The following is a 92,121-nucleotide window of genomic DNA, read 5'->3' as shown; positions in this document are numbered from 1 at the left end:
TCCCAGCAGGGAACCCCGGCCCACCCTGGACTCCGTCACTTCGGAACCCCGGAAGTCACGAACTCCGGAAGTCTGTCTGTACGTGAGTCACAGAGTCAGTGATTGCCCCATCCGGGCGCCGACCACGCAGTCCCGCCGGACCGCCTCCGAACCGCGTAAGTCTGTCACTCTGTGACATCCGGACGCACGGAACTGCCGGACTCTGTACAAACCGCGCCGGCCAACTCTGAACCGCCAACCGCCAGGAGCGGCCTCCCGGTAAGCCGCCGAGTCGGTGAGTCCGCGACTCTGTGACTCTGTAGATCTGTGAACAAAGTTCCCAGCAGGGAACCCCGGCCCACCCTGGACTCCGTCACTTCGGAACCCCGGAAGTCACGAACTCCGGAAGTCTGTCTGTACGTGAGTCACAGAGTCAGTGATTGCCCCATCCGGGCGCCGACCACGCAGTCCCGCCGGACCGCCTCCGAACCGCGTAAGTCTGTCACTCTGTGACATCCGGACGCACGGAACTGCCGGACTCTGTACAAACCGCGCCGGCCAACTCTGAACCGCCAACCGCCAGGAGCGGCCTCCCGGTAAGCCGCCGAGTCGGTGAGTCCGCGACTCTGTGACTCTGTAGATCTGTGAACAAAGTTCCCAGCAGGGAACCCCGGCCCACCCTGGACTCCGTCACTTCGGAACCCCGGAAGTCACGAACTCCGGAACCGGTAGGTAAGCCACTTCAAGACGACGCCGCACCGCTAGATCCAGCCAGCTTCAGCAGGATGTGGCAGAAGGAGCTCGGTGGCTTCGTAGTCAGGAGAATGGCAGCCAGGCGCGGTTGACTGGCCTTGAACTGAATCACGGGGGAGTGGTCTCTTTAGCCGACCCAGAGGCCTTAAGCGTTACAGACTTACAGAGTTACAGAGAAACGAAGTCACTGACTCTGTGCGTCTACGGCGTTTCTTCCGACCGAAGGGGAGTCGGGCTGGTAATTTTGGCGTAGCGCTTGCCGGCGACTTGGATACAGATGTTCTCTGCCTTGAATCGAGCTCACCCGTTTTCTCGGGTTGCGAAGCCTGGATGAGGTCCCAATCCGCCGTCGGTCCGAGTGCCATAGAAACCAAAATTAAGGAAGCACTCATGAGGGTCGTAGCTGTCGTCAACCAAAAAGGCGGCGCCGGGAAAACCACCACGGTGATGAATCTCGCCGCCGTTGCCGCCCAGAGCTCGAAAGTGCTTGTCGTCGACGCCGACCCACAAGGGTCAGTAACGATGTGGGCAACCAATGCAGAGGAACTCCCCGAAAAGGAACAGCTGCAGTTCGACGTCGCGACTGAGACGGATCCGGAAGCACTCACACAAATGCGCGGTCTCGACTACGACACGGTCTTCGTCGATACCCCCGGTAACTTGGAAAACATTCAGGTGCTCAAGGCCATCGTCAGCCAGTCGGACTTCATTGTGATGCCTACAGAAGCAACTCCTTTGGCCCTTCTGCCTCTCGTCTACACGTTCGAGAAAATAGTCCAGCCCTTCGGCCTGGACTACAGGGTCGTGATCACAAAAGCCGATTCGCGTTCCCCGCAAGATGCCCTGGATGCACAGGAGATGTTGCGAGAGCAGGGGATCCTCGTATGCAACTCGTTTGTTCGAGCGTATAAGGCACACGAGCGGGCACCTATGTATGGAACGGTGGTTACTTCTTACGAGAAGACCCGCAACTCTGAGAAAGCAACTATGGATTACAAAGACGTCGCCTTGGAACTGTTTAGTCTCTGGGCCAAGACCAGGAAGGGCTGACCTCGATGGCGCTCAAAGGCGGATTCAAAAACTTTGCCAACCAGACCCGGGAGATCAAAGAAGCCCCTCCCATTGACCTAGATGGAGATGCGCCCGTCCTGCACATTGTCCATGAGGCCGCTGCATTGCATCATGGCTCACAATCGCACTCGACAGCACAAGTTGCCACGCCTGCGCCGGCTGCTCAGCCGGCACGAACCGTGACAAATGGGGGAGTGGAGTCCGAAGTCGCGGCCCGGTTTGAGGATGCCGTTGTGAAGCCCTCTTCGACCCAAGAGGTACAAGAGGTTAAGGGACCAGTCGTTTCGAGCCATACCCACTACACAGATCTGGTCCGTAAGGAATTACGGCTGCACGCAGACCAGGCCGATGAGCTGACAGTACTCGCTTCGAAGGTTCAGCGTGCCCGCAGGGAAAAGGGGGAGCGGATCACCGATAACACCCTGATCCGCGTTGCCGTCGACCTGCTGCTGGAGCGCCAGAAGGAGCTGGTGGGTTCTACAGAGGATGAACTCCGCGTTGCCTTGGGTCTGACCCCGCGGGCCTAAAAATATCCCCGTTCCCAACGACCAGGAGCGTCTGACTACTGGGGATCGTACCCAAATACTCTGTGAGTACGTTATCCACAGACTTACAGAGTCCGTCACTACCGGACTGCCAGACTGGCTGTCTTCGTTTTGGTCTGATCACCGTGCCCTAGTGAAAGCCATGTTCGGGAGGGCCCACTCGTCGGGTGGCCCCTCGAAGGCCTCCCACGGGTAGTCTTCTCCGGGGGAGAGGAGCTCGGCGACGGTGTTGACGTTCTTGGAGAGCCATTCTTTCCACAGGATCCGTTCAATCCGGTAGCGCTGCAGCTGCGCCGCGACAGCTTCCATGACCCCGAAGTGCTCGGCGAGGTCTTTCAGTGACGTCGAGGCCACCACCGACCAGGCCCGTGCATTCCGGGCAATCATGTTCCAGGCGGCCATCACCTCAAGCGCCTCCGTGACAGCTGTCCTGGAGAGTCTGGTCAGCTTGACGATCTCGGATGTTGACAGGCCGGGGGAGTGTTCCAATGCTTCGTACACGAACGCCGCCGGCAGTCCCAGTTCCCTGAAAACCGGGCGAAGTGCGTGGATTTTCCCCTTCCGCCAGGAAAGGTCTTCGGCCGCGGCCTTCACCTCCTCCGGCACGGTCAGCATGTAGAGGTCTCCCTTGGTACCCCGGCCTTGTTCGACCAGGGTCACCAACGGGTCCTTCTCGCTGCGCAGGGCTCTGAGGTGGGATCCGACCGTGGTGTGGTCCAGGCCGGTGGCCACCGCGATGGACCGGTCACCGAATTCAATGAACCTGGACCCGGTCATGTGTGCTGCCTCCCCCAGCGACCTCAGCACCATTCTCCTGGCAAGCCCGGTCCTTGACGCGGTGTAGGAATGTTCCCTCAACCGCAGTGCATTGCGCCAGGTCCGGACAAACCGATGCTCAGCGTCGGAATTCGATGAAATCGAATTCCCCTGTAGTGCGGGGGGCTGTGGATTTGGCTGGCTTGTGGGGGATATACGGGCATTGTTCTTTCCGTTCCTGGATCCGGGGTTTTTGCTCAGATACGTGATCGCATTCAGCCAGTCCCTGCGCAACGCCGGGACCCGGTGCCGGGAGGCATAGCGGGCATAGAAAGAGGCCAGTCCGGGCCAGGTCCCCTGCATCATCCGGCGTTCGACCTCGACGAGTTCCAGTCCGGCGGCCGCGGCCCCCGTGACAATGGCCTGTCGTGCCTCCGAATCGGAGGCGTACCGGTTGGTGTCGTACAGCCCCGTCCGGGCCATGAGCTGCATGGTCCGGGACATCCGCCCGGCAGGGTGCTGGAGTCGGGGCGCCTCGGCGGTGGCCGGTGTGATTGTGCCTTCGAGACGGAGCGCCCTGACCGCGGCGATCTCCCCCGCCAGATCGGCGTTCATGGCTGCCCACACGGTGGCCGGGTTGGGCCGGCGGGCAACGTCGTAGGCCATGGACAGGCTCATGGCGAGTTCCTGGTATCCGCCACGCTTGTGCGGGGACCCGGGCGTGCGCATACAGCCATGCAGGAGGTTCTGGTGCGGGGTCTTGTCCAGGCTCCGGTACCGGGTGCCCAGCGCCTCGACAAGATCACGCGCTTCCGAAAAGGTGACCCGCTGCTCCAGCGGGACGTATACGTGCCGGCCGCCGTTGGGGGAGTAGTCCTCAATCCAGCGGGCACCGACCGAATGCAGCCAGGTCTGGACGGCCCGGACATCGGCTTCGACCCAGTCAACACCAGCGACGGACGAGTCAAAGTCAAGGAAAATAGCAGCGCAGGTGCCGTCCTTGCCGAAAATCCGGACGGCAGCGGGGAAGGCCGGAAGCGCTGGGGTTAGGGTTCGTTCGTGTTTTTGCGGGTACGACTTTCCGCCGTCGCGGGAAAGGCGTATGCGAGGCTGCCCGGCAAGCAAGAGCGCTAGTGCGGCCCAGGCTTCGGCAGGACGGCATGGTGCATGCGGCGCGCCCGAACTCTGTGAGTCTGTGCATGCGCGCATCTCGTGGGGTACGATGATGCTATTCCTCTCAAGGGATAGGAAGATGCCCGGACCACAAGGCCCGAGTTGATTCTCAAGGACTCTCTACCTCGTCGCCGGCAAGCAAAAAAGGTAGTGAGTCAAATGCTTAGAAGGCCCGCCTCGTGCGGGCCTTCGTCATTTAAGAGGCGATGCGGCCAATGGGCAGCTCCTCCTGAAACTTAGGGTGGTCGTGACGCTCCAGATCGACTTCAAGCTGCTTTGCCACAACCGAAGCCACGTAGTCCGTGATCGTGACGCCCTCCGCTTCGGCCACCTGCGCGACCTGGTCGGCCATCTCGGCAGGCACACGAAAGCCAATGTACTTGCGGAGGCCCTTGCTGGGGCGCCCGCCTCCCCGATGTGCAACAGCAGTCATGTGTCATGTCCTTTGAATCTCGTACAGACTGTCTTCACCTGTACTGGCTTCAGTGCTGTAAATCGTTCGTAGCCCTCAACAAGTTTTAGTTACTGTTTTAGGTTCCTCCGAACCTAGCATTCAAGGGACCGCTGGAAGCGGATTTGGTTACTGTAACTACTGCGCGTGTCGCCTTCGTTACATTGTCATTCCCTTTAGGGCAGGCGACGCCGTGGCGAGCCTCTGCTACGGTCTGGCCGTCGATTACCCTCGGGGGCGCCGCGGATGTCGACGCTGATGTCGACGGATATGCGGTTCGCTCCGGAGGTAGCGTTTACGCCGCGCGGCCGCTCAAAACCTCAACGACCATGTCTGCCTTCTGATATGCGTCGAGTTGCGCGAGGGCGGTCGCTCGCGTCCCAATGACCTCGATCAAACGCGTCTCGATCATTGCTGCTCAGGTGTCCAGTTCTGGGTCATCGGGATTCCTGTTCCTTCTTTGACTGCTGCTGTTTTCGGAAGCTTGGTAGGGTGGCTCCTTGCCACGGCGCGTCTGGCGCTGATTTCATAGTACACATTACTGAAATTTTTTCAGTTGACTACCGGAGCAGCTTAGATATGGAACAGGCCGCACTGACCGCGGACGTCATTGAGACCTTGAATCTTCCGGCGTACCCGGATCTGGGCGACGTAGTGAACGCGGTTGAAGAGAAGTACGGCAAGCGTCTGGTCTTCGAGGAAGGCACAGCGGCCAGCCTCGGGGAAGGCGTCACCGGCCACTGGATCGATACCCCCAGCCATGGCATCGTCAGTTACCTGCGGGGTGCCAAGGCTTGGAGTGTTCATATCGTGCTGCATGAACTGAGCCACATCCTTTTGGGCCATAAGGGGAAGCCTCTCGACGGACTTATCGCGGGGTCTTTCTTCTCCGGTATTGGCAAGCGGAATGGTGTCAGCTGGATGTGCCGTGCCGTGGACGTTCCCCTGGACGAGGCCGAAGCTGCCGCCGAAAATTTGGCCTTTGGCCTGGCCCGGGTTCTGCATGCCACGCCCGTGAAGAAGGCCACGAAGGCAGAACGAGTGTTTGGCCTATGATCGCCGCTGCGTTCTGGATCCTGGCAATAGTATTTGTCTTTCGCCTATATTTCGTCGCTCGCTGGGGGTCCTCAACGGCGTTTGTTGGTGCGATCGGCATCGGTGTCCTCGGCCTCTTTTTTACAGGTGTCGTCGTCCCCGAAGAAGCCATTGATGGTGCCCTTGGCGGCATCAACTTTCTGCACCTCGTTCGCAATATGTGCGTCACGTGTGCCGTCTGGCTGGTACGGGAGGGAATCTTCGCTGCCTACTCTCCGGATGAGAGCTATCGCTCACGCTTCAGCCACCGACCCGTTGCAGCCGGCCTTGGAGCGCTTGCGATCACCATTCCGTTCCTGTTCCAGGAGTTCGTTCCGACGACACTGAGCTACGTGCCGGAAAATGTCCAGCAGCTGCCGGTCTTCGTCTATGCCAGCGTCTACATGGGCATTTTGGCGTTGCTCGCTGTTTCCGTCCTTCGCATCTGCCTCCGCCCTCAGGAAAGCCTGCCCGTCCGTGTGAGTTCCCGGGTGGTCGCATTCGGCATGGCTCTGGTCGCACTCGCCTCGGTCGAAGAGCTCGCGTACATGACCGCCATGCATATCGATGTGGGCGGTTCCTCTCTCCATCAGGTTTTGTACGCCTTGTTCAGTCCGCTGTTCTACGGCGGAGTTCTGCTGACTTCTCTCGGGCTGGGCATACCCCCGCTCGTTAAGGCGTGGCGCCGCCTGCAGCTTTGGGACCGGGCCGCCTTGATCTTCCTTACGGCCACGCTGGGGAGAGCCTATTGGGGCCTCTCCCGTGCGGCTTGGCTGGCGGCCATCGTGACCAGCTTCTATGCGAAGCACCCCTCCGCGCGCCTGTATGAGTACGTTATTCGCTCCAGCGATCACAAGGTCGCTCTCTCCGGGCGATCCACACCTATCCTTGCCGGCCGTGTCCTGGACGCGGTCCAAGCCCGATTTGATGGCGGCGTCGGTTCTCTGGAATCGGTGCTGCCGGTAAAGGCACCTCAGTGACAGCAGCAACCACGACCCGAACCACCGCAGAGAGGTCCACCACAGCCATTGGGCGTGTGGCCAGGTCCGCAACCGAGATCGCGCAGCCGCCCTTGGTGTTGTCCCTCCTGCTGATTTTGGCTTCTCTGCTGAGTAACCAGTGGGTGGTCTCTATCTGGTCGGGCATAACCGCTGCACTCTGCATCTGCCTGGTGCCATTTGCTGTCGTACTGATGCTTGCCAAGAAAGGCCAGCTGACGGACCACCACGTGGGAGACAAGAACCAACGCCGCCCGGTCATGCTCTGGACCTTGGTTTCGTCGCTGCTTGGCTGCGCAATCCTCGCCGTCATCGGGGCACCCCAGCCCGTCTGGGGGCTAATTGGCGGGATTCTTTGCGGGATCGTGGCCCTCATTCTGGTCAGCCCGGTCTGGAAGATATCGGGCCATGCAATGACGTTGGGCGGCGCGACCGTGTCAGCGGTACTGATGTTCGGCTGGCTCGGTCTTCCGTTCGTCGTGGCGGCCCCGCTTGTCTGCTGGTCCAGGGTCTATCTCCGGGATCACTCAGCTCCTCAGGTCATTGCCGGGTTCATAACCGGCGTAGTCGCATTCGGAGCCTCATATACTCTCATTGTCGGCTGATTTTCACGTGGCACTCCACGAAGCCGCGAAGGCCTCACAGGGGGTCTCAACGATGACGGAATTAGAAGGAGGGCTGTGACTTTGCTACCGCTGGCAGAGCGCTTCCCTCGGGATGTGGCCGCCCTGGTTGGCCGGGAGCAGGATCACGCGTGAATTCGAACGACAACCCCATAGATCCTCGCAGCGATAAAGAGGTTCTCGCGTCGAAAATCCAGCTTCTTCTGGACATCGTTCATGCCAAAGACGCCGACAGTTTCACGTACGAAGACGTTCGACAAGGTCTCGCGGAACAAGGGCTCACGCTCACAAGGACGCGCTGGCATCGGCTACTGGCCGGCTCTCCTGATAACCGCTGGGATCCGGAGCTGCTGAAGGCACTTGCGTACTTTTTTGACGTTGACGAGAACTACCTGCTTCAGCGCAGCGGTCCGATCCCGGAGCGCGTCGAGGCTGAACTCCGCCTGATAGAGGCTTACCGCATTGCCGAGGTAGAGCACTTCGCAGCGCGGGTTTTGGGGGAAGTGAACATCGACGCCCTTCGCGCGGTGACTGAAGCACTCCGAAACCTTCCACCCAGGCCCGAGAAGAAACGCCCGACGAACTGAAAAATTTTCACTACTGAAATTTTTTCAGTAGACTCTAGGGCATGACATGCTCCAGGTGCCCGCTACGGCCTGACCGTGCACATTGAGTGGCATCAAAGGTGCAGCCCCTACGACAGGTTTGGGGGGTAGTAGGGGCTGCACCCCCGCGGCGACTGCACCTCAGATGCGCACACAGGTCGCAGCCCCCATGGGCCCAAATCCCGTTCCACCCGCCCGTGATCTGCAGGCTGACGGGGTGGTCCGCAGTCTCGAATGCGGCCATATTGAGCGCTTATTCTCCCGACAGATATCTCATGTAGATGAGGCCCTGCGCCCGAAGCCTGGCCAAGTCTATGGAGTAGTGAACGCGCTGCCCGCTGCGGGCCCCAGCTTCGCCTGCGGCGGAGACGAGCCCTTCCGCCTCAAGCGTCTTGATATGCGCGTAGACCTGCCGGTAGTCCACGCCAATGCGCTTGGCGATGTTTCCCGTCGTGTCGCCGTCAAGATGCTGGGCCAGGTCCCTGATAACAGCCGCCCGCAGGGTGTTGGCGTTGAACACACTCAAAGCCTTTGCAGCCTCTTGCGGCTGTCCGGGGAATGGCTCGTAGATGCGGGGCATTCGTCAATTCTCACCCACCGCCGCGCCCTCAAGAAGTATCAACATATTTTTGGTGATGCTAGCATCACTTTAAAGATGATGCTTTTGATTGCAAGTGTCCGTCAGGACAGCCAAGAGGGGGAACTACCGTGAAGCCAAAAGGACTTCTGCTCCGCACTGCGGTTATTGTGCCGATACTCTTCCTGGGTTTGATCCTGTCGATCGTTCTGCTCGTCGGGCCGACACCTGCTGTGGCTGACTGCGGCCCGGCCGTGTCCGTTGTCATCGACGGCAGCGCCAAGGTCGAGAGGTACACCCAGGAGCAGCTCAAGAACGCCGCCGCCATCATGGGCGCCGGCAAGGCACTGAACCTGTCCGTCAAAGGCCAGATGATCAGCGTCATGGTCGCCCTGGGCGAGTCCGGATTGCGGGTCCTGGATACCGGCGACGGTGCCGGCCCAGACTCCCGCGGGTTGTTCCAGCAGCGCGACAACGGCGCATGGGGCTCCTACGCAGACCGCATGGACCCCACCAGAAGCGCAACGAACTTCATCAAGGCCCTGCAGGGCGTGCCCGGCTGGGAGCTATTGGAACCGACCCTTGCCGGTAACAAGGTTCAACGCAACGCCGACCCGTACCACTACCAGAAGTACTGGCCCGAAGCCGTCAAACTCGTTCAGGGGCTCTCGAACTCGAAGTTCTCCCTGCAAGGCAGCGGCTGCGCCATCCCCGGACAGTCCGACGTGGGGGATGACTACCCGTGGAAGAACTCCCCGACCTGGTCGCAGGCCGGAGCGAACACAGCCAGCACCTCGCCGCTGGGCATGTACTACCGCGAGTGCGTGGACTTCGCCCTGTGGCGCGTAAACCAGCAGATGGGCTCAACCAGCGCACCGTTCAAATACCTCAACAGCACGTTCCGCCCGGACAGGCAGGGCCTCGGCTCGGCCCTTACGTGGAGGGCCGGCTGGGACGCCAAGGGCTGGCCAACCGGCAGCACCCCCCGGGTCGGTGCCGTCGTCTGGTACGCCCCCGGTGCCGGGGGAGCGGACCCGAACTTCGGCCACGTCGCGGTGGTCAAAGAAGTAAAGGACAACGGGACCTACGTCGAAGAGGGCTACAACGGCAACCCGGCTCCGGCGGACCACAGCTACTACACCCGGACAGTGGCCAACACCGTCCCCTCCGCTTTCCTGTACCTGCCCACCCAAGAGGAGAAGAAGTGACGAAGCCCCTGACCCTGCTCTCCGTGGCGCTGCTCTGCGTTTCCTGCGCACCGGTGGCGAACACGACGCCAGCGGCATCAACCAGCCAGCCCACAGCGTCCGCGCCGGTCTCACTGAGCGCCAACAGCGGACCCCAGGCGCCCGGGGGCACGGCCCCGGCCACGACCGGCATCACCTGGGATCAGGCCAGCAAGGACAAAGCGGTGGAAGTCGCCGGGAAGGCAATGACGGACTTCGCCCGCCCCACGGTGGAGGACAAGCAGTGGGCCAATGACCTGGCCCGCTGGCTGACCCCGCAAGCGACCGCCGACTACTCGGCGGTGAACCCGGCCAACATCCCGGCCAGCCGCATCACCGGCCCCGCCACCCTGAGCGTCGATGAAGCCAACGGCTTCGGCGTCATGGCAGCGGTCCCCACCAACGCCGGGACCTACACGGTGCAGCTGCTCCGCACCGGCAAGGACGCCCCGTGGAAGGTCAACCGGCTCACCCCGCCCGCGTCCTAAGCGCCGCACCCCTCCATCCCACACACGTAAAGGAAGAAGCTCATGGGTACTACACCAACCGAAGTCGTGGCCTTTCCCAATATCCGGGCCATCGTCGGCGACAACGGCACCGCCGAGGTCATCGTCGCGGGCAACTCCCGCGTCGTCCCTGCCGGAGACTCCGTTCAGGAACTCCGCAGCAATGCCCTGGCCCTCATTGTGGGCGAGGCACAGACCCTGCAGCGCCCCGTGCGGGTCCGGATCGAGGACCCCGAGGGCCACGGTGAACTCATCGTCCACCCGGATAACAGGATCGAATCCGTGTCCTATGAACCGCGGCAGAGCCGACGCCGGGCAGAAACTCCGGAAACCACAGCCAAGGCAGTCGCCCCGGCGACTATTGAGACCGTCCCCGCACCGGAGCGCGTGGCCACTCCGGCAGAGTCCGCGCCCGTTTCTGCCCCTGCGGCACCGGTGGACGCCCGGCCGTGGCCACCTGCCCCCGTCGCAGCCGATGCGGTTCCGGTGCCGGCCACCCCGGAACCGCAGCCGGCCGCCGACGTTACTGAAGAAGCGGCGCCGACGCGGCGCGGCTTGAAGGAAACTTCGTTTCTGGTCAGCGCCCCGGTGCTCGAACCCGCCACCCAGGGCTGGCGGGGCACGCTCACGCGCCTGGGGCTGCGGATGGACCCCTCGGAGGAAGAACTCACCGAACGTGAGGACATCCGCACGGTCAGCCAGCACTGGCCCGGCCCCCGGACCATCGCCGTGGTGAACCGCAAGGGCGGGGCGAACAAGACCCCCACCGTGGTCATGCTCTCGGCCATCCTCGCCCGTTACAGCGGCGCGGCCACGGTCGCGTGGGACAACAACGAGTCCCAAGGCACCCTCGGCTGGCGGACAGAAAAGGGCTCCCACGACCGCAGTGTCCTGGACCTGATCGACGCCTCCACCGAACTGCTCTCCCCGTCCACGAACGCGGCCGAAATCGCCAAGTTCGTCCACCACCAGACCGCGGACAAGTTCGATGTCCTGCGCTCGGACGAAAACGAAGAAGGCGACCACGAAGTCACCGCCGAGGAAGTCGACATCGCCCACCAGGTCCTCACCCGCTATTACCGGCTCGTGGTCATGGACTCCGGCAACACCGCCCGGGCCGCGAACTGGCGCCGAATGATCGACCACACCAACCAGCTCGTCGTCCCCGTGACCGCCATCGAGGACCGCGCCGAAGCCGCACGCCTGACGCTGCAGACGCTGGAATCCCGTGGCGGCCACGACGCGGAGCTGGCCCGCAACGCCGTCGTCATCGTCTCTGAGTCCACCGACGCCAAGCGCAGCATGAGCGGGGAAGCGCTCAAGCGGGCCAAGGACGAAGCCCGGCGGATCGCTGACGGCTTCGCACCGTTCGTCCGCACGGTCGTCCGAATTCCTTACGACCCGGCCCTGGTCAACGGGCCCATCCGCTATGAAGCACTCCAGCCCGCCACAAAGCGGGCATGGCTCGCGGCCGCGGCCGCCGTCGCCGCCGGCTTCTGAACCACCCACCAACGGACTTTGGACGGAGGAACCATGCAACAGACATTGAACCCCTGGATCACAAGCCCCGCCACCGACAATGCGGAGGAGGAGGCACAGGACGCGCACCTGCCGCCCGCGGGCGTGATTAGTGCGCCGCTGAGGGGAGTGGTTGAACCGGACGCTGCAGACCGTCTGGCCCGCCGCACCGTCGCGGGCTCCGCAGCGCTGTGGGTCACCGGCGCCCACGGGGGATCCGGTGAAAGCCGCATCGCTGACCTTCTCGAAGGGGCGCGCGTCACCGGTCACTGCTGGCCGGTTCTCCAGGACGGCAGCAAGCCTCGGGTCCTGCTGGCTTGCCGTGCAGATATGCGCGGGCTGACAGCTGCACAGAGCGCGCTGACGCAGTGGGCATCAGACGCCGCACCCGAGCTTGATCTGCTCGGCCTGGCTGTCCTGGCGGACGCACCGGGGAAGACTCCCAAGGCACTTCGTGACTTCGCCGCCATCGTCGGCGGGGGAGCGCCCCGGCTCTGGACCCTGCCCTGGGTCGAGGCCTGGCGGCACGGGGCCGCCACCACCCCGCCGCCGGGCCGCGAATACGAACGCTTCATCACTGACTTAGCCGCCCTGGCTACCGACACCACACCGCGCACCACCCACTGAAAGGTCTCACCATGAACCCCTTCGCTGTACTTGACGGAAGCGTTATCCCCAACCCCACCCCGGTCGTCCCGGCACAGGCAGGTGGCCTGCTCACGATCCTGAACTGGGCCGCCGGCATTGGCCTGGTCCTCGGCGTCCTGGGCGTGATCATTGTCGGCATCGGCATGGTCATCCAGCTCCAGCGCGGCGAGGGAGCCCAAGCCATCGGCAAGCTCGGCTGGGTCCTGATGGGCTGCATCATCATCACCGGTGCCTCGGGCATCGTCCGCGCCTTCGTCTAAACCAGCACCAACAAAAACGGGAGGTTCACCATGAGCCAGTCAACAGAGAGCACCGCCGACAGCAATCCGTTCACCAAACCCGGTTTCATCCTTGCTGCCGCGCTGGTGGTCGCGCTGATTGCAGCAGCCGTCGTCATCTTCCTGCTCCCCAAAGGACAGGACAACGCCCAGCCGGCACCGGCTCCGGCGGAATCCAACAACTCGGCTACAGCCAGCCCCAGCGCCTCGGCGACAGGAAAGAGTATCTGTGGCCTGCCCTCCTCGTCGGAGTCATCGCTGGGAGCGGCCCCCAAGACGAAGTGGGAACTCGTCGGAACAATGGCCGCACCAACCGACCCGAAAATAGGCCCGGGGAAGACGGACGATCAGGGCATTCGGTCTTGCTTCGCTCACACGCCGACAGGGGCGCTGTACGCGGCGGTGAACCTTTGGGCTCTGGGCATCGACCCCTCCAAGGAACGAGCTATCGCAGAGCAGCTTGCAGCCAAAGGACCTGGCCGTGACGCAGGCATGAAGACACCCCCGACCGCGGTCCCGGCCTCGGCCGTGAAAGTCCAGATAGCGGGTTTCAATGTCTCATACACGGCGAACCAAACCGTGGTGGAACTGGCATTCAAGGCGGACAACGGAGCGCTTGCTTCGGTGCGGACGACTCTGCTTTGGCAGGACGGGGATTGGAAGGGCGTCGTTGCCGACAACGGCGCACCCTTGGAGGAACCACGGCAAGTCCGTGACCTTTCCGGGTTCATCCTCTGGAGCGGAGCATGAGGCCTACCTGGAACCCCGTAGGGGACTGGTTTTCAGGGCTCGCTGATGACGCCATGGGCAACATGGCGAAGGCCATCATGGAGGGCATGAGCCAGATGGTGACAACACTGTCGACTTTCTGGGTGTCCATGCCCACCGTGAACCTGGCCAGCGAGGACGGAACGACGCCAAGCCCCGTCGTTTCCATGGTGAACAGCGAATTGATGGTCTGGACTCTGACGCTTGCGGTCCTCGCCGTCATTCTCGGTGGCATCCGGATGATCTGGGAACAGCGCGGAGCACCGCTGAAAGACCTGCTGCGGTCCCTCGTCACGCTCACCCTGGTCAGTGGCTTGGGCCTGGGGGTCATCTCGATTCTGGTAGTCGCCGCGGATGCTTTCTCTGCCGCCATCATTGAGCGTTCCACGGACGGAAAGGGCTTTGCTGAGTCGATGAACCTCCTGGTCGTGTCCGGCCAGACGGGGGTGGGCGTTTTCATCCTTATCGTTCTGGGATTGATCGGTCTGATTGCCTCCCTCGTCCAGATCGTTCTGATGGTGGTCCGCAGCGGCATGTTGGTGATCCTGGCGGGCATCCTGCCCACCACGGCCGCTTTCACGAACACGGAGATGGGGAGGCAGTGGTTCCAGAAAGCAGTTGGCTGGACCATCGCGTTCATCCTCTACAAACCAGCTGCGGCCATCGTCTACTCCGTAGCGTTCCTGCTCATGGGGCACAACAGCGCGAAGGACGGCCTGATCGGGTCCATCACGGGTTTCACGTTGATGGTTGTGGCCCTGTTCGCTTTGCCGGCGCTGATGCGCTTCGTGACGCCGATGGTTGGTGCCGTCGCCTCCGGCGGGGGAGCGGGGGCCGGGGCTGCTGTTGGGGCCATGGCCACAGGCGCTGTGTCGATGGGCCGCAGTGGCAGCGGTAAGGGCCATGCCGCCCCGACCCCGGCGAGCACGCAAAGCAACCAGTCAGGCGCATCTCCGAAGGGCAGTAACGGAACGCCGGGCCCGAAGGGGAGCAGCGGCCAGCCGACACCGAGGGCTACCGGTCCGGGTGGGGCAGCCGGCGCCGCAACCGCGGGGACAGCAAGCAGCACCGGGGCTGGAGCTGCCGCGGGCAGCGCAGGCGCCGCGTCGGGTGCGGCGAAGGCTGCAGGCCCGGCTGGCATGGCCGTCGCCGTAGGAGCACAAGCAGCGTCCAGGGTTTCTCAGGCCGCACAACAGACAGCGCAGGATTCAACCGGCCAATCAGAAATAGTGGAGGGCCCCAGTGGCAGCAATTAATACCGAATACAAGGAACCGTCCTACGGCAACTGGCGCGTCCCGCGTTCTGCCGGGTTGGGCAACCTCGGCGCGATCGGCACCGGCATTGTCATGGCCGGGTTGTTGCTGGGCATCATCAGCTTTGCCATCTGGGGTCTTTTCCCGGGCCTTGCTGTCCTGGCCGTAGCCGGGGTCAGCGCGCTGCTGCTGACGGTCAAGGACAAGCACGGCCAGTCCGTTGTTGACCGGTTCGGAACCCGGATGAGCTTCCGGCTCGCCAAGTCCTCCGGAACGAATCTTTACCGTTCCGGCCCGCTCGGTGTGACGGCCTGGGGCTTGTACCAGCTGCCGGGCCTCGCCGCGAAGTCGACCCTGTATGAATTCACCGACTCCTACAAGCGCCCGTTCGCCCTCCTGCATGTGCCGGCCACGAGCCACTACACCGTGATCTTCTCCACCGAACCGGACGGTGCGTCCCTGGTGGATCCTGAGCAGGTCGATGCGTGGGTGGCGAACTGGGGTGGCTGGCTCGCCGGCCTCGGGGACGAAGCGGGCCTGGACGCCGCGGCGGTGACGGTCGAGACCGCGCCGGATTCCGGGTACCGGCTCCGCAATGAGGTCATGATGAACATCGACCCGAATGCCCCGGATTTTGCCAGGAACGTGCTCAACGAGGTCGTGCAGACGTATCCGGAGGGTTCGGCCACGGTCCGGGCCTGGGTGTCCCTGTCGTTTAACGCCTCCCTGCGGGCGGGATCGAAGAAGCGCACACCGGAGGATGTGGCCCGTGACCTGGCGTCCCGGATCCCGGGCCTGTCGGCACGGTTGCAGTCCACCGGCGCCGGGATCGCCCGTCCGATGTCCGCGCAGGAACTCTGCGAGGTCGTCCGGATCGCCTACGATCCGCCCGCTGCCCTGATCATTGATCAAGCCCACGCCGCCGGCTCCCCGGTGTCCCTGACCTGGGGCGAAGTCGGACCCTCCGCGACGCAGGCGTCCTGGGATGACTACCGGCACGACGGCGCGTTCTCCGTCTCCTGGACCATGACAGGTGCCCCACGCGGGTCGGTGAACTCCTCGGTCCTGTCCCGGCTGCTGGCCCCGCACGGGGACATCGACCGTAAACGTGTCTCGCTGCTGTACCGCCCGATGGATTCGGCCCGTGCCGCGGCCGTGGTGGAGCGGGACCAGAACAACGCCAACGTCCGCATCACCTCCGGGAACCGGCCCTCGGCCCGGGCCCTGGTCGATGCCCGCTCCGCCGTGCAGACGGCGGCCGAGGAAGCCCAGGGCGCCGGGCTGGTGAACTTCGGGATGGTCGTCACGGCCACCGTGACCGATAAGGAACGCCTTCCCGATGCTGTCGCGGCCGTGGAACAGACCTCCGGTACCGCCCGGGTGCTGCTGCGCCGCGCCTACGGCGCCCAGGACACCGCGTTCGCCGCGTCCCTGCCCCTCGGGCTGGTCCTGCCCAAGCACAGCCTCCTGCCCTCCGAAATCAAGGATGCCCTGTAATGGCCCGCATGAAACTCTTCACCCGCCCTGCCAGGAAGGCTGCAGCCCCGGTCAAGGCTGCACCGAAGAAGAAGACGAAGGAACCACGCCAGGCCGGGCCGGCTGCCCGCGGCTGGCTTGGGCGCGGCGGCGGCATGGCCGCCCTCGTCCCGTCCGTGAAGGAATACCGGGGAACCACGGTCCAGGTCTGCGGCCTGTGGCCTTTTTCCTCCGGAGCGTCCTCGCCCATGATCGGCGTCCCGCTCGGACGCCATGAGGAAACCCAGGCGACGGTGTGCTGTGACCCGATCAGCTGGTTCCAGCGGGCACGGCTGATTTCCAATCCGTCCGCGTTCATCCTGGGCAAGCCCGGACTGGGGAAGTCCACCGTGGTGCGCCGGATGTTCATCGGCCTCTCCGCCCAGGGCGTCCACCCACTGATCCTGGGGGACCTCAAAGGCGAGCACGTCAAAGCGGTCCAGGCGCTCGGCGGCCAGGTCATCAGGCTCGGCCGCGGCGTCGGCTACCTGAACATCCTCGATCCCGGCCAGGCCGTCGAAGCGGCGCAGCTCCTCGAAGACAGCGGCCACCATGAGGACGCCGCCCGGGTCCGCGCTGACGCGCACGGCCGGCGCCTGACCATGGTCGTCTCCCTGATCACGATCAGCCGGAACAACCCGCCCACCGATCAGGAACAGACGATCCTGGACCGGGCCCTGCGGGTCCTCGATGACCGGTTCGACGGTGTTCCGGTCCTGAAGGACCTGCTGGACGTGATCATCTCCGCCCCCGATGAGCTGCGGCAGGTTGCCTTGGATCGCGGCGACATGGCCGTCTACCTGCAGGAAACCCGGGCCTTGGAAGCTACCCTGTTGGGCCTGACCGGTGGCGGGAAGCTCGGAGAAATCTTCTCCCGGCACACCACCAACCCCATGAGGCGCGACCGCGCCGTGGTCTTCGACGTCTCCAGCATTGACGAGACCGAAACAGACCTCCAAGCTGCCATTCTGCTCGCGTGCTGGTCCTACGGCTTCGGCACCGTCAACGTCGCCAACGCCCTCGCGGACGCCGGTCTGGAACCGCGCCGGAACTACTTCGTGGTCCTGGATGAGCTGTGGCGGGCGCTGCGCGCCGGTAAAGGCATGGTGGACCGGGTGGACGCCCTGACCCGGTTGAACCGCACCGTGGGGGTCGGGCAGATCATGATTTCCCACACCATGTCCGACCTGCTGGCACTGCCGGCGGAAGAGGACCGGATGAAGGCCCGCGGATTCGTCGAACGCTCCGGCATGGTGATCTGCGGAGGCCTCCCCGCCTCGGAAATGCCGCTGCTAACCTCGGCGATACCCCTGTCCCGGCAGGAGCAGCAGAAGCTCATCTCCTGGCAGGACCCGCCCGCCTGGGACTCCCGCGGGCTCGACGTCGAACCTCCCGGACGCGGGAAGTTCCTGATCAAGGTCGGCGGCAGGCCAGGCATCCCGGTCCTGGTGGGCTTAACCTCCCTTGAGCAAGGCCCTGACGGAGTCAACGACACCGAGGAGAAGTGGCATGACACTCCGGAAACCCTCCTCGAGCCCATGAGCCCAGACGTACCGACTGAGGGAGGCACGCTGTGAGCGCACCGAACCGTAAAGGAATGGGCCTCGGCGATGCCCTGCTCGTCTGGTTCGCCATCGGCTTCATCATCATCTTTGGCGGCGGAACCTACGCCGCCGCGCACATAGGCTCGTGGATGGCCGGCATCGACGCGCCGCCGGCCCACCCGATTGATCTGATCGCAGGGCTCATCAAGGGCCGGGTGCCGTGGCCCGTCCAGTCCACCGTCGCGGCGGCCTTCATGGCCGGCGTGGTCGTGGTCCTGACCATCGTCGTGCTCGTGGCCTGGAAGAAGGGTGCATCCAGGCGTGCCCGCGTCGATAAGGCCGCCCGGTACCTGGGGCGCGGGAAATCCCTGGCCGCGTTCTCCGCGAAGGGCGCGAAAGCGACGGCGGATCGGCTGGGAGTGACAGGCACGCCGGGCATCGTGGTGGGCAAGGTTGTCTCCACCGGGCAGACGTTCATTCAGTCCTGGGAAGACCTCAGCCTCGATATCTGGGGGCCTCGGACAGGTAAGTCGACTTCCCGGGTGCTGCCCGCGATCCTGGACGCACCCGGCGCTGTCGTGTCCACCTCGAACAAGCGTGACGTCGTGGACGGCACCCGCGGCGTCCGGGTCCTGACCGCTCCGGTGTGGGTGTTTGATCCGCAGAAGATCGCCCAGGAGGAACCGGGCTGGTGGTGGAACCCGCTCTCCTACGTCACCGACGAAGAGAAGGCCTACAAACTCACCCAGCACTTCGCCACCGGCTCGCGGACCCCCGGGTCCAAGCCGGATGCCTACTTCGATCCCAAGGCCGAGGACATTCTCTCCTCGTACTTCCTCGCGGCCGCACGCGGTGGGCTGCCCATCACCCAGGTCTATCTCTGGGTGACGGAGCAGGTCAGCCGGGAACCGATCGAAATCCTGAAAGAGCACGGCTACGAGCTGCAGTACAAAGGCCTGGAGTCCACGCTGAAACTGGCCGACAAGCAGCGCGACGGCATCTTCGGCACCGCCGAGAAGATGATCCAGTGCCTCAAGAGCCGGAACACGCTGCGCTGGGTCGCCCCGGCCCACGGCACATCGGTGGCCACGGATGCCCGCCGCCAGTTCAACCCCAAAGACTTCGCTTCCTCCACGGAGACGATCTACATCCTCTCCAAGGAAGGCGCCGGCTCCGCAGCCCCGCTCACCACAGCACTGACGGTGGCCATCGCCGAGGCGCTGGAGGAACGGGCCGAGCGCAGCGGCGGCCGCCTGCCCACACCTGCACTGTTCGCCCTCGACGAGTTGGCCAACGTCGTCCGCTGGGCAGGATTGCCGGACCAGTTCAGCCACTACGGCTCCAAGGGCCTGATCGTCATGGGCATCCTGCAGTCCTGGTCACAGGGCGTTGAACTCTGGGGCGAAGCAAACATGCGGAAAATCTGGTCAGCCGCGAACGTCAAGGTCTACGGCGGCGGCGTCGCCGAAGAAGGATTCCTCCGCGCCCTCTCGGACCTGATCGGCGACTACAGCTATACCAACGTCTCCATCTCCTCCGGCAGATCAGGCTCCAGCCGCTCCCGCCAGGAGGGCAAAGAACGCATCTTCGACGTCTCCAACCTCGCCGAACTCGACCGCGGCCGCGCCGTCGTCCTCGCCTCCGGCGCACCGGCCACATTGGTCCGGACCATGCCCTGGTACAGCGGCCCGCACAAGGACGCCGTCGAGGCGTCCATCAAGAAGTACAGCCCGCGGCCCGAAGTCGAGCCTTTCCCGGTTGCCGCCGGCTCGACCGCGAATCCCTGAGTCACGGAATAGAGGCGCCCTAAATGACCATCAACATTGGCCGCTTTGGTGAAGACGCCAGCGACAAAGCTGAGGAGGCGCAGAAGCTGCCGGAACTGGTGTACGGCTCAGCCGAGGAGTTCCTGCACGAGCAGCTGCTGCCCACCTACGTCAGGGACGTCGACGGCCGCTCCGCAAAGTGGTGCATCGAGTGGTACTTCCACCCAGAGGCTGTCTCACGGATAGAAGCGCTGTGGCGGGCGTGGGAACACCTCAGACTGGACGGAGCCACGGGAATCAGTGTCTGGTGGAAGGATCACGCTGACCACCACATGAGCATGCTCCTGGACCCGCGCGGCCCGTTCTACAAATGCGACATGCAAAAACACAGGGACCCCGACCACCTGGAACCGAAGAAGGCCCCCAAAGGGTGGTTTCCCGACGTACGGACTCAACGACAGTAGCTGCCGCGCCTCGGAGGGAAGTATTGGCCTATTGGCTCTTTCCAGTTGGAGAACGCTTAGCGGCCGCCTCCGGCTGAATATGGCAGCTTGGTTCAGGACCACCCCCCAGTGTTGTTTTCATCTGATGAAGACGAGCATTTGGAGGTCCGGAGAGGGTGCATATGGAGCTGTTTGCCAAAATCCGCCGAGACGCCCGCGTTGAGGGCTTGTCCATCCGCGGGCTGGCAAAACGACATCAGATCGGCAGAGACACCGTCCGGCAGGGATTCGTCCTTGGAGGTGGCGATGACTTCCTTATCCACATCAACGCCAGGGATACCGAGCACATTCGGCAATTCGTCCTCGAACATCTGTCGTCAAATCCCGCTGTCGCCGGAACCCAGGCCAGTCTTGTCTTCGAACACGGTCCGGCCTGTGAGGGGCAGCCGGCGTTCAACTGCAGCCGCGGCTTTGGGATCTCCTTGGGTGCCAGGCGGGCCGCCACAGTGAACACCTAGCCTCCAGACAAGGCAGCCACATCCCGTGCGAAACCGGTGTGCAGCGTGCACATACGACTCTCACCGGCCACATTTAGGGTTGCTTTAACAGGATCAATTAGCTGTGACCTTTGAAATAGGACGTGGTTCAGATGATGTCTCGCAAACTAGCTCGCTCCCGCTACGAAAGGCGTAGCGAGCAGAATATAGCCAGCACTACTGGAACCTCTGTCTGGGTGGGGAACAAGCTGATGGCCGAGCATCTGCCGGACGGTCACGGCGTCGGTGCTGCAAATGATGCGAGTGTCAGAATGCATATGTTCCACGGTTCCGACGCTCCTGGCTACGTTCTGTAGCCCGTGTCCAGAAAACAGAATCGCCGCACTGGGCAACATGCTCCCGAAGCAAACGCAAAGACCGGGACGCTGCCGCCGGGAGCCGGTCTTACAGATGCATGATTCTCCTTTCGCGGTCTACGACATCGAAGCACTTCGCCGCATGCGGCGCGCAAAATGGGCGCTCGAAACTGAAAAATACGGCGCAGCCGTCGCCGAAATGGACTTCTCACCCGCCCCGCCGATCATCTCGGCGCTCGTCGACGCAGCACGACGTGGGGACATGGGCTATCCTCATCCCCAGGCCCTGGAATCTGCCTCCGTTTCCTTGAAGGATTGGCTGAAAGAGCGCCATGAATGGACAGTCTCTGTCTCGGATCTGGTCACCGTCGGCGGCCTCATCCACGCGTTGGAGGCATTCCTGCTCCACTTCGTTTCATCCACGAGTGTGGTCGTTCCAACACCCGCCTATCCTCCGTTCCTGTCGGTGCCCCGTGGACTGGGGTTGGAGGTGCTGGAAAGCCCAATGCTCTGCGACGACGGCCAATGGAGACTCGATCTTGATGACATAGACAAGGCTTTTTCTTCCGGCGCACGAGTGTTGATCCTGTGCAACCCGCACAATCCGACAGGGACAGTCTTCACCCGGGAGGAGCTGGTCGCGGTTTCGGAGATCGTTGACAGACACCGCGGCAGAGTATTCAGCGACGAGATCCATGCACCTTTGGTCTACGCGCCGGGAGCCGGCAGACCTTCCGGAAGAACGCACGTTCCCTATGCGAGCGTCTCGTCGGCTGCTACCGAGCACACAGTGACGGGGGTCTCCGCCACTAAAGCGTGGAACATCGGAGGAATGAGCTGCGCGCACATGATCATTTCCGAACAGGACAGGTTGACTGCCAACAGGCTTGCAGCGGTGCTGGCCCATAGCGCAAGCACACTCGGACTCTGGGCAACGGCTGCTGCCTACCGTGAAGGCGGCCCCTGGCTGCGGGACGTGGTGTCTTACCTCAACGGCAACCGGCACCGACTTGCAGACTTGGTCGACAAGCATTTGCCAGGCGTCAAATATCGGGTTCCCGATGCCAGCTATCTTGCCTGGCTCGATTTCCGTGCAACAGAGTGGTCGGACGAACCTGCAAGGCACGCGAGATCTTCAGCCGGTGTTTCGACCAACGAAGGCACGGACTATGGTGCACCAGGACAGGGTTTTCTACGCTTGAATTTCGCGACACCCGCCGCCGTACTGGAGGAAATCGTGGGAGCGCTGGGACATACTTTGCCGTTCAGATAAAACGAAAAGAGATCCGGGACCGTGAACGTAGAACAAGCACCCCTGCCGCCACTGACTGCAAAGCAAGAGGGTTGGATACCAGCGTCCGCTTATTGCCCGGTCTCTCTTGGAACGCGCCTGATAGGCGATCGATGGTCCCTGCTGATCGTTCGTGAAATGCTCGTCGGCGCGAGCAGGTTCAATGCCATCCACAGGGGCTTGCCGGGGCTGTCCCGAAGCTTGCTGTCCTCGCGTCTCAAGTACATGGAACGCATCGGTGTGGTTGATCGCTTGGCCAGCGAGGGTCACGCAAACCGGACTGCGTACAGGCTGACGGATTCGGGCCTGGCTCTGCGCCCTGTTCTTGTGGCGCTGGGGGCATGGACGCTGGATTGGCAATTGCCACCTTCGGCCGACGGCGAACTCAGCACCGCAGCGCTTTTGTGGCACATGCATCAGGGGCTGGATCGTTCAATGTTGCCGAAGACTGAGCTGACAATCGCATTCCGTTTCCCTCGCAGCAAGCCGTCCGGCGGCTGGATCCGTGTCGGCGAATTCGAATCAGGTGCTTGCATCGGCTCTGCAGAGCATGACGTGGACCTCACGGTCGTTGTTGAACCGAAAATCCTCAACGAACTTTGGTGGGGGAAACGCGCTTGTGCGGCGGCCATTGCTGCAGGAGATGTTGGATTCGAGGGGCCCGCTGCACTTGCCAGCGCATATCCAACATGGTTTCGTCCCCCTGCCCGCGCAGCGTAGACGTCTCGGTACAGGATTAGTACTATGCCAGTCGCGCGGTTGTTGTTCTACTGGAGACATGCCACGCGCAACCCAGGTGGATCCTGCGCGGGCTTCCATATCTAGAAATGAGGTGTCTCTATGGCAGATGCACAGGGCAAAAACGACGGATCGAGCGAGCCGGACTTTCGTAGGATGTTCGAAAGCCTTCCTAATCAGTTCATCGTCGTCGACCCACAGCGACGAGTCCTGGCCGCAACGGACAGCTTCCTCGCCGCGACCGGACGCGTGCGCGAGGACATTGTCGGACGCGACATCCTGCTCGTCTTTCCTGACAACCCTGATGACCCCACCGCCAATGGAACGACGGTGCTGCGTGAATCCCTGGAGCGTGTCCTGGTCACCCGTGAGACGGATATCCTTCCGGTGCAGAGATACGACATGGAACTGGCCGACGGGTCATTCGAGGAACGCTACTGGCAGCCGCTCAACGCTCCGGTCTTCAACGACGATGGAGAAATCAGCTGCATCCTTCACGGAGCGGAAGACGTCACAGCCAAGGTGCTGGCCAGCAAAGCGTAATCACTCCTAGTTTTCCAAGGGGTCGGCACGCGTGTTCCAGCGCGGGCCGGCCCTTCGTCGTACAGAGCCCGTCCCAGCGAAGCCAGCCTGCAGTGAGGCAATCTTGGCGGTACAGAATTTGTACTTTCGCGGCGCCCGTGGGCGTGCTGAACTGTGACCATGACTAACAAAGTGACCTTGGTCGGCGGCCCAACCGCGGTGCTCGATATCGCCGGTCTCCGCATCATCACCGATCCCACGTTCGACCAGCCGCAGGTGTACCAGCACCCGATTGCCGGACCCGTGGTCAAGAATACCGGTCCGGCGTTCACACCCGAGGAGCTCGGAAAGATCGACATTGCTCTTGCATCCCACGAGCACATCGACAACCTGGACTACGCCGGCCGTGAGTTCCTAAACCACGTCCCTTACGTGTTCACCACAAAGGACGTGGCTGACCAATTTGGCGACAACGTTGTGGGTCTTGTCGAATACTCCTCGCAAACGGTACCGCTTCCCAAAGGTGGCGAACTGACCATCACCGCCGTCCCGGCACATCACGGGCCGGAAGGTACCTGGCAGGTCCTCGGACCGGTCGTCGGCTTCGTTCTCACCGGACCCGGCGTCCCTACGGTCTACGTAAGCGGAGACAACTCTGAATTGGACGTAGTTTCCGAGATCAGTGCCAAGTTCCCCTCAATCGACATCGCGGTACTGTTCGTCGGAGGAGCAAAGTTCGACGCCATCGCCGATGGCAGCTACATAACGCTCAGCAATGAACGGGCTCTTGAGGCCGCCAAGATCCTTGGTGCCAAGAAAGTCATCGCCGTCCACGAAGATTCCTGGGACCACTTCAGCCAGAACGCCCAGCAAATCCGTGACATCTTCGAAGCGGACGGCCTCGGCAGCGCGATCATTGCCCTCAAGCCAGGAGAGTTCGCCGACCTCGAACTCTGACAATTGAAAGCGATAGTTGTGGCCGTCGAGCAAATGCCGACGGCCACAACTGTTGGTCTAGGACAGTGCTGAATTAATCTCGGGCATAAAGGGCTCTTCGCATTTAGGCATGGTTGGCCCGTTTGATCCGGTAGGGGCGGTGGCCGCCGACTGCCAGTAGGCATCTGAGTCTGTAGTTGGTGAAGTTGCGGAAGCCGCGGGCGATGCGGCGGACGGTTTCGATGACGCCATTGATCGCTCCGGTGGGTCCGTTGGAAGCGCCGTGGGTGTCGAAGCAGGCCAGGATCGCCGTCTTCCATTGTTTAAGTGTCCGCCCGAGTCGGGCGACCTCCGGAATCGGGCAGGACGGGAATGATGCGATCACCTCGTTGACGAGTTCCCTGCCCCGCTCCGGCCTGGCGTGGTAGATGTTGCGGAGCTTCTGGTAGCACTGTCAGGCGAGGGTGACCTCGTGGCCGGGGTCTCCGGCGCGGAGTTTGGCATCCAGCCGGGCGGCTTGTTTGTCGGTGAGGTGTTCGGCGCCTATCTGCAGGGTCCGGCGGATCCCGTTCCCCGGCGCTGCGTCAAGAACCGCCGCACGCAGCGAGCAACCGGCCCGGCGGGCAGCGGGGCAGACCAGATTAAACACCCGGCCGGCCGGCGCGTCGGCGAGATCGCTCTGCCGTCCGTTCATCGCGGCCCGCTCCCCACCTTTCGAGTGTCACGCCGCGTGGAACGTCGCTGTCCAGGCGCGCTTCATAGCGGCCCGGGGCGAGCCGGGTCACCGAGATGCCGACGTGTTCCGCCATCGCCGCCGGCTTCAGCAGATCCACCGCTTCATCCAGGGCGGCGTCCAGTTCTTTTCGGGTGTGAACGGCGACGACGAGACAACCGGGTGCTGCGTGCATGGTCATGAATCCTTAATCTCAGGGCGGTGATCAGTACTTTGGGACACGCCAGATCCCCCTGGCGTGGAAGGGAGGAGCGGCAGCCTGGCATGGTCAACAGGAGCCTCGATCGAGGCGGCCGGCTGGCCCGGCGGAACTAGGGGACCAAGTTTCCGGCAGAAGAAAGGGCCGGATTCTGGAACGCCGCAGAACGGCGGCGGTCTGCTTCCGACAGCCCAGTGATGGTAGCTTCGACGTCTTCCAGGGACTGCTGGATCCACGCGAGGGCGGCCAGGTCATCGGAGCTTTGAGCCGGGTCCTCCGATGACGCCTCCAGGAGCGCAGCCCGGCGGCTGATTTTGACGGAAAGTTGGAGCATCTCTGCCTGGATCATGGCTTGGGAGTCGTTCCGCGATAGGTGCGCGAAAGCTTCCTTTCCAGCGCCACCGTGGGTGACGGTGAGAGGCAGCAAGCCGGAGGAGTTAGTGGTCATCGATCTGTCCTTCGGGTTGTTCAGGGTCCTGGTTCTTTGGGAAGTGCTCTCCACGCTTGCAGAGGGAGTTCGGGGTGGATTCGTCCCTCTGCAAGCGTGCCGCGCCGCAGGCACCACCGTCCGCCACCGAGATGGGCCTGCGGCGCGGACGATCTGCGGCTCTACCAGCCCGGACGCACCTCCCGGTCAACGCAGCCAAAATACGAAACGGCAGCTTCCAAGGCCACGTTCTCCACGCCCCCGGTGGCCCGGTCTTTGGTTTCAACAACACCGACGGTCAGTCCGCCCCTGCCGGGCCCACAGAATGCACGCCCCAACCAACGCGGATTTCTAAACCGCCTGCAAGGACATCGCTGCCAGTCCGTGGCAGCTGGGTCGCCCTATTTTCCGCTCAATTCGGCCTCCGCCAACCATTGTTTGGTGTGGCGTTCCATCGCTTGTAGTGCCCCGTCGAGTTTGTCGAGAAGGGTCTGAATTTCATATTCAGAGATTGTCAACGGTGGGGAGATGATGGCGGCGTTGTTCAGCGGGGAGATGCCGGCCGGGTAGACAATGAGGCCTTGCTCGAGGCATTCCTGAACAAAGACGGAGGACGTCTCGTGCTGTCGGTCTGGAGCCTGCCTTGTCCTGGGATCCACAACAAATTCGAAGCCCCACAGCAGTCCGCGGCCGCGCACATCAACCATGTGAGGGTAGCGCCGGGCAAGTTGCCGCAGCCCGGTTTCGAGTTGTGCGCCGCGTTGCTTGACGTTGTCGAGAACGTTCTCACGCTCCATGAAGTCAAGGACGGCCAGGCATACGGCGGCACTGAGTGGGTTTCCGGAGAAAGTGTGGCCAAACGGCGCGACGCCGCTTCCTTCTCGCAGAGTCTGGATCATGTGCTCCCGCAGAAGTACTGCACCGACGGGTGAATACCCGGCGCTGAGGCCCTTCCCAGCCAGAAGGATATCCGGGACGACACCTTCATAGGAGCTGGCAAACCAGTCGCCGGTTCGTCCCATGCCTGTGATTACTTCGTCGACAATGAGTAGGACGTTGAGGCGATCGCAGATCTCCCTGAGACGCCGGAAATAACCCGGCGGTGGGACCAGCACTCCTCCGGCTGCGCCGACGATGGGTTCCGCGATGATTGCCGCGACTGTGCCAGAATCCTCTGCGAGGATGGCGTGTTCGAATTGATCCGCTGCACGTGCCGCATACTCTTCTTCGCTTTCACCCGGCTGGGCGAACCGGTAGGCATAGGCCGGAGGGGCGACAGGGAAGGCATGCAGCAGCGGGCCGTAGTCCGGCCTGCGGGCGGCATGACCGGACATGGACAAGGCGCCCAAAGTCATACCGTGGTAACTGATCTGCCGCCCAAGGACCTTCACTTTGCCGGGCACCCCCTTCTCGCGCCAGTGGCTTACCGCGGCACGAATGGCAAATTCCGAAGCTTCCGATCCGCTATTGACGAAGAAGGCCCAGTTGAGATCACCTGGCGCCATCCGAGTGAGTCGTAGGGCCAGCTCCTCGACTGGTTCGTTCGTGAACTGGGTTCGGTAAGTGAATGCAACGCGTTCCGCCTGAGTTTTCATCGCGTCGGCAATCTCTTGAACGCCGTGGCCAATGCTTGCGGTCATTGCCCCGCTCGACCCGTCCAGGTACTCGCGCCCCTCCGTGTCGTAAAGGAAGACGCCCCTGCCGTGGGTGACGGTTGGATATGTCTTGTCTATTTTTTGTTTTAGCAGAGCCTGAACGGGCATGGGAACTCCCCCTGGGAAGTTTTGTATTGAGGATGGTCGTTGAATGGGCGGCGGCTAACCGATGCCTCGGCCCCCGGATCCCCAGGAGGCCGAGGCTGCGAGCCTCTAGGCCTGCAACGAGGGCGGAGCGCCGGTCCTACACCGGCAGAGATGGATCGTCCACGCCGATGGTGCGGCGGCCTTGGAAGAATCTGACCATGTCGGTCGGGCCGTGACCGCCAATGCCGGCGTTGTTCCAGAACGTTTGTTCCGTACCGTCGGCGAGATCAGCGAGCTTGCATCCGTTCACGCGTATCTCTCCTGCCGGAATCCGGGCTGCGACAGCCAGCGAGGCGTCAAGATCCTCGCCGAAGACAAAACCTGTGAGGCCCGTCTCAGGCCCGTCGGCAGCCCGCAGGGCTTCCTCCGTGGAGTCGACAGCGTGCACGGTGATGGCGGGACCGAACAGTTCATGGATGGATTTGTCGGCTGGCAGGCCCGTAACCACAGTTGGGTTGAAGAACCATCCCTTCAGCTCTGGCAGCGTCGTGGCGGTTAGTGGTTTGCCTCCTTGATCGGCAAGATCGTCCACGCGACGTTGAAGATGTGCATGGTGGGCGGCATGGGAAAGAGGCCCGACATCCGTGGTTTCTTCCAGGCAGTGCCCGACTCGTAGAATCCCAATTTGCTCCAGGATCGCTTCAACAAGATCGTCGTGCAGGGCCCAGGGAACCATTACTTTTCCGGGTGCTTCGCACCACTGGCCGTTGAGCTTTGTCATTCCTTCGACAATTGAAATCGCGGCTAGCTCGATATCCGCGTCGGGCATGATTACCACGGGGTTATGGCCACCGAGCTCCAGTTGAAGGGCTGTGAAGTGAGGGGCCGACGCTGCCGCCACGGCGCGTCCGCCAGCTCCGCCGCCGGTAAAGGAAATGGCCCGGATGCGGCTGTCCGAGGCGAGCTGGGAACCAACCGACGCTGCGCCGTGAACCAGCTGGAAAACCGAAGTCGGAAGCCCAAGGTGGATCAGGGCCTCCCAGATGACCTCCGCTAGGATCTGACATCCACCGGGGGCCCATTCTGATGGTTTCAGGATCACCGGGCAGCCGGCGGCGAGGGCACTTGCCACTTTGGCGACGGCCACGAAGGTGGGCGCGTTCCATGGGGCAAGAATGGCTGCGGGCCCCATGGGTCGGTGCAGCAGCTTTACCGTGCGTCCGTTGGCTGGCAGGATTTCCACGTCTCCGATGACGTTCAGTTGATCGCGCGCGGAAAGAACCCGGGGGGCTAGGTATGAGGCCATCTGGGTAGCTACCCGTATCGGGTTACCGTTCGCCATGGCATCTTCATAGGCAATATCGCTAACGCGTTCAGCGAGACCTCTGGCGATTTGCTCCAGAAGGGCTACGCGCATTCCTTGCGCTGACCACGCCCAGGTGCCGGACCGGTGCAGGTGGTCGGCTGCCGCGACCACCCGCTCGACATGGAGTTCGGCTGTTGCCTTTTGGTACTGGCGGGACAACCCGGTGTTGGGATCATCGATGGTTTCACCCAGAAGGATGGCGGGCTCTATCCATTCGCCGTCGATGAGGTCGATCTGCGGTCGGGCTGGACGGGGTCCGGGATGCTGAGAAGTCATTCCTTCCCTTTCTGCTTAGCTTTGGCTTTGCGAGAGTTCAAGGACGACACGGATTGTGCTCGGTTCGGACATTGCCTGGAAGCCCTCGTTAATGCTGTCGAATGGAAGCCGCTTGGTGACCATCTCCTCGAGGAGTAACCGGCCTGTGACGTAGTGGTCCGTGAACATGTCAACGTCGCTGAGGAAGCGGTTTGCCCCCATGTATGCCCCCTGGATCCGACGGTCACCGTAGACCAGAGCGTCTGCAGGGATCTGCAACTTTTCCCCTGCAGGCATGAGCCCGAGAATTGTCGCTGTCCCGGTGGGCCGGAGTATCGCGAAAGCCAGCTCGGCGGTTGAGCTGCGTCCAACTGCCTCGATGGAATGGTCAACTCCGCCGGGTATGAGGGCTTCCAGGGCCATTGCGGTGGTGGCTGCATCGGGCTCGGCGAGTACCGTGTCTGTGGCGCCGAAGATCCGCGCAAGGTCAAGCTTGGCGGGCGCGGAGTCTATGGCAACCACTCGCCTGGCCCCGGCCAGTTTGGCGCCTTGAATTGCCGAGATGCCGACTCCTCCGCAGCCGATGACGGCGACGGTGTCGTCGGGTCCTATGTTTGCGCCGTGGATGGCGGCCCCAACGCCGGTGGAGACACAGCATCCGAGGAGGCAGGCCGCATGTGGGGGGATGCTTGACCCGACTGCTGCTACTGATGCTTCTTTGACCAGGAACGCCTCGGCGAAGGCCCCGATGCCGCCCAGCGCCTCCACGGTTTCTCCCTCGGGGGTGAGAAGCTTTGGCCGGTGCCTTGTCCGCATTGCGTCCACCCGTTCGCACTGAGTTGGCCGGCCCCGAAGGCAACAACGGCAGCCTCCGCACGACGGCGTGACGGTTGCGACGACGCGGTCTCCCGGTTTGATCCTTGTGACGGCCGGGCCGACACGCTGCACAATGCCTACGACTTCATGTCCGAGAACCGCAGGGGTGGTGATTTGGAGCGAGCCTTTCAGGTAATGAAGGTCGCTGTGGCAAAGCCCTACGTGTTCGGTCCGTACGAGGACTTCGTCACCTGCCGGCGCGTCGAGCAGGAGCTCTCGGAATAGAAGGGGCTCACCTGGATCCTCCAGCACCGCTGCCATGATTGGGGTGTACACCCGATCTCCTTTCGTCTTGTGCTGTAGTGCTCCGGTAGGCGGCAGCCCGCTGGCGTTTGCGGGCGCAGGGCCCTCTTCGGCGAACGCGGACGCATCGGTCAAAGAGGGCCCTGCCACCTGTCCCGAGCCCATTCAGCCCAGCGGGTTCTTATAGGTTTGCCGGTAATCTCACGCGGGCACCGCGGTGGTCATCACCGGGAAGTGGGGCCGGAAGTGTCTCGGCTCCCGGTGGCCCTGGACTGCGGGGGGCGTCGAGGGATTATGAATGGCGTCCCAGGGTCTCTATGAGCTCTCATGGATGAGTGCTGCATACGCCTCCGGGCGGCGGGAACGCATGACGAGGGCTGTGACCAAACCTCCGACGAAGAAGGCTCCCATAACCGTCAGAAGAATTCCCGCCGCCACGTCGCCTCCGACTAATAGTCCGAAGTTCTGCAGGACGAGGAAGACAATGGCTCCGAGCCCGATGAGTGCAACGACCGGAGCCAACAGCGTTGCCCACCAGGTTCCGGCGCCTGCTTTTCTCCGGAAGAACACGAGAACCGAAAGTGACGTGAGTGCCATCAGCACGACAACACCCAACGTCGCCGCACCGGAGAACCAGGTGTACGCCTGCGTAACAGGGTCCAAACCGATGAGGGCTTCGACCGCCAGGAGAATCAGTGATATGACCGACACGATCAAGGAGGCCCTGGAGGGCGCGCGGTGACGGGAATGGATGGTGCCGAGAGCAGACGGGAGCACACCCTGAGTCCCGAGCGTAAACAGGTAGCGCGTCAGAACATTTTGGAACGTCAGAATGCATGCGAAGAGGCTGCTGACCAAGAAGACCTGCAAGAGAGTGGCCAAAATGGGGGAGACGAACTTGCCCGCCAAACCGACCACGATGCTGGTGGGGTCATTCGTGGCGGCGTCCACAATCTGGCTGTCGCCCACGCCGGCCTGGAGCGCCCACGCCGTGAACGTGTAGAACAGGCCCACAGCCAGAACAGCAATATATGTCGCCCGCGGGATGGTGCGGTCAGGATCACGAGCCTCGTTGCGGAATACCGCAGTGGCTTCAAAGCCAATGAAGGAGAAGAAGGCGAACATGACACCGAGGGGGGCCACACCTTCGGTCAGACGCGCAGGTGAAAGAGATTCGACGCTCAGCCCGTCGGCACCGCCATGGACGATTACACCGATGTTCACCGTAAGAATGACAGCCGTTTCAATCACCAGGACCACACCCAGAACCTTGGCGGAGAGCTCAACGTCGCGGTAAGCGAGGAAACCACAAAGGGCTACAAGCACAACACTGCAAAGCCACCAGGGAAGTTCGGGACCGCCAAGATCGTGGATCGCCGTCTGGGCGGCCACTCCCAGATAGGAAGACAACGCGAGGAAAAGCAGAAGGTAGGTCCCCAACGCGAATATCGAAGACCCCAAGCCCATCCCCCGGCCGAGACCGGTCTGAATGTATGAGTAAAAAGCACCGGCATTCTTCACGTGCGGCGTCATTCTCGTAAAGCCTATTGAAAACAGGAACAGGATTGCGGTCGCGATCAAGAAGAACAACGGCGCGCCAGTGCTTTCTGATGCTGAGATGACGACGGGCCAGCCGGCCACGACTGCCGTCATCGGTGCCGCACCTGCCACTACCATGAACACGATTGAGCCGACCCCCAGACCGCGGCCCAGAAGTTTATCAGGGGTGAGAATTCCGTTGGGACCTGCATCCACAGGCTCGAACTTAACATCGTTGGTTGGCATTCGTCCCTCCCGGACGTTCGAAGCTTCGTAATTTTCCGGTGCGTGGGTCTGAACTTCGTTGAACAGCACCGCGGAAATCCACTCGCGGTCTGGCCCCCTTGCCTCGGCCGCCGTGAATTGAACTGAGCTTAGGAGCGTTGTCCGACCACGGCTGTGTCGCCCATGCACACTCAGTGCTTCATTGATGGTCGCCCTGCACTGCACGCGCCTCGGAGACCCCGCCACCCGTCCACTGCTCCCACCCGCCGATCCAATCTGAGCCCGGTGTGCAAGTTGCACACACCCCTTCTCGACAGGGTGCCTGCCGCACTCACCTACGCCGTGCTCTCTCGGGCATTCTCGGAACCTAACGGAGCTTTCGAGACCGGAAACGAGGTCCTCGAAGCTGTCGATTGGACCACTCTCCTGAAGGGAGCTCTCGAGTATGAGCAGCTACATTTCCGTCTTCAACCCGGCCACAGAGGAACTGATTGGTGAAGTTCCCGCCTACGACGTGGCCGAGGTCAATGCCGCAGTCGAAAGAGCTCAGGGGGCCCAAAGGAGTTGGGCAAAGCGGCCGCTCGCAGAACGCCGCGACGCGCTGTGGGCCATCGCCGATGCCGTGATTGCACACAGCGACGAACTCGCCCTCCTGGAGTCCACCGACGTCGGCAAGCCCCTGTCCGCTGCGCGGCAGGAAGTCCTCGGCGTCGCTGAGTGCTTCAAGTACTACGCCGGCGTCGTTGACAAAATCCTCGGGGATACGATTCCCGTCGACGGTGGCATTAGCATGACCTTCCGCGAGCCAATGGGTGTAGTCGCCGTTATTTCCCCCTGGAACTTCCCTTTGCCCATTGCCTCGTGGAACATAGCGCCGGCACTTGCCTGCGGCAACGCGGTCATCGTCAAGCCAGCGGCGCTCACACCCTTGTCGACTGTCCGGTTTGGCCAGATTGTCAAGGAACTGGGTGTCATCGGAGACGCACTTCAAGTGCTCACCGGATCCGGTGCACGCATCGGCAACGCATTGGCCGAACACCCTGGCGTCAACAAGATCAGCTTCACCGGATCCACGGAAACCGGTCGATCCATCCTGCATGCCGCGTCAAAGACCATGAAGAGGGTCACGCTTGAACTCGGCGGTAAATCAGCCAGTGTGGTCTACGACGACGTCGACCTTGCCAAGTGCCTGCAGGCAGCGCCCCTATCCGTCTTCGAAAACACAGGCCAGGACTGCTGCGCCCGCAGCCGGTTCCTTGTTCAGCGCGGAGTTTTCGATGAGTTTGTCGAAGGTTTCATCGAGTCAACACGCGCCCTGAAGATCGGTGACCCGCTGCACGGCTCAACTAATCTCGGACCACTCGTATCTGCAGCGCATCGCGACACTGTGGCCAGTTTCCTTGAGGACGGGCTCAACGTTGTGACGGCCGGCGAAGCCCCGGAGGGGCCGGGCTTCTGGATGGCTCCGCGGATCGTCATTGCGCCGGATCCCAAGAGCCGGGTGGCCACCGACGAAATCTTCGGTCCCATTGCCTCCGTCATTCCTTTTGATACCGAGGAGGAAGCGATCGCATTGGCCAACGACTCCATTTACGGACTTAGTGGCTCGATCTGGACCCAGGACATTGGCCAGGCAATGAGGACCGCCCGGCGCCTCGAGTCGGGCACTCTCTCGGTGAACTCGAATTCTTCGATCCGTATCCAGACGCCCTTTGGTGGTTTCAAACAGTCCGGAATTGGCCGCGAACTGGGCCAGGCCGCCGTTGAAGGCTACACGGAACTCAAGACCGTCTTTGTGAGGACCGACCCGTGACAACCGACACCGAAATGGTCCGAGCCGATGAGGGTACCGCCTCATTTGAGCTCGACCATGCAGAACTCGGAACGCCCGCATTGAGCGTGCTCTATGGAAGCCAGACGGGAAATGCCGAGTTTCTCGCCTCCCAGATTGCCGATCAGGCAAATGCTCAGGGATATGCCGCCGAGCTGATGAGCCTGGAGCTGCTGACCGTTGAAGAGGCCGCCCGCAAGGACCGTTTGCTCATCGTCACTGCCACACATGACAACGGACACATGCCAGACAACGCCCAAGCGTTTTGGGACGGTCTCGGACGCGCTGACACACCCCTGTTCAAGGATGTCCCCTTCGCCGTTCTGGCCATCGGGGACTCGATGTACGACGACTTCTGCAAGGCCGGCATTGATATCGACCAACGGATAGGGGACTTGGGTGGTCGGCGGATGTCCGATCGAATCGACTGTGATGTCGACTATGACCTCACCTCCGGCAAATGGATCTCCAGCGTCCTTGAGAAGTTCAAAACCGTGGCGCCACGGCAACATGCCTCCGATGCGCCGGCCGCTTCGGCCTCGAACGCACAACGCAGCGAGCAAGCCAAAGTCACGCGCAAAGAGCCGGATACGGCGACCATCGCGGCAGCGCGGCTTTTGAGCGCCCCCGGGGCAGAAAAGGAAGTCTGGCACTACGAGCTCGAAGTGAGCGGCGACAGCCGCCACTACAGGCCTGGTGACTCGCTCGCTGTAATCCCCACCAACTCCGCTCAGCTTGTGGATGACCTGATCTCTTCCCTGAACCTCCAGGGGAGCGAAGTGTTCAACGGGCAGAGCAAGCCCGTCAAGGAAGCGCTACTCAACGACCTCGAGCTCCGGCTTCCCCACCTTGGCTTGGTCGCGTGGATGGTGGAGCCACTGGCCGCAGAGCATCCCGTCAAGAAGCTGGTTGAGTCAGGCGACAGGGCCGCCTTGGAGGATTGGCTTTGGGGGCGTGACGTCGTCGACGTAATCGCTGAGACACGTGCAGGCGACCTCGACCCGCAGGAGTTCATGTCGATGCTGCGCCCCTTGCAGCACCGGTCATACTCCATCGCATCCAGCCCCCTTGCAGACGGAGAGCGAGTCCATTTGACAGTTTCCTCAGTCAAGTACGACGCGCGCGACCGCAAACACACGGGAGCCTGCAGCGGATTTTTGGAGGAAGCCGCCCGGAGCAACACGCAGCTCAAAGTGTTCCCGTTACCGGCGCATGAGTTCCACTTGCCTGAGGATTCCTCAACAGACGTCATCATGGTTGGCCCGGGTGTTGGAATCGCGCCATTCCGTGGCTTCCTTCGAGACCGCTATTCGTCGGGGGCGCAGGGTCGCAACTGGCTGTTCTTCGGCGACCGTCATGAGAAGCCTCTTTGGCTCTACCAGGACGAGATGGAAAGCGCGCTCAACGATGGAGCTCTGAATCGGCTGAGCCTGGCGTTTTCCAGGGACCACGCAACCAAGGTCTACGTCCAGGACCGGATCCGGGAGAGCGGAACGGAAATCTTCGCCTGGCTGAACGCCGGCGCCGCCGTGTATGTGTGCGGGGACAAGCGCATGGCCCCGGACATCGACGATGCCCTCATCGCGGTGTTGTGCGAGCACGGGGGCCTGAGCCAAGACAGCGCACATGAATACGTACTGGCGATGAAATACGACAGCCGCTACGTGAAGGACGTCTACTAGCCCCGCGATCCAAACTGACCCATCCCTGAGCTTTCCATTTGCTTTGGCGGGTCAGCGCCGACCAGCCCAGGAAGAAGCTTCCCCACAACGGTGCATGCACCGAACAACCATAATGTGCAACTTGCACATACGACTCGAAGTCAATGCGCCTAGGGTCGGTAATCAACCGGTATATCAATGAGGATAAGAGGTTTATGTGAATCCGCTCACACAGGTCCGTGAGGACCTCCAAGAACTTGAGGCAGCCGAAATGCAGGATAAAACCGAAGCAGCGTCAGCCCACGACGAACTGAAGAAGTTCGTAGCCGAGAACAACATCACCACGTTCAAGGTCGGCGTGGTTGACCTTGAAGGTGTTTGGCGTGGCAAGCGCATCGCCGCGCAGTACTTCCTGGAATCCGTGGCTGAACGCGGAACCAACATCTGCAACATCATTTTCGGGTGGGACATCCAGGATGAGCTCATTCCCAACCTGACCTACACCGGATGGGAGACCGGGTATCCCGATGTAACCCTGCTCCCGGACCTGAAAACACTCAAAGCCGTTCCCGGCGAGCCGGGCGTCGCCTCCGTCATCTGCGACATGTACGAACTCTCCGGTGAACCGGCGGCAATCTGCCCGCGTGGCATTCTCAAGCGCGTCGTTGAGAAGGCCGAAAGCATGGGCTACTCGCCAGTCTGTGCCTATGAATTTGAGTTCTACCTGTTCAAGGGCACCCCGAATGAACTTGCGGCCAACGACTGGCGACAGCTGGAACCCATCACCGCCGGGAGCCACACCTACAGCCTGTACCGGGACACCGGAACCGAATTCCTCATCGGCGAGATCCGCCGCCGGCTCCTGGAACAGGGAATCTCTATTGAGGCCAGCAACAGCGAAAACGGCCCGGGCCAGTTTGAGATGAACATCCACTATTCGGATGCCCTCGCTGCGGCCGACAACGCTGTGCGGCTCAAGACCACCGTCAAGGAAGTCGCCGCCGCTGCCGGCTACACGGCATCGTTCATGGCAAAGATCAACCCCGACTGGGCTGGTTCCTCCGGCCACATGCACCAGAGCCTCTGGGACCCCGCAACAGGGGCTTCCGTCTTCGCAAACGCCGAGAACCCCGGCGAACTCAGCGAGCTGGGCTACAACTACCTGGCCGGCGTTGTCGAAACCGCACCGGAACTCACCGCCCTCTACCTCCCCACAGTCAACTCCTACAAGAGGACAGAAGGCGGAGCATGGGCAGGATCCAGTGCCTCATGGGGCCTGGACAACAGGACTGTGGCCATCAGGTCAATCCCGGCGAAGGGGAATGCTGCACGTATCGAGAACCGTGTACCGGGCGCTGACGCGAACCCATACCTGGTCATCGCCGCCAACATCGCCGCAGGGCTCCATGGAGTGACCAACCACCTAGTTGCTCCGGCGCGGGTCGAAGGCAATGCCTACGCCCTCAAGGAGGACGAGGTAAAGATGCTGCCCGGGACGCTCGACAAGGCCATTGACGAATTCGCCCAAAGTGAGATCGCCCGCACGTACTTCGGCGAGGCCTTCGTTACCCACTACGTCCAAACCCGGCGCTGGGAGCTGCACAAGCTCCAGACCACTGTCACGGACTGGGAGATCGCCCGGTACCTCGAACGTATCTAGTTTCAACCCCACAGCCAACCATTCGTACACGAATTTCACCACCGAGAAAGTAGCACCCAATGACCACTCACCCTGGAAAAATCGCAGCCGTCACCGGTGCCGCATCCGGCAACGGCCTGGCAATCGCCGAGAAGCTGCTCAAGGAGGGGGCCACGGTTGTAGCCCTTGACCGGGACGAAGCCGCCCTTGAGCGTCTCGTGGCACAACACCCGGAAATGGTTCCCGTCCTCATGGACGTCGCCAACGAAGAGTCCGTCCGCGCCGGCATGGCCGAGATCGACGCCAAATTCGGACGACTCGACACTCTCGTCAACAACGCAGGCATCGTTAAGGGAAGCAACTTTGACGATCTCAGCGTGGCGGAATGGGATCAGGTCTTCGCCGTCAACTCCACCGGTCCGTTCCTGGTGAGTCAGGCAGCACGGCCGCTCCTGGAGCAAGGAGCCGCAGCCCGCGGCGACGATTCCACCAGCGCCATCGTCAACATCACCTCAGTTGAAGCACACATCGTCATCGCCAGCAGCGGTCACCCGCAGGTTCACTACAACGCCTCCAAGGGTGCCCTGCTCATGCTGACGAAGGCGCTGGCCATTGAATGCGCCAGCACCAAAATCCGGGTGAACGCCGTCGCCCCCGGTTTCATCGAAACCCCCTTCACGAAGGCCGTCCTGGAGAATCCAGAAGCAGTGAAGTTCCTTCTGGACCGCACTCCGCTGGGACGCATCGGCCGTCCGAGCGACGTGGCCAACGCGGTAGCGTTCCTGGCCAGTGACGAAGCCAGCTGGGTAACGGGCACGACCATTCACGTCGACGGCGGCTGGCTGGTGTACTGACCATGGGCTCACCACTCATTGCGATCTCAGCGGCCCGGCAAACCGTCGACACAGCTTTCGGCCCGATGCCCTCGACGGTCCAGAACGTGGCCTACGCCAACGGCGTGCTGGCAGCGGGCGGACGCCCTGCAATCCTTCCCTCAACAGCCGACATCCCCGAAGACCTTCTTGAAGGCTTTGACGGCCTGCTCCTGACCGGCGGAGGGGATATCGATCCCCGACTCTACGGCGAAGACCCGATCGAGACTGTTTACGACGTCTGCGAGATCCGGGACGACTTCGAGATCGAACTCTACAACCAGGCCCTGCTCCGCGGGATGCCCATCCTCGCAACCTGCCGGGGCATGCAGCTCATCAACGTCATCCGCGGAGGCAACCTGATCCAGGAAGTCAGCCCAAACAGGGGGCACTGGCAGGACGGACCCTCGCATGAACCGTGGCACAGTGTGCAGCTCGAACCGGGTTCCGAACTGGCACGAATCGCCAACCAGGCCTCAATCCCCGTCAACAGTTACCACCATCAGGGGCTGGGAAGGATCGGGAAAGGCCTTCGCGTCGTAGGCCGCGAAGGCGACGTTGTTGAAGCCATCGAGGCCGATGACGCCAACCTGATCGGCGTTCAGTGGCATCCCGAGCACATGTTTGAAATTCATGCCGCCCAAAAGGCCCTCTTCGTAGATCTCGTGGAGAAGGCCAACGCGCACGCACAGTCACAACAACCACGTCAGGAGCAATTCCTATGAGCACAGAAGCTGAGCGCGGGATCGCCGACAACAAGCCAGACTTCGACTTCCACGGCCGCGCACTCGACAACATCTTTGACGAATACGAAGAGATTCTCGCCAAGCGTCCTGTCGGGCACAGCGAAAAGTACGGCGGCTTTTGGTACATCGCCAAGAGTGAAGACATCTTCAACGCCGAGCAGGACCCCGACACCTTTGCGGTCGGCCCCTCGATGATTCTTCCCTCCTTTGGCACCGATGTCCCGCTGATTCCGATCGACATCGACCCGCCGGCCCATTCCGATTTCCGCAAGATTCTGCTGCCGATGTTCACACCGATGAACATCAAGAAACTCGAACCAGGAATGAAGGAAACGGCCCGGCAGCTCGCTGAAGAAGTCCTCTCCAGCGGAGAGGTCGTCGACGTTTCGGCCAAGCTGGCCCGGCCGATGCCCACCATCATTTTCAGCCGCTTGGCGGGCTACCCCGAAGAAGACTGGCCAATCTTCGACCGCTGGATCGACGAAATCATCTACGAACGGACCGCCAAACCCGAGACGGCGTACGCGGCAGGTCGGGAACTCAACGACTACTTCGACCGTCTCCTTGACGAGCGGGAGAAGGCAGGACCGGATGCAGCTAAAGATGACCTCATCGCCCAACTTATGAAAGCAGAGGTCAAGGGCCGGAAACTCACGCGGGAGGAACTGCTCTCGTACTGCTATCTGCTCTTCCTGGCAGGACTGGACACAACCGCCTGGGCAATTCGGTCAGCTCTTTGGTACCTGGCGGGCAACCAGAAGGCGCAGCAACAGCTCCGCGAAAACCCGGACATGATTCCGGGCGCGGCCGAGGAATTCCTCCGCACGCTCTCGCCGGTCCAGGCCATGGCACGCACCGTCAAGACTGACACGGTCGTGCAGGGCCAAGAGCTCAAGGCAGGCGAACGCGTTGTCCTGGTCTTCGGCGCCGGCAACCGTGACCCCGAGGTCTACGAAGAACCCAATGAGATCAAGATCGACCGGGAAAACAACCGTCACCTTGCTTTCGGCGGTGGCATCCACCGTTGCCTCGGCTCAAACCTCGGCCGTGCCGAAATGGTGATCGCCATGGAGGAATTTCTGAAGGCTGTCCCGCACTTCGAACGAGCGAACGACGCCGAACCGTGGCACGGCGTTGGACCTCTGACTCTCAAGATTGGAGCTTGATTACCGTGGGAGAAATTTACGTTGACGGTGCCCGTTGCCAAGGGCACGCACGCTGCTGGGCGCTGGCGCCCGAAACCTTCGAAATTGACGAAGAAGGCTACGGCAAGGTGATTCCCGGCCGTGAGAACAGCGGCGACGAACTCAACGTCCGCAAGGCAATCCGAAACTGCCCTGAACGCGCCATCCTGGAACGCTCGGACGACGAGGCCCCCGCCAAGAACGAAGAGGTCGCGACATCGTGAATGGATCGCCCAGCCGCGTAGCCATCGTCGGCGCTTCGGTGGCGTCAGCCATGCTGATCGAGCGAAGCCTGGAGCTTGGCTTTTCGGGCGAATTTGTTGTCATCGACTCCGACCCCAATGCCCCCTACGACCGGCCTCCGCTGTCGAAACAGTTCCTCCTCGGAACGGGACCCGTGGAGCGAGCCGACTGGTGGCCCGAATCGGTCACCATCATCAACGCCAAAGCCATTGGGCTGGTGACCGCCCAGCGGACGGTCCTCCTGGACCGGCTGGGTGAGATTCAAGCTGATGCTGTGGTCATTGCCACCGGGGCAGGTTCAATACGGCTGCCCAACGAACCAGCAGGGGTTCTCAGCCTGAGGACCGCCGAGGACGCCCTGGCGATTCGAGCCGCGGTTGATGCAGGTGCCAAGAGCGCGGTGATTATTGGCGCGGGGACCATCGGGTCGGAACTGGCCTCGACGCTTGCTCAGCGCGGGCTCCGCGTGACGGTAGTAGATTTGGCTCAGAAACCGATGCAGCGCTTCTTCTCTGGACACTTGGGGGAGGAAGCGACGGCTTGGATGCACCAGGCTGGCGTCGTGACTCACCTTGGAGTGGCCGTGGAATCGATCTCAAGAAACGCAGAGAACTGGACCGTTCGCGTGAGCGGCGAAGACCTTCAAGCGGATCTGGTCATCAGCGCTGTGGGGGCACGTCCCAATACCGAGTGGCTGAGCTACAGCGGCCTGGACATCGCCAACGGCATCCGCTGCAACGCGCACGGTAAGGCCTTCCTGGCCAATGGTGACGTTGCCGAGGAAATCTATGCCATCGGTGACGTGTCTTCCCGGCAGGCTGAAGACGGTTCGTTCTCCCGGTTCGAGAGCTGGACCCAGGCGCAACGGCATGGGGCGGCCTTGGCCGAATACTTCGCGGGGTTTGAATCCACCGAACTGGAACAGGCGCCCTACGGCTGGACTGAGCAGTTTGGCCGCATGATCCAGGTACACGGCACCCTGCCGCCACAGGGTGAACTGGTCCAGGTTTATGCTGCAGACGACCGAAATGCCGCCCTCTACCGGGTCGGCCCCTCGGATGAGGACCCTGCCTGGATCGGAGTCAACGCACCCCGACACTTCAGTCGCGCCTCCATGGGTCTGAGTCTGCTGAGCTGAAGAACCGTGAACACCCCTTCTGAATCTGTCACTCCTTCACAAGATCGCGTCGTGATGCAGGCTGACCACGCCCGTAAGCTCCAAATTGCGGAGCTCCGGGCAGATACATTGTCTGAACTCACACAGTTGATGATCGAAGGTCAGGATCCACTCGCATTGGCGCAACGCGCCGTCGATCTGGTGGCGAGAGCAACGGATTCAGGAGGGGTGTTTGTCTACCTTTGGGATGAGCAGGAACAAGTCCTGGTCCTGAGCGTGGGTACCGCTGGCGTGCAAAGCCAGCAGGTCGGGAGAGTAACTCTTCGTCTCGGCGAGGGAGTCACCGGCTGGGCAGCCCTGACTAGGCAGTCGGTTGTCCTCAACAGAGACATCCAGAACGATCCCCGGTTCATAACCATTCCGGAACTGCAGGAAGAAGAATTCAATTCAATGCTCGTGGTGCCGATAGTGGCACCACAGGGGACACTTCTCGGTGTTTTCAGCCTGTGGTCCTATCAGGAGGACACGTTCACCTGGGAGTCCAAGCTCATCGCGGAAGAAGTCGGAAGGCTGCTGGCCAGCGGTCTGCTACAGGCTGAGATGGTTGAGGATTTGCGCCGCCAATCCGCAGCGGCGCATTTTCTCGTCCAATTTCCCATTAACTCCGCAACATCAGTTCTCCACTGCGCCCAGGTGGCCGCGCAGTCAATTCTGAAGCACATGAACTCCCGGGGCTGCGTTATCGAGTACTTCGGCCGGGGTCCAGCCACCTCACCTCCGACGGCTGTGGCGATGGACATGGGTGGAGAGGCGAGCAGCCTCGTCCGAACCACGCATTCACGCTCGGCAACTTCAGAGTTCATCGAATCGAATTTCGCAGGGCATGAACGAATCTCCGTCTCATTCGGCCTGACGTCCACGCGGGGAATCGTTACTTGCTACCGGCAACGGCGCTACTCAGCACGGGAGCTGGACCGACTCAGTGCGATCTGCTCCCAACTGGCGGCCCTGTTTGAGGCCGTGGAACTCGAGTCCGTTGGTTCGTCCCACGCTTCCCGCCTGCTACGAAGCGTTGGCACCAGCACATTTGCCCGTATTCTGGCGGAGTCGGGTTGGACCCAAGGGCGGACTCTGCCAGTGCTGGTTCGGGTCAAGCGTCTGAAATTTGACTCAGATGCCGTCTCCCGGCGCATCACACCCTATCTCCAGGAGCTGGCGGGAACACGGTCACTGGTGTTCACCGAAGGTGCACTGAGTCTGCTCTTCATCGACCTTCCTGCCGGCGGGTCCGCAGACATCCATGCCCGATTGGAAAAGACACTTGTGGAACTGGATGAACAGCGCGGCGTATCCGCCTTGGCCGGAATTGGCCCCGTAGCTCCAGACGCCATCTCGCTGCAGTCAGCCCTTTCAGATGCAGAGACGGCACTGGCGTGGACAGAGTTGACGGCGCCGGCATCACGGCGCCGCGTAACAGCCTTCGGGCAGATTGAGCATCTTCGTGATCTTCCGCTTGTGGGGGAGGGGATGTCGGCGGACATTAAGGACGTGCTGACCGAGCTGCAATTGCTGATGCAGCACGACACGGAAAACGGCACCCAACTGGCCGAAACGGTTGCGATGCTGCTATCCAATAAGGGGTCCATCGCTGACACCGTGAGCAAGCTCCACATCCACCGAAACACGCTTCGCCAGCGCCTGCAGCGCGTTGAACAGCTCATTGGACATTCATTCGAGGAATCAGGGGACTGGCTGCCGACCGGGATTGCAGCCCGCTTGGCCATGCGGCAAGCCCACATGAACGGCACGTAACCTACATTGCAAGCTGGTCATAGATGATGGTTCCGAACAACCATCGGTTGCAAACAATTCAACGGAGACTGGTATGGCTTGGCGATCCTTCCTCGGCCAGGCATTCATATACCAGACCGGGAGGGATCAGCGAGCTGCATTCGACCGTGTATGCTCCCGGCCCGTACCAAGTAACCAGCACACCGCCTGGCTGGTTCTCTTGGCGTGTTTCAGTCCGCACCCGAGCCACCGCTTCACCCAGCGTGTCTTGGGTTGAGAGCCGCCTCCCCAAGGCTCCAGAGAACCGCATTGCGAAAGTTGCGTTTGTCATGGGGCTAGCCGAGCCTGAGGGCATCCGGGGCCGCCGCTTCGCCCGCTTCCCATTTGTAGGCGATCCAGGCTTCGAAACCTTCGGATCTCTCGAAAAGCCGACGAGGTTCCGTGCCCTCCACATCGAGCCACAGGATTTGATCGTCGGGCGTGACGGCATCGACCCGTCCGTGTCGGACTACGTCGCCGTCACGTTTAATGATGACATTCTGACCGAGGAGGGGCTGCCATTCTTGTTGCCGATGAAATGCCATTCTCAGCTGACTTCCTGACTAAGAGAGCGGATGTCCTCCCCCTCCTGGATAGAGGGGGAGGACGGAAGTGGATCAGACAGCGACTAGGTCCCGCCACGTCGCCAGTTCAAGCCCGTGAGCATCGCTTACGGACTTGTTTGTCACCCTGCCAGCCGCCACGTTAAGGCCTGCTGCCAAGGCCTGATCCCGTTCGAGTGCTTCGCGTACTCCAAGGTTGGCAAGAGAGACAGCATAGGGGAGCGTGACGTTTGTCAGGGCGTAGGTAGAGGTGCTGGGAACGGCGCCAGGCATGTTCGCCACGCAGTAGAACAAGCTGTTGTGCACCGAGAAGGTAGGAGCTTCATGAGTCGTTGGCCGGGTGTCCTCGAAGCAGCCGCCTTGGTCCACAGCAATGTCGACCAAAACGCTACCCGCCTTCATCCGGGAGACCAGCTGGTTGCTGACCAGTTTTGGCGCCTTCGCACCCGGGATGAGCACGGAACCAATGACCAGGTCTGCCTCGACGACGGAGCGCTCGATCTCGTAAGCGTTGGACGCAACAGTCTTCAACCGGCCAGCGTACTGGGCATCAAGCTCACGCAGCCGTGCGACGTTGATGTCCAGGATCGTGACGTCGGCGCCGAGGCCCGTGGCCATGGCGGCCGCATTGGTCCCGGCGACGCCGGCGCCGAGAACCGTTACCTTCGCCGGGCGTACGCCGGGAACGCCGCCCAGCAGGACTCCCCGGCCACCCGCAGGGGCCATGAGGCAGTTCGCCCCTACCGTCACAGCAAGCCGGCCAGCAACCTCGCTCATGGGGGCCAGCAGGGGAAGGAAGCGCCCGGACTGCACGGTTTCGTACGCAATCGCCGTAACACCCGACGAGACGAGGGCCTCGGTCAAAGCCGGTTCGGCAGCCAAATGGAGGTAGGTGAAAAGGGTCAGGCCTTCCCTGAAATGGCGGTACTCGGAGGCGACAGGTTCCTTGACCTTGAGAACCATGTCAGCGCGGGCCCAAAGCTCGTCGGCGTCCTGAACGATTTCCGCGCCGGAGAGAACGTATTCCTGGTCGGCGATGCCAGAACCAGCTCCAGCTCCGCTTTCCACGAGTACCTCATGGCCATTGGCCCTGAGCTCGTGAACGCCCGCGGCCGTGATCGCGACGCGAAATTCATTGTTCTTGATTTCCTTGGGGACGGAAATTATCATGTCTATCCTTTTTTAATGAGTTTGATTTTGATGGGGAATAGAATGGTAGAAAATGTGGACCCCGGAATGGCATCCGCAGAAACTAAGGGAGCCGGACTACCTAGTAGATTGCCGTTATCAGAAGTCAGAACTCAGCCAGCCACAGTGAGTGCTGGAGCTCTTACCGTCAATGGTGACAGGGTTTCTCCGGCGCGGTAGGAATCTCCAAAAGTAGCTACTCCTGCGTCTGCTAATTTAGTCACTACGCTGTCCCACATTGTGACGCCATCCTCCGTCAGCCCTGCTGGTAGATCCAGCTCAGCGAGCCGCAACCATTCCCTGCCTTGCTCTGGCTCAATGGACAGGCAAGCAGAATCGGGGGTGACCTCAATCCTTGGGTGGCGGAGCAACACGGACATGAAGCCGTGGTGGGCGAAGAAACGTGCCTCGCCGCCAAAATGCAGTACGAAGCTAGTACTGCCGGACTGTTCCAAGTGTTTGAATGGGAAATAGAACTGCCGAGTGCTTGTAACGGCGGCTCCGTCACTCAAGATTATGCGGCCGTCATTCATCGCCTTGACGTAATTGACGAAGCTGTCCTTCACAGCCCACGCCATACCAAGATCTGCTCTTTCAATTGTCACTCCAGACATCCGGGTCCCTCCATCATTGATAACTTGTGCCGATTTTCGGAAAGTCCGTTGAGCATGGATGCTAAATCAATTGCCGAGTTGCCATCGCTCGTAGATGATTTCCGCGAACCGTCGGCCGAGGGCAGTCGCGGACGCTGTTACGCCCTCCTCAAAGCGTTCGAAGTCAGACAGCCCTGCATGACTTCTGCGCTTCGTTTCGGGGGTTTCCCCGCCGAACGAACTTGTCCATTGGCGGTAGCTCGGGAGCGTAACTTCGGGGTGGAATTGCACTCCCCACGCGAAATCGCCAATGCGGAATGCTTGATGGGGATAGGTGTCGGAGTCACCGAGCCAAATCGCACCAGGGGGTAGCTCTCTGATCATGTCGCTATGCATGGCCCCAGCCAGGAACGGATCGGGCATAGACGCGAATAGCTCATCCTGCTCTGCTTCGGGGCGCAGGCGTACTTCAACGACACCGGTCTCGAGTCCGTGGTTGCCAGTGACAACCGCACCGCCGAACGTCTGACTGAGGAGTTGGCCGCCCAGACAAATTCCCAGCGTCGGGCGTGACAGTTCGACGGCTTGCTGCAGGAGCTTCCGTGTCGTGTGCAACCAGGGATATTCGTCGTCATCTGAGGCGCTCATGTTTCCGCCGAGCACTACGAGTCCGTCTTCCACGAGCTGCTCGGGAATCGATTCCGCGGCGAAGGGACGGACTACCCGAAGGTTAAGGCCAGCCTCCAAGAATGTCTCTGCGAACCTGTCCAACGGTCCGGCAGGATCAGGTTGCACTACCAAGAGACTAGGCCGCCGACAGTTCTGCATTGGTCTATCTTTGCCCCACCAACGACGATCGCAACGTGCCTCAGGCACAGCGAACATGCCCTGTATGTGCCTGGCGCCCACAGGCCAACGAGAGGCCATAGTCGGCAGCGCCTGCCCTCCAAATCAAGATGCAGCTGGGCGCGGGACCGCCGGGCCAAGGGCAATGACGCAATACTGCTAGTTGATACCTCAACTAATTTGGTTTACGTAATCACGGCTATCGGCCTCTCGTGACCGACTCACAGACTCCGGGAATGACTGACTTCCAGCCCTACTAGCCCGGCGCGTGAATCAGATGTGTGCCGACACCTATCCCCACACATCTCCCGCTTCTTCGTGCGGGGGACCGGGGCATCTCTTGCCATGCGCCGTTAGTGCGATTAACGGGCTATGTTGTCATCGAACTCAAGACGGGCAAGTTCCAGCCCGATTATGCCGGCAATCTCGACTTCTATGTGGCGCTCGTCGATGACGCGCACCTGGAGCCAAACCATGCACCCGGCAGGCTGGTTCCCGGATACACGACTCCAGGGTTAGCTGTTGAGATGCGAAGGGAACCGTTGTCCGAAGCAGGACGCGAGCAACAGTGCGCCTGCGTGCACGCCACCGAAGACTTAGAGTCCGAGGTCCTCCAGAAACTCCGCCTAAAACGCACACGCCGATCCTGAAGAAGCAAGGCCCCTTTCTGCTGAGCAAAGCCACCAGCCCCGGGCCCGTTCCGGCGTTCACCTCTCGCAATGGGCCCGCGGTGGCAGGGCACGCCCAAACGTGTCGGTGTCCTCGACACGAAACGCCCGGTTGGCGACTGCGGAACCGCCCGTGACGTGGTGGCGGGATTCGAACCCGCGTAAGCGGATTTGCAGACCGCTCCCTCGCCTCTCGGGCACACCACGTTCCATCAGGGTAGCCAGGGCGCCTGGCGAAGATCCAGATCGTGGAGAAGTCGTACCTCATGCGACGAAGGATGACGCCGGTAAGGTTCCTGGTCAACATTCCGCGATGTGCCAGCTGGGCGGGCGCAATGTGGGCCCGTGAGTGTCCCCCTTCCGATACGGCACGGGACATGGACGGACCTGCCCCGATGGATGCTTCTTCGCCCCCACTATCCCCCGTAGGACACGGGTGACAAGAAAGGGTTCTTGAATGGCGTGGGCCCACGCCCGGTGAATGGCGCCCGCCGATCGGGACGCTTCGTGGCATCACCTCGACGAAGTAGCCACGGTCCTGCGTTCCCGCTGTTTTTCTTACGGATTGCTTCGGGCGGTGACGCAGCGTGTCGCAACGCGACCGGGCGTTTCGTCCGGGGTTGGGAAGCCACGATGCAGGTGATTAATTGAGCTGCATAAGCTTCGAAAGGAACCCACCATGACGGAACATTCTGACCTCAGCCCCAAGAAACTTCGCAACATTCTCGGACACTTCGCCACCGGGTTGACGGTAGTTACCGCTTCAACGAAGCACGGACCGGCAGGGTTCACCTGCCAGTCCTTCTCGTCCCTGTCGCTGGAACCGGCCCTGGTCACCTTCAGCCCCTCGCGGACCTCCAGCACCTGGCCCCTCCTCCGGGAAGCGGCCCGGTTCACGGTCAACATCCTGCCGGCAGAACACCAGCATCTGGCGGCTCAGTTTGCGCGCTCGGGCGCGGACAAATTCGCCGGAGTCATCCATTCGCCGTCGCCACTTGGAAACCCCGTCCTCGACCAGGCTCTGGCCTGGGTGGATTGCGAACTTCACCAGGAGTACGACGGCGGCGACCATACTATTGTTGTGGGAGCCGTCCGGGCCCTGAGCGCCCGCGCCGGCGCAGAGCCCCTGCTCTTCTACAAGGGCGAGTATGTGGGCGTCCGGTCCCGGGCCGGCGCCCTGGAGAGCGTGGCATGACAACGCTGAAGTCAACGTCCCGACGCCGGAGACTGCCAGAATCCCAGGCAGGAGATACCGCACTATCCTGTGTTCCGGCCGAAGACTGGACCGCTATGACGGTGGGCAGCATCGTGAAGGTGGGGATCCCGGGACATCCAACGTACGTCGGCCGCGTGGATGCGAAGACACCCGATTCGGGAATGGTGTGGGTGATCAGCGGGGCCGGTCAAGGACGCCAAATGCTCGGCCGCCGCGAGGGTGTCCGCCTGAAGACATCCGGGGGCACACCGTGAGCGCGCTCTGGCCATTTGCTGCCTTCTGTGTCCTGCTGACGGCCGGTGCCACGTGGGCCGCCTGGCCGTTGGTGGCACCCGCTACGCCTGCCCAGGAGAGAATTTCCGAGCCCGAGACCGCCAGCCAATTCTCTTCAGGGGCCGCAGCGCACGCGCAGACCAGTACCGGCCTCTACTCCTATCTCTTCCCCTAAGGTGGGCGGCCCGCTCCAGTCGCTGACTGACGTGATCGAGGCAAACTTCGGCGAGGAACTGGCGTCGTTTCGTACGCGGTTGGGTGCCCTCGCCCATCAGGACATTGGCACGGAAGGAGTCGACGGCGCCGTTACCGCGATGATTCCCATGGCATCGGTGGTCAGCCCGGAGGTCAGTGTGGAAGTGGTGGGGTTTACGCAGAACCCGCAACGGGACCATTCCACGTTCGTCGTGTCCGTGGCCCTGCACTTGATTCCTCGGCGTCGACCCAGAACCGTCTATTGGGATGAAGCCGACGCGTGGGCACTGGCCCTGGCAGGAACCCAGTGGGCAGGGGTGGAACGGTGGGGCACCCGCGAGATCGCCGATGGACAAGCGACCACCTATGTCTTTTCAGACTGAGATCACCCGGCGCCTCCGCGAGTCAAGTCCTCGATTCGGTGTGAAACGCAAAGCCGGAACAAGCCAGCTCAGCCCGGACCGGTGGCGGAACCCTTCTCTCTGTTGAACTATTCGAGGATCCAGCCGTCAACGGCGTGAGGCCAGGTTGAGCACGGCGTTTTCGATGCGTTGCCGGCCCGGCCGATGGCGAGGCTGAGGCTCAGACGGATGAGCGAGCCGTGGGAGATGACCACTACACGGCCGCCGTGGAACTCCCCGGCCAAGGATTCCAGCGAGGCCAACCCGGGGCGGGCTGCCCCATGCTCGCTTTCTGCGCCCCGGAAACCACCGGGGATGCGCAGCGCGTCCAGTTCAGGGCCGGACTGCCAGCCATCCGCGGGTCCGAAGCTTCGCTCGGTATAGTTCCGGTACGCGGAGTGCCGCGCTGAGTCCCAGCCCAGCCGCGATCAGGTCGGCGGTTTCCGCTGCGCGGCTCAGCCGAGAGGACACGATCGCATCCCACTTGTAGCTGGACCGGCCGGCGACGGCGTCGGGCGCCTGGCCGCGCACTTGTAGGATCTGCGGGTCGTCCTTGAAGAATTCGGCGCCGCCGTGGGAGAAAATGCGCGGTCCGTCAACGAGGACGATCCGCCGGTCCGTGTTTTCAGCAGGATGAGACTGTGCACCACCAACGGCCCGCGCTGGAGGAGCTTTTGCCCAGGCTAACGGCACTCGGGGCCAGCACACGGCCCTGATCTTGAAGTACACGAAGGGGGTGGCGCCCTACTCACAACCCTGCAAGGAAAACCTACCTGTCGCGAAACGCCGACTGAGAAGCGTGATAGCGGCGCGTTGCCGGTAGTGCTATCTCCCTCTTGACCTTGCAGGGCCGGCCGAAAGGAGGGACGAGTTGCGAACCATGACGAACCGATGCCCTCTGTTGCCTCCAGTTGCGCCCTGCAATGACTGTTTTCGACACGCTGCGTCGTGGTTAGTCACCGGGATTAGCGCGCCGCAACGCAAAGTGCAGGGAGTCCTGAGCATTTGTACTGTCGGTACTCATCACAGCTGGACAACCGGTGCCGGCTGCTGGAGGCACAGGAGCATGGGTCATGTCGGATCTTCGTACATCAATCGAGAGCGGAAGGCCGCCGCGGAAGAAATGGCCCTGGCTGGCCGTCGGTGCGGCAGCGGTCGTGGCGCTTGGAATCACGTGGGGAGTGTCAGCGTCGGCCGTGCCGTCGACAAGCGCCGCCACCGACGGGACACCCGTCCGGGGCGGCACTTTGGAGTTCGGACTGCTGGACTACCAGCGCAGTCCCGACACCCAGTGGGGCACGAACTACGCCGAGTCGATCATCGGCAACAACGTGACGGACAAGCTGACCTGGCAGGACCCCAAAACCGGCGACATCACCCCGTGGCTCGCCAAGTCCTGGGAGACCAACGCCGAACTCACCGAGTTCACGTTCCACCTCCGCGACGACGTGACCTTCAGCGACGGTTCACCGTTCAACGCCGCCGCGGTCAAGGCGAACTTCGACCAGTACGTGCACGGCGACAAGGCCCTGAACATCTCACCCAACGGCGCCACGCTGCTGCCCGGCTACATTGAGACGCTCACCCCTGACAAGTTCACGGCCGTGGTGCGGTTCGACAGGCCCAGCGCCAGCTTCCTGCAGGCCTCTTCGTTCACGGCCAACGCCCAGCCGGGTTTCCTGTCGCTGGCCACGCTCGCCAAGAGCGCGGAACAGCGCACCGACCCCAAGAACGTGATCGGCACCGGCCCGTTCGTCTACGAGTCCTGGCAGCCCCAGGTCAAGACCGTCCTGGTCAAACGCGCGGGCTACAACTGGTCCCCTCCGGCACTGAAGCACACCGGTGAGGCCTATCTGGACAAGATCGTCTTCAACACCATCCCGGAGGCGAGCGTCCGCACCGGGTCACTGAAGTCGGGAACCATCGACGCCACACTGGACGTCGGCACCACCGATGAGCAGCCGCTAAAAGATGCCGGATTCGAGATCATCTCCCGTCAGGTTTCAGGTACGGCCATCTTCTTCAACCTCAACGCCTCGATCTTCCCCACGAACGACATCGCCGTCCGCAAGGCCATCCAGCTCGGCTGGAACCGCGAGACCATCGAGAAAACCGTGCTCACGCCGTCCTACTCGATCGCAACGTCGGTACTCGCTCCCTCCGTCCAGGGCTACGCCGACTACAGCGGCTCGGTTCTGAAGTACGACCAGCAGGCGGCCGCAAAGATCCTGGACGATGCCGGCTGGGTACCCGGACCCGACGGCATTCGGGTCAAGGATGGCCAGCGCCTCACCGTCAAACTGCTGGGCATCAACAACCTGGTGGTCAACAAGCCGGCCTACGAGTCCATCCAGCAGGACCTGAAAAAGATCGGCATCGACCTGCAACTCACCGTGGTCCCGATCCCGGACTACTCCGCAAACGTGGCCAAGGCCCAGACGGAGTGGAACGTGGTCGCCGCCAACCGCTCACGCAACGATCCCGGCGTCCTGAACCTCCAGTACAGCCCGAAGCTGGGGAACGGAAGCTACCTCACCAAGGACTTCCCCGGCTACGACGAGATCACCACGAAGCTTGGCGCCCTTGAACTCACCCTCGACCCCGCCAAGAGGGCTCAGGCCGCCAAAGCCGCCCAGGATGTGCTGCTGGAGAAGTATGCGCTGGTCAGCCCCGTATACAACCCGTCGCAGGTCATCGCTCACGCCAAGTACGTGGACGGCATCATCTTCGACGCCCAGTCCAGGAACCACTTCGTCAACACCTGGAAGACAAAGTGACGGCCCCCTTGCCCCGGCCCGGCGGCCAGATTCACATCAATGTGAACATCCTCAACGCCGGAGTCTTCGGAGGCTCCTGGCGGGTACCGGAGAACGATCCGCTCTCCGCCTACACCGTCGAGCACTATATGGACATCGCTAAGAAGGCAGAGGCGGCCAAGCTCGACGCCGTCTTCCTCGCCGACGGCCCGGTCATCGAAAAGGATCTCGAGTACAGGCCGGGCAACAGCTTCGAGCCCAGCGTCCTGCTGGCCAGGATTGCCGCGGAGACCAGCCACATCGGACTTATCGGCACGTTCTCCTCCAGCTACAACGGCCCCGGTGAGCTGGCCTCCCGCCTGGCATCCCTGGACACCCTGAGCGGCGGCCGATTCGGCTGGAACGTGGTCACGACGGCCGGGGCGGCTGCCGCGGCCAACTTCGGCCTGGCCGGCGAACCCGACCATGCCGGCCGCTACGTCCGCGCCAGCGAGGTGACATCGCAAGTGGTTCGGGCCTGGGCCGGTGCCGGAGAAACCGGTGCCCTCCCGGCGACGCCGCAGGGCCGCCCGGTGGTCGTGCAGGCAGGTGCATCGAAGGCAGGCATCCGGTTCGCCGGAGAGCATGCGGAAGTCATCTTCACCGCGGCGCAGACCCTCGGTGAGGCCCTCGACTTCCGCCGGGCCATCGACGGACAAGCCGCGGCATTCGGACGGCGTCCGGAGGAGATCGCCATCCTGCCGGGGCTATCCACCGTCATCGGCAGTACCGAGGCCGAGGCGCAGGAACGCCGCCGGCTGCTCGCCGGGCTGGTGCCGCTGCCGTACGCGATCGGCCGACTGGGCGGGCAGCTCGGCGTCGACCTGAAAGACGTGGACCTGGACGCGCCGGTCCGTCGTGGGGGACTCCCCGAACCGGAAGCCGCGGCGGGGTCGCAGACGTTCTATCGGATGGTGCTGGGGATCATCGAGCGGGACAAACCCACCTACCGGCAGTTGCTGCACACACTGGGTGGCGGTGCCGGCCACCGCATTGTGGTGGGAACTCCCGAGCAGATCGCGGACGACATCGAACGATGGCACCGGGCCGGGGCGGCTGACGGCTTCAATGTTATGCCGGATGCACTGCCCAGCGGGTTCGACCAGTTCGTGGACCACGTCATCCCCGAACTGCAGCGACGCGGTCTCTTCCGCGAGGAGTATGAAGGCCACACTCTTCGCGGGCACCTGAACCTGCCCGTCCAGCCGGCCGTGCGCCGCGAACCGCCGGTGCATGCCGGCGCCGGACATTCAGGAGGAGCAGCATGACCACCGCGCCGCAGCTCATCGTTGAGTTTCCCGGCGTCGAGGTTTCAGACCCCGAAGCCGCAAGGACTGTGCTATCGGCCGCCCGGGATGCCGCCGCGGTGACCGCGGCCCGGTCAGTGCCGCTCCTCCTGCCGGAAACGGTTGACGGCGGCGGGCCGGGTCTGGACCCCAGCATCCTCGCCGGAATCCTCACTGCGGACCTTCGCGGTCCCCATATCGCGGGAACTGTCGCCAGGCCTGCCGACGCTCGGCCGTGGCTGATCGCCACGGCGAGCACGTCGAGGAACGCGCCGTTCAACCTGGCGCGCCGGATCCAGTCGCTGAACCGGATCACCGGCGGCCAGGTAGGCCTGTTCCTCCGTGCCGACGGCCTTGACCCCGTCACCTCGGGAGCCTCCGCAGGTCTTGCAGCAGCGGTCGGCGATCGGTCCAGGCTCCTTAAGGAGTACGTTGCGGTCCTCCGGCGGCTGTGGGTGAGCTTCCCCGAGGAGGCTCTGATTGGCGACCGGGAGGCAGGCAGGTTCGCGGACCCGCGAAGCCTTGTCCCGGCGTCGTTCGCTGGCGAGTTCTACTCGGTTGCAGGAGCCCTGAATGTGCCGCTGCCGTCCGCGCACCGCACGTTGCTGCTCGCCGACGCCGTTACCGCCGCACTGGGGGGACCCGTGGACGGAATCATCGGCCCGGACTCGACCACTCCGGATAGCGGGGCGGTGCCGGTCTACCGCACCGTGACCTGGATCCCGGCCGCATCCCGGAGCCAGGCCCTGGATGCACTCGAACGCCAGCATGGCAGCCTGCCACGCTCTGTTATCAACGGGGGAGTACCCGCGGCCACCGGCGAGTCCGGTGTGGTCGTTGCGGGAACGGCCGACGATGCTGCCCAGGTTCTGCGCGACGGTTTGCCGGCACACTCGTTCCTCCGTGTCCGGACCGGCGCCGTCCACTTCACCGCCTTGCTCGACGCACTCCTTGATGAGCTGCCGGAACTACACGAAAGCAGGGATCAGCAGGCCCATGCCAGATAACACGCTCACCTACATTGACCATACGTTCGGTTTTACCACCGAACAGGTGCACGCTGGCCATCGGGGAGACCCGGGGCATGGTGCCAGCATCGCCCCGCTGTACCTCAGCGCCGGCTTTGTCTTCGACGACTTCGATCACGCCCAGGCACGCTTTGCCGGGGCGGACCCGGGCTACGTCTACTCACGGATCAACAACCCCACCAACGCGGCCGTGGAGCAGGTCCTCGCCGCACTGGACCACGGCGTCGGCGCTACCCTGGTCGGAAGCGGGCAGGCAGCCGTCAGCACTGGACTGCTCGGCGTGCTCAAGTCCGGCGACCACGTGCTAAGCGCCCCCAGCATCTACGAGGGCACCAGGGCGCTGTTCCGCGGCAACTTCAGCAGGTTCGGCATCGAGGTGGAGTTCGTGGAACGGCCCAACGACCCCCATGACTGGCACAGCCGCGTCCGCCCCAACACCCGGCTGTTCTACGGCGAGGCCATCCCCAACCCGAAGAACGACCTGATCGACATCGAGGCGATCGCCGACGCCGCCCACGCCAACAACGTCCCCTTCGCCATTGACAGCACCTTGGCCACGCCCTACCTGCTGCGGCCCATCGATTACGGCGCGGACATTGTGCTCCACTCGACCAGCAAATTCCTTGCCGGGCACGGAAACTCGATCGGCGGGGTGGTCGTGGACGCCGGCCGGTTCGACTGGGCCGCGCACCCTGACAGGTACCCCCACCTGCACGAGCCGATCCATGCGGGAACAGCAGACCGGACAACCTGGATCGACAAGTTCGGGGCAAAAGCCAACTTCGCCTTCACCCGGGCCGTGGTGGCCGGCCGCCTCGGCCCCAGCCTGTCGCCGTTCAACGCATTCCTTCTCCAACAGGGGATCGAAACCCTCTCGCTCCGCCTGGACCGGCATTCCCGCAACGCCTTGGCCGTGGCCATCTGGCTGGAGCAACAGCCCGAAGTGTCCAGCGTGGATTACCCGGGGCTGCAGTCCAACCCGTACCACTCCCTGGCCCGGAAATACCTGCCCGCCGGTCAAGGCTCAGTGTTCGCCTTCACCCTGGCCGGCGGACTGAACGCCGCCCGGACTTTCTACGACGCGGTAGAGGTGTTTACCCGGATGACGCACGTAGGCGACGTCCGCTCGCTTATCCTGCACCCGCCTACCACTACACACTCGAAGCTCAGCCAGTCCGAGCGGGATCTGGCCGGCATCCAGCCGGGCCTGATTCGGCTGTCCGTGGGGATCGAGGATGCAGATGACCTCATCGCCGACCTCAACAGGGGATTCCGCGTTCTTCGCGGCGAAAATCCGCCAACCCTGCGCGAGCGCGGAGGAGCCGCCGCCCCGACCCAGGCGGACGGGCTATGAGCGTGGCTGAGCGGACGACGCCGGGCCAGGAGCCGGTGCCGGCGGCTCGACCTGTGTCCACCGCGTCGATCCGGGCTGCCATCGTGCCGATCCTTGACAGGTTGCGCGACACTTCTGCCCAGCGCGACGCGGAACGGACGCATCCGTTCGCGGAAATCCGCAGCCTCGCTGAGGCCGGCATCCTACGCTACCGCGTCCCGCGCGAGGACGGCGGAGCGGGAGCAACCGTCCGCGAACTCACTGAGCTCGTGGTGGATATCGCCGCCGCGGATTCCAACGTGGCCCAGGCACTGCGCCCCGGCTTCCTTGTCGCCGACGGTCTGGCCACCGGCACGCTGACCGGCGCAAAACGGGAGCGCACGCTGGCCCGGGTCCTCGCCGGAGACCTGTTCGCAGGCACCCGCAACGAAGCCGCGGGGAAGCCCGGACAGATCTCCACCCGACTCACCCGCGACAGCTCCGGCCTCCGGGTCACCGGCGAAAAGTTCTACAGCACCGGTGGCCTGCACGCCCGCTGGTTCTCCGGCAACGCTGTGGACGACGACGGCGGGGTGGTCACCTTCACGGTGCCCACGGACGGCGCAGGAGTGGACCTGATCGACGATTTCGACGCCGTCGGGCAGCGACTCACCGCCAGCGGCACAACCCGTCTGGACGGCGTCCTGGTGGACCCCGATGAGGTGGATGCGTCGACCGCACAGACCCAGCATCCGCACGGCTCGCTGGCCCACCTCATCCTGGCCGCCGCCCTCGCGGGGATCGCCGAGGCTGCACAGCACGACGCCGTCCGCCTGGTCCGCGCGGTCACACGCCCGATCAAGCATTCCACCGCTGCCCGCAGCGCCGAGGATCCCTACGTCCGCCTCGCGGTGGGCCGGATTGCCACCGCTGCGTTCACCGCACGGGCACAGGTGGCCAGCGCCGCCGAGCAGCTAGACGCTTACTGGGCCGAGCCGGGGGAACCGCTCGGGGTGCGGGCCACCATCGCCGTCGCGGAAGCCTACGTGGGCGCCGGCGAGCAGGCCCTCGCGGCTGGCGAACTGCTGTTCGACGTCGGCGGCGGAACACTCACGCGCCGCAAATACAACCTTGACAGGCACTGGCGCAACGCCCGGACTGTGGCCAACCACAACCCGCGCGGCTGGAAATCAGCCGCCGTGGGCGGCTGGCTGGTCGCCGACGAGCCGCCGCCCGCGAACGGCCTGTTCTGAACCCGGTTGCCTGCCGCAGCCACCAAAAACCTGAGGAGAACAAATGACTGAAGCATCCACACCGCGGACGGCCGATTACGGCTACCTTGGCCGCAGCGGCGTCCTGGTAAGCCGGCTCACGCTGGGCACCATGAACTTCGGCGGCCCCACCGAACGCCCCGAGTCACTGGAAATCATCCGCGCAGCCCTGGACGCGGGCATCAACACGATCGACACTGCTGACGCCTACAACCAGGGACGCAGCGAGGAGATCGTAGGTGAGGCCATCGCCGGCCGGCGCAGCGACATTGTGCTAGCCACCAAGTTCCACGGCCAGATCGGCGAGAACCCGCTGCACGCCGGCAACTCGCGGCGCTGGATCTTTGAAGCCGTTGAAGGCAGCCTGCGGCGCTTGGGCACCGACTACATCGACCTCTATCAGGCGCACCGGCCCGATCCGCACACGGACCTCCTCGAAACCATCACAGCCCTGGACGACCTCGTCCGACAGGGCAAAATCCGCTACTACGGCACCAGTACCTTCAGCGCGGACCAAGTGGTAGAGGCACAACTGCTCGCACAACGGCACAACCTCACCCCGCCGCTGACCGAACAGGTTCCGTACTCGGCGCTGATTCGGCTAGTGGAACGCACCACGCTGCCGGTGGCCCGCAAGTACGGGCTGGGCGTCTTGAGCTACGGGCCCCTCGCGGCCGGCTGGTTGAACGGCGCCTACCGGGCCGGCCATCCGCAGCCCGGCTCCGTGCGGGCCGCCCGCGTCTGGGAAGGCCGGTTCGACGTCGGCGCGCCCGAGAACGCCCTGAAGTTCGCAGCTGCAGAGCAGCTGGGACAGATTGCGGACGCCGCCGGGATCAGTGTCCCGGACCTCGCACTGGCCTTCGCCCTTAACCACCCGGGCATCGCATCGGTGATCATTGGCCCACGCACCCGCGAGCACCTGGACGCCTACCTCAAGTCCGCGGCGACCATCCTCAGCGATGCGGTCTTGGACCAGATCGACCGTGCCGTGGCTCCCGGAACCACGTTCCTGGAGCGCGACAACGGCCGGACCCCCCGCGAACTGACTCCCGCTGCCCTGCGCCGCAGCCGGTAACGCCGGCCGAACTGTCGCCATTGGCCTTCAATTTCCTAGATCCCAGAAAGGCACCTCCCATGACGTACCAGCCCTCCGAAACCCGCCACGGCAACCTGAACTGGCGCCGCGCCGGCACCAGCGGCCTCACCCTGCCCGAATTCTCCTTCGGCCTGTGGCAGAAATTCGGCGACCGCACACCCTACGAGACCCAGCGTGAAATCCTGCTGGCAGCCTTCGACGCCGGCATCACTCACTTCGACATCGCCAATCGCTACGGCCCGCCGTCCCGCGCCGCGGAGAAAACCTTCGGCCGCCTCCTACGCGAGGACCTCGGTGCCTGGCGCGAGGAAATCGTCGTTTCCACCAAGGCAGGCAACCCCATCAGCGCCAGCCCGTACCATCGCGGCGGATCGCGCAAGAACCTGCTGCAGAGCCTCGACCACAGCCTCAAGGACCTCGGCGTCGACTACGTGGACGTGTTCTACTCGCACAGCCCGGACCTCGCCGTGCCCCTCGAAGAAACCGTGGGCGCCCTGGTCAGTGCAGTCCACTCCGGAAAGGCGCTGTATGTGGGCATCTCCAACTACTCGAGGGAGCGGGCCCACGAGGCAGCCGTCCTGCTCAAGGACGCCGGAGTGCCGCTGGTCCTGCACCAGCCCCGCTACTCCATCTTCGACCGCCGCCTGGAGATTGAGGACATCCTGGGGCAGTCCGCTGCGGATGGCGTCGGACTCATCACTTACTCGCCGCTTGCGCAGGGTTTGCTGACGGACAAGTACCTAGACGGCGGCGTGCCGGCGGGTGCCCGCGCCGAGAACAGCGATTTCCTGTCCGTGGACGACATCACCGATGAATACCGGTCCCGGGTCAGCGCCCTCAACGATCTTGCGCGCGAACGTGGCCAGTCCCTGGCGCAGCTGGCCCTGCAGTGGGTGCTGCGCCGCCCGGAGGTCACAACCGCGCTCATCGGCGCCAGTTCGGTGGAGCAGCTGCACCACAACCTCCAGGCTCCCGGTTTTGCGGCGCTGACCGACGAGGAGCTGGAGATTATCGACGCGCACGGCGTGCACGGCACCGGGCTGCGCACCAAATGAGCGCGCTGGGTGATGGCACAACGCCAGGTGTCCTTGCCGGAAAGAAGCTGGGGTTCCTGCTCCACCTGGACAGCGACCTCAGCCCGGCCGAATCCTACCGGCAGGCCATTGAGCTGTTCGTGTGGGCGGAGGAGCTGGGGTACGACTCCGGTTGGGTCATTCAGCGCCATTTCCGCCAGGGCAACGAGCACGTAGCGTCCCCCTTGCTGCTCCTGTCCGCCATCGCCCAGCACACCAGCCGCATCCGCCTGGGCACCGGGGTGCTGGTGCTGCCCCTGGAGGATCCCCTCAAGGTGGCCGAGGACGCCGCCACCCTCGACGTCCTTTCCGGCGGACGGCTGGAACTGGGCATCGGTGCCGGTCCATTTCCGGGCGCGTGGGAGGCATTCGGCCGGAACCTTGAGAGCCGTCACGAGGCTTGGGAACAGAGCGTCAACCGCCTCCATGATGTCCTCGAAGGCCAAGCAGTCAACAGCCTGGGGGAGGTGCTGCACCCGCCCGGAGCCGAGCTTCGCGGGAGGATCTGGCAGGCCACCTCAAGCGCGTCGGAGTATGCCCTTACCCAGGTGCGGGCCGCCGGCGCGGCCGGTGACGGGCTGCAGCTCTCGCGGGCCACGGACTGGAACCGACAGCAGAGCGCCGAGGCCCAGGCTGTTCTGGTGCACGCCTACCGGTCGGCCATGCCGCCCGGGGTTGAACCGCGGGTGCTCGTCTCACGCGCCGTCTACCCGGACCAGAGCCGAGAGCAGGCACTGTCCCAGCTGGTGGACGGCGCCCGCCGCTGGCAGAGCTGGTTCGGGGCCCTGGGAAGGGCCGACGTCAACGACGTCACGCCGGAGGAGTACCTCGTCCGGGACCACACCCGCTTCGGTCCGGCCAGCGAGATCGCCGACGGACTGGCAGCAGACGCGGGCGTTGCGGGAGCAACCGAGCTTCTTGTCAGTTTCCCGCCGGCCGTTCCGTCACTTTATGAGCACCGGCGCCTACTCGAGGCGACAGCAACCGACGTGGCACCGCGCCTCGGCTGGCGGCCGGCCGGTGAGTCTCAGGCGCCGGTCCTGGAGCACGCGAGGGCGGCTACCCGATGAATACCTTCCACCTCAACCTTTCCCTGATGACGCCCGGCCACTTCCGGGGCGCCTGGCGCCTGCCCGGCCGGGACCCGCTGGCCTGGGTAGACGTCGGCCGGTACCGCGAACTGGCCCGCATCGCCGAGGGGGCAAAAATCCACGCAATCTTCCTGGGCGACTCTCCAGGACTTGGCACCGCGATCGCCGAGCATCCGGAATCCGGACTTGAACCCACCATCCTGTTTGCGGATGTGCTCGCAGGAACAAAGCACCTGGGCGCCATCGCGACCAGCAGCAGCACATACAACAGCCCCTACAACCTCGCCCGGCGCTACCTGGCCCTGGACCACGTCACCGGCGGACGCGCGGCCTTCAATATCGTGACCACTTTCGCCCCCCAGGCCGCTGCCGCCTTTGGTTACGGGACGGCGCCGGAGAAGGCAGACCGCTACCGCCGCGCGGACGAGTTCGCCGGCGTCGTCCTTTCCCTCTGGGACGGCTGGGATGACGGAGCCATCGTCGGCGACCCCGCCAGTGGACGCTTCGCGGACCCCGCCCGGATCGGGCGACTGGAGCACGTGGGGGAGTTCTTCCGCGTCAGCGGTGCCCTCTCGGTCCCGCCGTCACCGCAGCGCCGTCCGGTGCTGGTACAGGCAGGGGGATCACCCGGCGGGCTGGAGCTCGCCGCGAACTGGGCGGATGTGGTGTTCACTGCCGGACAGGACTTGGACGAGGCGGTGGCCTTCAGAGCTGACACCAAGCGCCGTGCCGCCCAAGCTGGCCGGGACCCCGGTCAGATCCTCACCTCCTTGGGCGTGATTGTGCTGGTCGGTGACAGCGACCACGACGTGCGCCGCCGCATCGACGAGCTCGTGGACAGTACAGACGTCCATGCCGCGGCTACCGGGGTGGCCATCCAGCTCGGCCTCGGCACCGACGGTCTGGACCCGGACTCGCTGATCACCATCGAATCCCTGGACGCGGCACCGCACCCGCCGGCGTCGGCCGGTTTCTTCCGGAGCACCCGCGCGCTCATCGCTGCCGGTCCCCGCACGGTCAGGGAACTGATCACCCGTTCAGCCGGCGGCGCCGGGCACAGGCTCCTTGCCGGCACCCCGGAACAGATCGCTGACGACCTTGAGCACTGGTTCCGGGCCGGGGCAGCCGACGGGTTCACCATCATGCCCGCCGACACCGCGGTGGACTTCGAACGCTTCACTGCCCAGGTGGTGCCCCTCCTGCAGGAACGCGGCCTGTTCCAGCAGGACTATGCAGGCACGACACTGCGGGAGAATCTCGGCCTCGCGCCGCTGGTGCCCGGCGCTGACCGCCAGCGCGCCGGCAACCAGCGGGCTGCCGCCCACCAGCGGGCTGCCGCCCACCCAACCGCTGAAGAAGAGGAGGGATAACCACGATGCTCGGATACGTCCTGTCCAAAGTCGGCCGTGCACTGTTCGTGGTCTGGGCCGCGTTCACCATCACTTTCATCCTGCTGTTCGTGTTCCCGGCCAACCCGGTGGACCTGCTGTTCGACCCTGCGGAACTGAACACCATTCCGCAGGAGGTGCGCGACCAGGTGGCCGCCCAATACGGCTTCAACCAGCCGGTGTTCGTCCAGTACCTCAATAGGCTCACGCAGGCGGCCAGCGGGAACTTCGGAAACTCGGTGGGGTCCGGGCGTAAGGTCTCCGAGTCCCTCCTGGAGGTCCTGCCGAACACGCTGGTCCTAGCGGCCGGCTCCCTGGCCCTGGCCGTGGTGATCGGGTTTGCGATCGCCCTGCTGGCTACCGGGACGCGCCGGCCCTGGCTCCGCAACTTTGTCGAGTCGCTGCCGTCGGCGTCGGTCTCCATCCCTGTGTTCATGTTCGGCATCCTGTTGCTGCAGCTGTTCTCCTTCACCCTTGGCTGGTTCCCCGCGTTCGGTGACCAGGGCTGGCAAAGCCTGGTGCTCCCCGTTATCACCCTGGCCGTCCCCGTCTCGGGACCCATCGCCCAGCTGCTGGTCCGCAGTTTTGCAGAGGAATTCCGGGCCGGCTATGTCACCACCAGCTACGCCAAAGGCGCCACACGGGGCGGGATCATCATCGGCGACGTCTTCCGCAACGCAAGCCTTCCCGCCCTCACCATCGCCGGGATCACCTTCGGCAACCTCATCGCCGGCGCCGTGATCACCGAAACCGTCTTCGCCCGCTCCGGGGTTGGTCGGCTCACCCAGTCGGCCATCAACACCCTGGACGTACCCCTGGTGCAGGGGATCATCGTGTTCGTGGCGGCCAGCTTCGCGCTCATCAACCTCGTGGTTGACCTGATCTACCCACTGCTCGACCCGCGGCTGAGGGCCACCCTCACCGTCCACCCCGTCCGTTCAGCGTGAGGCAGCCATGACCATCCAACTCGTCAGACCCAAGACCGCCGCCGCCGTGGCCAACGTGTCAACCCCCGGCGCGCTGGCCCGCTCCACTGGCTCCCGGCTGGCTGACCTCACACGCCAGCCGGTGTTGGTCCTGGCCTGGATCGTGGTCCTGGTCGCCCTGGGCTGGGCCGTCGCGCCAGGGCTGTTCACCAACAACAGCCCCTACGAGGGGAACTCCTCCCTGAGTTTTGCCCCGCCCAGCCCAGAGCATCCGTTCGGAACGGACCGGCTGGGCCGGGACCTGCTGGCCCGGTCCATCTACGGCGCGGGCACCACCCTCACGGCCACCCTGGTGGCGGTGCTCATCGCCTTCGGCATCGGCTCACTCGTCGGCCTCGCTGCGGGCTACTTCGGCCGCTGGGTGGATACGGCCTTCATGCGCGTGATCGATGTTTTCCTCTCCATCCCCAGCCTGCTGCTGGCTATGGTCATCGTCTCCGTCCTCGGCTACTCCACCCGCAACATCGCCATCGCAGTGGGTATCTCGTCCATCGCGTCCTTCGCCCGCGTGATGCGCTCGGAAGTGATCAGCGTGGTGACCCGCGACTACGTCCGTGCCGCCTACGGGCTCGGTGTGGGGCGATTTGCCGTGGTGCTCCGGCATGTGGTGCCCAACGCCCTGAACTCAGTCCTCGCCCTGGCCGCCCTGGAGGTGGGCACCTCCATCCTCGCAGTGGCCTCCCTCGGCTTCCTCGGATACGGCGCCCCGCCGCCCGAACCCGAATGGGGGCTGCTGGTGGCCGAAGGCCGCGACTACCTGGCCGTGCACCCCTGGATCTCCATCCTGCCAGGCATCGCCCTAGCCCTCGTGGTGATCGCCACCCACCGGATCAGTACCTCCCTCAGGAAGGATCAGCGCCAATGAGCGCCACCATCACCGAATCGACCGTCCACGGCCAGGCCGAAGCCGAGCCGCTGCTGCGGATCACTGACCTGTCCATCGATTACCGCGGCCCGCGGCGGACCTGGACCCCCGCCGTCGAACGCGTCAGCGTGGAGGTCAATCCCGGCGAAGTGGTCACGCTGGTAGGCGAGTCCGGCTCAGGCAAAACCACCCTCATCCAGGGCGCACTCGGTCTGCTGCCGCCCTCGGCGCGCACCCGCTCCGGCTCCATCGCGTATTCAGGGGTAGACGTCACCGGCTGGCCGGAGAAGCGCCTGGCCCGGGTGCGCGGCAACTACGTCGGCTTCATCCCGCAGGACCCCAACACGTCCCTGAACCCGGTCAAGAGGATCGGCCAGCAAGTGGTGGAGGCGGTCCGCTTCAACGAACCCGAACCCACCGCCCGGGACCGGCACCGCGCGGCCGCACTCGAGAGCCTGCGGACGGCGGGCCTCAAGGATGCCGAGCGCGTCTTCAACCAATACCCGCACGAGCTCAGCGGCGGCATGAAGCAGCGCGCCCTGATCGCCATCGCCCTGGCGGGAAAACCGCAGATCATCGTTGCGGATGAACCCACCAGTGCCCTTGATGTCACCGTTCAGCGCGTCATCCTGGACCACCTGGAGGGCTTGCGGGAACAGTTGGGGATCGGAATCCTGCTCGTCACGCATGACCTGGGCGTGGCCCTGGACCGCTCGGACCGGATCCTGGTGATGCAGGGCGGCCGCGTCGTGGAGGAAGGACCCGTCCGCCAGCTCCTGGCCACCCCCGGCAACGACTACACCCGCCGCCTGCTGGACGCAGCGCCTGCCCGCCACGATGGGCGCCTCCAGCCCACAGCCGGGGCTGTGGAGGCACCGTCACAGGAAAACCCCGTATCCCGGGACACCCCGGCCGTGCTTCGCGCGGCGTCCCTGGCTAAGACCTACACGGTCCGCAAAGGCCGAGCCAACAGTTCGTTCCAGGCGCTGGCAGGAGTCGACCTCACCGTCCGGACCGGCACCACACACGCCATCGTCGGCGAATCCGGTGCCGGCAAATCCACGCTCGCGGGTATCCTGGCCGGTTTTACCACAGCCGACGGCGGCAGCGTCCTTCTCGGCGACCAGGAAATCACCGGCCTAAGCCACGCCCGGCTCCGTGAGCTCCGGCGGGACCTGCAGTTTGTCTTCCAAAACCCGTATACCTCCCTTGATCCGCGCTACACGGTGGGGCGGACCATCTCCGAGCCGCTGCGCGCCTTCCACGTGACAAAGAGCCGGGAAAAGCTGGCAGCGCGCGTCAGCGAACTGCTGGAAGCGGTCTCGCTGGACGAGAGCTACCTGAACAGGCTTCCAGCGCAGCTGTCCGGTGGGCAACGGCAACGCGTGGCGATCGCCCGGGCTCTCGCGCTCAACCCCAAAGTCCTGGTGCTTGATGAGGCGGTGAGTGCCCTGGACGTGTCCGTCCAGGCCCAGATCCTCCAACTCCTGGTGGACCTGCAGGCAGACCTCGGGCTGAGTTATGTCTTTGTCACGCACGACCTGGGCGTAGTGCGGCTGATTGCGGACGACGTGACGGTCATGAAGAACGGGCGCGTGGTCGAAAGCGGCCCCGCAGGCCAGGTGCTGAACGACCCCCAGAACAATTACACCCGGACCCTGCTCCAGGCCATCCCGGGAACCCACGTCAGGAGCTCCGCAGCATGACCGCCTCACCTTTCCAGCTCCTTGCCCTCCAGGGTGACCTCCCGGGGCGCCTCGCAGCCGGAGACCCCGACGTCGTCCGTCCCCTGGCAGCGTTCACCGGCCACAGTGGTGCCGGGCTGGTGCTCGGGGAAGAGAGCCGTCCCCTCCGCTACGATCCGGCCGCCCTGGCAACTGCGCTGAGCGTCCGGCTACCGCGATGGCCCGTTCTGACTGTCTCGGACGGGGCCGGGGACCACCCCTACAACGCCGCCCGACGTTTCCTGTCAGTGGACCACCTCACCGGTGGCAGGAGCGGAGTGGTCTTCCGCAGCCGGGGCTCGGCGCCCCGGCACACGGCGGAACGGATCAGCGTCATACGGGCCCTATGGAACAGTTGGCCCATCCACTCGCTGGTAGCGGACCGCGGCACCGGCATTTACGCGCACACCGAAGGTATCCGCGCCATCGACCACCAGGGAAGGGACTTTGCCGTCTACGGCGCCCTCGATTCACCTACCAGCATCCAAGGCGAGCCGGTGTCACTCTGGTATGTGGCCACCGCGGAGGAACTCGACGCCGCCCACGGCCTGGTGGACCTGGTGATAATCGACGATCCCGCTCTTCTGGGCCGCTGGGCAGCTTCCGCGCAGGACGAACGGCCCGGGCTGGTCGCCTCAGGCATCGCGCACGACGACGAGGCAACAGCCGAGCTCGTCCCACTCCATTCTGCCTACGAGCTCGCCGAAGCAGTGGCGGGAATTCCGACGGCGGAGCGGGTAGACGCCGCGCCATCGCTCAGGGCTGTGCTGTGCCTGCCCCCGCGAAGCTACGACCTGTCCAGCAAACCCCTCGCCTTTGGAGTTCAGCATGCCTGACCGCAACGACCACCTCACCCTCAACGTCAACCTCCAGGCCTTCGGCCAGCGGCCCGCAGCGTGGCAGTTCAGCGGCGCCAGTCCCACGGCGCTCGTCGAGCCGGCTCACTGGATAACCTCAGCGCACGCGGCAGAACGCGGGCTGCTGGATGCAGTGTTCTTCGCCGACCAGCCCGTGCTGCACAACCCAAACCCCCGCCCCGGGAACCCGCTCGAACCCATCACCCTGGCCTCCCTGATCACCGCCGCCACGGAGCACGTTGGCGTCATAGCATCAGCCTCCACCACGTACAACAATCCCGTGGAACTGGCCGAGCGGCTTCTTAGTGCTGATGCGATCTCCGGCGGACGGCTCGGCTGGAACGTTGTCACCACTTACAACAAGGCAGTGTCCGCGAATTTCGGTCTTTCCGAAGCGCCGGACCGGCAGGAACGGTACCGCCGGGCAGGGGAGTTCGTCCATGCCGTGAAGGCCGTCTGGGCCGCTGCTGCAGCCGACGGCCAGTACATCCACAACGGTGAGTTTTTCCAGTTTGAGGGGACCACCACGGTCGAACCTTCCGCCCAGGGCAGCCCGGTAATCTTTCAGGCCGGCGGCAGCGAACAGGGCCGTGACCTAGCCGCACGGCACGCGGAGGGCGTGTTCACCGTCGAACTCACCCTGCCCCGCGCCATCGAAAACTACACGGACCTCAAACGACGCGCCGCTGCTGCCGGGCGGCACCGGAGCCTTCCCAGGATCACCCCCGGGCTGTCACTGGTGATCGGAAGCACCGTGGCGGAAGCGCGCGCCCGGTTCGACGAGTTCGAATCCAAGGTCCCGGACAGCTATGCCCTGCGTTCACTGGGAAACGTGATCGCTCACGACGCGACGACTCTGGCCCTGGACGAACCCATCCCCGCCGAGATCCTCGACAAGCCATGGGACCCCGACGCCCACCCGACCTCCACCGGCTACCGGCTGACCTTCCTGGACTGGATCCAGGAGCGCCGCCACCAGAGCATCCGTGAAATCCTGCGGGACTTTGGTGGCTACGGTTCACGGATCATTATCGGCACGCCTGAACAGATCGCCGATGACATGGAACTGTGGTTTCGCTCCTTCGCCGCCGACGGGTTCAACCTGATGATCGATCAGTTCCCGGACGGCCTGCAGACCTTCGCGGACCAGGTAGTGCCGCTACTGCAGCGCAAAGGCATCCACAAGCGTGAATACGGGGCCGCCACGCTGCGCGAGGGGATCGGGGCCGGCAGGGCGCGGGGCCTGGTGGGCTGACCGCAGTTGCCTGCAGCTGCCCCCGGCACGGCTGGACCGGCCAGGAACGCACATCAGCCGTCGTAGCAGGGTTTTCACCCCAGCCTAGCGAGCTGGGCGGCCCTCACGGCATCGGTCTGGGCCTGCACCAGGAGGAAATGAGCAGAGCGCAGGTAGTACTGGGCCGAGTCGTTCCGCTGCAGGGACCGGCCGGCGCGCGCCACCAGAAGCGCCTTCGAGATGGTGCTTAGGGCTTCGCCGGTCTGCACCCGTACCCCGAGGCGTTCCGCGTAAAAATTGGAGGCGTCCCCTGCGTCCGCCAAGGCGTACGCCTGGGAACGGAGCTCCTCGACCCTGGGCGCCCAGGCTGCGGCGGCGTCCCGGGCCAGCGCATGCGGTTCGTTCCGCAGCTCCTCCAGCACTGCTGCCGCCAGTCCAAACAGATGAGGTTTCGCGTCAACTGCGGTCTGGTCGTCCTTTGACTGCCAGGCCGCTAAGGGTTCGATGCTGATGACAAGCGAGTCCTCCACGAACACGCCGTCGAGGTCCACCCTGAAGGTCCTGCTTCCGCCCAGGGCGGCAAGGTGCAGGGGAGAAGCCGTGAAACGTTCGCTGATCGGAACCAGCGCCAGGACCACCTGTTCCCGCACGGCATCGACGCCGGCGATGAGGAGGACCTCGTTCAGGCCCCAGCCGCTGGCCCACGACACGGTACCCCGGAACTGCCAGCCGCCCTTTGCCCGGTCAGCGGCGATGAAGCGCTCGGGATAGTGCCGTACATCGCTGAGCGCGGCTCCCGCAAAGACACGACCACGCAGCAGCCCGTCAATGAGATCATGACCAGGATCGGCGCCTTCGAGAGCCGCTTCAACCCGGGCAGCGATGGAGGCGTGCTGGGCCCAGATCAGCCAGGTGTTCAGACAACCTGCCGCAAGGTGCTCGTGTACCCGGCGGTCCTCCGCCTTGGCAAGGCCGGCCCCGCCGAACCGCGGTGACGCAAGGTGGTTCAGGGCGCCCGCCCTTCCCAACATGCTGATAATGGCGGTCGGAACACCCTCGCTGTCTGTGTGCAGCATCCTGGGTTTCAGGGTAGTTTGGGCGAACCTGGCCACCCGGGCCACCAACGGGTGTAGGTCGGCGGGATTGTCCGCGCCCGCCACGCTCACGCTGAGACAGCGGTGTAGCGGGAAGCCAGTTCGCGTCCCAGGAATTCAGCCACCGACGTGGCGCCTGCGTTGGACGTGGCTGATTCGACGTCCGGGTTGTAGTTTGTGTTCGTGTTGATGTCATAGGGGATCAGCCGGCCATCCACTGTTTCGAAGAATTCGACACCGGCAACTTCGATGCCCTCGGCAGCGAGAAAGTCGCGCAGCCGGACAATTAGTGGATGGCTGGCTGTGATGTCGTTTCGCTTCATGAACAGCGGAGCACTGGCAGCACCCGTCGGGGAGGCCGGAAGGTCACAGGTGGCCGGGGCGAGGCCCTGCCGGGAAGCTTGTTCGGGGACGGCGCAGGCTTCGGCCGGGCAGAGCTCAAACGATCCGCCGGATGTGTCGACGCGCACTGCGTACACGAACTGCCCGCCAACGAACTCCGCGCGGGTGATGAAAGGCGCGGCGCTCTGGACATATTCCTGCAGGAGGGTGATTCCGTCGGTCGGCTCCTCGAAGTCGGGACCCTCGACGTACGTGTCAAACTCCTCGTACGAGTCGAACCGGCGCACGCCCAGACCTTTACCGCCCTGGTTGTGTTTGGTGATGAACGGAGCCGGGAGTTCCCGGGCACGTGACTTCAGGCCGTCGGAACCCACGACGAAAATGGTGTGGGGCACGTCAAAGCCTGCTGCGGCTAAGGCGGCGTACTGCGCGGCCTTGCTGACCTCGAATTCCACCACGTTGCTTCCGTTAACCACACGGCGCCCGGCGGCCTCAAGCCACCGGAACAGCGCCCGCGCGTATTCCTTGGCATAAACGTGGCCCCGGGTGTGCGCCGAGGCGCTGAGGCGCGACCAGAACACACCTTCCGGGGGCTCTGCGGCAAGGTCTATGGACCCCCCGGCCAGGGACCAGTTTACGTAAGGGAGGCCGGCAGCCTCCAGGGCTGCGTGGAACGGTGGCAGCCAATCGTCGTTCTCATGCAGGATGTGAATCCGCGGTCTGTTCACGTTTTCTTGCCTCTCCCGTGACGGGGTCATCATCTCCAATGGCGAGTGGCCCACAGTGCTGATTAAAAAAGGTGGTGGTGTCAGGGAGCCTATGGGTAGAAGGAAGCTGCTTCCAATCGGGTGACTCGGTTCGTCAACGTCGGTCACCCAAGGACCCTGACCCGTCATCTCACCTCATTTTGCTCAACGTGGCGCCATCATCATGACAATTTTCGTGATCAGGCGTCGCTGGCGGAGCGGATCGAATCCGACATGGAATTCCATCTGAGGCTCTGCCGGCCGACCGGCATCGAAACCCTGCTTCACTTACCGGTGGCGGCGTCCGGTCCTCCGCCTACCAGTGCAAACTCGCGCAGGCCCTGAACCTGGATCCTGTCGGTACAGGCTAGCAGCGCAAGGGACAGACCGGCGATGTCATGCTCGCCTACCTCAGGCAACAGGTGACGGAGTTGGACACGTTTTACGAACGATAAACACCTTCACCCGCTGGACGAAAAACATAGATGAACCGCCGTGTAGTTTCCCTCGCCTGCGACACGGAGATTACGCGTTTTCACCGACAGAACGCCCCAGCCATTAACAACGGAATGTTGTCTAGGATTTGGGTCATCATTAAGCTATTGAACTCTCGGTAATTCCAGGAATTCACGCCCGAGCCACGCCGTTGGAGGGCCTCATGAACGAGTACACGCATCGTGTCATTGCCGCGGCAAGGCACAGATCCGGAGATGTGTCGGAAATACAGAGATACGCGGCGTGGACTTTGATACAGTACTTCGCCGTAGCGCGCGGATGGCCTCCACGTTCAAGCGCGTGGAGTGACGCCTTAGCACGCAGCTGGTGGGATGATGCCGGCTCAGCCATGTCCAGGACGGTGAAGAACGCCTGGGCCCACGAGGGGATGCGTGCGCACATTCGCCAGTTGGCTGTCGTGAACGAGCTGTGCTGGGAGTTACACCCGTCCGGTGAGGATGACCAGCAGCGCAGAGGCCTCGTCGTGGCGGTTGCGAATGACCTCGGGGTCTGGAAGGCATGGCCGGGGCTCCACGACGTACGAAAGCTCCTTCCATTACCAGGGGCGGTGGCGGGGGACCTCCAAGCGTCGCAGCTCTTCGATCCCAACCAATGAACCCACTCAGCCATGGTCTCAAGCCAGGGCCCAGGATTAGCGGAGAACCGGCAGTATGGCCCAAGATAGTTCGCGTCAGCCCGTGCACCGACCTTGCGAGACCCCTGGCTGCCGGGAAAGGCTCTGCACGGCGGTGTTGCGTCCGACCGATTAGACGAATGCCCACGGCTTACGGGGCGGAATTCCGCCGGGACGTTATCGGTGTGGCCCGCATGCGAGAGCGGCGCCGGCGCAGATTGCGAAGGATTTCGGGCTTCGGTCACGAGTTCGAAGCGCTGGATTGCCAAGCCCGACCGAAGCAGTCGCGCACCGATCTGGCCACGGCGACGGTCAGGGCCGAAGCAAAGAGAATCGCGATCTCCGTGCTGGACCGCTCATGCCAGCTTGAGGATAACAACGAAGTTCTCCGCAGAATCTCTGACGACATCGCCTCAGGACTTCAGGACATCTGCGGTTCGCCGAACGTAAAGATCCCGGGGCCGGCCCGGCAACGGCTGTGTCGGACACGATGCGGGAGCTGAAGAAGCCCAACCACATATTGTGCGCGCGGCTGCTGCTAGTCGGCCCGAGACCTCAAACCAAAACGATTCTTCTGTGTGTTTAGTCCCGCCTCCCCCTTGCGGACGTATCTTCCGGTCATGTTGCTCACGATTCCCCTTCTAACCCGTCGATTGCTGTTTCCAGGGCGCGCCACGCGTCTTTTACAAGTGCCGACGCCGGAAGCCGTCTAGTCAGCAAGGGCCCGAGGTGCCTGACGACGGCGCCCGTCCCCTTCCCGAGTCGCCTCCCCGCAGCTTCATCATCCGTTTCAGCTTCCTGGAGCAGGTACGCGGCGGTCAGCGCCTCGATGGTCAGCAGTTTCATGGCGGCATCCACGGAACGTTCCAATTGCTGCAGCGCTAGGGGGGCGAGAGTTGAGTGGTCCTCGACGTCGGCAGACAACGTGGGTGCCCCGAGCGTCGCCGGGGCGGCCAGCACTCTTAACTCTGCCAAGAGGCTGGCGGCGGAGTACCATAACAGGCCTGGTAGCTCCTCTGATGCCAGCGTTTGGGGGCCGCCGAACCCGCCGCCGTCGTGCGCTTGGTTGTCGCGTGCCTGGTTAAGGTGGCGTTGCCGGATGGCGCGCTGGGGCGGGTAGAGCTTGGCAATCCGCCGTTCGCTTGAGATACCCACGTGCGCCAGGGCAAGCCGGGCGGACTCGAAAGCGAGGGCGAGCTGCATGGGCTGGAAGTTCCCGCCCGATACCATTCGCCCGGATTCCACGTCGCTTAGCGGATTGTCGCCGCGGCCGTTGAGCTCCACGTCCAGCGCGGCCTCCAGCTGTTCCGCGACGGCCCGGAACGCCCCGTGTGTCTGGGGTGCGGCGCGGAAGGAGAGGGGATCCTGCACGGATACCTCGGGACGGACGTCCTCCAGCCATCCGCCGTGGAGCAGTCGTCGAACCGCTGCCGCCGATGCGCGTTGGCCGTCCACGGCCTTGGCCGCCTGGATGACGGGAGAAAACGGGCTCAGGTTCCCGCCGCCGTCGTACCGCGCGGTCGCTTCGAGCGATAAGGAGAGTGCGACGTCGGCTAGTTCGGCTAGCCGGTTCAGGCGCCTGAGCGTCAGGGCACCGGTGCCGATCGAGTAGGCATTGGCGCTGACGAGCGCGAGGGCTTCCCCGGGTCCAAGCCGCAGTGGCTCCAGCCCGGCGTCGGCGAGGGCTTGTGCGCCGGGGATCAAGGCTCCGTTCGCGCCGAGTGCCTGCCCTTCACCGATTGCAACGGCCGCGACGGCGGCAAGCTGGGTCAGGTCCGATGACCCCACCGAGCCTTCGCGCGGGACGGCCGGGGCAACATCGCGGTTGAGCAGTTCGGCATAGAAACGGGCTGTTTCCTGACGGACGCCGGAGCCGCCGCGGCTGAAGCCGATGAGGCGGGTGAGGATGAGCGCCCGGACGTTGGCGCGATCGAGGAACTCGCCCACTCCGCTGTCGTGATAGCGGACCACCTGGACCTGATAGGCGAGGATAGACTCGTCCTCCACCGCCGTGTCGCGGCCGGAACCCAGCAACGTGTTGAGCCCGTAGACGCGCTCCCCGGAAGCTGCCGCGCGTTCCAGCACTTCCCGTGAGCGCCCGACCAGTTCCAGTGATTCCCCGCTCAGGACTACCCTGACCGAGGGATCGACGGCGGCGTCGGCTACCTGCCGGACGTGGACGTGAGCCCTGTCGATCAGTAGTGTGTGCGGCCCCGCGGCCATGGTCAGAAGTCCAGGAGGTTTTGGCGGAAACCCCCGTCGCCATAACTCTTCCTCAACAGGCCGCGGCGCCGGAGTTCCGGGGTGAGCTTGTCCAACACACTGTGCACGGTGACCGGGTCCACGAAACCGGAAAAGAGGAAGCCGTCGCCACCCACAGCTTCACCGGTTTCTTCGAGATAGTCGGCGATTTCCTCGGTGGTGCCGATGATGCTATCGCCCGCACCACCGCTGCGGGCCTGCAGGATTTCGCGGAGCGTGGATCCTGGCGGGGCCGCCTTGGCGAAGTGCTCGAGGGTGCCCTGGTTGCTGTTGGTGCTCAGTGCCGGCAGGGGTGCGTCGAGGTCGAACTGCTTGAAGTCGATCACCGAGAGGTAGGAGATGGAGTTCAGTTGGCTGTCGATATCGCGCTGTGTCAGTTCGCGGCGCTGGGCACGCAATTCTTCGGCTTCTGCCTTGGACCCCACCACGGTGGGCTTGAGGACGAACAGGACCTTGACGTCGTCGGGGTCGCGGCCGGCCTTAGCTGCCTCCGCACGGATCGAATCGCGGTAAGCCTTCATGCCGTCCGCACCGCGGGCGAGGGCGATTGCGACGTCGGCGTTGCCCCCGGCGAATGCCTTACCGCGCGGAGAAGCGCCTGCCTGGACCAGGACGGGTTCCTCCGGCAAGGGCGCGGTGTTGAGCGGTCCTCGGACCTTGAAGAATTCCCCGCTGTGGTTGATCGGGTGGACCTTGTTGTGGTCGGCAAAGACGCCGGCGTCGGCATCCTCAAGAATCGCGTCCGGTTCCCAGCTACGCCAGAGCCGCCTGACGACGTCGACGAATTCCTCGGCCTTCTCGTACCGGAGATCGTGTTTGATCTGCTGGTCCAGACCGTAGTTCTGGGCCGCGAGGTCGCTTCCGGAAGTCACCACGTTCCAGCCGAGCTGGCCGTTCGAGAAGTGCTGCAAGGTAGCGAGCAGCCGTGCCGCGGTGAAGGGCGGATAGAAGGAGGCGCTCACAGTTGGCACGATCCCCAGGTGCTCGGTGGCGGAGAGCAAATAAGGGACCAGGGCTAAGGGATCGTGCTTTGGCGCAAAGGAGGCGTGGGCGAGCGATACCTGCGCGGTGCCGCCATAGGTATCCGGGACGGTGAGGGAGTCCTCGATGATGAACAGGTCCAAGCCTGAACGCTCAAAGGCCCGTACAGCTTCCTGGTACAGCGCCGGTTTCTTCCAGTCATAGCCCAAGCTGTAGCCGGGCGTGCCCCAGCCCTGCACGCCGAAACCGTGGCCTAGAAACCATCCGAAATGAAGCATGGGCTTGACTGTACTCGGCTCTGATCCGCTCATGATGGTCTGATTTCATCGGACGTTACGGTAGTTCGTATTGCGTCATTAGGTTCTCGGGGCATCTTGTTCGAATGAACGCGACTGGGCGCCGGCGACTGTGGCCACATAACCAGCTGGCTGGAGTTCCACGTCGCCGGGGTCCCGGTCCGGATCCGAACCAAATGGGTACTGCGCGGGAACTGCGGCCTCCTGATGTTGACCTCTCAGCCGGTGAATCCCGCGATCCGGAGGACCCGCGGGGACGGTTGGGGGAGGATACCCGGGGCTTCAGAGACCCGGAATGACTCGATGTGTATCCCAGTTACTCTGCATGAATCCAAGCGTTCCCTCCGGGAGCCGGGTCATCTAGGGTCAGGTTTACATCCGATTAGCTCCCCAACGGTCCGGAGCCGAATCCAAGGTTGGTGGAAACCGGGCCCCCAGCTACTGATCCCGGCCGGAGGCAACCACATCTGCTTGCAGCTTGCTCCAGCCCAGTTTCGTGTCGTCCGAACGTCAAAAAATCCGGGATCCGAACTACGAGAAGAGGTCCGAATTGGCCATATTGAGTCCTGCGGAATCGCCCACGAAAGTCCATGCAAGGTCGACGATAGAGCTGGTTGGGAATACGCCACTGGTCCGCTTGGAGTCGCTGACAAAAGGCCTGCGGTCCGACGTCTACGTAAAACTCGAATCCGCGAACCCAGGAGGATCGGTAAAAGACCGAACGGCCCTGAGCATGGTGCGTGAAGCCGAGCGGACAGGGGCTCTCAAACCAGGCGCCACCATTGTCGAAAGCTCCTCCGGGAACACCGGCATCGGGCTGGCACTTATCGGGGCCCTGACCGGACACCCCGTCATCGTGGTTGCCGGGGACACAACATCCCAAGAAAAACTCGCCCTCCTCCGAGGCTTCAACGCAGAAGTAGTTTTGACCGACTGGACTGCTCCCGTCGAATCTCCCGACAACGCCCGAAACGTTGCGGCCCGGCTGGCGGCGGACATCCCCGACTCATGGCGGCCACAGCAATTCGACAATCCGGCAAATCCCCGAGCACACTACGCCTCAACGGGTCCGGAAATCTGGAGGCAGACATCAGGAGCAGTCACCCACCTTGTGGCCAGTATCGGAACTGGAGGAACGATCAGCGGAACGGGGCGGTTTCTGAAGGACCGAAGCCGCGGATCAGTGAATGTGATCGGGGCCGACCCCGCTGGCTCCGTCTACAGCGGGGGAGAACCCGGGGAGATCCTGGTTGACGGTGTCGGCAATACCTGGGGCCGCCCAGACTGGCCGGCTGCTTTCGATCCAGAGGTCGTGGATCACTTCGTGCGCATATCCAATGACGGGGTCTATTCAACGGTGCATCGCCTTGCCGAAGAAGAGGGGCTCATTCTGGGCCCGTCCTCCGGCTTGGCTGTGGCGGCGGCGCTGGAAGCAGCACGGTCTGCCCCCGCAGGATCCACTATCGTCGCCATCGCACCGGACGCTGGAACCAACTACCTGAGCAAAGCGTTCAACCGTCCCTGGCTGGAACAGAACGGCATTACTTTGTGACCTCGCCTAAAAATCAAGAATATTCGGTAGCGCCTTCAGGCCGCGCCGGCCATTCCGGCTGAGTAACGAGTAACGAGTCACGAGTGCCGAGACACCGGCCGGCTGCATATCCTCTGGTCCGGCGTGATCCCCGAGTCGCTGTCCCCGCTCATCCTTGGCTATGCCTTCGTGCTCATCTTCAGGGTCCAGGTTCTTCAGCTGGCCGGCACCTGGCTGGCCCAACGAATCCTCCGGCGCTAACAAGCGCCACACAAGCCGCCTCAGGATCACCCTAAGCCAAGGAGCACACTTTGCTCATTGAATTTCTCACAGGGGCGCCTGACGGTGCATTTGATCACCGACGGCAGCCAGGCAGATCAGGCCTGCGAGGGAGACTATCTGGCCAAAGACGAACGCTACCGGCGGACCGAGGAGTACATCCAAATTGTCTGTCGCGCCTCGAAGGTGGTGATCCGTTCGACTGGAACGGGGGAGTTCCATCATTCCAGGACTTCTCATCCAGGTTGCTGCCGTTCGGCGGCACGTCGCCCGGGGTCTCCTTGGGCGGTTCATCCGAGACGGCTTGGGACGTCGGGGCCGCCGCGGCGGATATCTTTGCGCCTTCGGTGAACCCCTCGCAGACGCCGCCGAACAGCAGCGGAAAATTCTCAACCGCGTTCATCTTGTTGCCCTGGATTCTGATGTGCGTTTCAAGGATCGTGGTGGCCGGATTCGGTCCGTTCCGTGACTCTAATGGACATGGTAATCCTCACCGGCTTCGGGTAATTCAATGAGCGTGACCTGATTTCTCTTGGAGGAAAGTCCTAGAGGCCATTGAATTCCTGCGTTGACTGATGGTGACATGGGAAAAGCTTTGGCCTTCATCTGAGAACTGGCAATGCGCTTTATGTACCTCTCCTCAATTACGTTAATTTTCTTAAGAATTGGGGGGCGTCCGATGCGTTCCGGGGCAGGCGCAGGGTGGCCTGTGAGCAGGGTGCGGCGGTTATGGAGATCGTGGCCTTCCTCCCGGAGCAGTCAACCAGCAATATCCAAACCCTTCCGGATCTGCCTCCCGCACCTTCATAATCTTTATCTTTCTTGATGGTTCTACTCGAAAGGTAATGCCGGGTCATAGGGCGAGTCTTCAGGTTCGGCCAGGTGCAAGTATTACTGGTCATGAGCGAATTTTTTGACCGTGAAAAAGACAAGAGCTTCACCAGGGTCTACAAGAAGAACACCCCCGACATTCTGGAGAAGTTCGCGGCATTTGATGAGGCCGTGTTCCAGGAAGCAGGTCGTGAGATCCCCATCAAATACCGTGAGCTAATCGCTCTGGCCGTCGGGATCTCGACGCAATGTGTGTATTGCATCGATGCCCATAGCCAAAAGGCGCTGAAGGCAGGCGCCTCCGATGTGGAACTGGCCGAGACGGCATGGGTCGCGACGGCAATCCGTGCGGGCGGCGGCTTCGCGCACGGACGGCTCGCGTTCAAGCTCAGCGGCGCGGCGCACGAGCATTGAGCCAAAGTCCAGGCCGTGTGCCCCATACAGCGCTGCAGACCGGAGGAAACGAAAATGAGTAAACGAGTGCCCCTGGCAGTTCTCGACCTCGTGCCGATTTCGACTGGCTCGGATGCGACAACGGCGCTCAGCAACAGTCTCGACCTCGCCCGACAAGCGGAACGGTCCGGGTACAAACGTTACTGGCTGGCTGAGCATCACCTGAACCCAGGCCTCGCGGGTTCGGCGCCCCTGTCCTTCCTCGGCATTCTGGCCGCAGCCACCGACCGCATCCGGGTCGGAACCGCCGCGACCCTTGTTGGGCACTACTCCCCGGTTCAGATCGCCGAGGCGGTCGGCACCGTGGCCACGCTTTTCGACGGCCGCGTGGATCTGGGACTAGGGCGGACAGGCGGAGTATCAACGAGCCAACCAGTACTTGTCGGGGCGGTGCCAACGAAGCCGGGCATCCCGCCCGCACAGCGGGAGGCTCGAACAGTCGGCGGCCTTTACCTGCCTGCACCCGTGAACGTCGCACCGGGCCGGGGCCGGTTCGGTCTGCTCTCACGGCTGATTGACCGGCAGTCGGAGCAACCCTTCGCAGAGGCAGTGCGGACGATCCTGGCATGCCTCGACGGCAGCTACCGTGACCCGGACGGGGAACTTGTGCCGGTGTTGCCCGCACGGGGTTCCAGCACTGATGTCTGGATTCATGGTTCGAGTGCGGGGGAGAGCGCCCGTGTTGCGGGCAGACTCGGTCTGCCCTTCGGCGCGAACCATCACTCGACACCGAGCACGGTACTCGACTCCGTGGCAGAATACCGGGCGCATTTTGTTCCGGGGCGGCTGCCGAGACCGCATGTCATCGTTTCAGCGGACGTGCTCGTCGCGGAAACCGACAGCCGCGCCAATTATCTGGCGGAGGGCTTCAGTCAATGGGTGCACTCCGTTCGAACCGGCGAAGGAACCATCGAGTACCCGTCCCCGGAGGAGGCACTCGCCGATCCGCTCGATCCGGCGGCGCTGAGCCTTGTTCAGGACCGGCTGGACACGCGCTTCGTCGGCAGCCCTGACACCGTCGTCGCACAGCTTGAAACCATTCAGCGGGTGACCGCAGCCGACGAACTGCTGATCACCACCATCGCGCACGATCACGAAGACCGGGCACATTCGTACGCGCTCCTTGCTGACTCCTGGCTCCGCTGAAGCAGCTCAGCTCTTGACGGAGCGATGTGCCAAGCAAGGCGGCCCCTGCTGGCCGGCTTCATTCCGAGAACCAAATATCCCGGATCCATCCGTGATCTCAGGGTGTCTGGCCCAACTGAAACGAGAGCACATGACCGATACACAGCAGCCAATCCGCCGCCATGAGGCCCTCAATCGGACACGGTCGCCGCGCGTCGTGGACCTCCGTGACCGGTTCGCGGACGTATTCGAGCGCATCGCCGCTGGCGCCGCCGACCGTGACCGGGAGCGGCGTCACCCGTTCGAGGAGGTCCGTGCCCTGGCCAATGCCGGGTTCACCCGATTACGGGTGCCTGAGGAACACGGCGGTCTGGATGTGTCCCTTCCCGATTTTTTCGAGCTGATTGCCGATCTCGGGGCGGCCGACGCGAATGTTCCCAATATCCTGCGCGGTCATTTCTCCTTCGTCGAAATCCTCCGGCAGATGCCGCAGGGGCCTGAACGGAGCCACTGGTTCAACGAAATCGGATCCGGCAAAATTTTCGGAAACGGACAGACGGAGCCGGCACCCGGACCAGCCGCGGTGCCGCAGGCGAGCATCACACGGACGCAGGCCGGCTGGACTGTCCGGGGCACGAAAATCTATTCCAGCGGCACGCTTCACGCCGATGCCGTCCGCACCAGCGTGGTCGGCCCTGACGGGGATTTGTACTGGGCGATCGTGTCTACGGAAAGCCCCCTTGTCGAGCGCCTGGACGACTGGGATGGATTCGGTCAGCGCCTTTCCGCCAGCGGAACCACGCTTTACCACGACGCTCCGGTCGATGACATTGGTGTCTTTCGCCTCGGCCCAGGCACGCGGCAGCACCAGAGCTTCGTCCAGATCATCCACCTTGCCACTCTGGCGGGCATTGCTAGACGCATCCGCGACGACGCCGTCCAGGTTCTGGTCCGGCGGACCCGGACCTCGATGCACGGCCTCAACGAACAGCCGCGCCACGATCAGCTGCTCCTCGGCGTCGTCGGTGACCTGGCGCGGCGCGCCGTGACGGCAGACCTCCTCACCTCGGCCGCCGCCGAACGGCTGGAAGAAGCCAACGAACACCTCGGACACGACGACGAGGCAGAGACCTACTCGCGCTGTTACCTTTTCACATCACAAGCGCAGGTCCAGATCATTGACGACGTCAGCCGGGCAGCGACGAGGCTCTTTGATCTTGGCGGCTCATCTGCCGTCAGCGCAGAGCTCAACCTGGACCGCCACTGGAGAAACGCCCGTACCCTGGCCTCCCACAACCCTGTTGTCTACAAGGACTCGATAGTCGGCGACTTCATCGTCAACGGAACGCTCCCCGGCAGCATCTGGGCCCAGGCTTAGCAGCACGCCTTAACGCTGCCGTCTGGCGTCATGAGAATGCCTTTTTGTGTCACGACAATCCATCTGGTGTCACGGCGGTGCACACGGTGTCACGGAATTTAGTGCAGATGGCGTGCGGAGCTACTTTCGTTAGATCCCCGGGATACCGACCACAGCGAGTCGAAGCCGGACCCCTCCAACCAACTCAGCACTACGAGGAGCACCATTGTTGATCCGTAAAAAAGCCGCTATCGCGGCTGCAGCCATCCTGGCGCTGAGCGCGACCGGCTGTGCCGCGTCCGTCTCGGCCGGCACCTCGAGCGACTCCAGTAATTCGCGCTATGGCGGGACTCTCACCTTCCTTGACCCGGTGGCGTACACCGCATTCAACGTCACGAACACACTCTGGTCCAACAGCAACGTAGTGCCCCAGCTCGTGGACAGGCTGACCTACCAGGACGCAAAAACGGGGAAGATCGAGCCATGGCTCGCCTCCTCCTGGGACGTCAGCAGCGACGGACTGACCTACACTTTTCACCTCCGCAAGGGAGTCACCTTCAGCGACGGTACCCAGCTGGACGCACAGGTCGTGAAGGACAACTACGACCAGCACGGTCTGGGCGACAAAGCGAAGGGAATAGCAGCGGACTCGTTCTTCACGGGCTACGTGAAGTCCACCGTCGTGGATCCGAGCACGGTCTCAATCACCTTGAGCAAACCAGACGCAGGTTTCCTGCAGGTCACCTCGATCTACCGATCAGGCATCGTGGCCAAGTCCACCCTCGAAAAGGACTGGAATGCGCAGGGCCAACTCGACAATCTCGTCGGCTCGGGTCCATTCAAGGTCAAGTCACACGATGCGAATAACACGACCATCACCCTTGAACGTCGTGATGACTATGACTGGGCGCCGCAAGGCTTCGCGCATCAGGGCAAGGCATACCTTAAAGAAATCGTTTACAAGACGGTTGCCGAAGACAGCGTCCGCATGGGGTCCGTGAAATCCGGCCAGGCACAGATTGCCCGCAACATCCTCCCGACTGATGAGGCAGCGCTGAAGTCAGCGGGAATCACCGTCAACTCGTACAGCGTGCAGGGTGAAGTGAACCACTTGGGGATCAATCTGAACTCAAAGTTCGTCGACAACGAGAACGTCAGGCTCGCCCTGCAGGCCGCCACGAACCGCCAGGAGCTTCGTGACACTGTGCTCTCGGACAGCTATGGAGTTGCGAAGTCGGTGCTACCGCAGGCCGACCACAACTTCACGGATCAGTCCTCCTACCTGCAGTACGATCAGGCCAAAGCGGAGAAGCTGCTGGCCGACGCGGGATTCACGAAGGGATCGGACGGCTTCCTCCAGAAGGACGGAAACACCCTCGGATTCACTATCTACGTGGCTCCCTACTACCAGACCTCCAAAAAGCTACTGCAGCTGCTCTCGCAGGAGTGGGGAAAAGTCGGAGTCCAGCTGACCGTCAAAGAGGTGGACAGCGGAACGTACAGCACGAAGATCCTGAGTGCCGACACCGCGTTCAACCAGACCCAGTGGTCCCGTGCTGACGCTGACGTGCTCCGCACAGCGTTTGGTTCGGAGTATGGCTTCGCCAACAAGGTTGCCAATCCTGAGCTCGACAAGCTGCTTCAGAGCCAGGCGGAAGCCGGTACTCCGGATGCCAGGCAGAAGATCGTGACCGATATCCAGAAGTACCTCCTGGAGCATGCGCTTGAAATCCCGCTGTATGACGAGACGCAGGTCTTCGCCCTAGCGAAGACGGTCAACGGTTTCGCAACCGAACCGGTCGCCCGGGCCGAGCTCTACGACACCTGGCTCAGCAAGTAGCACTGTACCGGGGGGACGGGGCGTTCCCGTCCCCCTCACCGAATCGAGGATTTCATGGCCAGATATATCGCCGCACGTGTATTCCAGGCGATCGCGGTGCTCTGGGCTGCTTACACAGTCGCATTCATCTTTCTCTCCGTGTTGCCGAGCGACCCGATCTCCATTCGCATTAACGCCCCGGACAGCGGCCTCACCGAAGCGGACGGTGTGCGTCTGCGGGAGTACTACGGCCTCGACAAACCGATCATCCTGCAGTATTTCGTGCGCCTGGCAGGTATATTCTCGGGTGATCTCGGGTTCTCATTGGTACGTGGAACGCCCGTCCGTTCGATGATTGCCGCGGCGCTTCCGCCGACCGTCCAGCTCAGCATTGCAGGCCTGATCGTGGGCCTCGTCCTTGGCGGCGCCCTTGCAGTGGCCGCATCCTATGCGCGGTTCCCCTCGCTGAAACACTTCCTTCAGGGCATTCCCCCGCTCTTCGCCGCGGTGCCGACCTTCCTTCTCGGCATCTTCTTCATCCAGATCTTTGCGTTCAACCTCAACCTGGTCCCGGCAGTGGACGACGGCAGCTTCGAAGGCCTCATCGGGCCGGCGCTGACGCTGGGGATCGGAATCTCTCCCAGCCTTGCCCAGGTGCTCCTTGCATCCTTGGAACAGACTAAGGGAGACGCCTTCGTCGACGTCGTCCTGGCCAAAGGCGCCGGCAGCGGATTCACTTTCTGGCATCACGTCATCCGCAACGCGATTCTTCCATGGCTGACCCTGCTGGGGCTCACCTTCGGCGAACTCCTCGCCGGATCAATCGTCATCGAAACGGTCTTCTCGCGGGACGGTCTGGGGAGAATCACGGAGGGCGCCGTTGCGGCGCAGGATCTCCCGGTCATCCAGGCTGTGGTGCTGCTGATCTCGGCCCTCTATGTGGCTGTCAACCTTGTCATCGACCTGCTGTACCCCGTCATCGATCCCCGAATCCGTCTGGGCGGGGCACCGATACGACTCAAACGACGGGCCTCACTCACCCCTGCAAAGGCGACATCATGACCTCAGAGAACTTTCAGCTGAATACTGCTGCGGTGGATGGCCGTACCATTTTCGGAAGGGAAGCGGCGCTCCGGGCATTGCCGCGCTGGAGCCGGCGCCTTAGCGTGGCCACCGCTATCCGTGTGGTCCCGGCCATCGCGGTTCTGGCGATCGTGCTTCTGTGGGCGATTCTGCCAAGCCTCTTCACCGCAGTCGACCCGAATCTCGCCGTTCCGGCGCAGAAACTTGAGGCGCCCTCGGCTGCACACCTTTTCGGCACGGACTATTTGGGCCGTGACCTCCTTAGCCGTGTCATCCATGGTACCCGGGAGTCACTGACTGGGGCTGTCATCGCGGTTGCTGTGGGTCTTGTCCTCGGATCGTTTATTGGTCTGGTAGCGGGATCCGCCCGGGGTATCACGGACAGCCTGCTGATGCGTCTTGTCGACGTCCTGCTCTCAATCCCCGCTTTTCTGCTCGCGGTCACGGTGGTGGTTGTCCTTGGATTCAGCACGACGAATGCGGCCATAGCCGTCGGCCTGTCATCGGTGGCGACGTTCGCGCGCCTGATCCGATCGGAAGTGCTCCGGGTGTCGGCCAGCCAGTACGTCGAAGCGGCCGTGAGCGGCGGCGTCGGATACTGGTCGATCCTGGGCCGGCATATCCTTCCGAACTCGTTGAACAGCGCTCTTGCGCTCGTCGCCCTGCAACTAGGGATGGCCATCCTCTGGATCGCCTCCCTGTCCTTCCTCGGCTTCGGTGCCCAACCGCCCAACCCGGAATGGGGTTTGCTCGTGTCCGAAGGGCGCGACTTCCTCGGCTCTGGATTCTGGATGACCCTGTTCCCCGGCCTTGCGATCGTGCTCGTCGTCATCTCGTTCAACACGATCGGACACGTTATCCGCGAGAAGAGTGCCCAATGACCGGAACTGTAGCTGCCCTTCATCCGGCGCTCCGGGTGACCGACCTGTCGGTGTCTTATCTGACCCGTGGCACGCGGATTGATGCCGTCCGCGGGGTTTCATTCGACGTCGAGGCCGGCCAGACGATCGCGATCGTGGGCGAGTCCGGGTCGGGAAAGACGACGACAGGCCAGGCGATCATCGGCCTGCTGGCGAAGAACGCCCGTGTCGAGAGTGGGAAAGTCGAGCTTGAAGGCACGGACATCCTGGGGGCCCCGGCAGCAACCCTGGGCGACGTTCGAGGCAGCCGCATCGCGCTCATTCCCCAAGATCCGACGGTGTCGCTCAATCCCTTGCGGCGCGTCGGCGTCCAGATCGCAGAGGTCTTCCGTCTGCACGGGACCGTTCCCAAGGAACAGTGGAAGCCGCGCACCATCGAGCTTCTGGAGCGGGTGGGATTCACGGATGCAAGGAAGCAGGTCTCGGCCTACCCTCACGAACTCTCCGGGGGCCAGCGCCAGCGCGTTCTGATTGCGATCGCCATTGCGAACTCGCCCAGCGTCATCATCGCCGATGAGCCGACGTCCGGTCTTGACGTGACCGTCCAGCGACGGACGCTCGACCTCCTGGACGAGCTCCAGCGTGAACTCGGCACGGCCATCGTCCATGTGACCCATGACCTGGCGGTCGCGTCCGACCGCTCGGACACTATCGCCGTGCTTCGCCACGGACAGGTCGTCGAGTTCGGACGGACCGCAGCGGTGATCGCCGCGCCCAGAAGCGACTACGCTAGGCATCTTCTCTCGAGTGCGCCGTCCCTACAGGTATCTGACCGAGTCCCTCGGAGTGACCCGGCGCATCCGGCAGAGATCGTCCTTGAGGTCTCGGGATTGGCGAAGGAGTTCCCGGGCCACGTCGGATCCCCATCGTTCCTGGCCGTGAATGATGTCTCGTTCAGCGTGCCGCGGGGATCGACCCTGTCGATCGTCGGAGAATCAGGGTCGGGGAAGTCGACGACTGCGCGACTCCTGACCCGCCTGATCCAGCCCACCTCGGGGCGGATAACCCTGCTCGGACGTGACTACACGGAGAAGTCGGAGCGCCAGTTCCGCCACCGCCGTGTGGCAATCCAGGTGGTGTATCAGAACCCCTTCGCGTCCCTGGACCCGAAACTGACAGTAGGACAGATCATCGAGGAACCACTGAAAGCTCTCTCGGAGCTGAAACGTACACAGCGGCTTGCCTCGGTCAGCGACATCCTCGATGCCGTGGCGCTGCCCCAGGACTTCCTGAAACGTCCACCGCGTGAGCTTTCCGGGGGCCAGCGGCAACGCGTGGCGATCGCCCGGGCACTCGTCCTGAGGCCGGACGTCGTCGTACTTGATGAGCCGATATCGGCGCTCGACGCATCAGTCCAGGGGCAGATCCTTGATCTGCTGGAATCACTGCAACAGGACTTCGGTTCGAGCTATGTCTTCATCTCTCATGACTTGGCGGTGGTGCGGCGCATCTCCGACCACGTCGTGGTTTTGAACAAGGGCCGGGTGGTCGAGCAGGGGCCGGCGGAGGCGATCTTCACGCGTCCGCAGTCGGACTACACGCGTGATCTGCTTGCGGCGGTCCCCGGTGGGGGAAAGCGGGCAGCAGCGGCTGCGGGCTGATTAGTGCCATCCCGAGGCGCCCGGTTCGTGCGTTTGCCGGGTCCATCATTCTGGCGGCCCACTGTCAGGAAGTTCTGAATGGCCTCGACGGAACCGGTACCTCAGTGTGCGCTGCGACGTTGTCCAGCAGGATTGCCGGGTCCAGACCTATCTCGGGTGCGGTGCCGATGGCCGTGCCGAGCGCGGGGGCGTCACCAAGGAATACGGCGTGGATTGTCGCATCTTCGGTAATTTTGCGAGCCGCCGGAAGTGTCCGACATTGAGCTGGGCCCGCGGGGCGGCATGAGGGAGGCGCCACGCCGTGCGGAAATGGCCGGGGGTCAGGAGCGAAAGGTCTAGATGCGGGTGCTCATCGCCTGGTGCCTGCAGGAATACGCAGCCCGCTGTCATCGACTCCGTAGAGATTGATCCCGGCGAGTTCGTCGTCCGTTAGGGCCGGGAACGAGGTCGAAGTGAGGTTGTGTTCCAAGCTGCCACGTCGAGCTGGCGCCGATCCAGGCACTCGCTGTCAGCGCTGGTCGAAAAGTGAGCCATTTCGCGGGCTGAAAAGTGAGCCACGTTGACGTTGGTTATTCTGCCGTATTTTCCGGTCTTGTCGAGGGCAAAGAGTCTGTCTGTGCGTGTTTGAGCCGATAGCTGGAGCCTTTGAGGGTGATGACTTCGGCGTGGTGGACGATGCGGTCGATCATGGCTGAGGCGACGACCTGGTCACCAAACACGTCGCCCCAGCGGGCGAACGGCAGGTTCGAGGTCAGGATCAGCGAGGCGTGTTCGTAGCGTGAGGAAACGAGCTGGAAGAACAGGTTCGCGGCGTCCTGCTCGAACGGAATGTAGCCGACCTCATCGACGATGATTAGCCCGTAGCGGCGCAGCCGGACCAGCTCCTGCGGCAACCTCCCACCCTGATGCGCAGCCTGGAGACGGGCGACCCAGTCGATGGCGGTCGCGAACAGGACCCGGTGGCCGAGCTGGGTCGCGCGCAGCCCCAACCCGGTGGCGAGGTGGGTTTTGCCGGTTCCGGGCGGGCCGAGCAGGACGATGTTGGAGGCTTCGGTGAGGAACGCGCCGGTGGCCAAATGCGCGATGGTGTCGCGTTTGAGGCCGGGCTGATGGTCGAAGCTGAAGTCCTCCAGCGACTTGCGGGCTGGAAACCCGGCCGCCCGGGCACGCATCTCGGCTCCGGAGGCTTCGCGGGCGGCGACTTCCCGGGACAGGACCGCGGCGAGGTATTCCTCATGGGTCCAGCCTCCGTCGCGTGCCTGCTCCGCGAGCCTGGCTGCTGCTTCCCTGATCCTTGGTGCCTTCATGGCCCGGGAGTAGTACTCGATCTGGCCGGCGGTTTCCTTTGCTTCGGTCATCACGCGACCTGCCCGTCATCGACCACGACACCGAACGCCCGGTCGTAGTCCGCCAGATCCCGCAGCCCGGCCGTGTCTGCGGTAGGTGCGGGGTTTTGGAAGGCTTTCCGCAAGGTCCGGGCGGCCTCGACGTGGTCCGGGTCGGTGATCGTCAGACCGGCGCCCCAGGACCGGGAGTGGCTTCCGACGCACCGCCCCTCCAGGCTGATCGTGACTGTTTCCAGGTCAGCGGCGACGTCGACGAACCTGCCGATCGCCTGCGGGTGCACGGAGTAGTCGTTGGACCCCATCCGGACGTAGTAGTCCCGCGGGAGCCGGACCCGGGTCGCGAAGCCGGTCACGGGCGGAACCGGCGGCAACACCAGCATCGCCGCCTTATCTTGAGCGAGCAGTTCCGTTGGCCTGGCCCCGGTCCGCCGGACCAGCCGGGCATTAGCCAGCGGCAGCCACTGGCCAAGCTGGGCGTTGAAATCCTCCGGTGAGGTGAAGGTCCGGCCGGGCAGGAACGAGGTCTCCAGGAACTGGTTCGCCCGCTCCACCACGCCCTTGGTCTCCGGGTCGTAGGGTTTGACCTGCACTATCCTGGTCGCGAGGACCCCGGCGAACGCAGCCACGCCGGCGGCGTAGCTGTTCCGCCGGCCGATGCCGGCTTCGTTGTCCCAGATCAGCCGCCGTGGAACCGCCCCAAGGGATCCGATCAGGTCCCACATCCCGGCCAGCAGGTCCCCGGTCATCCGGGACGGGAGCATCCTGGCCATGATGAACCGCGAATGCGAGGACACCATCACCAGCACTGGCAGGACCCGCGGCTTCCCGCCCCCGACCGGTATCCGCACCTCGGGAAACCACAAATCGCACTGCGCCTGGTCCCCGGGTTCGTAACGGATCCGGTCCGCGGGATCTGCCGGGGCATACTCCGGCCGGATCCGGGCCACGTTCTCACGGAACCAGGCCGGGGACCCCGACCAGCCCACACGCTCCGCGAGCACCGTCGCCGGCATCCGCGGATTCTCCCGCAACAGCGCACGAATGGCTGGTTCCACGGCCTTGATTCCGGAGTCTTGGGGTGCCCGGACATAGGCCGGCGGACCGTCGGCGCTGACCGCTTTCGCAACGGTGTTCCGGGAAATACCCAGCCGCGCCGCTATCGACCTCATCGATTCACCCTCGGCAAGATGCAACCGCCGAATAAGCGCCCAATCCTCCACTGTGATCACCCACCCAATCGTTTGGAAAAGGTGGCTCAGTTTTCAACCGTCACAATGGCTCAGTTTTCGACCGTCACCGACACTCGCGCCTTTGGGGGCGGCGCAGGACCCACTGCAAGGCCAGTTGGGCGAGGCTTTGACTGCGCTCAAGGGAGAGGTCGTTCAGCGCGGGTCCGCTCCCGGTAGTCCGACGAGACGTCGTCGGGGAGAGAAACAAGCTGTTCTCGGCGCGGGCCCCTGGCAGCACATATCCGTTCAGGTACTTATCGGTCGGCAGGCCCTGCGCCAGCGAAGACTAAACGATGAGTCGGGTGCCGTCCTCGCATGCGAGGTCGACCAGACCCTCCTGCTCGATGCGCCGGTCAAACATCGAGTAGTGCGGCTGGTGGAGAACAAGCGGGACCTTGAGCCGGCCCCATGGAAACTTGCATTAGATGCAAGAGACCTTTAGTTTCCACGCGTAGCGGGGCAAATCCGAGTGGCGCGGCCGGGTTCCCAAGGACTGCACGAGCTGACCTGCGGAAACGTCAGGTTCTCTGCGGACGGGAGTTCTTGCATCCACTGCTACTCCCGCGCTTTTAACACGATAATGGACCTGTCGTCAGGTAGACGGGCGAGGGCAGGGGTGGCCGATTCGCTCTGGTGGGCCAGGCCGAGGACTTGGAAGGCGCCCTTAATCGCGTCGCTCTCGTGGTGGAATCCCTCAACCTTCGTATGCCTTAGCTGTGGGCTGACGGACGGGTCGCCTGGGCGTTCGAATATGCCAATAGCCGCAGGTCGTCGCCGTGGCGGGAGGAGAGGGTGATGACGCCGTCGAGGTCTGTGGTCCCGTATGTCCAGGCGGCGATCGCCTGATACCGAAGCAGCACTCTCTCACCGACTTCTTGGTTCTAGGGCCGTGCCGCTCACTGCGAGTCTTGCCCACGCTGAGCCGGATTCCATCCCAGGGCGGGACCCAATTTGTCGGCTATGTCGGTAAGGATCTGGATGTAATCCTCTGGCTCAAAGCTGAAGGGCAGTGCGAACGCGACCTCGTCGACTTCCTGGAAGCCAGCGTGTGCGTACAGCTGCTCGGCGATTTCATCGCTGGTGCCGATGAGATCCGGGGCGAACATCATGCCCTTTGGTCCCTGCGGGGCGCGTGTGCGGGGAGTGCGTTCATCGACGTACCGCTGGTACTTCTCCCGCTGACCCGGTGACGCCGAATCGATTGGGATCACCACCAAGCCCTGCGACACCCGGGCCGGTCCATGCGCTTCTGACGTTGCGGCGGCCTCTCGGAAGGCACGAATCTGCGATTGCTGAACGTGGGCAAAGTCTGGTTCCTGATCCGTTTCGGGAAAGACCACACTGCTGGAGAGCAGGTTGAAGCCGTTTGACCCGGCCCAGACGGCCGACTTCCTGCTGCCCGCGCCATACCAAAGGCGATCCCGCAGCCCGGGAGAGTGCGGCTCGACGCGGTTGGAGAATTCCTCGACCACACCTTGCCGGCCAGAAAAGTCCCGCACCGGTTCCCCACTGATCAGACGTGCAAGCCGATCCAAGCGGGCGTAGCTGAAGTCCTCCAGCTCCGAGGAATCCGGGTACAGCTCGTGCTTCACCGTGTCGTAGAGCATCGGTTCCCCCACGCTGAGCCCCGGATTGATTCGTCCCCCGGCGAGTAGATCCACGGTGGCCAGGTCCTCGGCCAGGCGTAATGGATTTTCCCAGCCCAGCGGGGTTACAGCCGTTCCAAGCTCAATTCGGGAGGTACGTTGGCTGGCGGCGGCCATCATCGCGATGGGGGAGGAGATTCCGAACTGCAGATGGCGGTGGCGCAGCCAGGCACTGTCGAATCCAAGCCGCTCGCCAAGTTCGATGATCTGCAAAGTGGATTGGTGGCCCGAGGCAGGCTCGGCCGGATCGAACAGGCCAATAGTGAGGAATCCAAGTTTGCGCAAGGGACGTGTGGGGTCGGGCATAGGCCTCTTTCAGGATCAGGATGTGGCTCCGTATCAGAATATGCGCCCGGACCTGCGCTCGGTCCGGGCGACGCCAGCAACTAGGCGCGGATGCTTGCGCGAGGGCAAGACTTGTCGGCAAAACGAGGCCAGTCCCTCGCCGCATGTCGCCCCGATTCTGCATGTAAGCGCCCCGGTCATGCCGGCACCGTCATGGATAGATCGTGAAATAGTCGGCAAAGCAGTCGTCGCCGGTACTGACTGCAGCCTGGCACTGCTGATCCGCGTCGACGGCATCCGGGACGCCGGACCCTTCGGGTGGATCAGGTGGACCTGCAGGTGACGCGACGGCCCATTGGCTCGCGGCCGCAAGCAGCGCACCGAATGTTCCGGAAAGCAGGAAAGCAGTCATGATTTCCGCCGCTCTGTCAGCTGCAGAATAACGCCATCGCGGCTGCCGTACATGTGGCGGCCCAGTCCCGAGAAACTGATAATCCATACGATGCTTGAGTCGTGCGTCTTGGCGTCGACGTGGCCGATGTATGTGTGTCCTGCTCCGAGGTTTACTTCCACCGTGGTTCCCACCGATATCGACGTCCAGTCCTCCCCAGGATCCCAAAATTCAGCGTAGCCGGGTGGCTGACCGGCTCTCCGACTCCGTTTGCGCGAGGTGTACTTCACCATAGTTACGCCACGCTCTCCAGCAACCCTGCACCCGAGTGTATGCCGACGTAGCAACCGCCGTTGAAGAAGATCAGCTGCCCACCATCGTCCCGCGCCCGGAGGGTGGGGACGCCGCCGATACGGATCGTGTAGCCGCCGTCGCTCTCCTGGGATAGTCCGCAATCCACCCAGGCAAATGCCCCGTCCAGGACTTGGTTTCCCAGCGCCGAGGGCGAGCTGTCGACGTCGGCGAAGTTGTCCGTACCCGAGCGGGTGAACTGGGCTGACGGATGCGGGTGTTGTGCTGGCAAGATGTTCACCGGACAGCCTCGCGCGGCAGCGGCCAGATGCTGGAGGTCCGCGCCGGGTTGAACGTGACAGGGACCGAAGCAAGAGACAGGGATGAGAACGACCGGCACATGAACCCGGCCGACCCGTCCTCCGTTGACGCGTTGATCCGCGTCACCCCTGTGGCGATGTGGCTCAGGACGGCTCGGAAGCCGTGCGGGCTGAGTCCGGAATGCTCTGTCACGGTTGGTCCTTTCGATGCTCGTCCACCAAATTAAGCACGTGGATTTACGCGCTCCAACATCGAATGCAACGCGCGGTCGTCCAGGGAAACACAACGTCATCGCCCGCCGTTGAGCGTAAATAGGACCTGCCGACAGCGCCTCGCATCGGCTGTCATGCCCGTTACGCGAATCCCCGAAGGCCGGGGACTTGGTCGCTGGGCCCGGTATGACTTTCTTGCCCTGTCGTTGATGATCCGGGGGTGGAGTCGCCGGGTCCGGGGACACTTGCTGGCCGCTGACCCTTCTATGCCTTTCGGTCAAGTCTCGGGCGCTGGTCAAATAGCCGTTGGCTGGTTTGAGTTTTGGGCTCTCGTTGAGAGGCTTTCAGACATGCCAAGACCCTATCCACCGGAATTCCGCGCACGGGCAGTCGCCCTGGTCCGGGCCGGCAAACCCATAAGTCGCGTGGCCGCCGAACTGAGCATCAGCGAGGGCGGCCTTCACAACTGGGACCGTCAGGACCGGATCGACCGTGGCGAACGCCCAGGACTGACGACTCCGGAGAACACCGAGCTGGCCAAAGCGCGGAAGCGGATCCGTCAGTTGGAAACGGAAGTAGAGATCCTCAAGCGTGCAGCGAAGCTGCTCGGTGAGGACCGCACGGTCCCAAAAAGAATCCACCCGGTGATCGGAGAACTTACCGGTGCCGGGTTCCCCGCGAAGGAATGATGTTCGCCCTCTAACGGGAGTATTTGCAGCCAACGCAACTCCCGTTGTTTGATGGCCGATAACGGACGTTACGTAAAGTAAGTACGCTGATAGTTGCGTATGACGCCTATTTTGGGTTAGTCCACGGCCGTCTTCAGGTGCAACCACCAGAGAAGGACGCAGCCTACTTCGGATCCATTCATGGGTCGTGCTGCTCCCTGTCCGGCCCGGCGGCAGGGTGAATCCGACGGACCAGGATTTCATGCGACGGAGAAGCTGTGCGCCACCGTCGGCTGGGCATACAGACGCCTCGGCGGGCTACGGCCTGTCTTTCTGGCGCAGCGGCGCTGGCCGGATACCGGCACCCGAGGAGTTATCGGGCGCTGGCAGCGGACCTGCTGCTGGACCGGCTCGCCGTGGGGGCCCGAGCTCAGTACGTGACCTGGCAGCGGCAACCGGTGCCCCTGTCACGGCCCCTGCCCGCTGTTCCACTTGCTGTGGAAGCAGTACCGTGTACCGACCCTCGGTGTGGGCCCACGTTCGGCAAGGATCCTGCGCTTAGGAATTGACCGGGTGGAACTCGCAGGCCCCGCGTTCCGGGGGAAGACAAAGCACCCCCGCCACCCCCGGGGTTAGTTGGACCTCGTTGGGCGGCAGCTCCTCACACTATGACTGCGGTGGTCGCGGCGGAGGTCTTCGCGGCGGTGGTGTAGCCGGTCTTAGTGCCGGTGACGGTGACGGTGAGGGTTTTGCCCGCGTCGGCCGCGACGGGTATGTAAGTGCTGGCGTTGGCGC

Annotated in this window: 82 protein-coding genes, 1 tRNA gene and 4 pseudogenes; 59 read left to right on the top strand and 28 right to left on the bottom strand. The window is 63.2% G+C overall.

Features of this window, described 5'->3' with window-relative positions; all coding sequences use genetic code 11:
• The first annotated feature begins 1,122 nt into the window (after positions 1-1,122).
• Positions 1,123-1,782 (top strand): ParA family protein, encoded by a 660-nt coding sequence (locus C9424_RS17060; RefSeq protein WP_161958246.1) that lies wholly within the window; start codon positions 1,123-1,125, stop codon positions 1,780-1,782.
• Between the two features lie 5 nt (positions 1,783-1,787).
• The gene (locus C9424_RS21725) at positions 1,788-2,330 is read left to right on the top strand and encodes a hypothetical protein (RefSeq protein ID WP_202615909.1); all 543 of its coding nucleotides are present in this window, start codon (positions 1,788-1,790) and stop codon (positions 2,328-2,330) included.
• Positions 2,331-2,468: 138 nt separating this feature from the next.
• On the opposite strand, the gene C9424_RS17050 is transcribed toward C9424_RS21725, so the two are convergent.
• Together C9424_RS17050 and C9424_RS17045 are read right to left on the bottom strand one after the other, a co-directional pair.
• Positions 2,469-4,313, bottom strand: coding sequence for a helix-turn-helix domain-containing protein (locus tag C9424_RS17050; protein WP_116768078.1), 1,845 nt, complete (start codon positions 4,311-4,313; stop codon positions 2,469-2,471).
• Between the two features lie 160 nt (positions 4,314-4,473).
• Positions 4,474-4,710: a hypothetical protein gene (locus C9424_RS17045; protein WP_116768077.1), complete on the bottom strand. Its 237-nt coding sequence runs from the start codon at positions 4,708-4,710 to the stop codon at positions 4,474-4,476.
• A gap of 597 nt (positions 4,711-5,307) precedes the next feature.
• On the opposite strand from C9424_RS17045, the gene C9424_RS17040 reads away from it, so the two are divergent.
• The 4 genes from C9424_RS17040 (at position 5,308) to C9424_RS17025 (ending at position 8,010) form a co-directional block, all read left to right on the top strand.
• Entirely contained in the window at positions 5,308-5,784 is a 477-nt protein-coding gene (locus C9424_RS17040; RefSeq protein WP_116768076.1) for a hypothetical protein, read from the top strand.
• On the top strand, positions 5,781-6,782 hold the full coding sequence (locus C9424_RS17035; protein WP_116768075.1) for a hypothetical protein: 1,002 nt from the start codon (positions 5,781-5,783) through the stop codon (positions 6,780-6,782). The genes C9424_RS17040 and C9424_RS17035 overlap by 4 nt, the downstream gene beginning before the upstream one ends.
• Entirely contained in the window at positions 6,779-7,405 is a 627-nt protein-coding gene (locus tag C9424_RS17030; protein ID WP_116768074.1) for a phosphatase PAP2 family protein, read from the top strand. Before C9424_RS17035 ends, C9424_RS17030 begins: the two co-directional genes overlap by 4 nt.
• Positions 7,406-7,554: 149 nt before the next feature.
• Positions 7,555-8,010, top strand: a complete 456-nt coding sequence (locus tag C9424_RS17025; protein WP_116768073.1) for a hypothetical protein — start codon at positions 7,555-7,557, stop codon at positions 8,008-8,010.
• A 271-nt stretch (positions 8,011-8,281) separates the two neighbouring features.
• Here C9424_RS17025 and C9424_RS17020 read toward each other — a convergent pair whose 3' ends face one another.
• A complete protein-coding gene (locus C9424_RS17020) occupies positions 8,282-8,608 on the bottom strand; it encodes an ArsR/SmtB family transcription factor (RefSeq protein ID WP_116768072.1) in 327 nt (108 codons plus the stop codon).
• A gap of 128 nt (positions 8,609-8,736) precedes the next feature.
• Here C9424_RS17020 and C9424_RS17015 point away from each other — a divergent pair, with 128 nt between their 5' ends.
• Genes C9424_RS17015 through C9424_RS16965 form a run of 11 tightly spaced genes read left to right on the top strand, consistent with a single transcriptional unit; the run spans position 8,737 to position 20,092 of the window.
• Positions 8,737-9,813 carry a CHAP domain-containing protein gene (locus tag C9424_RS17015; RefSeq protein WP_116768071.1) on the top strand — a complete coding sequence of 359 codons (1,077 nt, stop codon included), beginning with the start codon at positions 8,737-8,739 and terminating at the stop codon, positions 9,811-9,813.
• Positions 9,810-10,319 carry a hypothetical protein gene (locus C9424_RS17010; RefSeq protein ID WP_116768070.1) on the top strand — a complete coding sequence of 170 codons (510 nt, stop codon included), beginning with the start codon at positions 9,810-9,812 and terminating at the stop codon, positions 10,317-10,319. Before C9424_RS17015 ends, C9424_RS17010 begins: the two co-directional genes overlap by 4 nt.
• 42 nt (positions 10,320-10,361) lie before the next feature.
• On the top strand, positions 10,362-11,837 hold the full coding sequence (locus C9424_RS17005; RefSeq protein ID WP_116768069.1) for a chromosome partitioning protein ParA: 1,476 nt from the start codon (positions 10,362-10,364) through the stop codon (positions 11,835-11,837).
• 33 nt (positions 11,838-11,870) lie between these two features.
• A complete protein-coding gene (locus C9424_RS17000) occupies positions 11,871-12,482 on the top strand; it encodes a DUF6668 family protein (protein ID WP_116768068.1) in 612 nt (203 codons plus the stop codon).
• Between the two features lie 11 nt (positions 12,483-12,493).
• A complete protein-coding gene (locus C9424_RS16995; protein WP_116768067.1) occupies positions 12,494-12,763 on the top strand; it encodes a hypothetical protein in 270 nt (89 codons plus the stop codon).
• Positions 12,764-12,793: 30 nt separating this feature from the next.
• Positions 12,794-13,531: a hypothetical protein gene (locus tag C9424_RS16990; RefSeq protein WP_116768066.1), complete on the top strand. Its 738-nt coding sequence runs from the start codon at positions 12,794-12,796 to the stop codon at positions 13,529-13,531.
• The gene (locus C9424_RS16985) at positions 13,528-14,805 is read left to right on the top strand and encodes a hypothetical protein (protein ID WP_116768065.1); all 1,278 of its coding nucleotides are present in this window, start codon (positions 13,528-13,530) and stop codon (positions 14,803-14,805) included. The genes C9424_RS16990 and C9424_RS16985 overlap by 4 nt, the downstream gene beginning before the upstream one ends.
• Complete coding sequence (locus C9424_RS16980) at positions 14,792-16,300, top strand: SCO6880 family protein (protein ID WP_116768064.1); 1,509 nt, start codon at positions 14,792-14,794, stop codon at positions 16,298-16,300. The genes C9424_RS16985 and C9424_RS16980 overlap by 14 nt, the downstream gene beginning before the upstream one ends.
• The gene (locus C9424_RS16975; protein ID WP_116768063.1) at positions 16,300-17,895 is read left to right on the top strand and encodes an ATP/GTP-binding protein; all 1,596 of its coding nucleotides are present in this window, start codon (positions 16,300-16,302) and stop codon (positions 17,893-17,895) included. Before C9424_RS16980 ends, C9424_RS16975 begins: the two co-directional genes overlap by 1 nt.
• A complete protein-coding gene (locus C9424_RS16970) occupies positions 17,892-19,649 on the top strand; it encodes a type IV secretory system conjugative DNA transfer family protein (protein WP_116768062.1) in 1,758 nt (585 codons plus the stop codon). The genes C9424_RS16975 and C9424_RS16970 overlap by 4 nt, the downstream gene beginning before the upstream one ends.
• A 23-nt stretch (positions 19,650-19,672) precedes the next feature.
• Entirely contained in the window at positions 19,673-20,092 is a 420-nt protein-coding gene (locus C9424_RS16965; protein WP_116768061.1) for a DUF4913 domain-containing protein, read from the top strand.
• A 92-nt stretch (positions 20,093-20,184) separates the two neighbouring features.
• On the opposite strand, the gene C9424_RS22165 is transcribed toward C9424_RS16965, so the two are convergent.
• Positions 20,185-20,442 carry a hypothetical protein gene (locus C9424_RS22165; protein ID WP_202615910.1) on the bottom strand — a complete coding sequence of 86 codons (258 nt, stop codon included), beginning with the start codon at positions 20,440-20,442 and terminating at the stop codon, positions 20,185-20,187.
• Between C9424_RS22165 and C9424_RS22160 the strand changes: the two genes are divergently transcribed.
• The 5 genes from C9424_RS22160 (at position 20,332) to C9424_RS16940 (ending at position 24,432) form a co-directional block, all read left to right on the top strand.
• A complete protein-coding gene (locus C9424_RS22160; RefSeq protein ID WP_337189836.1) occupies positions 20,332-20,589 on the top strand; it encodes an Lrp/AsnC ligand binding domain-containing protein in 258 nt (85 codons plus the stop codon). The genes C9424_RS22165 and C9424_RS22160 overlap by 111 nt on opposite strands.
• 429 nt (positions 20,590-21,018) lie before the next feature.
• Complete coding sequence (locus C9424_RS16955) at positions 21,019-22,197, top strand: MalY/PatB family protein (protein WP_161958245.1); 1,179 nt, start codon at positions 21,019-21,021, stop codon at positions 22,195-22,197.
• Between the two features lie 21 nt (positions 22,198-22,218).
• Positions 22,219-22,935 (top strand): winged helix-turn-helix transcriptional regulator, encoded by a 717-nt coding sequence (locus tag C9424_RS16950; protein ID WP_133247533.1) that lies wholly within the window; start codon positions 22,219-22,221, stop codon positions 22,933-22,935.
• Positions 22,936-23,055: 120 nt separating this feature from the next.
• Positions 23,056-23,496, top strand: a complete 441-nt coding sequence (locus tag C9424_RS16945) for a PAS domain S-box protein (protein ID WP_116768058.1) — start codon at positions 23,056-23,058, stop codon at positions 23,494-23,496.
• 159 nt (positions 23,497-23,655) lie between these two features.
• Positions 23,656-24,432: an MBL fold metallo-hydrolase gene (locus C9424_RS16940; protein WP_116768057.1), complete on the top strand. Its 777-nt coding sequence runs from the start codon at positions 23,656-23,658 to the stop codon at positions 24,430-24,432.
• A 103-nt stretch (positions 24,433-24,535) separates the two neighbouring features.
• On the opposite strand, the pseudogene C9424_RS16935 reads toward C9424_RS16940, so the two are convergent.
• The 8 genes and pseudogenes from C9424_RS16935 to C9424_RS16905 all read right to left on the bottom strand — a co-directional run.
• Positions 24,536-24,850, bottom strand: a pseudogene (locus tag C9424_RS16935) (ISL3 family transposase); the annotation flags it as partial.
• A gap of 15 nt (positions 24,851-24,865) precedes the next feature.
• A complete protein-coding gene (locus tag C9424_RS16930; protein WP_133247532.1) occupies positions 24,866-25,060 on the bottom strand; it encodes a hypothetical protein in 195 nt (64 codons plus the stop codon).
• Positions 25,053-25,325 (bottom strand): hypothetical protein, encoded by a 273-nt coding sequence (locus tag C9424_RS21320; RefSeq protein ID WP_133247531.1) that lies wholly within the window; start codon positions 25,323-25,325, stop codon positions 25,053-25,055. The genes C9424_RS16930 and C9424_RS21320 overlap by 8 nt, the downstream gene beginning before the upstream one ends.
• Positions 25,326-25,455: 130 nt before the next feature.
• On the bottom strand, positions 25,456-25,791 hold the full coding sequence (locus C9424_RS16925) for a hypothetical protein (protein WP_116768054.1): 336 nt from the start codon (positions 25,789-25,791) through the stop codon (positions 25,456-25,458).
• 380 nt (positions 25,792-26,171) lie between these two features.
• Positions 26,172-27,533, bottom strand: coding sequence for an aminotransferase class III-fold pyridoxal phosphate-dependent enzyme (locus C9424_RS16920; protein WP_116768053.1), 1,362 nt, complete (start codon positions 27,531-27,533; stop codon positions 26,172-26,174).
• Between the two features lie 136 nt (positions 27,534-27,669).
• On the bottom strand, positions 27,670-29,154 hold the full coding sequence (locus C9424_RS16915) for an aldehyde dehydrogenase family protein (protein WP_116768052.1): 1,485 nt from the start codon (positions 29,152-29,154) through the stop codon (positions 27,670-27,672).
• A gap of 15 nt (positions 29,155-29,169) precedes the next feature.
• On the bottom strand, positions 29,170-30,285 hold the full coding sequence (locus C9424_RS16910; protein WP_237563525.1) for a Zn-dependent alcohol dehydrogenase: 1,116 nt from the start codon (positions 30,283-30,285) through the stop codon (positions 29,170-29,172).
• Between the two features lie 282 nt (positions 30,286-30,567).
• Positions 30,568-32,106: an APC family permease gene (locus C9424_RS16905; protein ID WP_237563524.1), complete on the bottom strand. Its 1,539-nt coding sequence runs from the start codon at positions 32,104-32,106 to the stop codon at positions 30,568-30,570.
• A 355-nt stretch (positions 32,107-32,461) separates the two neighbouring features.
• Here C9424_RS16905 and C9424_RS16900 point away from each other — a divergent pair, with 355 nt between their 5' ends.
• The 10 genes from C9424_RS16900 to C9424_RS21480 all read left to right on the top strand — a co-directional run bounded on the left by C9424_RS16900 (position 32,462) and on the right by C9424_RS21480 (position 43,702).
• Positions 32,462-33,829 carry an aldehyde dehydrogenase family protein gene (locus C9424_RS16900; RefSeq protein WP_116768050.1) on the top strand — a complete coding sequence of 456 codons (1,368 nt, stop codon included), beginning with the start codon at positions 32,462-32,464 and terminating at the stop codon, positions 33,827-33,829.
• The gene (locus C9424_RS16895) at positions 33,826-35,529 is read left to right on the top strand and encodes a diflavin oxidoreductase (protein WP_116768049.1); all 1,704 of its coding nucleotides are present in this window, start codon (positions 33,826-33,828) and stop codon (positions 35,527-35,529) included. Before C9424_RS16900 ends, C9424_RS16895 begins: the two co-directional genes overlap by 4 nt.
• A gap of 196 nt (positions 35,530-35,725) precedes the next feature.
• On the top strand, positions 35,726-37,168 hold the full coding sequence (locus tag C9424_RS16890; protein ID WP_237563523.1) for a glutamine synthetase family protein: 1,443 nt from the start codon (positions 35,726-35,728) through the stop codon (positions 37,166-37,168).
• Positions 37,169-37,227: 59 nt separating this feature from the next.
• Positions 37,228-38,001, top strand: coding sequence for an SDR family NAD(P)-dependent oxidoreductase (locus C9424_RS16885; RefSeq protein ID WP_116768048.1), 774 nt, complete (start codon positions 37,228-37,230; stop codon positions 37,999-38,001).
• Between the two features lie 2 nt (positions 38,002-38,003).
• On the top strand, positions 38,004-38,744 hold the full coding sequence (locus C9424_RS16880; RefSeq protein ID WP_116768047.1) for a gamma-glutamyl-gamma-aminobutyrate hydrolase family protein: 741 nt from the start codon (positions 38,004-38,006) through the stop codon (positions 38,742-38,744).
• Positions 38,741-39,931, top strand: coding sequence for a cytochrome P450 (locus tag C9424_RS16875; RefSeq protein ID WP_116768046.1), 1,191 nt, complete (start codon positions 38,741-38,743; stop codon positions 39,929-39,931). Before C9424_RS16880 ends, C9424_RS16875 begins: the two co-directional genes overlap by 4 nt.
• Positions 39,932-39,936: 5 nt before the next feature.
• Positions 39,937-40,173: a ferredoxin gene (locus tag C9424_RS16870; protein WP_116768045.1), complete on the top strand. Its 237-nt coding sequence runs from the start codon at positions 39,937-39,939 to the stop codon at positions 40,171-40,173.
• Entirely contained in the window at positions 40,170-41,330 is a 1,161-nt protein-coding gene (locus C9424_RS16865) for an NAD(P)/FAD-dependent oxidoreductase (RefSeq protein ID WP_272914158.1), read from the top strand. Before C9424_RS16870 ends, C9424_RS16865 begins: the two co-directional genes overlap by 4 nt.
• A 54-nt stretch (positions 41,331-41,384) precedes the next feature.
• The gene (locus C9424_RS16860) at positions 41,385-43,121 is read left to right on the top strand and encodes a helix-turn-helix domain-containing protein (RefSeq protein ID WP_116768044.1); all 1,737 of its coding nucleotides are present in this window, start codon (positions 41,385-41,387) and stop codon (positions 43,119-43,121) included.
• 308 nt (positions 43,122-43,429) lie between these two features.
• A complete protein-coding gene (locus C9424_RS21480; protein WP_161958244.1) occupies positions 43,430-43,702 on the top strand; it encodes a hypothetical protein in 273 nt (90 codons plus the stop codon).
• A gap of 54 nt (positions 43,703-43,756) precedes the next feature.
• Here C9424_RS21480 and ald read toward each other — a convergent pair whose 3' ends face one another.
• The 3 genes from ald to C9424_RS16840 form a co-directional block, all read right to left on the bottom strand.
• Positions 43,757-44,872: an alanine dehydrogenase gene (gene ald, locus C9424_RS16850; protein ID WP_116768042.1), complete on the bottom strand. Its 1,116-nt coding sequence runs from the start codon at positions 44,870-44,872 to the stop codon at positions 43,757-43,759.
• Between the two features lie 131 nt (positions 44,873-45,003).
• The gene (locus tag C9424_RS16845) at positions 45,004-45,504 is read right to left on the bottom strand and encodes an HtaA domain-containing protein (RefSeq protein WP_116768041.1); all 501 of its coding nucleotides are present in this window, start codon (positions 45,502-45,504) and stop codon (positions 45,004-45,006) included.
• Between the two features lie 66 nt (positions 45,505-45,570).
• Positions 45,571-46,311 carry a type 1 glutamine amidotransferase gene (locus C9424_RS16840; RefSeq protein WP_237563522.1) on the bottom strand — a complete coding sequence of 247 codons (741 nt, stop codon included), beginning with the start codon at positions 46,309-46,311 and terminating at the stop codon, positions 45,571-45,573.
• A 389-nt stretch (positions 46,312-46,700) separates the two neighbouring features.
• On the opposite strand from C9424_RS16840, the pseudogene C9424_RS22240 reads away from it, so the two are divergent.
• Positions 46,701-46,805 (top strand): annotated as a pseudogene (locus C9424_RS22240) (PDDEXK nuclease domain-containing protein); the annotation flags it as partial.
• A gap of 328 nt (positions 46,806-47,133) precedes the next feature.
• On the opposite strand, the gene C9424_RS16830 reads toward C9424_RS22240, so the two are convergent.
• Positions 47,134-47,204, bottom strand: a tRNA-Cys gene (locus C9424_RS16830).
• Positions 47,205-47,676: 472 nt separating this feature from the next.
• On the opposite strand from C9424_RS16830, the gene C9424_RS16825 reads away from it, so the two are divergent.
• Together C9424_RS16825 and C9424_RS16810 are read left to right on the top strand one after the other, a co-directional pair.
• Positions 47,677-48,192, top strand: coding sequence for a flavin reductase family protein (locus tag C9424_RS16825; RefSeq protein WP_116768039.1), 516 nt, complete (start codon positions 47,677-47,679; stop codon positions 48,190-48,192).
• A gap of 500 nt (positions 48,193-48,692) precedes the next feature.
• Complete coding sequence (locus C9424_RS16810; protein WP_133247530.1) at positions 48,693-49,064, top strand: hypothetical protein; 372 nt, start codon at positions 48,693-48,695, stop codon at positions 49,062-49,064.
• Positions 49,065-49,171: 107 nt separating this feature from the next.
• On the opposite strand, the pseudogene C9424_RS22235 reads toward C9424_RS16810, so the two are convergent.
• Positions 49,172-49,610: pseudogene (locus C9424_RS22235) on the bottom strand (histidine phosphatase family protein); the annotation flags it as partial.
• 545 nt (positions 49,611-50,155) lie between these two features.
• Here C9424_RS22235 and C9424_RS16800 point away from each other — a divergent pair.
• The 14 genes from C9424_RS16800 to C9424_RS16735 are packed head-to-tail and all read left to right on the top strand — an operon-like array spanning position 50,156 to position 67,109.
• A complete protein-coding gene (locus C9424_RS16800) occupies positions 50,156-51,859 on the top strand; it encodes an ABC transporter substrate-binding protein (protein ID WP_116768035.1) in 1,704 nt (567 codons plus the stop codon).
• Positions 51,856-53,145, top strand: coding sequence for an LLM class flavin-dependent oxidoreductase (locus C9424_RS16795; RefSeq protein WP_237563521.1), 1,290 nt, complete (start codon positions 51,856-51,858; stop codon positions 53,143-53,145). The genes C9424_RS16800 and C9424_RS16795 overlap by 4 nt, the downstream gene beginning before the upstream one ends.
• Positions 53,142-54,170 carry an LLM class flavin-dependent oxidoreductase gene (locus tag C9424_RS16790; protein WP_116768034.1) on the top strand — a complete coding sequence of 343 codons (1,029 nt, stop codon included), beginning with the start codon at positions 53,142-53,144 and terminating at the stop codon, positions 54,168-54,170. Before C9424_RS16795 ends, C9424_RS16790 begins: the two co-directional genes overlap by 4 nt.
• The gene (locus C9424_RS16785) at positions 54,160-55,545 is read left to right on the top strand and encodes an O-acetylhomoserine aminocarboxypropyltransferase/cysteine synthase family protein (RefSeq protein ID WP_116768033.1); all 1,386 of its coding nucleotides are present in this window, start codon (positions 54,160-54,162) and stop codon (positions 55,543-55,545) included. The genes C9424_RS16790 and C9424_RS16785 overlap by 11 nt, the downstream gene beginning before the upstream one ends.
• Positions 55,542-56,756: an acyl-CoA dehydrogenase family protein gene (locus tag C9424_RS16780; RefSeq protein ID WP_116768032.1), complete on the top strand. Its 1,215-nt coding sequence runs from the start codon at positions 55,542-55,544 to the stop codon at positions 56,754-56,756. Before C9424_RS16785 ends, C9424_RS16780 begins: the two co-directional genes overlap by 4 nt.
• A gap of 43 nt (positions 56,757-56,799) precedes the next feature.
• Entirely contained in the window at positions 56,800-57,849 is a 1,050-nt protein-coding gene (locus C9424_RS16775; RefSeq protein WP_116768031.1) for an aldo/keto reductase, read from the top strand.
• Positions 57,850-57,908: 59 nt separating this feature from the next.
• Positions 57,909-58,925, top strand: a complete 1,017-nt coding sequence (locus tag C9424_RS16770) for an aldo/keto reductase (RefSeq protein ID WP_116768030.1) — start codon at positions 57,909-57,911, stop codon at positions 58,923-58,925.
• Positions 58,922-60,013 carry an LLM class flavin-dependent oxidoreductase gene (locus C9424_RS16765; RefSeq protein WP_116768029.1) on the top strand — a complete coding sequence of 364 codons (1,092 nt, stop codon included), beginning with the start codon at positions 58,922-58,924 and terminating at the stop codon, positions 60,011-60,013. The genes C9424_RS16770 and C9424_RS16765 overlap by 4 nt, the downstream gene beginning before the upstream one ends.
• The gene (locus C9424_RS16760) at positions 60,010-61,404 is read left to right on the top strand and encodes an NtaA/DmoA family FMN-dependent monooxygenase (protein ID WP_116768028.1); all 1,395 of its coding nucleotides are present in this window, start codon (positions 60,010-60,012) and stop codon (positions 61,402-61,404) included. Before C9424_RS16765 ends, C9424_RS16760 begins: the two co-directional genes overlap by 4 nt.
• A gap of 5 nt (positions 61,405-61,409) precedes the next feature.
• Positions 61,410-62,369 (top strand): ABC transporter permease, encoded by a 960-nt coding sequence (locus tag C9424_RS16755; RefSeq protein ID WP_116768027.1) that lies wholly within the window; start codon positions 61,410-61,412, stop codon positions 62,367-62,369.
• A 7-nt stretch (positions 62,370-62,376) separates the two neighbouring features.
• Entirely contained in the window at positions 62,377-63,273 is an 897-nt protein-coding gene (locus C9424_RS16750; RefSeq protein ID WP_116768026.1) for an ABC transporter permease, read from the top strand.
• Entirely contained in the window at positions 63,270-64,979 is a 1,710-nt protein-coding gene (locus C9424_RS16745; RefSeq protein ID WP_116768025.1) for a dipeptide ABC transporter ATP-binding protein, read from the top strand. The genes C9424_RS16750 and C9424_RS16745 overlap by 4 nt, the downstream gene beginning before the upstream one ends.
• Positions 64,976-65,833, top strand: a complete 858-nt coding sequence (locus tag C9424_RS16740; protein ID WP_116768024.1) for a hypothetical protein — start codon at positions 64,976-64,978, stop codon at positions 65,831-65,833. Before C9424_RS16745 ends, C9424_RS16740 begins: the two co-directional genes overlap by 4 nt.
• Positions 65,826-67,109 (top strand): NtaA/DmoA family FMN-dependent monooxygenase, encoded by a 1,284-nt coding sequence (locus C9424_RS16735; RefSeq protein WP_116768023.1) that lies wholly within the window; start codon positions 65,826-65,828, stop codon positions 67,107-67,109. The genes C9424_RS16740 and C9424_RS16735 overlap by 8 nt, the downstream gene beginning before the upstream one ends.
• A 74-nt stretch (positions 67,110-67,183) precedes the next feature.
• Here C9424_RS16735 and C9424_RS16730 read toward each other — a convergent pair whose 3' ends face one another.
• The 4 genes from C9424_RS16730 to C9424_RS16705 all read right to left on the bottom strand — a co-directional run bounded on the left by C9424_RS16730 (position 67,184) and on the right by C9424_RS16705 (position 73,953).
• Positions 67,184-68,200 (bottom strand): acyl-CoA dehydrogenase family protein, encoded by a 1,017-nt coding sequence (locus C9424_RS16730; protein ID WP_202615908.1) that lies wholly within the window; start codon positions 68,198-68,200, stop codon positions 67,184-67,186.
• 50 nt (positions 68,201-68,250) lie between these two features.
• Entirely contained in the window at positions 68,251-69,252 is a 1,002-nt protein-coding gene (locus tag C9424_RS16725; RefSeq protein WP_237563519.1) for an ATP-grasp domain-containing protein, read from the bottom strand.
• A gap of 1,774 nt (positions 69,253-71,026) precedes the next feature.
• On the bottom strand, positions 71,027-72,622 hold the full coding sequence (locus C9424_RS16710; RefSeq protein ID WP_116768020.1) for an aromatic amino acid ammonia-lyase: 1,596 nt from the start codon (positions 72,620-72,622) through the stop codon (positions 71,027-71,029).
• A 2-nt stretch (positions 72,623-72,624) separates the two neighbouring features.
• Complete coding sequence (locus tag C9424_RS16705) at positions 72,625-73,953, bottom strand: NtaA/DmoA family FMN-dependent monooxygenase (protein ID WP_116768019.1); 1,329 nt, start codon at positions 73,951-73,953, stop codon at positions 72,625-72,627.
• Positions 73,954-74,488: 535 nt separating this feature from the next.
• Here C9424_RS16705 and C9424_RS16700 point away from each other — a divergent pair.
• The 9 genes from C9424_RS16700 to C9424_RS16660 all read left to right on the top strand — a co-directional run bounded on the left by C9424_RS16700 (position 74,489) and on the right by C9424_RS16660 (position 84,937).
• The gene (locus C9424_RS16700; RefSeq protein ID WP_116768080.1) at positions 74,489-75,490 is read left to right on the top strand and encodes a PLP-dependent cysteine synthase family protein; all 1,002 of its coding nucleotides are present in this window, start codon (positions 74,489-74,491) and stop codon (positions 75,488-75,490) included.
• Positions 75,491-75,787: 297 nt separating this feature from the next.
• Positions 75,788-76,099 carry an LLM class flavin-dependent oxidoreductase gene (locus C9424_RS22150; RefSeq protein ID WP_116768018.1) on the top strand — a complete coding sequence of 104 codons (312 nt, stop codon included), beginning with the start codon at positions 75,788-75,790 and terminating at the stop codon, positions 76,097-76,099.
• A gap of 549 nt (positions 76,100-76,648) precedes the next feature.
• Entirely contained in the window at positions 76,649-76,993 is a 345-nt protein-coding gene (locus tag C9424_RS16690; protein ID WP_116768017.1) for a carboxymuconolactone decarboxylase family protein, read from the top strand.
• A 54-nt stretch (positions 76,994-77,047) separates the two neighbouring features.
• Entirely contained in the window at positions 77,048-78,178 is a 1,131-nt protein-coding gene (locus C9424_RS16685) for an LLM class flavin-dependent oxidoreductase (protein ID WP_116768016.1), read from the top strand.
• Between the two features lie 130 nt (positions 78,179-78,308).
• Positions 78,309-79,535: an acyl-CoA dehydrogenase family protein gene (locus tag C9424_RS16680; RefSeq protein ID WP_116768015.1), complete on the top strand. Its 1,227-nt coding sequence runs from the start codon at positions 78,309-78,311 to the stop codon at positions 79,533-79,535.
• A 205-nt stretch (positions 79,536-79,740) separates the two neighbouring features.
• Positions 79,741-81,354, top strand: a complete 1,614-nt coding sequence (locus tag C9424_RS16675) for an ABC transporter substrate-binding protein (RefSeq protein WP_161958242.1) — start codon at positions 79,741-79,743, stop codon at positions 81,352-81,354.
• A gap of 54 nt (positions 81,355-81,408) precedes the next feature.
• Entirely contained in the window at positions 81,409-82,395 is a 987-nt protein-coding gene (locus C9424_RS16670; RefSeq protein ID WP_116768013.1) for an ABC transporter permease, read from the top strand.
• Entirely contained in the window at positions 82,392-83,297 is a 906-nt protein-coding gene (locus C9424_RS16665) for an ABC transporter permease (RefSeq protein ID WP_116768012.1), read from the top strand. Before C9424_RS16670 ends, C9424_RS16665 begins: the two co-directional genes overlap by 4 nt.
• Positions 83,294-84,937, top strand: a complete 1,644-nt coding sequence (locus C9424_RS16660) for a dipeptide ABC transporter ATP-binding protein (RefSeq protein ID WP_116768011.1) — start codon at positions 83,294-83,296, stop codon at positions 84,935-84,937. The genes C9424_RS16665 and C9424_RS16660 overlap by 4 nt, the downstream gene beginning before the upstream one ends.
• A gap of 569 nt (positions 84,938-85,506) precedes the next feature.
• Here the strand turns inward: C9424_RS16660 and istB are convergent.
• From istB to C9424_RS22140, 7 genes are all read right to left on the bottom strand, one after another.
• Positions 85,507-86,295: an IS21-like element helper ATPase IstB gene (istB, locus tag C9424_RS16655; RefSeq protein ID WP_116768010.1), complete on the bottom strand. Its 789-nt coding sequence runs from the start codon at positions 86,293-86,295 to the stop codon at positions 85,507-85,509.
• Entirely contained in the window at positions 86,295-87,512 is a 1,218-nt protein-coding gene (istA, locus tag C9424_RS16650; RefSeq protein ID WP_116768009.1) for an IS21 family transposase, read from the bottom strand. The genes istB and istA overlap by 1 nt, the downstream gene beginning before the upstream one ends.
• A 710-nt stretch (positions 87,513-88,222) precedes the next feature.
• Positions 88,223-88,372 (bottom strand): hypothetical protein, encoded by a 150-nt coding sequence (locus C9424_RS21475; protein WP_161958241.1) that lies wholly within the window; start codon positions 88,370-88,372, stop codon positions 88,223-88,225.
• A 36-nt stretch (positions 88,373-88,408) separates the two neighbouring features.
• A complete protein-coding gene (locus C9424_RS16645) occupies positions 88,409-89,464 on the bottom strand; it encodes an LLM class flavin-dependent oxidoreductase (protein WP_116768008.1) in 1,056 nt (351 codons plus the stop codon).
• A 190-nt stretch (positions 89,465-89,654) separates the two neighbouring features.
• Positions 89,655-89,855 (bottom strand): hypothetical protein, encoded by a 201-nt coding sequence (locus C9424_RS21315; RefSeq protein WP_133247529.1) that lies wholly within the window; start codon positions 89,853-89,855, stop codon positions 89,655-89,657.
• 274 nt (positions 89,856-90,129) lie between these two features.
• Positions 90,130-90,426, bottom strand: coding sequence for a flavin reductase family protein (locus tag C9424_RS22145; protein ID WP_337189832.1), 297 nt, complete (start codon positions 90,424-90,426; stop codon positions 90,130-90,132).
• A complete protein-coding gene (locus C9424_RS22140) occupies positions 90,423-90,638 on the bottom strand; it encodes a flavin reductase family protein (RefSeq protein WP_337189831.1) in 216 nt (71 codons plus the stop codon). The genes C9424_RS22145 and C9424_RS22140 overlap by 4 nt, the downstream gene beginning before the upstream one ends.
• 370 nt (positions 90,639-91,008) lie before the next feature.
• On the opposite strand from C9424_RS22140, the pseudogene C9424_RS16635 reads away from it, so the two are divergent.
• A pseudogene (locus tag C9424_RS16635) lies at positions 91,009-91,335 on the top strand (transposase); the annotation flags it as partial.
• Positions 91,336-92,121 lie beyond the last annotated feature (786 nt).

It is taken from the genome of Arthrobacter sp. H-02-3, from assembly GCF_003097355.1.
GTDB lineage: Bacteria > Actinomycetota > Actinomycetes > Actinomycetales > Micrococcaceae > Arthrobacter > Arthrobacter humicola.
Note: the sequence above shows the minus strand (reverse complement) of the source record. Positions and strands in the feature narration are given on the sequence as shown.

Bases quoted from the DNA above. Each gene is read 5' to 3' on its own strand.
- C9424_RS16990 (WP_116768066.1), top strand. From the start codon at position 12,794: ATGAGCCAGTCAACAGAGAGCACCGCCGACAGCAATCCGTTCACCAAA.
- C9424_RS16685 (WP_116768016.1), top strand. From the start codon at position 77,048: ATGAGTAAACGAGTGCCCCTGGCAGTTCTCGACCTCGTGCCGATTTCG.
- C9424_RS16670 (WP_116768013.1), top strand. From the start codon at position 81,409: ATGGCCAGATATATCGCCGCACGTGTATTCCAGGCGATCGCGGTGCTC.
- C9424_RS16825 (WP_116768039.1), top strand. From the start codon at position 47,677: ATGACGGAACATTCTGACCTCAGCCCCAAGAAACTTCGCAACATTCTC.
- C9424_RS16775 (WP_116768031.1), top strand. From the start codon at position 56,800: ATGACTGAAGCATCCACACCGCGGACGGCCGATTACGGCTACCTTGGC.
- C9424_RS22165 (WP_202615910.1), bottom strand. From the start codon at position 20,442: ATGTTCGAGGACGAATTGCCGAATGTGCTCGGTATCCCTGGCGTTGAT.
- C9424_RS16745 (WP_116768025.1), top strand. From the start codon at position 63,270: ATGAGCGCCACCATCACCGAATCGACCGTCCACGGCCAGGCCGAAGCC.
- C9424_RS16885 (WP_116768048.1), top strand. From the start codon at position 37,228: ATGACCACTCACCCTGGAAAAATCGCAGCCGTCACCGGTGCCGCATCC.
- C9424_RS16940 (WP_116768057.1), top strand. From the start codon at position 23,656: ATGACTAACAAAGTGACCTTGGTCGGCGGCCCAACCGCGGTGCTCGAT.
- C9424_RS16785 (WP_116768033.1), top strand. From the start codon at position 54,160: ATGCCAGATAACACGCTCACCTACATTGACCATACGTTCGGTTTTACC.
- C9424_RS17045 (WP_116768077.1), bottom strand. From the start codon at position 4,710: ATGACTGCTGTTGCACATCGGGGAGGCGGGCGCCCCAGCAAGGGCCTC.
- C9424_RS21320 (WP_133247531.1), bottom strand. From the start codon at position 25,325: ATGACCATGCACGCAGCACCCGGTTGTCTCGTCGTCGCCGTTCACACC.
- C9424_RS16735 (WP_116768023.1), top strand. From the start codon at position 65,826: ATGCCTGACCGCAACGACCACCTCACCCTCAACGTCAACCTCCAGGCC.
- C9424_RS16645 (WP_116768008.1), bottom strand. From the start codon at position 89,464: ATGCCCGACCCCACACGTCCCTTGCGCAAACTTGGATTCCTCACTATT.
- C9424_RS16690 (WP_116768017.1), top strand. From the start codon at position 76,649: ATGAGCGAATTTTTTGACCGTGAAAAAGACAAGAGCTTCACCAGGGTC.
- C9424_RS16780 (WP_116768032.1), top strand. From the start codon at position 55,542: ATGAGCGTGGCTGAGCGGACGACGCCGGGCCAGGAGCCGGTGCCGGCG.
- C9424_RS16710 (WP_116768020.1), bottom strand. From the start codon at position 72,622: ATGGCCGCGGGGCCGCACACACTACTGATCGACAGGGCTCACGTCCAC.
- C9424_RS21480 (WP_161958244.1), top strand. From the start codon at position 43,430: ATGGGGCTAGCCGAGCCTGAGGGCATCCGGGGCCGCCGCTTCGCCCGC.
- C9424_RS17000 (WP_116768068.1), top strand. From the start codon at position 11,871: ATGCAACAGACATTGAACCCCTGGATCACAAGCCCCGCCACCGACAAT.
- C9424_RS16705 (WP_116768019.1), bottom strand. From the start codon at position 73,953: ATGAGCGGATCAGAGCCGAGTACAGTCAAGCCCATGCTTCATTTCGGA.
- C9424_RS16740 (WP_116768024.1), top strand. From the start codon at position 64,976: ATGACCGCCTCACCTTTCCAGCTCCTTGCCCTCCAGGGTGACCTCCCG.
- C9424_RS16665 (WP_116768012.1), top strand. From the start codon at position 82,392: ATGACCTCAGAGAACTTTCAGCTGAATACTGCTGCGGTGGATGGCCGT.
- C9424_RS16920 (WP_116768053.1), bottom strand. From the start codon at position 27,533: ATGCCCGTTCAGGCTCTGCTAAAACAAAAAATAGACAAGACATATCCA.
- C9424_RS16800 (WP_116768035.1), top strand. From the start codon at position 50,156: ATGTCGGATCTTCGTACATCAATCGAGAGCGGAAGGCCGCCGCGGAAG.
- C9424_RS16760 (WP_116768028.1), top strand. From the start codon at position 60,010: ATGAATACCTTCCACCTCAACCTTTCCCTGATGACGCCCGGCCACTTC.
- C9424_RS16755 (WP_116768027.1), top strand. From the start codon at position 61,410: ATGCTCGGATACGTCCTGTCCAAAGTCGGCCGTGCACTGTTCGTGGTC.
- C9424_RS17020 (WP_116768072.1), bottom strand. From the start codon at position 8,608: ATGCCCCGCATCTACGAGCCATTCCCCGGACAGCCGCAAGAGGCTGCA.
- C9424_RS16985 (WP_116768065.1), top strand. From the start codon at position 13,528: ATGAGGCCTACCTGGAACCCCGTAGGGGACTGGTTTTCAGGGCTCGCT.
- C9424_RS16770 (WP_116768030.1), top strand. From the start codon at position 57,909: ATGACGTACCAGCCCTCCGAAACCCGCCACGGCAACCTGAACTGGCGC.
- C9424_RS16955 (WP_161958245.1), top strand. From the start codon at position 21,019: ATGCATGATTCTCCTTTCGCGGTCTACGACATCGAAGCACTTCGCCGC.
- C9424_RS17040 (WP_116768076.1), top strand. From the start codon at position 5,308: ATGGAACAGGCCGCACTGACCGCGGACGTCATTGAGACCTTGAATCTT.
- istB (WP_116768010.1), bottom strand. From the start codon at position 86,295: ATGACCGAAGCAAAGGAAACCGCCGGCCAGATCGAGTACTACTCCCGG.
- C9424_RS16765 (WP_116768029.1), top strand. From the start codon at position 58,922: ATGAGCGCGCTGGGTGATGGCACAACGCCAGGTGTCCTTGCCGGAAAG.
- C9424_RS16750 (WP_116768026.1), top strand. From the start codon at position 62,377: ATGACCATCCAACTCGTCAGACCCAAGACCGCCGCCGCCGTGGCCAAC.
- C9424_RS16925 (WP_116768054.1), bottom strand. From the start codon at position 25,791: ATGACCACTAACTCCTCCGGCTTGCTGCCTCTCACCGTCACCCACGGT.
- C9424_RS16790 (WP_116768034.1), top strand. From the start codon at position 53,142: ATGACCACCGCGCCGCAGCTCATCGTTGAGTTTCCCGGCGTCGAGGTT.
- C9424_RS21725 (WP_202615909.1), top strand. From the start codon at position 1,788: ATGGCGCTCAAAGGCGGATTCAAAAACTTTGCCAACCAGACCCGGGAG.
- C9424_RS21315 (WP_133247529.1), bottom strand. From the start codon at position 89,855: ATGACTGCTTTCCTGCTTTCCGGAACATTCGGTGCGCTGCTTGCGGCC.
- C9424_RS16845 (WP_116768041.1), bottom strand. From the start codon at position 45,504: ATGTCTGGAGTGACAATTGAAAGAGCAGATCTTGGTATGGCGTGGGCT.
- C9424_RS16880 (WP_116768047.1), top strand. From the start codon at position 38,004: ATGGGCTCACCACTCATTGCGATCTCAGCGGCCCGGCAAACCGTCGAC.
- ald (WP_116768042.1), bottom strand. From the start codon at position 44,872: ATGATAATTTCCGTCCCCAAGGAAATCAAGAACAATGAATTTCGCGTC.
- C9424_RS16660 (WP_116768011.1), top strand. From the start codon at position 83,294: ATGACCGGAACTGTAGCTGCCCTTCATCCGGCGCTCCGGGTGACCGAC.
- C9424_RS17060 (WP_161958246.1), top strand. From the start codon at position 1,123: ATGAGGGTCGTAGCTGTCGTCAACCAAAAAGGCGGCGCCGGGAAAACC.
- C9424_RS17005 (WP_116768069.1), top strand. From the start codon at position 10,362: ATGGGTACTACACCAACCGAAGTCGTGGCCTTTCCCAATATCCGGGCC.
- C9424_RS16680 (WP_116768015.1), top strand. From the start codon at position 78,309: ATGACCGATACACAGCAGCCAATCCGCCGCCATGAGGCCCTCAATCGG.
- C9424_RS16995 (WP_116768067.1), top strand. From the start codon at position 12,494: ATGAACCCCTTCGCTGTACTTGACGGAAGCGTTATCCCCAACCCCACC.
- C9424_RS16875 (WP_116768046.1), top strand. From the start codon at position 38,741: ATGAGCACAGAAGCTGAGCGCGGGATCGCCGACAACAAGCCAGACTTC.
- C9424_RS16975 (WP_116768063.1), top strand. From the start codon at position 16,300: ATGGCCCGCATGAAACTCTTCACCCGCCCTGCCAGGAAGGCTGCAGCC.
- C9424_RS16945 (WP_116768058.1), top strand. From the start codon at position 23,056: ATGGCAGATGCACAGGGCAAAAACGACGGATCGAGCGAGCCGGACTTT.
- C9424_RS16915 (WP_116768052.1), bottom strand. From the start codon at position 29,154: ATGACTTCTCAGCATCCCGGACCCCGTCCAGCCCGACCGCAGATCGAC.
- C9424_RS16840 (WP_237563522.1), bottom strand. From the start codon at position 46,311: ATGCAGAACTGTCGGCGGCCTAGTCTCTTGGTAGTGCAACCTGATCCT.
- C9424_RS17035 (WP_116768075.1), top strand. From the start codon at position 5,781: ATGATCGCCGCTGCGTTCTGGATCCTGGCAATAGTATTTGTCTTTCGC.
- C9424_RS16860 (WP_116768044.1), top strand. From the start codon at position 41,385: ATGCAGGCTGACCACGCCCGTAAGCTCCAAATTGCGGAGCTCCGGGCA.
- C9424_RS17050 (WP_116768078.1), bottom strand. From the start codon at position 4,313: ATGCGCGCATGCACAGACTCACAGAGTTCGGGCGCGCCGCATGCACCA.
- C9424_RS16900 (WP_116768050.1), top strand. From the start codon at position 32,462: ATGAGCAGCTACATTTCCGTCTTCAACCCGGCCACAGAGGAACTGATT.
- C9424_RS16965 (WP_116768061.1), top strand. From the start codon at position 19,673: ATGACCATCAACATTGGCCGCTTTGGTGAAGACGCCAGCGACAAAGCT.